Genomic DNA, 115,343 nt, shown 5'->3' on the forward strand with positions numbered 1-115,343 from the left:
TGCTTCATCCCCAGAGAGTAGGCGCCCGCCTTCCTTTTCTCGTATCCACGCAATCCAACCTTGGTTAGCACTTCTGAGGCAGCTGAAACTGGCAGACCCAGATAATCGGCTACCATGCGGCAGTTATCGAGACCCGACAGGCCTGGATAGAAGCTGGGTCCTTCAATCATGGAGCCCACACGGCCCGGCTGGATCGTAGTCTTCTTTCCGACCTGCTGTCCTAGCAGCCACATGCTTCCGGCAGTCGGTTTTGTCAATCCCAGAAGGAGCTTCATGGTGGTCGATTTTCCGGCTCCGTTTGGTCCCAACAGTCCATAGACCCCGCCAGCCGGCACTTGTAGATTCAGCCCATCCACGGCTTTGAAAGCTCCATAGGCCTTGACCAGCCCCTGTGTAACCACAGCCAGTTGCGGGTCATTGTTTCCGTCCGTATATGTCATTGTGCCTCCCCTTCCAATCGGAATTCAACTGATTCCTATGCAAGTTCGGCGGATGCAATCCCTCAACGCGGGAAAAGAAACTGTCCCCTGCAGGGGACAAGTCGCTGCTGATGAGGCTGATTTGTATCCATAGGAAAAGAGTCTTGCTGGATTTAGTCGTCTTCATGATTGAATAGGGGCTACTTTGCAAGCAAGCAGAACCAAAAGCGTCCTCATCAAGAACCTGTTATTGGGTATTGGGACGCTAGGGGCCGGCGTGTGTATGCACTCACTCACCCATCCCCCAGAAAACAAACGATTTGACCTTGACATAATGGCAGGGTTTAGGGTCAAGGCATGACACGCGAAAGTAAATTCAGTGGCGAGGGCAGCAGGAGCGGCTTGAGCATCGGTCAGATGTCTGAGCTTACTGGGGTCAGTCGGAGAATGTTGCGTCACTGGGAGGAGGAAGGACTGATCTCCCCCTTTCGCGATCAGTCGAATTACCGGCATTATCTGCAGGATGACGTCGCACAGTTGGAGCGAATTGTGACCTATAGGGAGATGGGATTCAATGCCCGACAAATCAAGGCATTGCTCAATTGCAAGGCACCGCTGGCCTTGGATGAGTTGCGAGGTCAGCGTTCGCGAATTGAGGAGAAAATTCAGCTTCTTAGGAAAGCTGCGGATCGTTTGGACCGGCTCATAACCCTTGCTGACGGGAAGTCAGGTAATGATTTAGCCGCTACGAAGACCGGTCAGGAGGACCAGTACTTTTCGGAAGCATACGAACGCTGGGGTACTAGCAGGCAGTGGCTTGAGTATGCGGAGCGAAAGGCCATGTGCTCCGAGCAAGAGCAGAAAAAGGACACGGTCCGGCTCAAAAATGTAGAAAGTGAGCTTGCACAAGCCAAACGAAAGGGTTTGGCTCCGACATCAGATAAGGTTCTCGAACTGATTGACGAGCATCGGCAGGCTTTGTCATGGTTCCATGTGACGCCGTCCATGCACGTCATTCTGGGGCGGATGTATGTGGCCGACCCGCGTTTCAGGCGCCATTACGAACAGCTGGAACCTGGATTGGCGCAATGGATGCTGGTTGCAATCGAAACCGCAGCACGTGCAAGCGGGATAGATCCAGCCACCGCCAGATGGGAGTGATGCAGTCAGTGTCTTCCACCCACGTATCACGTCTTCTGATTGAGAACCCAATTGAAAATCCTTCAGCTAAGAAACGAGACAACCATGCACAACCGTGACCAGTCCAAAGCGGCTGCTTATACAGGAGCAGCAATAATCAGTCCCGTGCCGGAGCCCGGAAAGAATGCGGAACCGCCGGAGCCTTATAGGGGCATCTACCTCATGCCCATGTTCATGTGCCTGTATAGCCACAATCTAGGAGAATCTGAAGCTTTCTGGACGCAGGGATTGGGTTTCATCAATTTATACACCATGCCGGGCATGATGATTCACTTGCGGCGCTGGGCCTTTCAGGATGTGCTGATTCGTAAGAGTGGTTCCAATACTAGAAGCTCTGATACGGATATGGAGTCCATAGGAAGCCTGAGCGTAGCAGTCGCGGAAAAGCAGATAGGCAAGATTGTGGATGCATGTGAGCGCCTCCGTCCGGGCTCCACTTCAGCTCCAATACGTAAGCCGTGGAATTCGCTTGAAGCCAGGATTCACACTCCGGAAGGCCTCGTCCTTACCCTCACAGCTGCCTTGGCTGTCGACAAGGAACAGACCGAAGTTTATCTAAACATGCACGGTCAATGAGCAAAGATCAAGCACCTCCCCTACTCGTGATTTGATTGCAAGAGCAACCATTAGATGTCCCGAACAGCCGGCGGGTCAAAACATATGGCTCTACATCTTTGAGCAGATAGTTGTTGGCTCCGGCCTCGATGGCCGGCAGAACATAGCGGTAAGAAGGAGCATTCCAACAGCGCTGTCAGTCAGTTGAATGGCACGGCTGTAACAGAATGTAGATACACAATCTGGCAGGTTGCTCTGGACCCGGTAAGATCAGTTAGGCTACCTGGAGAGGACAAGCCACAAAGCTCTGTAAAAATGGTTTATTTTGGGACGTCACAGACCGAGAAGGCGAAACTCATCAGAGTTCCTACTGACTTACTCTTATCTGATTTTAGTGTTTCAATGCTTTTGAGATGCTCATTGTCTTGTACCTGGTTCAGTGCGTACTGTTCACCATCTAAGGTGGTAAAGCGGAGGATGGGGTCTCCCTGCTTGCTGAGCTTGCATGACACGGTGCCCTCATCAACTTTAAGAGGCCAGGTGTGACCTAGATCTTCTTTCGAAATTGTTTGCGGGTTGCTGGTAGCTGCGACTTTATTGCTTCCATCAGTGGAATACTCTTCAGGGTGCTTTATGCCATCAGTGCAGCCGACGACCCCCACTGTCAGCATAATTGTGGCGCATATAAGGAAAAGGGTTCTGAGGCTCTGCTTGATTCGTTTCATAATTATCGACGTTCTTTCATACTTGGAGACGGTTTCTAGCGCTCGCTGGCCAAAGCCATATATCCGTCCTCAAGGTTGGGCGCAGTTTCTACAGAGCCCGCGGGCGGTGTATCGGTAACTATGCGGTATCTGGTCCCCTGTGGGGTGGGTTCCGCGTTGATGATTGTGGCATTTTCCGGTGGGGCCGCGATAGGGGGCGTGATCCAGGTATGACCGGCAGCTTCATGGATCAACCCCTCAGTCGGCCCGTCATACTGTTTGCGTCCGAAACGTAATACGCATACCCAGGGGCAGGTTTGTGCAACGTCATCGAGTATATGGGTGGAGAGGATGACAGATCGATCCTGCCCCAGCTGGGCAAGGAGCGTGCGGAACCGCATGCGCTCTTCGGGATCCAACCCCGCTGTGGGCTCGTCGACTACCAGCAGCTGGGGGTCGCCCATAAGTGCCTGTGCGATGCCAACCCTGCGCCTCATACCCCCGGATAGCCCCCGGATAGGTAAGTTCATTACATCTTTTAATCCCACCTGTTCCAGGAGGGTATGCGTCTGCTCCTGCCGCATGTGTTTGTTGTCAATCATTTTCAAGATGCCGATATAGTCAAGGAATTCAAGCGGGGACAGGTTGTCGTAGGGGGTGATGTGCTGTGGCAGATAACCCAGGTGCCGTTTTAGATTTCGCCTGTTGGCCGGCGAAGACAGGTCTTGTCCATCAATAAAAACTTTACCTGTAGTTGGTTTGATTATTCCAGTGAGAATGCGCATGAGGGTTGTTTTGCCTGCACCATTTGGCCCTATGAGTCCTATCATGCCCTGTGGAAGATCAACGGTCAGATCGTTTAAAGCGGCCGGTCTCCCCCGAAAATCCTTGGTTAGATGGTCAATCGAGATAAACATGTGGGTAATTCCTTTCAAAGTCGGTAGATAGTCAGACCCGAACTTTTATGTGGTTGGAGGCCATATTTGCACCAGTGAAAAGGAGGAAGATAATACACGCCTGCCAGAGTAGGGATATGACTCCTGATTGGATGGTAAAGGGGCCGTTCGCCGGTATGTACATAGGATTGGTATGAAACCATCCCTGCGCAATGGGATCGCCAATGACTGCCAGGGGGCCGCCATTGAGCGTTGGGAGTGGTAAGAGGGGGGTATAGAAAGCCAGCCAGGCCCATACCAGGACGGCAAGAATTCGGGCTACGATCGTGGGCAACAGGGCTCCCAGCAGGGCGGATATCCCCATAGCAATCAGTATTGATGGTGAGAGTATGACAAGTGCTACTGCCAGGGCCACCAGTATTGCCTTACCGTTGCCGTTAATGGCTTGGCGGACCGCGATCAATACAAGGAAAAGCAGGGAAGATGATATGCAGATGACCCAGGCTCCCAAGACATGAGCTGAGCGGATGACGGCCATCGGCAAAGGGGAGGTGGATTCAAGTTCGTCCATACCTGTTCGCCTGCCTGCAGTCATAAGGTCGCTAAAAGATGCTGCGTATGCCAACGGGGTGAACATAGCAAGAACCTGTCCGGTAAAGACAAGACCCTGTATGTTGCTGAATCCAGGTGACATAGGAGAAGCATAGGCCAAAAAGAGGGCGAAGAGCGCCAGCGGTATGCTGGCCATCCACAAGGCTTTGCGCCGATAAAACATCAGTAGCGTGATGCGTACAAGGCTCAGTATCCTCATAGGGCTGCCACCTTTACAACATTGCGCTCCGCATCACCGCACATGTTCCATCCGAAGATTGCGCCTGCCGCTGCAATAAACAATGGAATGAGTCGTTGCCGGACCGGATCGGTGATGTATGGATCCCATACAAAGCATAAAAACAGCCAAATAGCTATGGGAGCCAGCGACGATGTTGGCATAGACGTGGTGAGTACGGCTATAAGGAACACTAGACAGTTGACAATGAATATACTGCCAACCGGGGAAATGATGCTCACCCATCCCATGTCACGTGGCCAAAGTCGCATCATATGCAAGCCGATAAAAAGAAGGCCTACGGCAGTAAGAAATGCTCCGGTAATGATAAGCATCCTGGTCACTTGAACCTTCCGCCATCCAGTTGGAGTTGACTCAGCAAGTTCAATGATTGGGTCACCATTGAGCACAAAAGCTGTAGATAGGCCAGCAGCAATTACAGGCACCTGAGTGAGAACCATCATAAGTGGCCGTATGCGGCCCGGTGACCAAATGCCCTCCAGTAAGAAGCCCACAAAAAGAATGCCTGCAGTCAGTATAAACGGCAGCAATACCAGCCTATAAAGCCTCTTGAGCTGTATACCTACGAAAGCCAACCTCGTCCACCTTCCTCATATCTGGTTTTGGCCTCAGCTGCCGCCAGACATTGCTCGCTACTCGTTCCGTCTGCTTAGTTAGTAGCGAGAGAGGACGAAAAGGTTCATTAATTTTTATCTCCACCGGCGAGTTGAGTATGCCAGGCAAGAGGGGCTGTAAGGATAACAGCAGATAGGAGTCCCGCTGTCAGTAGGATGGTCCCTGCCCAGGCTGCGGTTGTAGTGGGCACCGAATTGACCCATGCCGGTAGGAAAAATGATGACCGAAAGTTCTGCAAAGTTCTCATTAGTGGTGCAAGTACCCCTAGGAGCAGTGCAATCCAAGAGCATTGCCATATGCATAACAGGGCCACGATATTCGCCAGGAGTGTTATGGGGGCTATGGTTTGGGCAATAACTGGCAGGGGCCTTATTCCAGGGTTGATTGCAGTGACAATCAATAAGGCTGCTCCCCCGACGACAATATTGGAGATAAAGGCCAGCAATAGCCTAGAAGCTACTACAACTTGAGGTCCCAGGGGCATACTGAGCATTAATTCACGATCATCTTTAATGGAAAAGACCAGGATCATGGTCAGTGCCATGTTGAGCATGAGCATATTTGAAAAGATATGCATACCGAGACTGCCATACCGTGCACCTTGCATTACGTTGCTAATTAAAACCGAGCACGCTGCTATCGCAATTTCCACCAGTAAGATATATCGCGGTATGAGGCGGAATTGGGCCCGAACAAGCGGGCCGCAGGAACGTATTTGACGCATGAATGGTATTGGCTGATCTGTCGCCAAGGACGGCTTCTGGTGGATGGCCTTCATTACGCTAGTAAAAGCCGGAACTGCCGGCTGGGCATTCTGCTCTTTTTCCCTAAGCGCCTCTTGAACTTCACCCCGGTATTCTTCGGTGACTGGGCCTGTGCTATCTGGGCTTGTGCTCTTATATCGGTCTGTCATAATCACGCCTTCAATTATCTCTGGCTCGGCACTTTTTGGGTTTTGACAGGAGCGAGGTCGGTCAACTGCGGGCGCAGGATCTGCCTTGCCCGGGCAATGCGAGATTTCACAGTCCCAACTGGAACGTCGAGCAGGGAGGCTATTTCCGGGTAGGGTAACTCGTGGAGCCAAGCCAGGGTTACCGTGTATGCCATTTCTGCTGGGAGTGCATCAATCCTTTGCCGTATTATTTCCATCGTCAGGTCCTTATTGACCAGTTCTACAGGCTCCAGCTGGTCATCGGTTATCGAGTCAAGTTCCACCTGATCCATTTGTTCAGGTGGTTTCGGTTTGCGACGTTTCATATAGATTTGCCGCCGGGCAATGCTGAGTATCCAGGTGAGCACCTTGCTGTCTGCGCGGAAGGTTTTTGAGGAACGCCAGCAGCCCAGCCATGTGTCAGCAAAAACTTCACTGGCATCCTCGTCGTCGGATATTCGCAAGGAAATAAAGGCTTGGACGGTATGAGCATACTTATTGTAAAGCGCTTCAAAGGCCGATTCATTTCCGTCAGCCACCATCCTGATCAGCCTTATATCATCAGCATCTGGATCAATGCGAGATCGTTTCACTGATGATGTCCTTCTCTGTTTTGTCTACATCCTAGATATCGTCTTGCTTACGGCTATGCAAGCGGTTATCGCGGTTATGCTCCATTGCTATTACGAATATGTTGGGATGTCGCTTTTAGGGTCGCCCATCCTGTGAATCCCGTCGCAAGACAACTCATTAACGTCTGTGTATCAAGCAACCTCTTATCAGGTGTAGGTGTCCTAGTGCTTATTTGCGCCCCTTCAAGTACTTCCGTATCTTCTTTAGGGCCCAGTCGTAATGGCTGGAGGTCGAAGAGATGAAGGCAGAGCCCAAGGTAGAGTTTCCTGTCCATGGGAGGGTGCCCTTGGTGAATAGCTGTTCGTTGGTGAACGATTGCGCCAGGGCCATGACCTTCTTATGGGATTCGATAAACAGGTTCAAGGCCTGATCGTAGGTGGTGTCATCATGCTCGTCACGCAGCTTCACATTCATTTCGCCGTAATTACGCCAGTTGTAGCCGTCAGGAAGAAAGTCGTGGGCCCTGCCCTGCTGGTTGTCCTCCACCCAGTTCAACAGCAGCTGATGCCACTCATAGAGATGAACGAGCACATCCTTGATGTTCCTGTCGCGTGCCCAATGGGCCCCCTTCTCCTTGCTCAGATCGAAGGAAAAGCGGCCATTGCGTTCTTCAGGTGTCAGCGGCTCAAGCAGCGCCACGAGTTTGTCGAAGCCATCATCAGCCGCCTTGATGAGTTCTTCCTTGGTGGTAGGTCGCGCCATGACGGTCCTCCATTTGTCTGTTGTTGACAAGATTTGACTGGTCCATCGTCACCTGTCTCGGTTTGTCATCGACTGTACCCTATATGAGCCTTGCAAATGCTCGCGTGTAGGAAATCGTCGCATACTTCAGTGTTTACCTGTATTGGCGGGAAACCATCAAGTGCTCACAGTTGCACCTACCTAACAATTAAATCCATCAAGCCAAGCTCTGCATATACCCGACTTAATTTATTTAACAAGAGGCATGAGGGAATGGCAGATGTCGGCAGGCTTTGCTTGGCTCAAATATGTATTCGGGTGCATACAGCAGGACTTTATTACTCGCCTATGGCATGCGATATGACGCTGACAGAGTTCTCGAATCTGGTGGTCAGAGCTTGGATTCCTGTGGCTGCGGCACCAAGCACGGATGCGATGAGCACCACTACGATCCAAGCGCCCCATTGCACGCTCATCTGTGCTTTGCCCATGAAGCGCGAGAGCATGAAGGTAAGGGATGAGGTGCAGAGCAAGGTGATGACCAGGGAGAACAGTGTGCTGGTAATCATAGTGATGATGCCGTCAAGTGCGCCCAATACTCTGAGCTGGCCGATTCCAGCACCTGATACGTAGGTCAGCGCCAGATCAAGTCCTCTGCCTTTGGAAGTGATCAAGGTGCCTGCAATTGCACCTGTTATCGCGATGATCAGTGGCGGTCCAGTGAGCGCCAAGAGACTCGCAAACATGTCTGCGGTCGCCGGAATGGTGCTGTCTGGTGTGGGGGGCAAAGCGACTTGCATGGTGGTGATCATCGTGCTTAACCCTCCGCTGACGGTCATCAGCAATGACAGACCTGCAGTCATCGGGATGATCGCCGCTCCCTGGCGCTGTATGCTGCCGACAGCCTGCTGGCCTGCCAGCCTCCAGGTTCTGGATGGCAACGCCACAATACGCGTCCATATCGCCGTGAAGCCGGGCAGGAGGTATGGCGCGAAAGCCGCCAGCGAGAATATCAGGAGGAACATGCCGCCCATGGCGAAGGCAAGAAATACCGTCATCTGATCTGGAACGGCATCGCTGCTCATCTGACTGGCACGAGGGTTAGTTGCAAGTGTAAAAGCTGGAATCAGCAGCATGCAGCCCGCGCCAATCAAGCATATGGTCCCCAGAAGGAAGCGGAAGACGCCTATCCGCTTTGGCGGATTTTGGGATTGCCTGAGTGCTTCCATTGGTCGTATTTTCGAGAGCGAACGGATAGTCAACAGGGTGCTTATGAAGATGGGCGCAGCGCTGAAAGCGAGGCCTTTGCCCAGCGAATTGAACAGGTGGCTGCTGGCATACGTCAAATGAAAATCGAGTGGATTTGTCACCATGGCGAAGATCAAGGGCGTAATCACTGGCAGCAAAAGGCAGGTGGCTGCAATAGACAGGATGAATAATCCTATGACTATCAGCAGATTCCAGGCCAGCAGTTGCCAAGGCAGAGCGCCTTGTAAAACCATGAGCGCCAGTTGATGCCGTCGTTGATTCAGTGCTGAGTTCATGACCCATAGCAGCACAGCTACGGTGATGATCACGCTGAATGCTAAGGCGGGACCAGTGTATGAGGATCCAAGTTCCTGCTCCGGGCCCTGATAGTCCTGATCAATGATTGCGGCGACCGCAATGAGGGAACAGATGACAGTCTGGGATACGACCATGGCCAGCAAGACGGCGCTCCAGACCTTGGGCGCTGCTTTGAGTTCGGACAGAGCGCCTCTCATGCCATGGGCGCTTTCGCAGAGAATGACTGGCTGATGCGGCCATCGCGCACGGCAAAAAGCCGATCGCACTGGCCTGCCACCTCATTGTTATGCGTCACCAAAACGATGGTTTTCTTTTCGTGGTTGGCAAGTTCCTTCAGCACCGATATGACCTTTTCTCCGGATTCCTGATCCAGGGCGCCAGTTGGCTCGTCCGCGAATACCACATCTGCGTCGGATAACAGGACCCGGGCCAGGGCAACACGTTGCTGCTCGCCGCCAGACAGCAGGGTGACGCTTTTCTTTTTCTGATCGATCAGGCCAAAGTACTTCAAGAGAGAATCCGCCGTCTTTCTGGGGAAGCGGGTTCCACGAAGGGTGAATGGCAAAGCCAGATTCTGCTCGACTGTCATGCTGGTGATCAGGTTGTAGGACTGGAATACGAAGCCTAGATGCTGGCGTCTGAACTTGGTCATGGACGACAGCCCCAGATGGGTTATGTCCTTGCCCAGCAGAAGCACAGTGCCGCTAGAGGCCTTCTCCAGCCCAGCAAGGCAGTACAGCAGCGTCGATTTGCCGCTGCCTGACGGCCCTATGATGCCGGTCATCTCCCCCGGATAGGCAGTGAATGCGATGTCATTGAGAATGGTCAGTGAATCGCCGCGGCGCGGGGAGACCACCATGGACAGCCCCGTAGCTTCAATTGTCGGTGTCGGGCCTCTGCTCACGCTCACGCTGGGGTCATTCATAGTTGCATCTTTCCCTTGGATGATCATCGACGACCTTCCAGACCGAGGCATCTACGCTCAGTAATGCTGATTCGCCTCGCAGATGTCATGTACCCTCGTTCGTCGCTTGACCCTGTATGACGGTCATCCTTGTCGTCAACAGTCAATTCCATTGATATCAGCGAAAGAAGGGATGAAATACCCTGATTTACCCTGAATTATCCCTGACACGGCCTGATTTTTCGAAATGACCGACACGCTCGGGCAGCTATGCTTACGCGCCGCCACTGGCAAAGTCAGTAGCGGCGGGGATCAGCTGATTACTGCAGCAGCCTCATTCGCTGACAAGCAGCAGGGATTTGATGGCGGTGCGCTGGTCCATGGCCTCATAGGCCTCCTGGATGTGATCCAAGGCAAAGCGCTGGGTGAAGACCTTGCCTGGCTGGATGTTGCCCTTGAGCACCTGATCAAGCAGCAGATGCCTGTCATATGTGGTGACTGCGGCCGTGCCCCCTCGCAGCCCAACATTGCGCCAGAACAGCTTAGAGGTGTCCATGGTGGTCTGCTGCGGTACGCCGACCCGGCCGACCACTGCGCCGGGCCGAGCCACCCTGACGGCGGTATCTGTGGACAGTTCAGTGCCCACGCATTCCAGGACCGCATCGGCTCCGCCTCCGTCGGTGAGGGCCATGACCTGCTCCACAGCAGCGTCGCCGCGTTCAGCCACGATGTCAGTGGCACCGAATTCACTAGCTAACCTTTGGCGGTCCTCATGCCGGCTCATGGCAATGATGCGTTCGGCCCCGCGCAGCTTGGCTGCTATGACTCCGCACAGACCCACCGCTCCATCGCCCATGACCACGACTGTGTCGCCTTCTTTGACCTGGGCTGTTGCGGCTGCATGATAACCGGTGGCCATCACGTCGGAGAGGGTCAGCAGAGAGTCCAGCATGTCGTCGCTGTAGTCCTCAGGTTGGCCTGGAATCTTCACCAAGGCCCAGTCCGCATTGGTGAATCGCAGATACTCGCTCTGGTAGCCGCCGCTCCCCCGCCTGTCCGGATCAAAACAGTCACCGTCGAAGCCAGCCCTGCAGGCTGCGCAGTGCCCGCAGCCATGAGTGAAAGGCGCTATGACAAAGTCCCCTGGCTTGACATGAGTGACATCCGAGCCCACCTTTTCGACCAGGCCGATGGCCTCGTGCCCTACATGACTGCCTGAGGGCATTGAGGAAATACCCCGGTACCACCACAGGTCGGATCCGCACACGCAGGCACGGACGATCCGAATCACGGCATCTCCAGGCTTTTCGATATTCGGCATCGGTGCTTCCTCCAGCTCGATGCGGCCCGGCTTTACAAACTTTGCTGCCTTCATGCTCCTGCTCCCCATTCTTCACTACCTGGCGTATTTGCCTGCCAAGTATGCGGATGAAACATAGTCTACGGAGTTCAATCCGCTTGAAGTCAAGTCAATACCTTTTGTGCGCGATTCACCGAGGTGGGGACAAGATTGTTACGCGGGAATACGGTCACAAGATGCAACCATATATAGGTGCCGTATAGGTGTGCCGTCATATGTCTTGTGACTCGGCCGAACCACAAGAAATCAACTCACTTGGAAGAGCTTTCAGGACTGCCAAGTTCCTTAAGGAAGGCGGCATAGGCTTGGGGATTGCGATGGTTTTTGCCTGCTTGGACGATCAGCCCGTGGTATTCGCGCAGATCGTTCAGTGGCCATTGATCAACCCGAATAAAATCCGCCTCGTACTCTTCACCCTCTTGGTATGACCGCAAGGAGGCCCACCCCAGACCGTCCAGCATCCGGCGTGCGTAGGCGTCCCAGATGAAGCAGCGCTGGCCGAAGGCATAGAGCCGTATGACGTCCGCCGTCTCGCGTCCAACCCCGGCAATGGTGAGCAGGTCGTCACGCAGGCCTTCATCCGTGCAGTCCTCAACATCGGCCGTACGGATGCCATGAGCCAGCAGCCACTGAGCCAGGGCTTTGCAGGTGCGTGCCTTGGCCTTCATGAAGCCGCTTGATCTGATCAAGTTCGTCAGTCTTGCCAGGTCGACGTCGGCCATGTTGCAGGGATTGAGCAGATCGGCCGTGCGCAACTGCTCGATGGACATGGCCGCGTTTCCCCAGGCTGTATGTTGGACCAGCACCGCTCCGATCATCATTTCGAAGTCGGTCTCTGCCGGCCACCAATTCTGTACTCCCAGACGAGCGAGCAAACGTGAGTACAGCCACTTTGAGCAACCGGCATTTATCCTGCCTGAATTGCCCATAACGCCTCCACCAAACTGCTTGACACTTTCCATGGTAACAGCTGGCTCCAGCCGGTGCGGAGCGAGTCAGAGGATGGCAGGCGCCTGGGCGAAATCAGTGATAGCGCCATCGGCCTCAGAGCGAATGGAGTCCCAATCCTTGGCCGAAGACTGGTCGTACATGGCCCAGACCTTCATACCAGCGCGCTTGGCCGAATCGACGGCGACCAGAAGATCCTCGAACACTGTGCAGTGGTCAGGCGCGACGCCCAGCATCCGCGAAGCCAACAGATAGATTTCTGGTTCCTCCTTGCCGATGCTTTTGGCATCATCCACGCTGCAGACCTGGTCGAAATAATCGGTCATGCCAGCGTGCTTCAGAGCAGCCTGTCGCAGGCGCGGAGGGAGGCTGGTTGCCACAGCCAGGGCGGCACCGCTGGCTTTTAGCGCTTGCAGGTAATCAAGTGCATGTGGTTTGGGCTGCACAGCTGTGGCGTAGAGCAGGAGTGCATCCTCGTTCCACTCTTCCACAAGATCTTCTGGGCGCTCGTCAAGGTGGAAGCGGTCGATGGTGTATCTGGCGATGGCACCGGTCTGCATGGATGCCACTACAGATGCGTAGTCGTCCGGCATAGGGATGTTGCGGCGAGCAAAGAATCGTTGGTCGATTTCCTTCCAGACTCCCATAGAATCCAGAAGCGTGCCGTCGAGATCGAAGATGGCGGCCTTGCCAATGTTGACTTTTGTTCTATCGTCGCCCACGCTGCATGTTCTCCTATTCGTCGAAGTTATTTATATTAGCATCACCACAGATCAGGTACGGTCGAGCATCTTAGAGTCGCAGTCTTCCCCGATAAGCCTTGGGATTAAAAAGTAGGTATGCTCAACAGTCTAATGTTGCCACATGAGGCTTCAATCCAAGCGGTTGTCAATTATTTTGCGCTCAGTGAGTGAAAAGCGCATAAAAGTTAAAGAAGATATACAATATTGGTTGAAACAATGTTAGCATGCAAATACTAGAGAAAATCATTGAAAAAGGAGACTTATGGCTATTCAAGAAACAACAGCGGCTCTGGCTGATCCCCTGCGTCGTGGTGTGCTGGATCTTTTGGAGCAGGGCGGCATGGAGGCGGGACGCCTGGCCAAAAAACTGGGAATGACGCCATCCAAGCTGTCCTATCATCTGCGGAAGTTGAAAGAAGCAGACCTGATTGTCGGCCACAAGCAGGGCACCAGGGTCATCTACGAACTCAATCTGAGTGTGCTGGACAGCACTATTCAGTGGCTCTACCGCCTGCGGACCAGCGCCAGCGACAAGAGAAGTCTGCCCGAGCCGCGGACTGTGAGCAAGGAAACTGGTTCGACGGCAGTTTCTGAATCCTAAGGAGACTCTCATGGCGGATGGAAGTAAAGCGGGTCGGTTCGTCCCGACCCTTGTCGCGGCTCAGTGGTTACCGGGGATAATCATGCTGGGCGTAAGCAGCATAGTAGTCAATCGTCTGCCGAATGAAAACGTCCCGCTTCATTGGAATGCACAGAACCAGGTGGATCGCTGGGGCTCCCCCCAGGAGCTGGTTTGGATGCCCTGCTTCTGTCTGGTCATTGCGCTGATTTGGACCATCCTCATGCTCGTCCTGCGTGCATATTTGATTAAACGTGGTGATGAAGCGGGACATACTTTGACCGTTTTTCTTCTGGGTGGGCTATGCATGCAGATTATTTTCGCGGTTTTAGATCTGTTCGAATTAGCTTCCGCTGATCCTCATTGGGGACGGTGGCCGACGGATTTCGGCATTGATAAGGTTGCCATGCTATTGACTGGTCTGACTCTCATAGTCATCAGCAATCTTGCTCCTAAAATCAGGCCCAATGGCATCAGCGGTTTTCGGGTGCCAGGTGCCTTCTCCAGCCGCGAGGCTTGGCGCCGTTGTCAGCGGTTTGGCGGGGTGCTCTTCATGATTCTGGGCGTGGTCATGATCCTGTCTGCCCTGGCTTATAGCGGAGTCAGGCTCTATTGGATCTGTGGAACCGCTCTGGCAATCGCTCTTGTACTCATTCTTGCCTATGGTTCATACGCTGGCAGAAAGTATGCCGGGCAGGGAGAACCTGTCTACCACCGTTAGTTCATGTAGGCAATGCGTGAGCTAAAGGGGACTGTGAATGACAGATCAGGATACAAGTAAGAACTTCCTGAATTCGTTGAAGGATTCGGAGCTGATTTAGATCAAATCAAGTACCCGGCAGCACAGTCTTTCATTATCAGCATTATTTCACTAGCCAAGCTGCAACAGTCTGGACAGGCATCTGCTCTCTCCCTAGAAACTGTAATAACAGACACCTCACAAACCCTGTATTTCATGGAAACCAGAGATAAAAGCTAATGCACTTCAACCGGGGATGTAAGAGCATCCCCGATATCCTTCTCATCTATATAAAATAATGACTGGCTGCACGCCCAGCAATCCCCCGCACGTTTACCCGCTTGAACTTGCATAGCTATATTATAGTCAGTTTAGATCCCAGGAAAGTTCTTGCTTTCTTAGTAGCCATTCACAGTTTTGCTTAAATTTATGAATTCATATACGCCATCGTTCGATTTCTGCAGTTTAGAGTCTTCTATTTTAAATCCTGCTCTCTGATAAACTTTAATTGCACGTTTATTGAAGCTTGCCACTGATAGAACTATTATTCTGTAATTGGAATTATTCTGTATAAATGCTTCGATCTCTGTAACGAAATTTAATCCCAGCCCTCGTCCGGTTAAATCCGGTCTCAATCCTAAACCGACTTCCACTTTTTGCTCTGATAACCTTTCCAAGCAAAAATAACCAACCAGTTCATCTTTATCATTCAAAACCTGATAATACTTATCTCCACGCAATTTTGGAGTGATTATTTCTTCAAAATCCTCTGGATCATTTTCCATATCATAAAAACTATAAGTATCGCTGTAATGCCATTTTCTGGCGATCAGGTCTGCATTTGCTTGAGTTAATAGCGATATGTTTTTATATTTCATATTTTCCCTACTCAATCTACAGACTCGGAATTATTGCATTTAGTAATGGCGCAAAGACCTTCTTTAGGTGTCCCCAAAGTTAATTAATAAAATCTAAGCTGCGGGATAAATACAAACCCCGTCAGCCAAGTTTGCATTGCGTTCCGACTGGAATGAAGAGGGTCAAGGTGCTACGCCCGGTCTGCAGGGTTATGGAAAGGTCCCTGTGCCGACTAAAGAGCCAGGCCAGGGGCCATTTTCACTTGCGCTTCTTCTTCTCGCGGATATGCACGGAGATCTGAATGGGCGTGCCCGCGAAGCCGAACTCCTCGCGCAGGCAGCGCTCCAAATAGCGGCGATAGCCGTGTTCCAGGAAGCCGGTGGCGAAGATCACGAAACGCGGCGGCCTGGTTGAGGCCTGGGTCGCGAAGAGAATCCTCGGCTGCTTGCCGCCTCGCAAGGGATGCGGGTGCGCGGCCTGAACCTTGCCCAGGAAGGAGTTGAGCTTGCCAGTCGGTATGCGCTTGTCCCATGATTCCAGAGCAGTGCGCATGGCCTTGGCCAGCCGGTTGGTGTGCCAGCCGGTCTTGGCAGACAGGTTGACCCGCTCGGCCCAGGTGACCCGGTCGAATTCGGTCTGCCAGAGCCGCTCAAGACGCTGACGGCCGAAGTCGTCCAGCAGATCCCACTTGTTGAAGACCAGGACGATGGCCCGGCCCGCATCCACAGCCTGGCTCATGACCTTCAAGTCCTGGTCGGCGATGGGTTGGGAGGCATCGAAGAGGATCAGCGCCAGTTCCGAGCGTTCGATGGCCGCCTGGGTGCGCAGGCTGGAGTAGTACTCGGCACCCGAGATCTTGTGCAGGCGGCGCTTGATGCCGGCGGTGTCGATGAAGAGCCAATCCTCGCCGTCCACTTGGACCACCTCGTCGACCGGATCTCTGGTGGTGCCGGCCACATCGTGGACCACGGCCCGCTCCTCGTGGGCCAGCTGGTTGAGCAGGGAGGACTTGCCCACGTTGGGCCGGCCGACCAGGGCCACCCGACGCAGCCCCTTCGGGGTGAGGAATCCCGAGGTTTTCTCAGCCTTGCTGAGCTGTTCCAGCGCGGCATCCAGCAGGTCACCTATCCCCCGGCCGTGCATGGCGGAGATGGCATAGGGTTCGCCCAGGCCCAGCTTCCAGAATTCGGAGGCGGTGTAGTCGGCCATCCGGTCATCCAGCTTGTTGACGGCCAGGACGACCGGCTTACCCGCGGCCCGCAGCATGGTGACGATCCGCTCGTCGCTGGCGGTCAGCCCCACCTGGCCATCCACGACCAGAATGACGGCATCAGCCAGGGATACGGCGACCTGTGCCTGGGAGGCGATGGCGGATTCGATGCCCTCCACATCGCTCTCCCAGCCCCCGGTGTCCACCAGCTTGAATTGGGTGCCGGCCCACTCGGCCTCGTAGCTGACGCGATCCCGAGTCACGCCTGGGGTGTCCTCGACCACGGCAGCGCGGCGTCCGAGAATCCTGTTGACCAGGGTGGACTTGCCCACGTTGGGCCTTCCCACCACGGCCAGCACGCCTACGGCTTTGGGGCCTTGATCCTGGTCATCTTGGTTCTCGGAGCCGCCCTCCAGCAGGGCACGGTCCTCCTCGTCCAGCTCATAGTCGTCCAGGTTGCGGGCGTACTGGTCGTAGGAGTCCTCCTCCATAGCCGAGGAGACCAGATCGATCAGGACCTGCAGGGTTTGCTCGAAGGTCAGATCGGAGTTGTCCACGGTGGTCACCCCGTCAGCAGCGCTCATGAAGGAGGTGACCTTGGAATCCCGGGCATCCCGGGCAGCCAGATCCTCGGCGCCGGCTGACCCGGCCTGGGCCTGGCCGCTGCGGCGGGCCTGACGGACCTCCTCACGGGCTGTCAGCAGCACACGGACCTGGGCATCAGGGGCCACCACGGTGGTGATGTCCCGTCCCTCGGCCACTACGCCGCGCTCCTGGTCGTCCATGATGGCCCGCTGAGCAGCGATCAGAACCCGTCGCACGGCTGGAATCGAAGAGACCACAGAGACGTGCTCGGAGACCCTGGTAGAGCGTATCTCTTCATCCACATCACGGTCATCCAGGCTGACTCTGGGATGTTCAGGGTCCAGACCCATGACCAGGTGGCCCCCGGTGATGGAATCGGCCACGGCCTCGGTGATCGCCTTCTGGTCGGGCTGGTCTGCGTTCAGGTCTAGTCCGCGGTTCATGCACCAGAGGGTGACCGCCCGGTACATGGCGCCCGTGTCCAGATAGGCCAGTCCGAAATGCTTGGCCAGGGCACGCGAGGTGGAGGACTTGCCCACTCCTGCAGGGCCATCGATGGCGACAGTGATCACAGTCCGACCTCCTTATCCAGTGCCTTGATCTCGGCGGCGGAGAGGACCCGGTAGGAGCCAGGACGAATCTCGCCCAGTCGGATGGGGCCGATCTGGGTGCGCACCAGCCGGGTCACCGGGTAGCCGATGGCGCCGAAGATGCGCCGGACTATCCGGTTCTTGCCCGAGTGCAGGACCACCTTGACGATGGTGTGCTCACGGTTGTGGTCGATGATGGCGCAATGGTCCAAGCGAATCAGGCCGTCGTCCAACTCGACTCCCTGGGTGACCAGCCGTCGGCAGACGTTGCCGCCAATGTGGCCGCTGAGCGTGGCTATATAGGTCTTCTCCACCTCGTAGCGCGGGTGCATGACGTGCTGAGCCAGCTCCCCGTCGTCGGTCATGAGGATCAGGCCCTCGGAGTCATAGTCCAGCCTGCCCATGTGGAAGACTCGCTCGTAGCGGTCCCCGATGATGTCGCGCAGGGTGAACCGGCCCTTGGGGTCGTCCATGGTCGATAGGACCTTGCGGGGCTTGTTCAGGGCCAGTGTGACATGCTTGTCGTTCAGATGGATGCGGGATCCATCCACCCGGATCTGCTGGCGGGAGGGGTCCACCCGGCTGCCCAGCGTGGTGACTAGCTCGCCGTCGACCTCGACCCTGCCCTGGGTGATGATCTGCTCGCATTTGCGACGAGAGCCGAATCCGGCCTGGGCCAGCACCTTTTGGAGGCGGATGCCCTCCTCCCCTTGTTCGCGCGCTCTGATCGCCTGTGTGTATGGATGTGGCATCGTTCTCCCAACGTGGCCTGATAGATATGCAACGGATGACGTTCTGGTCGGCCGCAGCCGCCGAAAGGTCACATTATACTATATCGGAGCCTAGGGAAGTGTTGCTGGTATGGCCTAGGCTGGAAGCTGTTCTTGTTTATCGTCGTCGGAGGGATTGTAAAGGGGGAACATGACTATGGAAACAAACTCTGAGCCAGTTTTTGAGCAGGCCGACGGGCAGGTTGCCGGAAAGCCAGTCCGCAGGCAGATCAAGCCTCGTGATATTCGTTGGATTCGGGCAGCTGCAGAATTGGCGGGCACCTTCCTGATATGTGCGGTCATCTACTTGTCCTACAGCTTCGGCCAGCTGGTCATGGGTCAGCCCAGCGTAGTGCTGCCGGTTCTGGGAACCGCCTTGGCGTACCTGGTTGTGACAGCCGTGCTGGGCAGCGTCTCCGGTGGACACTTCAACCCTGCCGTGACCGTGGCCGCCATGTTCACCTCGCAGATCGGCATCGTGGACGGGCTGATCTACATCGTCGCCCAGGTGATCGGCGCTATTGGTGCTGGTGCGCTCGCAGTGGCTCTTATTCCTGTCAGCAAGTCCTTCCCGGACAAGAACTGGCTCATGCTCTCGGTCAACGGTTTTTCAGAAGGTTCGCCCGCTGCAGCCGCCCTGCGCCAGCAGCACATCGACTTCGGGGCGCCTATGGCCATTGTAGTTGAGCTGATCGGTTGCATAATCGTGGTGGCTGCGGCCATCACCACCCTGCGCTCCGACGGCCGCGCCCGTCGCAACCATGCTCTCTATACCGGGTTGGCCTATGGCGTCGGCGTGCTGGTCACCTACCCCATCACCTGCTCGGGACTGAACCCAGCTCGCTCCACTGGCATCGCCATCTTCGCCCAGTCCAAGCACATGGCTGTCAGCCCGATCTCCCAGCTCTGGCTCTTCTGGATCTGCCCCCTGCTGGCTGCCTCCTTGGTGGCCTTGGTCATCATCATGACCAGCATCGTCACCAACGATATGACTATGCATACCGTGGGCATCGCTATTGATGCTCAGCCAGATGCACAGCCGGGCGTAGAAGCGCAGGCTGACGCCTTTGCTGCCGTAGGTGTCCAGGCTCAGGATCAATCGGATCAAGCATCTTCTTCTTCGGTTCAAACTCCCGCTGCTGATGTTGCCGCCTCGGTTGCCCCTGTAGACAACACCGCTCAAACTGTCGATCTATCGGCTCTGCCCGATGACGATGCTGGCCAGCATGTAGACGCTGATAGAAATGCTGCTGCCCCTGCCGATGCAGGAACCATTCCAGATCTTCAGGCCGAGCCCGTTCACACTGCTCCCGAAAAAGAAGACGCTGACGATTCATCCACTGACAAGCCTACGGAAGGCTGAGTAGTCTGGCCGGAGTCACAGCATCAGCTGAATGCTGGTATAGGTGACCAGAAGGCCAATGCCCAGGCTGATGCTGATGAAGGTATCGAAGGGCACTGACCGTACTTTCCAGGGACTACGATCCTTAAGAATCAGACGCAGGGCACCGCACGCCAGGGCTGCGATGGACACCAGTCCAGTCGCGGCCCAGGTGTATCCGCAGAAGGCAACAAGCGCGGCGATCAGCACCACCATAAAGATGATGCCTTCGCAGATAGGACGACCCTCATGAGCCTCTGAGACGAAGGGATGGCCTTGACCGGATATCTTGGGGGGCTGTGGAGGCTCGCAGGCAGAATTCGAAGTGTCGGAATCAGGTTTGTCCTGGCTAACGGCCTTATCTGTGCCAGCCATACTCCCCACCTTTTGCATACCCAATGACCTCCATCTGCCACTGCACTCGCGCTGCCGGTTCGAGCCTACCAGTGCTGCTGGCGTAATGCGACTGTGCCGTCATCGCCCTTGGACGATGACGGCACAGTCGCTATTTCAACAAGGAGTCGCAGCAGTCTGATCAGTTGCTGTGATCGAAGATCAGATGCTCATTGGCGAAGGTGTCGAAGCCCAGGCTGTAGAGCTCGCGGCCATAGCCTGAGTTCTTGACACCGCCGAAGGGCAGTTCGGGCATGGTCACCCATCCGCCGTTGATGAAGGTCATGCCGGTCTCGATGCGACGGGCCAGGGCATCCGCATGGTCGGCGTCCTGGGAGAAAACCACGCCGCCCAGACCATAGCTGGAGTCATTGGCTAGCTCAATGGCCTCATCTTCGTTAACCACCTTGTAAATGGATGCCACGGGACCGAACATCTCCTGGTTGTAGGCAGGGTTGTCGCGGTCGATGTCCGTCAGAATCGTCGGGGTGAAGAAGGCCCCTGGCGAATCGTAGGGCCTGTTGCCGTAAGCGACTTTGGCTCCCGCAGCCACAGCCTGTTCGACCTGCTTGGCCAGGTTGTCACGGGCGGAGACCATGCACATGGGGGCCAGCGTGGTGTGGGGATTGTTGGGATCGCCTAGAACCGTATGCGAGAAGGCATCGACCATGAGCGAGACGAAATCGTCGTATTGATCTTCCATGACGATGAAGCGCTTGGAGGAGGTGCAGACCTGGCCAGCGTTCATCAGCCTGGCACCTGGGGCCACCTTCTTTAGGAGATCCCAATCAGCATCATCCAGGATGATGAATACGTCGTTGCCGCCCAGCTCCATGGAGGACTTCTTCAGATTGGCTCCTGCCGACTTGGCTACAGAGGCTCCGCCGCGCTCCGATCCCGTCAGGGCCACGCCTGAGACGCGGGGATCGGCGATGGCGCGATCGACCTGGTCATAGTTGACGAAGAGATTGGTCAGGCTCCCCTCAGGGGCTCCTGCCTTGATCACGGTGTCCTGGAAGGCTACAGCCGAGCCTGGCACGTTGGATGCGTGCTTAAGGATCATGGGGTTGCCCAGAATGAAGTTGGGGGCGAACACGCGCATGATCTGGTAGTAGGGGAAATTCCAGGGCTCCACCATGAACACGATGCCCGTGGCTTGCTTGATGTAGTAGGCCTTGCCAGCGGGGTTGTCCAAGGGAACGGGAGCCAGCAGCTCCTCGGCATGGTCCGCGAAGTAGTCAGCGATATTCGCGCACAGCTCTACCTCGGCGAGAGCCTCGCCCGCCAGCTTGCCCATGTCTCTGGTCAGGTTGGCTGCCAGGGCCTCTTCATCCTGACGGAAGAGCCTGGCCACCTGACGCAGCTGTGCGGGACGGTCACCAGCTCCCTTCTGCTTGCGCCAGGTCTTGTAGAGGTCATTGCCACAGGCCAGGGCATTCTCCAGGTCCTCGTCAGTGGCATCCGGGTAAGTTTTGACCAATTCATTAGTGTAGGGATTTACAGTCTGGTAGGTCACTATATCTCCTTAGATTCGTTGACTTCCAGCCAGCGTCTTCGCTGTGTAGTTCATACAGCATAACACCGGTTGATAGCACACGGTCAAGAATCTTTTACCAGGACGTCATCCGGCCGCAAGACCCGGATTCGTCAGTGGAAGAAATGGCGGGTCCCGGTCAGATACATGGTCAGATTGGCTTCCTGAGCAGCCTTGATGACCTCGGGGTCACGGATGGATCCTCCCGGCTGCACCACTGCCCTGATACCAGCCTGGATCAGATACTCCAGCCCGTCTGCGAAGGGGAAGAAGGCGTCGGATGCAGCCACTGAACCTTTGGCACGGTTGCGGCCCTCGTCCAGGGTGTTGGCCCGCTCGACTGCCAGATGACTGGAGTCCACCCTGTTGACCTGGCCCATGCCGATGCCCACAGTGGCTCCTTGATTGGCCAGAAGCACGGCGTTGGACTTGACGGAGCGGATGGCTCGCCAGGCGAAGGTCAGATCATCCATGGTCGCCTGGTCAGCGGGGTTGCCTGAGACCAGCTGCCAGGTGGAGGGATTGTCTCCCGGGGCATCGATCAGGTCGGGCGTCTGCACCAGGGTTCCCCCGTCGATGGGACGGATGACTGGGCGTTGACGCGGACGGCGTTCCACAGACAGAATGCGCAGGTTCTTCTTGGTTCTCAGCAGGTTCAGGGCCTCGGGCTCATAGCCTGGCGCCACGATCACCTCGGTGAAGACCGGCTTGATCTGCTGGGCCATGGCCACGGTGACCGTGCGGTTGGCGGCGATGACCCCGCCATAGGCGCTCATGGGATCGCATGCGTGTGCACGGCGATGGGCCTGTGCGATGTCCTCACCCACGGCCAGACCGCAAGGGTTGGAGTGCTTGACTACGGCAACTGCGGGCAGGTCGGGAAAATCCCAGACCGAGCGCCAGGCGGCGTCCGCGTCCACATAGTTGTTGTAGCTCATTTCCTTGGCCCCGCCCAGATGCCTTGCTGCGGCGAAGCCGTCCCGGTCCAGCGGGTCCAGGTAGAGAGCGGCCTTCTGGTGGGGATTTTCCCCATAGCGCAGCTTGTTGGCCAGACGCCATGTGCGAGTAAGCATCTGGGTCGGACCTTGATCTTCGGCCTTATCCTGCTTGTCGTCAACCCAGGTACGTGCTGTCCACTCAGCTATGGCCGCGTCATAGGAAGCAGTCAGGGCGAAGGCTTTCGCAGCCAGACGTCCGCGTTCGGCCTGGCTGAAACCGGCGCCAGAGGCGATCCGCTCGGCAGCCAGGGCGTAGTCGGCTGGATCCGTGACCACGGCTACGCTGGCATGGTTCTTGGCAGCGGCTCGGATCATGGCAGGACCACCGATGTCGATGCGCTCCAGGCACTGGCCCGCATCGGCCCCCTCAAGGACAGTCTGTTCGAAAGGATAGAGATTGACCACCAGCAGGTCGAAGGGGGCTATGCCCAGATCCTTGAGTTGCTGGGCATGATCAGGGTTGGTCATGTCGGCGAGCAGCCCGGCGTGGATGTGCGGATCCAGGGTTTTGACCCGGCCATCTAGGCTCTCGGGAAAACCGGTGACCTCTTCCACTGGGGTGACCTGGACGCCCAGGTCCTGCAGCTTCTTTGCGGTGCTGCCAGTGGAGACGACCTCGGTGCCTGCCTGACGGAAGGCCGATGCCAGGGCCTCAAGCCCCTGCTTGTGGTAGACCGAGACCAGCGCTCGGTTAATGGTTCGATTCGTGGTGACCATGGAAACTCCTACTCCTTTGCTTGAATGCCGAGGCGCCCTGCCATCCTCGGATCTACTTGCCTGGTCTGCGGGTGGACGAGACCTGTCGTGGTGTGTCTGGCCGGTCGGTTGCCTTGGGTTCCTTTCCCTCCTGACCGCGTGATTGATTTTGCTGTTCCTTGTTATCCGCATTGGCAGAAGTCTTTTTGGCATCCGCTTGGCGTATATAGGCGATCAGGGCGTCCTTTATGCTTATCAGGGCAGCGATGATGAGGGCCAACAGCCATACGCTTAGCAGGCCGACCCCCAGAGAGGTTCCGATCATGCGCAGAGAGGAGGCTACGGGCACTCCTACCCCGGCCAGCCGCTGCTGGCCAAGAGCCCCGTTGGAGAGTTGGAAAAGCAGAGCCAGACCAATCACGGTGACCAACCAGGTCATGGCCATGGCCAGTGTTGATGTAAGGAAGCAGACTGCGGTATCAAGGGACTTCAGTCCTGCTTGGCGCACAACATCGTGGATTCTGACTCCCCATGGTCCGGTGAGCAGCAGAATGCCAGCAACCACTCCAGCCAGCAGAGGCAGATTGAGCAGGAGCAGACGAACCTCTTGCCGGGAGACCGGCTCTGGGAAGAGTCCAAAGAGGGGCAGCGACGGCAGACTTGAGGCGTGGCCGGACCAGAGGGTGAAGGTCGCCAGCTGGCCGATGGTAAAACCGTCTCCGAAGAGCCAGGAGGCAGCCCAGATGATCAGATTGGGCAGCCAAGCCATGGAAGCCAAACTGGTCGTTACAGCCGAGGCGGCGCCCATACGCGTCAGTTTGAACAGGCGGCCTACGTCTCCGTGGTAGACAATGATCCAGACGATCAGGGTGATTAGGCCAGCGACCAGCATGGCAGCCAAGAGCATCAAACCCGTTGTGAGGCCAAGCCGAATGGTTCTGCGGGCTTGGACCGGCAAGGCCTCTTTGAAGCGTTTGGCGAAGGTCTGACGGAATGGCTCGGAGCGCACCCAGGCCCAGCCGTAGCCCAACAGGAAGACCAGGCTGGTCCGCAAAAGAATAACCAGGGTGGTATCAATCTGGATGGTCTGGCTGCCCTGCATGAGGATGAGGCTGAACAACGTCCAAACGACAAGGCCGACGAAGCAGCCGCCGACGGACATGCCTAGTCGACCGACTAGTGAGCGGATTATCCAAATCAGCAGACCGGTCAGCAACAGGGGGATGACGGTCAGGGTCAGAGCCCCAGCGGTGAACCCGCAGCCCTGGGTGAGCAGGGTGATGGTTTCCGTTAGGGCCACGGTGGCCATCGACAGGGAAGGGCCGCCTTCCTCGATGGAGATGATGAGCAAGAGCAGGGCCATGCAGGCGCCGAGAGCGACGGTGTAGATAAGCATGGCCAGAAAGGCCTCGAGAGCCCCCCGGAGCCATGCTTTCACCCTGTCGGTCATATGATGGCATGCTCCCGTAGCAGGTCGCGGGTCAGCTGGGCGGTCTCGCCGGGCGTGGTGCCTACTTTGATGCCGACGGACTCCAGCACTTCCTTTTTGTCTGCTGCTGTGCCCTTGCCTCCCGAGATGATAGCTCCGGCGTGACCCATCTGTTTGCCCTCAGGAGCGGTGAAGCCGGCAATGTAGGCCACGATGGGCTTGGTCATGTGGGTGGAGGCCCAGTGGGCAGCCTCCTGCTCAGCTGAGCCGCCAATCTCGCCGATCATGACGCAGGCCTTGGTTTCAGGATCGCGGTTGAAGGCCTGAAGCGCCTCTAGCATGGTGGTGCCCACAATGGGATCGCCGCCGACGCCCAGGCAGGCAGTGAAGCCAATGTGGGCCAGCTCCCCCATGAGCTGATAGGTCAGGGTGCCGGACTTGGAGACCAGTCCCAGAGGGCCGCGACCGGCGATGCCCTGCGGAATGATGCCCAAGTCTACGCCAACACCGTTGGGCCGGTCGGACATGGTCATCAGTCCTGGGCAGTTGGGGCCGACGATGCGGCAGCCGCGTTCCCTGGCAAGGGCCACGCAGTAAGCGGTATCGGCCACAGGAATTCCCTCGGTAATGACTACGATCAAGGTGATGCCGGCTTCGATGGCCTCGACCATGGCATCCTTGGCGAATCTAGGCGGAACGAAGACCACGGAAGTGCTGGCCCCGGTCGCCTGTCGGGCTGCCGAACAATCAGCGTATACAGGCACATGACGAGTCTGGCCGTCCGGATCATCGAAGTTGATTGTCATACCGGCCTTGCGGGAGTTGACTCCGGCCAGAATATTGGTGCCTGCCACCATCATGCGGGCTGTATGGACCATGCCCTGATGACCGGTCATGCCCTGGACCATGACGGGGGCGCCGTCTTCAATGAAGAGGGTCATCGTCCCGTCTCCTTCCCTGCCTGAGCGGCCAGAGCCACGGCCTGGTCCGCCGCCTCCTCCATGGTGCGGGCCACCTTGAGCCTAGGTTGTTGGGCTTTGGCCAGCAGGTCCAGCCCTTGAGCAGCCTCATTGCCGTCGAAGCGAACCACGATAGGCCGGGCGTCCTCCTGATCCTGCTTGCCTGCAGCTTCCACGATGGCCAGGATGCCCTGGGCCACCTGTTGGCAGGAGGTGATGCCTCCGTAGACGTTGACCATGACCGAACGGACTTGAGGATCGGAGAGGACCACGTCCAGGCTGCTGCGCATGACCTCAGGAGAGGCGCCGCCGCCGATGTCCAGGAAGTTGGCCGGTCCGACAGGAACGCCCTGCTGACGTCCTGACCCGGCGATCGCATCCAAGGAGCTCATGACCAGTCCTGCGCCGTTGCCGATAACACCCACCTGGCCGTCCAAATGGACGTAGTGCAGGCCTGCTGCTTTGGCCTTGGCTTCCAAGGGATCGACCTGCGCCGGGTCCGTGAACCGCTTCCAGCCGTCGTGCCGGAAGGCTGCGTTACCATCTAGAGAAATCTTCGCATCGAGGGCATCCAGGTGCTTGGTAGCCTCGTCGTCGGGATCGCCCACCTTGGCGAGGGGGTTGATCTCGACCAGGGTTGCATCGCTGTCCTGGAAGGTGTGCCACATGCCCAGAAGAATCTGCGCAGCCTGATCCAGATCGGCATGGTAGAAGCCGATGCGCTCGGCCATGGTGCGGGCGGCCTGTCTGTCGAAATCCTCCAGGGGGCCGATGTGCAGGCGCCGGACGGATTCGGGGTGCTCGCGGGCGATGGTCTCCACCTCGGTCCCGCCGCTGGCCGTGGCCAGGACATCATAATCCCGGGAGGTGCGGTCCACCGAAATGGACAGGTAGTACTCATGCAGAATGTTGCGGGCTTCGGTGACCAGGATCCCGCTGACCGGATGGCCGTCGATGTTCATAGGCAGGATGGTTTCGGCCAGAGCCACAGCCTGCTCGTGATTCTCGGCTCGCTTGACGGCTCCCGCCTGTCCCCTGTGTCCGATGGTGGCCTGACCCTTGATCATGCAGGGATAGCCGATGACATCGGCCGCTTGCCCGACCTCTTCCGCGGTTGAGGCATAGACGGCCCTTGGCTGGGATATGCCATGCTCAGCGAGCAGCTGCCTGGCCTGGTATTCATACAAATCCATAATGAAGATCCTTTAATCGCGCTCAGGCAGGCATGTTCATCAGGCAGGTGACCGGGTAGGCACCTAGGGCCTTGCGGCCATCGAGGCCGTTGAGTTCCATGACGAAGCTGAATCCGGCCACTTGGCCTCCGGCCTGCTCCACTAGACGTGCAGCTGCTTGGGCGGAACCTCCGGTGGCGATAAGGTCGTCCACGATCAGGACTCGCTGACCTGGTTGCAAGCAGTTCTGTTCGATCTCGATGCGGGCATTGCCGTATTCAAGGGCGTATTCCTGGCTGTAGGTGGGTTCTGGAAGCTTGCCGGCCTTGCGCATGGGCAGGAAGCCCTTGCCCAGATCGCTGGCCAACTGGGGGCCAATAAGAAAGCCGCGGGCCTCAAGTCCGGCTACCAGGTCGAAGTCCTCTGGCTTCACGGGCAGGGTGCGCTTCATGGCATCAAGGATGATGGCCAATCCCCTGGGATCCGACATGGCCGGGATGAAGTCCCTGAAGAGGATCCCCTTCTTGGGAAAGTCCGGAATGGTACGGATTAATGAGATCAGATAAGCGGCGTCGTCATCGCCAACCTGCTTAAGCTCTCCAACCTTGATATCGTCCGATTGAGCCATGATCTTCTTTCTGTCTTGCTCCTTGGAAGTGGTTGCCGAGGCCATCATACGCGTGCCTCGTTTCCGGTCAGAGTCAGCCTGACGGAAAGTGTGGCGCACGGATAGTATTCAGGATTTCGCTGAAGTCGAATCCGAGGATTCAGAATCCTTGGATGCCTCCGATCCATCAGCGTCATCGGACTTCTCTGCAGTCTCCGTCTTGTCTGATTCGCCTTCCGACTTCTGCTCTGGATTCGACCCGGATTCGTCCGCATTCTTATGCTCACCCTTATCGGATTCCTCATCAGAGTCTTGAGAGTCTTGCGCGGCGGTATCGTCGGAAGCGGTTTCGTTACCATCGGCATCAGTGACCAAGACGGGGGCATCCGCATCCTTGGACTGATCGTCATCCTGCTCGGGCAGGGGGTTGCCGTTTTCGTCAACCTCGTCGTCGTGGACGTAGGCAGGGACGATGGGCGGCTGGGTGATGGCCTGGATGCGCCAGCGGGACTGCGAACCCTCGGAGTCGATGACCACCTGCTCCTTCTCCAGATCCACCGAGACGATCTTGCCCAGAAGACCGGAAGCTGTGGCCACTTCGTCACCGGGTTGCAGGGACTGACGGAAGTCCTGGACGGCGGCCTGCTGCTGCTTGCTCTTGCGGGAGCTTCCCCACATCATGGCGATCATCAGGGCGATGATGGCGATCATGAAAATCATGGATCCCATGGTTGCTTTCACTCCTTGCTTTGGCGGGCATCAAACGACGATGTGCATTGCTGCGAAGACACCAGTCTAGAACAGCTTCATGACATCCTCGGGTGGTTTCCGACCCAGGTGCTCCCAGGCCTTCGAAGTGGCTACACGCCCCTTTGGGGTGCGTACCAGGAAGCCCTCGCGCACCAGGTAGGGCTCGCAGACTGTTTCGACTGTCTCGGCTTCCTCGCCAACCATGGCGGCCAGGTTATTCAGGCCTACGGGCCCGCCGTCGAAACTGTTGACAATGGCCTTGAGGACTGCCAGATCAAGACGATCCAGTCCCTCGGAGTCAATCTGGTAGAGGGCCAGAGCCTCCTTGACATCAGCGGGGCCTACCTGGTCAAGATCGTGGACTATGGCCCAGTCGCGGACGCGGCGCAGGAGGCGGTTGGCGATCCTGGGCGTACCCCGGGAGCGCAGGGCCAGCTGATGAGCGGCGTCATCCTGCAGGACAATGCCCAGCACCTTGGCTGAGCGTTCAATCAGCTTCTCCAGCTCCTCCTCCGGGTAGAAGTCCAGATGAGCGGTGAAGCCGAAACGAGCTCTCAGTGGCGAGGGCAGCATACCTTCACGGGTTGTGGCGCCGATAACCGTGAACCTAGGCAGGGTCAGCGGAATGGAGGAGGCTCCGGGGCCCTTGCCTACCATGACATCCACTCGGAAATCTTCCATGGCGATGTAGAGCAGCTCCTCGGCGGCCCTGGGCAGGCGGTGGATCTCATCGATGAAAAGCACCTCGCCTGCCTCTAAAGAGCTCAGGATAGAGGCTAGGTCTCCGGCATGCTGAACGGCAGGCCCTGAGGTGACGCGAATGGGCACCTCCAGCTCGTGGGCAACGATCATAGCCAGAGTGGTTTTGCCCAAGCCGGGAGGGCCCGCCAGAAGGATGTGATCGGGGGCCACGTCCCGCTTTCGGGCGGCCTTCAGAAAGAGGCCAAGCTGGGCTTTGAGCCGGGGCTGGCCGATGAATCCCTCCAGAGTTTCAGGACGCAGCTCCTCGTCGCTGACCGGTTCGCCTTCAATGGGCCGGGCTGAGACCATCCGCAGGGATTCCTCCTGGGCATCGCCGTTCTGGGTACCCGAGCGCTCAACGGATATTTGCTTGTCAGCCATGGGTCAGCGCCCCCGATCCAGCCGGGTCAGAGACTGCTTGAGCACCTTGGGAATGTCGGCCGACTGCAGGGGCAGGGCGTAGCCGCCCTCGCTGCAGGTCTGCTCCACGGCCTGCTCGGCATCACGCTGGAGCCAGCCCAGGGAGATCAGTCCCTCAACCACCTGATGGGCGCCATCGTCAGTCTGTGCTGGCCCCTGTCTACCAGTGCCAGCATCCAAATCCAGTTTGCCGGAGAGCTCGAGGATGATCTTCTGAGCGCCCTTCTTGCCTAGGCCTGGCGCACGGGACAGGGTAGCAGCATCGCCATCGGCCACGGCCTGGGCCAGTTGGTCTGAGTTCAGGGTGGCGAGGATGGACAGGGCCACGCGCGGTCCGATGCCGCTGACCTTCTGCAGCTGAGCGAAGAGGGATTTGGAGGAGCGGCTGAGGAATCCGTACAGAGTCAGCGCGTCCTGGGTCAGCGACAATGCTGTGTAGACGGTGACTGTGGATTCGGCCCGCATAGCGGCTAGATCCGACTGGGGCATATGAACCTCGAAACCCACTCCCGAAACGTTGATGACGGCAGAACCCGTTTCGATGGCGGCCACCCGCCCGGTCAACATTGCCAGCACTTGATCACCCTTCGATGAAATCGAACGCCTGTTCGAATCAGCTTACATGTCTCGCTGGACTCCTCGGTGCTTGCCGTACTTTGCGGAGGCTTGAGCCCACTGGCGCTGAGCCTGAGTGAGATGCTCCTCGCGCTCCCCGCCCTGGATGGCCCCAGCAGGTCTTAGGGCATGGCAGATGGCCTGTGCCAGGGCGTCGGCTGCATCAGCGGGTTTAGGCAGCTGATTAAGCCCTAGGATGCGGGTCACCATCCGCTGCACCTGGATCTTGTCAGCCTGGCCGTTGCCGGTCACGGCCATCTTGGCCTCGGTGGGTGTGTGCAGGGCTACGGGAATGCCACGCTGCGCCGCCCCCAGCATGGCCAACCCGGCTGCCTGTGCAGTTCCTAGCACGGTGTTGTGATTGGATTGGGCAAAGACCCGCTCGATGGAGACCACATCCGGGCTGAAACGATCCAGGGCGGCAGTCAGACCCTGGTAGATGGCCAGCAGCCGCAGGTCCTGGCTCTGCTCGGGATCTGAGCGCACGACATCCACATGAATAAAGGAAAGCCGGCGCGATGCACCGGCTTCAATGACGCCAACGCCGCATCGGGTGAGCCCCGGATCGACGCCGAGAACAATCATAAAATCACTCGTCGTCCAACTGGGCCATGACCTCATCGGGCGCAGTCCAGTTGCTGTAGATCTCCTGCACGTCGTCCAGATCATCCAGATTGTCGATCAACTTGGAGACCTTGCGTGCGGAGTCGAGGTCCAGGGTGACCTCGCTCTTGGGGTTGAGGACCAGGTCGGCGGAGTCGTAGTCCATGCCTGCATCCTGCAGTGCCTTGCGCACGGTGACCATGTCGCCAGGGGCAGTCAGCACGGTGTAGCTGTCGCCGTTGTCCTGTACGTCCTCGGCACCGGCCTCGGCGGCCTTCTCGAAGACCGTGTCGTAGTCCAGGCCCTGCGAAGGGACGATGATCTGTCCCTTGCGCTCGAAGTTGAAGCTGACCGACCCGTTCTGTGCCAGGGAGCCGCCGCCCTTGGTCAGGGTGGAACGGACCTCGGCTGCCGCGCGGTTGCGGTTGTCGGTCAGGCACTCAATGATGATCCCTACGCCTGCGGGAGCATAGCCCTCGTAGACGATGGTCTCGTAGTTGGCCGCTCCGGCCTCCTCGCCCGAGCCGCGCTTGACGGCCCTGGTAATGTTGTCTGCGGGCACGGAGGACTTCTTGGCCTTGACGATGGCGTCGTAAAGGGTGGGGTTTCCGTCGGGGTCACCGCCGCCGGTTCGGGCAGCGATCTCGATGTTCTTGATCAACTTGGCGAAGAGCTTGCCACGCTTGGCGTCGATGGCTGCCTTCTTGTGCTTGGTGGTCGCCCACTTCGAATGCCCTGACATATGTCTCCTGACGGTACGAATGCGTAAACGAATGGAATTCTAGTTCCGCTCTTTGACAATTTTACGGGTTTTGGAGCCCTTCCGTGGGGCTTCATCGCAAGGAGAACCAGCCTTACGACCCACCAGTCTGCCCAGCAGGCCACGGCGATGATCAGGCCGGGCAGCCAGGGCACGGGCGTAGACATCCAGTACCTGGTCGGTGACCCGTTCCCAGTCATAGTCACAGGCCCGCCGCATTCCGCATGAGGCCAGATCCAGGCGCGTGGCTCGGTCGTCCAGCAGGTCCAGGACCACCCGTGCGCAGTCCTGGGGGTCTCCGGTGGCGAACAGACGCGCGCTATAGCCGTTCTGGGAGACATCCTTGAAGGCCGGAAGGTCCGAGGCAACCACCGGGCATCCTGCAGCCATGGCCTCGACAAGAACGATGCCAAAGCTCTCCCCCCCGGTCTGCGGGGCCACATACATGCCCAGGCTGTGGTAGAAGGCAGCCTTGTCCTCGTCGCTGATCCGACCAAGGAAAGTGAAGTGCTGGGCCAGTCCGGGATCGACGGCCTCAAGTATTTTCCGGGCCTCCGTCTGGCCGTCGCCAGCACAAAGGAAGCGGGCTCCGGGCACGCGCTGTAGTATGGCGGGTGCGGCCTGGGCCAGGATTTTAAACCCCTTGCGTTCCTCCTTCATCCTTCCCAGGAATCCGATGGTGGGCTGCCGCTCGCTCCCCTGCCATTCTGGGCGCGGCTGGGCATTGCGCAGGGTTCCGGTTTCGATGCCGTTGGGAATGATTTGGCTGGGTATGCCCGGCTCCAGCAGATTCTTGGCGTTCTGCATGGCCGAGGGGCTGACGAAGATGGCCTGGCTAATGTTGGCCAGGTATCGGCGCAGGTAGCGCCTGGTCAGCCTCAAAGCCAGCGGGGTTGAATCGAAAGCCGCGTGGAAGGTGGCTACATAGGGGCAGGGAATGAATCCGGGCCTCAGAGGCTTGTGGCTCAGGGAGGGCACCTCGGGCTCGTGCAGGTGCAGAATATCGAAGTGGCCCTGCCTGACCCACTGCCGGGTCTTGTGGCCAGCCACGCCAAAGTAGCTCAGGTTGGCCACGGATCCGTTGTAGGGAATGGAAAAGGAGGAGCCGGTGGTATGCACCCAGAGGGGCATGTCCTGGGTGCGCCGGCCCGGGGCCAGTACCTGCACCTGGTGGCCACGGTCCATAAGATGTCTGGCGAAGTCTCGGATGTGCAGTTGGACGCCGCCTGGGGTCTCGAAAGAGTAGGGCGAGATGATACCCACCCGCAGGGGCGCCTTGATGGCGGCCCGCTCTGTCTCCTGCTCAGGTTTTTGCTCGGGTGCCTTCATGCCCGTCACCTCCCTTGTTCTTGGATGCCTGGGCCAGGATGAAGTCCGGCAGGTCGTGCATCCGGGAAAGATCCAGATCCTCAAGGAAAATCGGCTGGAGCATGTGCCAGTCCTCGGGATGCTCGCGAATGCCCTGGGCCCACTGGTCCACCCAGGCTTGGGTCAGGTCGTTGATGGCCTGCTCCCGGGGCATGTCCAGGTAGGGTTCGATGGCGATGGGCCCGTCCACCTGGCAGACATAGCCGTAGGGAGCCTTAGCCTGCCGCCGGCGCTCCCCCGTCAGCTTTTCCCTGTGCATATTCACGGTATAGAGGGGCAGACGGGCATCCAGGGCAATGACGGCAGGACCTGCGGCCACGCGAATCCAGGAGTCGAAGGCCTTGACGAAGACGCCTCGGCGGCTCAGGTCGCGGTCGGCCAGCAGGGGCACCACCTGGTCAGGCTTACGCAACAGGGTTGTCAGACGGCCGGTGATGTCGGGCTCACCGGTCAGTAGGATGTTCATGCCCAAGCGGCGACGGATGTCCGCGAAGGTGTTGAGCATCCCCTGGTCCCTCAGCCGCTCGGCCACCGTGGTGACCTGGCCGACCGTGGAACAAGCCCAGAAGCCTGCGTAGTCCCAGTTGCCCTGGTGACCCATGCCGATGGGCAGGGAGCGCAGCCCGATGTCGCGCTTGGCTGGATCCGGGTAGGCGCTGCCGCCACCGTGTATGCGTGCCAGCAGCTGCTCCTTGGTGCGGGCACCAACGGTCAGCGCCTCTACGAAGTAGACAAAGTAAGAGCGCATGCCCTTGCGTGAGGTCTGCCTTAGAACGTGGTGGTCGGCCTCTGTCATGACATGGGCCAGGTTGCGCTCCAGCTGTCTGACGCCCCCCACCCGCAGCAGCCAGCAAAGGTCGGCTGCTGCCAGGAAGAGGCCGCGCAGGAGCCCCTCGGGCACCAGGCGCGCGTGCTGCGCAAGAAAGATGAGCAGTCGGTCCGGCATTGGTTCACTCGTGGTTGGGATTGGCGGGCTGCGGGTTTCGGCTCATATCCTTGGCGACGTGGCTGATCCGCTGCCAAACGGTGACGATGCCCAGGAGGGCCAGCAGGACCAGGAAGCAGCTGAGCACTGCCAGGGGCAGGCCGGCCCCCGTCAGGGCCATGCCCACCAGGATGATGACCAGTCGGTCAGACCTGGTGGCGATGCCGTTCTTGGCCTCGAAGCCCTCGGCCTCGGCCCGGGCCCGGGCGTAGGACGTGACGAAGGAGGTCATGATGGCAAAGAGCGCAGCAGCCATGCCGGCCTGGGCCCAGATGTCGGGACCCTGGTGGCTGCCATCAGCCAGCCAGGCCAATTCGTGGCGACGCAGAAAGATGATGACTCCGGTCAGGACGGCCCAGTCGGCTATCCGATCAAGGGTGGAATCCAAGAAGCCTCCAAACTGCGTGCCCCCGCCGGTCAGCGCGGCCACGGAACCATCAAGGGAATCGAAGGCCACCAGAATAGCCAGGACGATGGCCCCGGGCAGGAGCCGACCGGTGAACCCGGTCACGATGGCGACCAGTGTAGTGCCTACGGCTCCGATGATCGTGACGCCGTTGGCACTCACGCCCAGATGGACCAGGCCGCGGGCGATGGGGGCGATGATGCGCTTCCAAGGGCGCCGTAGATGTTCGAACATCGGTCAGTCCTGACGGCAGGAGGTGTTCGCTCGGAAGTCATCCGCCGAGTTGATCTGGGCACGGACCTTGATGGCCTCGTTGATCCAGGCTCGGGCCTGGTCCACAGGTACGCCATTGAGCTGGCTGCCGTCTCGGAAACGGAAGGATACGGCGTTCCTAGAGACATCCTCCTCGCCGGCGATCAGGATGAAGGGGGCCTTGGACTTGGCTGCGTTGCGTATCTTCTTGCCGAAACGGTCGTCGGAGCGATCGATCTCGCAGCGGACCATGTCGTCGCGCAGGTCCTCCAGCAGGTGCTCCAGATGCGGTGCGAATTCATCGGCAACAGGCACGGCCTGCACCTGAACCGGGGCCAGCCAGGCCGGGAAGGCGCCAGCATAATGTTCCAGAAGGATGGCGAAGAAGCGCTCGATGGATCCGAAGAGGGCCCTGTGTATCATGACCGGCCTCTGGTGGGAACCGTCGGCGGCTATGTACTCCAGCTGGAAACGCTCAGGAAGGTTGAAGTCCAGCTGTATGGTGGAAACCTGCCAGGTGCGTCCGATGGCGTCTCGTGCCTGCACGGAGATCTTTGGCCCGTAGAAGGCGGCGCCCTCGGGGTCGTCAACCAGTTCCAGACCTGAGTCCTTGGCCACTTCGGCCAGGGTATTGGTAGCCTCCTCCCAGACCTCGTCGGAGCCGACGAACTTGTTGGGATCCTTGGTGGACAGCTCCAGGTAGAAGTCGTTGAGACCGAAGTCCTTCAGCACCTTGAGCACGAACTGGAGCAGGTTGGTTAGCTCACCCTTCATCTGGTCCCGGGTGCAGTAGATATGGGAGTCGTCCTGGGTCAGGCCGCGCACGCGGGTCAGACCGTGGACCTCGCCGGACTTCTCGTAGCGGTAGACGGTGCCAAACTCGAACAGCCGCAGGGGCAGCTCCTTGTAGGAGCGCTGGCGGGACTTGAAGATCAGGTTGTGCATGGGGCAGTTCATGGGCTTCAGGTAGTAGTCGAAGCCCTGGCGGGTGACCTTGCCGTCGGCATCCTTCTCTTCGTCCAGGTGCATGGGCGGGTACATGCCGTCCTTATACCACTGCAGGTGGCCCGAGATTTCGTAGAGGTGGCCCTTGGTGATGTGCGGGGTCTGCACAAAGGAGTAGCCGTTGCGCCGGTGCATCTGCCGGGAGTAGTCCTCCATGGCGTTGATGATGGCCGCGCCCTTGGGATGGAAGACGGGCAGACCTGGCCCGATCTCGTCCGGGAAGGAGAAGAGGTCCATCTCGGCTCCCAGTTTGCGATGGTCGCGGCGGGCGGCCTCCTCCAGGCGTGCGGTGTAGGCTTTCAGGTCGTCCTTGCTGGCCCAGGCGGTGCCGTAGATGCGCTGGAGCATGGGATTCTTCTCATCTCCGCGCCAGTAGGCTGCGGCGGTGCGCATGAGCTTGAAGCAGCGGATGTAACGGGTATTAGGCAGGTGGGGACCTCGGCAAAGGTCCTTCCAGACCGTGTTGCCCTCGCGGTCCAAGTTGTCGTACATGGTCAGCTCGCCACCAGTGGCTACCTCGGTGGCCTCCTCGCCGTTGATCTCGGCCTCTTTGGCACCGATCAGCTCCAGCTTGTAGGGCTGGTCAGCTTCCTCCTTGCGGGCTTCCTCCTCGGTGACCACGCGCCGGCGGAAGCTCTGGGAGGACTTAATGATCCGCTTCATCCGCTGCTCGATCTGCTTGAGGTCGTCTGGGGTGAAGGGCTTGTCCACGTCGAAGTCGTAGTAGAAGCCATCCTTGATGACCGGGCCGATGCCCAGCTTGGCGTCCGGGCGGATTTCCTGAACGGCCTGAGCCATGACGTGAGTCGCCGAGTGCCGCATGATGGCCAGTCCCTGGTCGCTCTCCAGGGTGATGGGCTCGACCTTGTCGCCCTCGTGCAGGGGAGTGTAGAGGTCGCGTGGCTGCCCGTTGAGGTCAACGGCGATAATGTCCTTGTCGTCAGCAAAAAGCTGGATGCCAGTCTGATCCGCCGCCACCTCCTTCCGTTCGCCCTTGACGATGATGGAGATGCTCGACTGTGTCATGAATGCCGTCCTTGCTATCGGAGCCCGCGTTACAGGGTGCAGGCTGGACATGGTTATCGAGCCACAGCCTAGGTCGTCACTCAGACAAGAAAGGGCCTTTGTTGCCCATGGAACGCAGATAATCCTCGGCTTCGCGGACCAGTTCCTCGGCGGCTGGTTCATCCACTTGAGACTGGTCGACTTCCATTTCAAGACGGTGGACATAGTTGGCCAGGTCGTCGTTGCAGTGCAGAAGCACCCCGGCCTGGGCCTTCCATTCGGCAGCCTTGCGGGGCAGATCCCCCTCGTCCAGGTGGACGCCCAACATGGACGAAAGCCTGTGCAGCAGCTGCAGAGTTCCCTGGGCACATTCGTCGCTGCCTAGATACTGGGGCACGGAGACCCAGATGGACTCGGTGCTGTAGCCGTCCTGAGTCGCCAAGGCATCCAGAACAGTGGGAATGCCTATAGGGCCTGAGTGGCCGTCGGTGTCGGTCTTGGGCTGGTCACCCGCCAGATCGTCTATGGGCAGGGGCCTGGTGTGGGGGCAGTCGGCAAACATGGCGCCTAGAGTGATGATGGTATCCGCCTCCTCGTCTTCGGCCCAGTGGATACTGCGTCGGCAGAAGTCGCTCCAGTGGTAGTTGGGCTCCGGACCCATTTCCAGCAGAAGGGTATGGGCGTCATCTATTTGTACCCGATAAATCTTGGTGGAGGGCCAGATGATCCGACGTCTGCCCTGTACATGGCAAAGCATAGGTCGTGACATCTGGTAGTCGTAGAACCCGTCGCCCGGGATGCTGCCAACTTCGTGGGAATCGTAGGCGTTCAGCAGGTGGCGGATGACGTTTGTCGAGGCTGAGCATGCATCATTCCAGCCGTCGAAGGCGGCCACCATGATGCAGTGTTGCCTGTGCCTGGCTTCTTCACTCATACCTCTCACCCTACCGGTCGGAAGCCCTGCCCTGCATGGCTTTGCCGTCAGCAGAGGGTGGCTCTATAAGGCGGCGACACGCTCTTTTTGCCAAGTGAGAGGGTCTACGCTACAGTAGTGCAACGTGCTTCAGCAGTCACCACCACGGTGGAAGTTGAGTGTGCGGGCATAGCTTAGTTGGTAAAGCGCGACCTTGCCAAGGTCGAGACCGCGGGTCCGAGTCCCGTTGCCCGCTCGAGGTTTCGAGCAGTTTAACCAATACGGTGGGTTAGCCAAGCGGTTAGGCAGCGGCCTGCAAAGCCGTATAGACGAGTTCGACTCTCGTACCCACCTCTCTCTCGAAACGAGAATGACCCGGGCGGTTGGCGCAGAGGTAGCGCACTTCCCTGACACGGAAGGGGTCACTGGTTCGAATCCAGTATCGCCCACGAGGATCACTTCGGTGGTCTTTCCCAATCCGGGCGATTGGCGCAGCGGCTAGCGCACTTCGTTCACACCGAAGGGGTCGCAGGTTCGATTCCTGCATCGCCCACCTGGATCTCTCTCCAAAGCCTTTTCTTTTTGTACAGTATGTTACAAGTCAGTAATTGTTAGTTTACAAACTTTCTAAACTCTCAACGATCTTTAACCCGTAGATTTCTGCGACAAACATTTTGTTAATAAATATTTTTTACTTTTTCTTGCTGCTCTTTACCATCCAGACTGAGGTCGGGTGCCCAGACTTGCTTATGGCGATCACATTCAGCTATCACTTGTTTAGCCCTCCCCCGCCCTGAAATGTTCACGGTTTGTTGGATTTGCCAAGGGCAGGTAAAATCCGCATTAGAGCCGGAAAGCGAACCTCAGGTTTGGCATGTCCGGGGACTTGTGATAATTTGCTCTTAGGAACAGATCGGGGGATCTGCCAGAAACAGGAGTGACCGGGCGTGTCCTTGAAGAGGTGATAGTATGATGCAGAAAGGCCTAGGCCAATGAAGGAACATTGCTAGCCTGGTTGAATCTGTAATCCACCCACAGCTTGAGGGAACTGTGGTTTTCCTGTTTTATCCAAGTAATACTTGCGTGGTCTGTTTGTTTGGCCGCGTTCCGGTTGTCGTTAATAGCGGCGGCCGTGCTGTAAAGCTCCTCCGGCGGCGCAGAATTATACCCCCCTCTCCTGCCGCCGGAGGCCTTACTTATAAGCCCTCATTTCAGGGCCTGCAGGTATCGGTATAGGGTGGGAATCGATATTCTAAGCTCGGGGGCTACGATGCCTACAGCACCCTTGATCAGGAAGATGCCCCGTTCCTTAATGTCACTGATGATGTTCAGCCTGTCCTGCTTGGTCAACTTGTCCATAGGGATGTCGAACTGACGGATCGCCTCTCTGGTGATCCTGCGGATATTCTCCTCGGGCTCCTGACTGATGTGGCTGCGGGAAGCTTCTGTGGAGATCTGTACATCGTCTGAGTCGATCGAGGTCAGGGTCTGCAGCACATGGGCTGCTTGCTGTAGCTCGGTGATGTTGATGCTGATGCAGAGCAGGCCGATGACCGTCTCCTGTTGGTCGCGGATCAGGTAGGAGGAGACGCGAAACTCGTGCTTGTTCAAGCATCGCCCACGGTAGTCGGAGACGAAGTCGGCCCCGCCATGGTCGGCTCGTATGGCCAGTTGTCGGGTCTGGTCGGTCACGCCATCGCCCAAGGTACGTCCAGAGAGCTGGCCGTTGCGGATGAAGACTATGGAACTCTCCGGGCGTGTGATGTCATGCACGGTAATCTCGGCCATGGGACCGAAGGAATCGGCTATGAATTCTGCCAGGGGAAATACCTCTTCAAGGTTGTCTACGGTGAAATGCATAACTGATCCTCAACATCCTAACAGGGCAGCTTGTAGCCACCGGTTGGTGCTGCGGGAAGCGAAAGGTATTGGATGGCGTGATATGGTCCATCACCTCCATACCAGCCAATCGGCCTCCTCTAATTTCGTATATTAGACCTTCTCTTGCGCCTTGCGGTTAGTACGAACGATTACTATGACCGAAGGAGCATCGAAGTTCGAAAGGGGTTCTTATGGTAACGCAAAAGAGTGGGTGAATTTTGTTTTTCGTTACTCGGCCAGTCGTTCGAACTTGGCTTTATGGAAAAGCTGCCTGTCACGATCCTAGGTCACAATGCAAGAGCAATGCGAGCATGAGCGCGTGTTTTGGCGTCAGCCGATCTGACGGCGTCGTTACCAAGGACGCCACACGGGGATGTTCATCAATTTGGCATGGTGAATGAACGGCGGCCAGGCTTGCTGTTGAAGTCCAGTGAGCTGTGGGGGTGAGATCCTGTTTGATGGGCTTCCTGAAGATAAAGGCGATGTTGTCGATGATGAAATCAAGACGAACCTTCGCAAGATTCAGAATTCCTCATTGGGAACTCAAATAATCTTCGTGCTTGTACTGATTCCTACCCTTTAAGCTAAGGTCAACACATCAAAATCACACCATTACCTTGCCTAGAGAGTCTGCCTGCCTGTCCCCGGGCTCAGCTGGCCGCTACGCCACCCACGGCGGGCAGAGCGCCAACCATGAGCATGATGGCCACAAAGATGGCCAGCCCGATACGGTAGATTACGAATCCCCGGTAGGAGAAGCGCGAGACGATCTTCAAAAAGGCGATGATGACAATGTATCCCAGCAGGAAGCTGACTACGGTGGCGCAGATGGTGGCTCCCCAACCGGGGAAGGCAGCATCAGCGTTGATGTTCTTCAAGGACTTAACTGTCTCAAGGATGCCAGCGCCGAAGACCGCGGGGATGGCCATGAGGAAGCTGACCCTGGTAGCGGCTTCGCGGGTGTAGCCCAGACCACGGCCGAAGGTCATGGTGCCTCCCGAGCGGGATACACCAGGTATCAAAGCCAGCATCTGCCCGATGCCGAAAAGCAGGGCGTCGCTGACATTCATCTGGCGGATCTCCTTGTTCTGGCGACCGTGGCGGTCAAAGTAGTCCAGCAGGAGGCCGAAGACGATCAGCATCACGACGGTGATCCAAAGGTTGCGCAGCTTGGTCTCGATTACCTTCTGGAAGAGCAGACCCGCCACCACAATGGGCAGGGTCCCGAGAATGATGTACCAGCCCAGGGCCGCGTCATGGTCCTTGGAGCCCATACGCTCGCGGCAAGAGGAACCGTCCTTGCCTGCCAGGCAGCGGAACCAATGAGTCAGTATGCGAATAATATCATGCCGGAAGTAGAGCAGGACCGCCAGCTCCGTGCCGAATTGGATGATGGCTGTGAAGGCCGCACCCGGGTCCTGGCCCAGCAGGCCGCCCACAATGCGAATATGGGCGCTGGATGAGACTGGGAAATATTCCGTTAAGGCCTGGACCAGGCCAAATAGAATGGCTTCGAAGAAATTCATGGACTCCTCTTGCTCTCTCGGACAACAATGGCAAGCATAGCCATCGCGCAGGGCAGAGTGAACCAAGGGCGCAGCATGTCTCGCAGAATGCCCACAATGGATCTTGTCGGAATCGACGACTCGACGAATAGGGGTGTGGATTATCATGGCCAAGATCTACAGAAAATCCAGGGGCGGAGCCCCATCGGGATTCTTCGAGTGTGAGGGGCGCGGGCTGCAATGGCTGGGCAAAGCCCAGGAGCAGGGCGGTCCCCGGGTTGTGGACGTCTACGACTGGGGCCCGGGCTACCTGGACATCGAGGAGATCACCTCCGCCTCCCCCACGCCGGGTGCTGCCTATCGTTTCGGCGCCCAGCTAGCCCACATGCATGATGCAGGTGCCGACCACTTCGGCTCTGCTCCAGATGGCTACACGGGTACCTGCTACTTCGGACCCCTGCAGGATCCGCTGCCCATGGATGTAGGGGCCTGGAATGATCCGGCCACGTACTGGGGCAGGGGGCGTCTGGAACCCATGGTGGGCATGGCCATGGCACGGCACGCCCTGAACCGAGAGGACCAGAGGACGACCGAAGAGGTGATCCAGGCTCTGCCGGAGCTGCTGGGCACTGCTGCCGATGACAAGCCGGCACGGGTGCACGGGGACCTGTGGAGCGGGAACGTCATGTGGACCAGAAACGATGGGAACACGCAGGCCGTCCTGATTGACCCTGCAGCCCACGGCGGTCACCGCGAGGAGGATCTGGCCATGCTGCAGCTCTTTGGGATCCCTTATTTGGACCAGATTCTGGACGGCTACCAGAGCGTGCATCCGCTGGCGGCCGGCTACGAGAATCGGATCACGCTCTGGCAGCTCTATGCCATAGCCGGGCATTGCGCCTTCTTCGGCGGCGGTTATGTGAGCGAGTACCGGTCCATGTGCCGATCGCTGCTCAGCTAAAGATGTCCTTGAGCTTGCCGAAGATCCCCTTGCGGCCCCCGACTCCGGCAGGCTTGGCGCTCTGCGGGATTTGGGTAGCGTCAGAATCGTGGCTGTTGGCGAAGTCCTCAATGAGGCGGCGCTGATCCTCGTCCAGCTTGGTAGGGATCTGGACCAGCACGTGGACGATGATGTCGCCACGCTCCTCCCGGTTGCCCAGACGGGTTACGCCCAGACCCTTGATGGTGATCTCCTGGTCAGGCTGGCATCCGGCGGGAATCTCCACCTTACGGTGGCCGTCAAAGGTCTCAAGTTCAACCTGATGGCCTAGGACCGCCCAAGTCATGGGCACGGCAATCCAGCAATGCAGGTCCTGACCGCTGCGGGTGTATCGCTTGTCGGGTTTGATGGTGATGTCCACGTAAAGGTCGCCAGCCGCGCCGCCTCCCTCGCCTACCTCGCCCTGGGAGGCCAGCCGCAGTCGAGAGCCGTCAGCCACGCCTGCGGGCACATTGACACCCACTTCACGCCGGGTTCGCACACGGCCGTGGCCGTCGCAGACCGGGCATGGGTGCTCGATGATCGTGCCGTGGCCCTGGCAACGCTCACAGGGGGCCTGGCTCATCATCTGTCCCAATAGCGTTCGTACAACCTTTTGAGCGTAACCTTTGCCGTTGCAGACCGGGCAAGTTATTGGGGAAGTCCCCTTCTGGGCTCCCGAACCGCCGCACTCCTGGCAGAGGCCGTAAGTGCTGATGGGTGTGCGCACCACGCCGCCGAAGATGGCTGTCTTCATGTTCACGGAGACTTGAGCCAGGGCATCCCGACCGGGCTGGGTACGCGGAATTGGCCCTTGGGTGGCCCCGCCAAAACCGCCGCCGAAGAACTGGTTGAAAACGTCACCCATATCGAAGGCGCCCGCCCCCTGGGAGGCCTGTGGGTTGTTGGGGTCCACGCCCGCATCATACATGCGCCGCTTCTCAGGATCGGAAAGCACCTCGTAGGCACTGTTGACCTCTTTGAACTTATCCTCGTATTCAGGCCCGGCGATGTCCGGGTGATACTTGCGGCTCATCTTGCGGTAGGCACGCTTGATGTCCTGATCGCTCGCGCCTCGCTCAACTCCCAAAACCTCGTAGTAATCTGCCACCGATCATCCTTTTCGTTTGATGCCCTCTCGACCAATGGTCGCACAGGCCTACGATACATATGACGTATACCGTTTCCTGACGGTCACGGCTCTCCGTCGCCGGCCAGGAAGCCAGTCAGGTAGGAGGCCACGGCCCGAACCGCGCTCATAGTCGCTGGATAGTCCATATGCGTCGGGCCAATGGATCCCACAAAAGCCACAGGCTCGTCGGACTCGGAACCGTCTGTCGGCCGTGCGTGCCCATACCCGCTGGTCACCACTGACGCATGTACCAGCTCAGGGGTTCGGGTCTCGGTGCCGATGGCCACGCTGACCCCATTGCTTTCGCGTGAAAGCTCACTCTGGGCCCGCATAAGCCGCATGAGCACCACCTGCTCCTCAAGGGCATCCAGCAATGAGCCTAAGTCCCCCAAAGAGACAGCCTGGCTGTGGGTCAGCTGAGAAGTGCCGGCCATATAAAGGCCGCTGGTCTGTTCTTGGGTGGCCATCTCGTCGAAGACGGTGGCCACAAGAAGCAGCATAGCTTTGTCACGGCCCTCGGTAAGAGAGTCAGCCAGCATGCGGCAGCGATCAGCGGCACGGTCCAGAGACCGGTCCTGGCACTGCTTGTTGATCTGGTCGGACAGGCCCGCCAGGGCGTTCGGGTCATCCTGAAGTGGTCCGTGCAGGGTGCGCTGAACCACCCGGCCGGTGTCGGTGATGACAACCATCAAAATGGTCCCTCGGCTCAGCCCTATAAGCTCGGTCCGTCGCAGGTTCGAGCTGGCCAGGGAGGGTGAGGCCACCACGGCGATCTGTCCAGTGATCTGGGCCAGAAGCTGGGCTGCGTGTTGAAGGGTGTCCTCCAAGTTGACCGACCCGGACAGGAAGGCGTTGATGCCTCTGCGCTGGGCGGCTGACAGGGGCACGATGGTGGCCAGCCTGTCGACAAAATAACGGTAGCCTTTCTGGGTGGGGATACGCCCGGCCGAGGTATGGGGCTGAACCAGGTAGCCCTCGCTCTCCAAGGCCGCCATGTCGTTGCGGACGGTGGCAGAGCTGACTCCGAGCTGATGATTTCGGGTGAGCGAGCCCGACCCTACTGGCTCGCGAGAACGAATATAGTCCTCAACGACCGCGCGTAGCACCAGCATGCGTCTGGTATTAGGCAATGTCGCTCCTTCCGTCATGGTTTCATTATTAGCACTCGGGCTGTGAGAGTGCCAAAACGTCGCGCGAAGAGCCAAATTGTGTCGTCTCAAACCGATACCATGGAAACGCAATGCGAAGGTAATCGAACATTTTTGACACAAGTCGAACATGAAGACTTCTAGATTGGAAGGAAAGCAGCATCATATGACAGATTTCACATGGTCCGAACTAGATGAGCGCGCTGTCAAGATGGCCAAGGTCCTCTCGGCTGACGCAGTCGAAAAGGCCGGAAGCGGCCACCCCGGCTCCCCTATTTCACTGGCGCCCATAGCTTATGCGCTCTACCAGCACTTCATTCGGCATGATCCCAACGATCCCGACTGGGCGGGACGTGATCGGTTCATTCTTTCCGGCGGCCACGCTTCTTTGACCCAATACGTACAGCTCTACTTCTCTGGGTACGGTCTGACCATCGACGATCTGAAGCACTTCCGCACCGCTGGTACAAGAACCCCAGGCCATCCCGAGTACGGTCTGACCCCCGGGATCGAGATGACCACCGGCCCGCTGGGTCAGGGTCTGGCTTCCGCTGTGGGCTTCGCCTATGGCCAGCGCTATCAGCGCGGTCTGCTGGATCCGGATGCTCCTGCCGGACAGTCTCCTTTCGACCATAAGGTCTGGGTTATCTGCGGCGAGGGCGACGTCGAGGAGGGCGTCTCCTCCGAGGCCAGCTCTCTGGCGGGAGACCAGCGTCTGGGTAACCTGACCGTCATCTTCGATGCCAATCATATCCAGATCGAGGGCGACACCCGCATCTCACTGGGCGAGGACATCCTCAAGCGCTACCAGGCCTACGGCTGGTACACCGATGAGTTCAGCTTCATCCAGCCCGACGGCTCCTACAAGGAGGATGTCGAGGGTCTGGCTGCAGTTCTGGAAAAGGCCGAGCAGGTCACCGATCGACCAAAGTTCATCAAGGTGGATACCCTGATGGCCTGGCCCACTCCCGGCAAGACCAACGATCCTTCGGCCCACGGCTCAGCCTTGGGCGCGGAGGCCGTAGCCGCCCTGAAGAAGACCTTGGGCTATGACCCGGAGCAGAGCTTCCAGGTGGACGAGGAGGCCCTGGCCCACGCCCGCGAGGTTGCCCAACGCGGCCTGGCCGCCCACAAGGCCTGGGACGAGAAGTATCAGACCTGGCGCAAGGCCAATCCCGACAAAGCTGCCCTTTACGACCGCATCCATGCCGGCAAGCTGCCCGAGGGATTCGACAAGGCAATCGACGACCTGGAGGCTGGCTTCGAGCCTGGCTCCAAGGTAGCTACCCGCAAGGCCTCCGGCGCGGTCATCAATGCCCTGGCACCCATTATGCCCGAGCTCTGGGGAGGATCCGCCGATCTGGGTGGCTCCAACAACACCAACATCAATGGTGCGGTCTCCTTCGCTCCTGAGGCTGATGAGACCGTTCAGTGGCCCAAGGCCAACAAGTACGGTCGCCAGCTGCACTTCGGCGTGCGAGAGTTCGCCATGGGCGCCATCACCAACGGCATCCTGCTGGGTTCGGACACCAGGCCCTTCAATGGGACCTTCTTCCAATTCAGCGACTATGAGCGCCCTTCGGTGCGTCTGGCCGCCCTCATGGACATTCCTAACCTATATGTGTGGACTCACGATTCCGTAGCCCTAGGCGAAGACGGACCCACCCACCAGCCTATCGAGCATCTGACTGCCGTGCGTGCCATCCCTCAGATGGAGATCGTGCGCCCGGCCGATCAGTACGAGACTGCTGAAGCCTACCGCGCCTTCTTCGAGAAGGACAATACCCACCCCACAGCCATGATCCTGACCAGGCAGGGCGTGCCCACCCTGGAAGAGACCAAGGCCAAGGCCCGTGAGGGTGTACGCAAGGGCGCATACGTGCTGGTCGACACCGAAGGCCAGCCTGATGTGTTGATCATGGCTACCGGCTCCGAGGTGCAACACGCTGTGGTAGCCTCCAAGACTCTGGCTGAGCAGGGCATCAAAGCCCGTGTCATCTCCATGCCCTCGCTTGAGTGGTTCGAAGAGCAGGACGACGACTACAAGGAAGCCATTCTGCCTGCCTCCGTCAAGGCCCGCGTCTCCGTTGAGGCCGGACTGGCCACGCCTTGGTACAAGTACCTGGGAAGCTACGGCAAGCCCGTATCCATCGAGCAGTTCGGCCTGCAGGGCAGCGGCGACGAGAACATGCGCGACCTGGGCATCACCGCCGATCATGTGGTAGAAGCAGCACAGGCCTCCATGGAAGAAGTCCGCTTGGCCCGCTGAACCCGGCATCGTGATCAAACAGGGACTGACCGTGGCGGCCGGCCCCTCCCCTCCCGCAGGAACGCCCGAACCGCGTTCCTGCGGGAATACAGCAACAGACTTCCCGGTAGTGCATAGTGAATGAGATCCCATCGGGAACCCAAATAAGGAGTGACAAGATGGCAGAAAATGCAAACACCCAGCGCACCAGCGATTCCGGTGTCTCGATCTGGCTGGACGATCTGAGCCGTACCCGCATTGAGTCAGGCAATCTGCAACAGCTGATCGCCGAGCGCAATGTGGTGGGTGTGACTACCAACCCCTCAATCTTCCAGAAGGCCCTGAGCCAGGTTGGTCCCTATGACGAACAGCTCAAGCAGCTTGGCCGCATACCCGTCGAGGAGGCCGTTCGCGAGCTGACTACCACTGACGTGCGCAACGCCACCGACATTTTCCGTGAGGTTGCCGAGAAGACCGATTACGTGGACGGACGCGTCTCCATCGAGGTTGATCCTCGTCTGGCCCACAACACCGAAGAGACCGAAAAGCAGGCCGAAGAGCTTTGGAACAAGGTCGACCGACCCAATGCCTTCATCAAGATCCCTGCTACTCTGGAGGGTCTGCCTGCCATTACGGCCACTTTGGCCAAGGGCATCTCGGTCAACGTTACTCTGATTTTCTCCCTTGAACGCTACCAACAGGTCATCGACGCCTTCATCGAGGGCATCGCCCAGGCCGATAAGAACGGCAAAGACCTCAAGCGCATCGGCTCGGTCGCCTCCTTCTTCGTGTCCCGCGTGGACACTGCGGTTGACAAGCTTCTGGAGGCCAACGGGTCTGACGAGGCCAAGTCTCTAGAGGGCAAGGCCGCCGTGGCCAACGCCCGCCTGGCCTACGAGCTCTTCGAGAAGGCCTTCGACAAGGATCCTCGTTGGGCCGATCTGGAAGCCAAGGGCGCCAAGCGTCAGCGTCCTCTCTGGGCCTCCACCGGCACCAAGAATGCTGCCTACTCCGATTGCAAGTACGTGGACGAGCTGGTGGCCCCTCAGGTCGTCAACACCATGCCTGAGAAGACCCTTGAGGCCCTTGCGGCTCATGGCAACGGCGCCCCCTCCATCGAGGGCACCTATGAGGAGAGCCACCAGATCATGCAGAAGCTGGCTGATCTGGGCATCAACATCAAGGACGTGACCGACAAGCTGGAGGCCGATGGCGTTGCCGCCTTCATCAACTCATGGGATTCGGTCCTTTCTGATGTGCAGAAGGGCATCGACCGCGTTAACGGCTGAGCTCCTGACTGAGAGTCGTTGCAACTAATGAATTGTGCCCCGCCCGGTTTGAACCGGGCGGGGCACAATTCATATCTTTACTTCCAGCAGATGTATGACTACTCCGCCTGAGTCTCCTCGACCACATGCTCCAGGGCAGCGATCAGGGCAGGGCTGTCATTGGGCATGTTCAGTCTGATCAGGGTGCCGCCGGAGGACTGGATGGCCTTGGCCAGCTCCAGATCGACGTCATAGCAGATCTCCAGGTTATCGGCAATGAAGCCGATGGAAGCGGAGACGATGGTCTGCATGCCGCTCTTGGTAATCAGATCTTTGGCCACAGTGACGAAATCAGGGCCGATCCAAGGCTCCTCGGTGCGACCTGCCGACTGCCAGGCAAGCACGTACTGATCCTCATTGAGGCCAGCGGCCTGAGCCACGGCATTGGTTAGGCCAATGACCTCATCCTTGTAGGGGTCTCCTCCATGGATGATGCGCAGGGGCAGGGAGTGAGCGCTGAAGATCACCTTGGTATCCGGCCGGTCGGTCAGCTCCCTCTTGGCCACCAGCTGATCGCTCCAGAAGTGGATCAGCTCCTGGTGGTTCCACCAAGAACGCACCGGCAGGTATTCCATGTCTGGATGGGCCTCGATGGCCTTGCGTGCGCGGTTATGGTAGTCCTCGCTCGAGTAGGATGAGTACTGCGGGGCCAGAGGCAGGCCAATCACCCTGGTGATGTCATCTGCGGCAATCTGGTCGACCGCATCCCTTATGAAGGGGGCGATGTACTTCAGCCCTTGGTAGACCTTGTAGGCGCCAGGATGTGCATTGTCTAGCGCGGCCTGGAGACCGTCGCGCTGGGCCCTGGTGATCCTGGCTAGGGGCGAGGGCAGACCGATGGCCTTGTAGCGGCCGACCAACTGGTCCATCAGCGGTTTGGGCGGCTCCTGCCCGTGGCGGATGTTGGTGTAGTACCCCTTGATGTCAGACTCCTGGTATGGAGTGCCGTAAGCCATCAGGAGGATTGCAGTAGGTTCAGTCATCGGCAACTTCTTTCTGTGAAAATGGAATGCAGTATGTCAGGCCGACATTGACCAGGGCTATGACGATGACCACCAGGAACATGTTCCTGTAGGAGGTCAGCCCAGCCTTTCCATCCACCTTGCCCAGTTCAATGGCTGAGGCGAAGAGGAGGGGAGCTATGGTGATGCCTATCTTCTTGCAGGCGGACAATCCGCCAATGGCTTGCATACGGTTCTCAGGTCCGGCCAGCCTTCCGGCGATGACCTGGAGCGGCGAGGACATCATCGAGCCCATGCCGACTCCCATTAGGAAAGATAGAACCATGAAGAGCTGCAGGTTGTGCAGGGTCAGGGTGATCACCAGGGCCATCAGTCCTATCAGCGAAGAGGAAAAGACGAGCGTGGTCCGATAGCCGAACTTGTCGACTAGGAGCCCGCCCAGCCAGGATCCGACCACGGAACCTAGACCGACGCCGACCATGACCATGCCGGCCAAACGGACCTGGAGACCGAAAACGGAATGGACATAGGTTGGGATATAGACGAAGAGGGAGAAGAGCATGCCTCCCAGCGTTCCCAACAGCAGAGTGAGCCCATAGGATGGCAGCTTCAGCAGACGGATGGGCAGGAAGGGCAAGGTCTCCTTGGAGCCACCCAGGCTGTGCTCATGCACTAGGAATACCGAGCCAGCCACTAGTGCAACTAGGAGGCATCCGATGATCAGGGGTAGGTAGGCTGCCCCGTACTGGAGGAAGGTAATGGCCACCATCAGCAGGGCCAGGGTGATGCTGAAGGAGCTTAGACCCAGGTAGTCGGTCTTCCAGGCCTGGCCGGTCTGGGAGTCGCCCATCATGAACCAGGCCAGGATGAACAGGATGGCAAGGAAGGGCAGCATCATGTAGTAATAGGCCCGCCATCCGTGGGTGATACCCAGGAGCATGCCCGAAAGAACCGGGCTGACCATGGCGGAAAGACCGGCGATGATGCCCACCGTGGAGACCTTTCTGCCCTGGTTGTTCCTGCGGGCGCGCTGTAGGAGAACGTTCATGGACAGGACCATGATGCCGCTGTCTCCCAGAGATTGCACGAACCGGCCCAATAGCATGACCGCATAGTTGGGCGAAATCGCCGTCATCAGGCATCCAACAAACCAGAAAGCCAGCTCCCAGAGGAAGACCTTCCTGGTCCCGTGGGCATCGGAGAGGTTGGAGGTGATAGGGGTACCCACCACCAAGCCTAGGGTGTAGAGGCCTACCACCCAGGAAGAGCCCATAGTGGTCAGGTTGAAGGTCCTGGTGATGGACGGCAGCATGGTCGGCACCGCTCCCCCATCCAGCTGGGTGATGAAGACGATGACCATGAAGAACCATATAGGCGTGGAAAGGATCGATTTTCTCTCTTTTGTCGACATGTCGTTACTGTCCCAACCCGTCCATGAACAGCTTGTCAATGTGCTCAGGATTGGCCTGGGTGCCCACTAGGAAGTAGGGGAATTCGCCGTAGATGGAGCTGGCTTCGAGGTAGCGCATCTCGGTGACGATCTTCTTGAAATCGACCGGATCGTCGGCGAACAGGGTGACTCCCCACTCGTAATCGTCCAGGCCGATGGAGCCTGTCAGGATGATGGAGACCTTGCCGGCGTAGGAACGACCGATCTTGCCATGGTCGTGCATATAGGTCTTGCGCTGGTCGTAGGGCAGCGTGTACCAGTTGGCACCTGGGACGCGGGTCTTCGACATTGGATAGAAGCAGATGTAGGGCTTGTCTGGCGTCTTAGGGTGAAGACTGGCATTGACATAGGACCAGCCGCGATCCGTGGTCGGCTCGCCCGAGTAGAGGCCCACCTCAGTGACCGACACATAGGACATGGTTGGCTCCAGGTAATCAGACAGAGACAGCTTTTCCAGGTCGGTCTCTACCTCTTGCAGCTGATCCAGGGTCTCCCTGAGGACCATCAAACCCAGATCCGCCTTTTGTCCATTGACCTGACACCAGTAGTGGCTCCCCCGGCCCTGGAACTGGACTGCGTCCAGCTGTGTGGCAAGGGCCCTGAACTCATCCAGGCATTCCCGGCGTTCGCCCTCCGGCACTCGGCGCCATTTGGCCCAATTGATTTTCCAGAAGAGGTGAAGGCAGAACCAGCCCTCCAGGCTCGGTGCAGCTTGCTCAGCCATGAGCGCATCCTTTCGTTTGCTTTTAGCTTGCACGGCATTGTGTGATGTGCCGTTCTCTTGGCACATCCTTTCTCACTTTATAGGTCAAAAGGCTGAGTCGTTGCATTATTAGGTACAGGGTGAAAGACATATTGTGGTAACAGTCAAGGGCTATGAGCTTGTGCTGTCAAGGAAGCAAACGGGTTCTGCATATATCAGCTTCAGACACCAGCGGAAATTAATTTCAGTAAATTTGACTAATCAAGTTGGCTCAAGCCGTGCAATAGCTCAAATGCTCTGCTGAACAAACCTGCTGATGAAAGGGTGCACACCCACAAGGACGGTTTGCTGCGCATCATGGAAGAAGGCGGAGGAACATCAGGCTCTCGCCTCTAAAGCACCGAAGCAAAGCGACAAGACAAAGCAGGAGATAAACGGCGCTGACAGGTCGGCATGACCAACAGCTATGAGAAAGTCACCTCAACATGGAAAACCCCGGTCGATGCCGGGGCCAAGCATTCGCTGATGGAATCAGGCTAGCTTGTACTTGGAAATAAGATCCAAGGCGATAATGATAGCCACCCAGATCAAGGCCACGATGATAGTCAGCCGGTTCAGGTTCTTCTCAGCCACACCGGAGGTGCCCGCGTTGGAACCGATTCCACTGCCGAACATGTCGGACAGGCCGCCGCCCTTGCCTTTGTGCATCAGGATCAGCAGGGTCAACAGAATGCTGGTGATGATGACGACGATTTCAAGCGCTATCTTGACAATGGTCACGGCACATACCTCCATGTAAGGAACTGGGAACAAGTATACAGACACCTGGCGAAAAACGCATCAGCCCTTGGCAGTCAGCCGCACGATTCGAGCGAACTCCTCCACCTCCAGGGAGGCACCGCCCACCAGAAAACCGTCTACATCCGGCTGGCTGATCATCTGTGCGGCATTTTTGGAGGTGACCGAACCGCCGTAGAGAATGCGTACGGCCTGGCCCGCTGGCTTTCCGAATTTGCCGGTGATATGGTTGCGGATGGCCCAGGCTGCCTGCTGGGCTGTATCAGGGGTGGCTACCATGCCGGTGCCGATGGCCCAGACCGGCTCGTAGGCCACGATCAGGTTGTCCATGTCTTCCTTGGCCAGGTCACGAATAACATCATTGACCTGGCCAACAGCGAAGTCCAGCTGAATGCCTTGGCGGCGCTCCTCATAACTCTCACCAACGCAGAGGATGGGCTTCATGCTTGCCGCCAGAACAGCACGAACCTGATCGACGATGTTGGCGTCGTCCTCTGGATGGTACTTGCGCCGCTCGGAATGGCCTACGATGACGTAGCTGCAGCCCAGCTGGGCCAGCATGTCGGCGGATACATCTCCGGTAAAAGCCCCTTGAGCAGTAACGGAGACAGCCTGGGCTCCATATTCTATGGGCAGGTTATCGGCTTCTACGAGCACCTGGACGGAACGCAAAGCAGTGAAGGCAGGCATCAAAGCCACCTGACAACGCCTTTGGTCGAAGTGAGCGTCGCGCAGGAGCCAGGCCAGCTTCTGCACGAAATAGGTGGCTTCCAGGTGGTCGAAGTTCATCTTCCAATTGCCGGCCACCAGGGGGATGCGTGCCATACTGGACCTTTCCATCTGCGTATTACAACAGCAATGCCGGGCCTCCGGCTGCAAAATTCGGTGACCCGGCATAGCCCGTCTGCTTGCTGATTTTACTCCAGTACCTTTAGGCCCGGAAGCTCCTTGCCCTCAAGGAACTCCAGAGAGGCACCGCCGCCGGTGGAGATGTGCGAGAATCCGTCCTCGGGGAAGCCAAGGTTGCGCACGGCCGAGGCTGAGTCGCCGCCACCGACGATGGTGAAGGCTCCGGCCTTGGTGGCATCAATCAGGCCCTGGGCCACAGCACGGGTGCCATCGGCGAAGGCGGGGAACTCGAAGACGCCCATGGGGCCGTTCCAGACCACGGTCCTGGAATCCACGATCTTGTCGTGGAAGAGCTTCTGGGAGTCAGGACCGATGTCCAGACCCATCTTGTCTGCGGGGATGTCGTCAGCAGGAACCACTTGGTGAGGGGAATCCGCCTTGAACTCGTCAGCCACCACGATGTCGTCAGGCAGGACCAGCTCCACGCCCTTCTCGCGGGCCGTGGTGATGTAGCCCTTGACGGTGTCGACCTGATCCTCCTCCAGCAGGGAAGATCCGACCTCATAGCCCTCAGCCTTGAGGAAGGTGAAGACCATGCCGCCGCCAATGACCAGACGGTCGGCCTTGCTCAGCAGATTCTCGATGACGCCCAGTTTGTCGGAGACCTTGGATCCGCCCAGAACCACAGTGAAAGGCCGGTCGGGGTTCTCGGTCGCCTTGGACAGGGCCTTGACCTCCTTCTCGACCAACAGGCCAGCGGCGGAGGGCAGGAACTTAGCCACTGAGTAGTTGGAGCCCTGGGCGCGGTGGACCACGCCGAAACCGTCAGAGACGAAGGCATCGCCCAGATCGGCGATTTTGCGTGCATAGGCATCACGCTCGGCCTCGTCCTTACTGGTCTCTTCGGGGTTGTAGCGCACGTTCTGCAGCAGAACCACATCGCCATCGTTCATGGCGGCCACCTTGGCATGGGCATCAGGACCGTAGGTGTCTTCGGCCAGAGGAACCTGCACGCCCAGCAGCTCGCCCAGACGAGCAGCCACGGGAGCCAGGCTGAGCTCGGGAACGACCTTGCCCTTGGGGCGACCCAGGTGGGCCAAGAGGATGACTTTGGCGCCCTGGTCACGAAGCTGCTCGATGGTCGGCAAGGCGGCACGGATGCGGCCGTCGTCCGTAATAGTTGTGCCGTCCAGCGGCACATTGAAGTCCGCGCGGACGAGCACGCGCTTGCCCTTGAGATCACCGAGGCTCTTCAGTGTTTTCATGCGTATCCTTTCTGACTGCGGGTCCATGCGCCCGCTTTCCTGCCATGGTACTCAGACAGACCGACTTGTGTGAGATATCTCACTCTTGTTTAGCGAGCTCCTCGGCCTTCTTTTTTTCCACCTTGGTAGCCAGCTGCAGCAGACGGCGGATGCGTCCGGCGATGGCGTCCTTGGTGACTGGCGGATCGGCCAGACGACCCAGCTCCTCAAGCGAGGCCTCCCTGTGGTCCAAACGAAGCTGGCCGGCTGCTCGCAGATTCTCAGGGATGTCATCGCCGAGAATCTGAAAAGCCTTGGTGACCTTGGCGCTGGCCTCGACGGCGGCCTTGGCGGAGCGGCGCATATTGGCATCGTCGAAGTTGGCCAGACGGTTGGCCTTGCCGCGAGATTCCCCGTCGCTGCGCTTGCCGGTCCACTCTCTGGAACACTTGGGAGCACCCATCAGGTTGAGCATGCGTTCGATAACGTCCGGGTCGCGCAGAGTTACACGTTCGGAGCTGCGTACCTGCCGGGCCTTGGCGTTGATGCCTAGCCGGCGTGCGGCTCCCACAAGGGCCAGCGCTGCTTCGGATCCGGGGCAGATGATCTCCAGGTATGAGGCCTTGCCCGGATCGGACAGCTCGCCGTGGGCTAGGAAGGCTCCACGCCAGGCGGCTTTGACCTGGGCGATGTTGCCGGAGACGACGTCGGCGGGCAGGCCTCGGACCGGATGCTTGCGACGGTCCAGCAGGCCGGTCTGCAGGGCCAGGGCGCCGCCTGCCTTCAGCACGCGGACCGAGTAACGGGTCAGGTTGCCGGTGGGGGCCTGCCGCTTGACTTGGATCAGATCGGAATCATGACCGTAAACGTCCCTGATGGTGTTCTGCAACCACTGCGCTGCTGGCAGTGAGTCGAATTGCGCTTCCACCACAATGTGACGCTGAATGATGTGCAAGCCGCCGCCGAAGCGAATCATAGCCGCAGATTGCGCTTTCTTGGCAGAGGGGGGTTCGTTGTCAATCGCGGCCAGCTCGCTTTTGACATCATCAAGTAGGGCCAAGAGCCGTCCTCCTACGAAAAATACTGAAAAATGAATACTTTTTGGCCGCACGACACACCTGCCGTGGCGACCACCGGATTACTGTGATATCGAACACATTGGACAAATTGCGCCTTTGGCTATCTACGTGGACGGTGCGGAAGCTCACGGGCTGAGACCGTCACCTCCATTCCCCGGGACCGCAAATGGGCGGCCAGAGCGTCGGCCATGGCCACTGAGCGGTGCTGTCCGCCAGTGCAACCAAAGGCAATGGTCACATAGTGCTTGTCCTCACGCGCATAGCCGCTGAGCGCAGTCAGAATGGCGGTGGTATAGGCGTCCAGAAACTCCTTGGCGCCCTTGCTGGCCATCACATAGTCACGGACCGGGCTATCATGGCCGTTCAGGTCGCGCAGCTCGGGGATCCAGTAAGGGTTGGGCAGGAAGCGTACATCCGCAACGAAGTCGGCATCGATGGGCAGCCCGTACTTGAATCCGAAGCTCATGATGTGCACGCCCACGGTGGTCGGGCCGGAGCCCAGGACCATTTCATAGAGGCGGGTGGAAAGCTGATGGATGCTCAGATTGGAGGTGTCGATGACCATGTCGGCACGCTCTTTGAGACTGCTCAGCAACCCGCGCTCCTCGCGGATGCCATCGATCAGGCGACCCGAGCCTTGCAGGGGGTGGGGCCGGCGGACGGACTCATAGCGCTTGACCAGAACCTGGTCTGAGGCATCCAGGAAGAGGATGCGGCAACGCACACCCAGGTCATCCAGATGGCTGAGCACGGCCGACAGATCGTCGAAGTAGGAGCGGGAGCGGACATCGATAACAGCAGCCAAGCGGTGCAGTGAACTTCCAGCTGAGGTCATCATGTCGACCAGAGGCACCAGCAGGCGCGGGGGCATGTTGTCGACTACATACCAGCCCATGTCTTCCATTGAATCAGCGGCTCGTGAACGGCCTGCGCCTGACATGCCTGTGATCAGCAGCACCTCGAAGCCTGCGAAGGGCGGTTTCTCCGTAGTCATGGTCATGCCTCCCTCAAGGCTCGGTCCATTGCAGCCGCCGGAACAGCAGCCAAAGGTCGGTCGGTCATCAGTGCTACCTGGCGCACAGCTTGATAGAGCAGCATTCGCTCACCACTGATGGCCCGTGCACCTGGGATGCCGCAAAAGACCTCCATGAGCGGCGTGATCCGGGGGTCATAGACCACATCCAGCAGGACCGGGCCGAAACGTTCATCGGCATTGGCCTCTTTTCCATTGGCGGGTCTTTCGTCGATAGCTTTGACACCAGAAGCCCTGGCTTCTCTGGTCTCAGCTGTACTGAGCAGATCGGCTAGAGGATCGGCCGCACCCGAAGGCAGGGTTGAGACGACAATATCGGCCTTGGACAGGGCTCCTTTCGCTTTTTCGCCCTGATCCATCGCGACGACGACCGGAGTGGGCAGGTCCAGCCGGGAGGCGAGGTCCAGCATGTGGTCGCAGTGTTCCGGGTTGCGGACGAGCAGGTCTACACGTTTGACCCCCAGCACCTTCAAGGCGCAGAAGGCGGACTCGGCTGTGTTCCCGTTGCCGATGACCAAGGCCCGCGCTCCCCCATACGGTTTGCGGGGAAGCTGGTCCTGTCGGCCCTGCCCGGCAGCCTCGAGCAGGGCAGCCAGATCGTCAGGGTCTCCGTCGGCCCGGCAGCAGTCGACAGCTTCCAAAAGTGCCGCCACAATCCCCTCCACGTCTGTGTTGTATAGGGACAGCCCGTTAGCAGGGCCACCCTGCTCAAAGACTGCCGTGTTGGCCACCCCCAAGGTTCTAGACCAGTAATCACGAAAAGCGCCTAAGGAGCCGACGGCCTTCTTCAGGGGCATGGTTAGACTCAGACCGGCCCATGACAGGTCAAGGCTGTGGATAAAGTCCGCCAGGCCGTCAATATCCACGCGCACTCGGTCATAGTGCCAGCCGTCTAGGCCCAGTGCGGCATAGGCTGAGCCATGCAAGAGGGGCGAAAGGGAATGGCTGATGGGGTCGCCCAGGACGGCACAACGGCGATCAGGCCCATTCATATCTGCAATCACGCACCAATCAAGATCAGGGCATGGCCCTTTGCCAGCCTCTTGAGCCATTTTATCGCTGGCTGTCCCCCGCCTGAGCCTGGTCGGTATGCAGAGCCTGGTAGATAGTCCCGGCCTTGGCGGGGCCGATGCCCTTGACAGCCTCCAGCTCCTCCTGAGAGGCCTGGCGCATACGTTTGACCGATCCGAAATGATTGAGCAGCTTCTTTTGGTAGGCGGGGCCGATGCCCGGAATCTCGTCCAAGGCCGACCTGAGGGCACCCTTGCGTCGGGTTTGACGGTGGTAGGTGATGGCGAAGCGGTGGGACTCGTCCCGCACACGCTGCAGCAAATACATACCCTCGGACTGGCGCTTGAGGATGATGGGATAGTCGTCGTCGGGAACCCAGACCTCCTCCAGACGCTTGGCCAAGCCGCACAGGGCCACATCGTCCACTCCGCAGTCGTGCAGGGCCCGTGCGGCGGCGGTCACTTGGGGCTTGCCGCCATCGACCACGACCAGGTTGGGTTTGTAGGCGAAGTGGCGGGCGGAGGTATTCTGCTGGACAATACCTCCCTCTTCCTGCTCGACCAGCTCAGGAGCCTTGTCGCTGGCCTTTCGCTCGGCCTCCAGGCTGTCGCCGCTGTCGCCTGCGATGTTGCCGTGGCGGAAGCGACGGGTCAAGGTCTCGTAGATGGCGCTCATATCGTCCACAGCGCCCTTGCCGTCCTCACCGCGAATGGCGAATCGACGGTATTCGGACTTCTTGGGAACGGCATCTTCGAAGACCACCATGGAACCCACCTGGAACTGGCCGCCCACGGTATTGGAGATATCGTAGCACTCGATGCGCAGCGGGGCCCGGTCCAGTCCAAGAGCCTTGGCTACGTCGTTCATGGCCTGGGTGCGGGTGCCCATGTCGCTCATGCGGCTGAGCTTGCTGCGCTGCAGGGCCTGGCGTGCGTTGGCGTTGGCACGGTCCATCAGGGACTTCTTCTCCCCGCGGCTGGCCACCCGGATGGCTACTGCGGACCCGCGCAACTCGCGCAGCCACTCCTGCAGGTCACCGGTCCGATCAGGCTGGATGGGGACAATAACCTCGGGAGGCACCGGTGAGATGGGAGCCAACAAGTCGGCACGTCCGGTCTGATCCTGATGCCGGTGTCGGCTCCTGGTGGCCTTGGCCCGGGCCTCGGCATCCAGGGCCGTGACCTTCTGGGTGGAGCCCATGGCATCCCTGTCCTGGCTGATGGAGACAGGGGTGTCTGAATCCGCGGGCAGCTTGTGCAGCTCGCTGTTGTTCTCATTCATCAGATCCGAGTAGACCTGCACCAAGAGGTCGCTGATCAGTTCGCTGTCGGAAACATCCTCGACCCGTTCCACGCTCCAGTTGCGTTCACCGCGGATTGCTCCCGAGCGCACGAAGAAGGCGTGGACCGAAGCCTCAAGTTCGTCCGAAGCTACACCAAAGACGTCCACGTCCACGTTGGAGGCGAAGGCTACAGCGTTCTGCTCGATGACCGTATCCAGCATGGCGATCTGGTCGCGCAGGCGGGCGGCCTTCTCGAAGTCGAGCTCCTTGCTGGCCTTCTGCATACTCCTGGTCAGCCCGGCCCTGTAGCTCTTGCCCAGCCTGCCGGTGATGACCCCGGTCAGCTCCGTGCACAGACGACGGTGATCGCTGGCGCTGATCCGGCCTACGCAGGGAGCCGAGCACTTGCCTATGGAAGCCAGCAGGCAGGGACGGCCGCTGAGCTTGGCTTTGCGGAAGACGCCGGGTGTGCAGGTGCGCACTGGGTAGGTCTTGAGCAGGGCATCCAGCGTGTGCTTCATGTCCCAGACCTTGGCGTAGGGGCCGAAGTAGCGGGTGTCGTGCCGCTTGCGCACGCGGGTCATCCATACCCGGGGGAATTCCTCCCCCACGGAGACGGCCAGATAGGGGTAGGTCTTGTCGTCGCGCAGCTTGACGTTGAAGCGGGGATCGAACTCCTTGATCCAAGTATATTCCAGGGTCAGGGACTCCAGGTCGGTGCCCACCACGGTCCATTCCAGGCTCCGGGCCGTCAACACCATGGTCTGGGTGCGCGGATGCAGGTTTTCCAGGGGCTGGAAGTAGTTGGTCAGACGGTTGCGCAGGTTCTTGGCCTTGCCCACGTAGATGACCCGACCGTCTCCGTCCCGCCACTTGTAGACGCCCGGCTGGGCGGGAATGTCAGAGGTTTTGGGGCGGAAGAGGTCTCGGCTGTCTCCCAACAGGGGCGCGCCGTTCTTGTTGACGCCGCTCGTGGTACCAGTGACGGACTCCTCCTCAAGGGCTTGGGCGGTGCGCCGCCATACCTGCGGCGTGTGCCGCTCGAAGCAGCTGCGGGTCATGATCGTGTGGCCTTGGCTATCTTTGCAGGATCCAGCATGGGCTTCAGATACTTGCCAGTCCAGCTGTTTGGATTGGCAGCCACCTGCTCTGGAGTGCCTTGGGCCACCACGGTGCCTCCGCCGTCGCCGCCCTCGGGCCCCAGATCGATGATCCAGTCGGCGGTCTTGATGACGTCCAGGTTGTGCTCGATGACGATGACCGTGTTGCCCTTGTCGACCAGACCGTGCAGGACTTTGAGCAGCTTGCTGACATCTTCGAAGTGCAGGCCCGTAGTGGGCTCGTCCAGGATGTATACGGTCTTGCCGCCGGAGCGCCGCTGCAGCTCAGTGGCCAGCTTGACACGCTGGGATTCGCCTCCTGACAGGGTAGGCGCCGGCTGACCCAAGCGAATGTAGCCCAAGCCCACGTCCACCAAGGTGTCCAGGTAGCGGGCGATGGAGGGGTAGGCTTTGAAGAATCGGGCGGCCTCTTCGATGGGCATGTCCAGCACGTCCGAGACGGTCTTGCCGTTGTAGGTGACCTCCAGGGTCTCCCTGTTGTAGCGCTTGCCATGGCAGGTCTCGCACTGGACGTAGACGTCAGGCAGGAAGTTCATCTCGATCTTGATCGTCCCATCCCCATGGCAGGTCTCGCAGCGGCCGCCCTTGACATTGAAGGAGAAGCGGCCTGGACCGTAGCCGCGAACCTGGGCTTCTGGCGTCTTGGCAAAAAGCTGGCGTATCTTATCCCAGACGCCAGTGTAGGTGGCCGGGTTTGAACGCGGGGTGCGGCCTATGGGATTCTGATCCACGTGGATGACCTTGCGCACCTGGTCCACGCCCTCAACCCGGGTGTGCTTGCCGGGCACGATGCGGGCGTTGTTGAGCTGGTCGGCCAGGACCGGATAGAGGATGGAGTTGACCAGGGTGGACTTGCCGGAGCCGGATACGCCGGTGACCAGGGTCATGACCCCTAGCGGGAAGGAGACCTTGAGGTTCTTCAGGTTGTTCTCGCGAGCTCCTACCACGGTCAGCTGACGGGTCCTGCTGGTCCTGCGGCGGCGCTTGGGCACCTCGATGGACCGGCGTCCGGCAATGTAGTCGCCGGTGATTGAGCGGGAGGCGTTGATCAGGTCCTGCGATCGCCCGGAGAAGATGACTTCGCCACCGTGCTCGCCGGCCCCCGGCCCTATATCGACCAGCCAGTCGGCCTGACGTATGGTGTCCTCGTCGTGCTCGACCACGATCAGGGTGTTGCCCAGGTCGCGCAACCGTTGCAGGGTCTTGATCAGCCGGTCATTATCACGCTGGTGCAGGCCTATGGAGGGTTCGTCCAGCACGTACATGACGCCCACCAGGCCTGAGCCGATCTGGGTGGCCAGACGAATACGCTGGGCCTCGCCGCCGGAGAGGGTGGCCGCAGCCCGGGACAGGGTCAGGTAATTCAGGCCCACATCGTTGAGGAAGCGCAGACGGGCGCGGATCTCCTTGAGGACCTCCCCGGCGATCTTGGCCTGGGCACCCTCCATGTGCAGGCCCTCCACCCATTTCAGGCTGGCCGACACCGCCATGTCACAGACCTGAGCGATGGACAAGCCATCCACAGTCACAGCCAACACCTCGGGCTTCAGGCGCTTTCCCTGGCAGACTTGGCAGGGCACCTCGCGCATATAGGACTCATAGTACTGCTTCATGGGCTGCGAGTCGGTCTCGTCGTGGCGACGCATCAGGGTGCGGACCACGCCCTCAAATCCAGTGGTGTACTCGCGCAGGCGCCCCCAGCGGTTGCGGTAGGAGACATCAACCTTGAAGTCGTGCCCGTACATGACGGCGTGGCGGACTCCCTCGGGCAGGTCCTTCCAAGGTGTCGAGGTGGAGAAGTCCATCTCCTTTGCCAGGCCGTCCAACAGGTGGCCGTAGAACCGCTGCTGGCTCTTGGTGCCGCTCCAGGGCTCCACAGCTCCATCCTTGAGGCTCTTCTCCGGGTCGGGCACCACCAGCTCAGGGTCGATCTCCAGGTTGAATCCCAGACCAGTGCAGGCTGGGCAGGCTCCGTAGGGTGCGTTGAAGGAGAAGGTCCTGGGCTCGATCTCGTCCAGTTCCAGCTCGTGGCCGTTGGGGCAGGACCGCTTCTCAGAGAAGGGCTGGCGGCGCTCGGGATCTTTGGCATCCAGATCTACAAAGTCAGCCACCACCGTGCCCTTGGCCAGTCGCAGGGCGGTTTCCACTGAGTCGGTCAGCCGCTGGCGCATGCCCTCGCGGATGACCAACCGGTCCACCACCACCTCGATGGTGTGCTTCTTCTGCTTGGTCAGCTTGATGGATTCGGACAGCTGGTGCATGGTCCCATCGATGATGGCCCGGGAGTAGCCGTCGGAGCGCAGGAGCTCCAGGGTCTCCACGAACTCGCCCTTGCGGCCCTTGACGATGGGTGCCAGCAGCTGGAAGCGGGTCCCCTCTGGCCTGGACATAAGGGTGTCGACGATCTGCTGCGGCGATTGGGCGCGCACCTCAGCTCCGCATACCGGGCAATGGGGAATGCCAGTCCTGGCGAAGAGCAGACGCAGATAGTCGTAGATCTCGGTGATGGTGCCCACGGTGGATCGAGGGTTGCGGTTGGTGGTCTTCTGGTCGATGGAGACAGCTGGGCTCAGACCTTCGATGAAGTCCACGTCGGGCTTGTCCATCTGACCTAGGAACTGGCGGGCATAGGCGGACAGGGATTCCACATAGCGTCGCTGACCCTCGGCGAAGAGGGTGTCGAAGGCCAGAGAGGACTTGCCGGAGCCCGACAGGCCGGTGAAGACCACCATCCGGTTGCGAGGTATGGACAGGTTGACGTTCTTGAGGTTGTGGGCCCGGGCACCTTGGATGACGATTTTGCGGTCATTGGGCACCATGGATAGGTCCGCCACCAAGGACCCCTTGGATTCGATCATGCGCGGGTTCTCAATGGCCGCGTCCACTGTCGACTTAGGCTTGTTCTGCTGCTTCACGTGCTTCCCATCCGCTTCCCTGAAGACCATGGCCAAGACTGAGGCCAAAGCCTGACCATAATATCGCCGGGGCCGAATAATTCGAACAGGTGTTCGATGACGGCTTAGATGGCCGGGTCCGGCGGGTCAAGCGGCGGGCGGCCGCAGCCGTTGAGGAAGCAGTCGTTCTGATGGTCGTTGACGATGCCTGCAGCCTGGAGGAAGGAGTGGACCGTCACCGGCCCCAGAAAGCGCAGGCCCAAGTCGCGCATGTCCTTGCAGACGATGGCCGACAGGTGGTCGTAGCGCGGTATCGACTGATCGTCCGGGTAGTCATGATTGATGGTTAGCCCGCCTGTGAACGACCAGCAATAGTGGTCGAATTCCTCTCCGGGCAGTTGTCGGGCGATCAGGGCGGCGTTAGCCACCGTGGCCTCGATTTTCCGTCGATTGCGAATGATGGCTGGATCGGTCATGAGACAGTCGATTCGGTTGTTGTCGAAGGCGGCGATAGCTTGAATATCGAAGTTGTCGAAATCCTTGAAGAGGGCCCGGCGGCGATGCAGGACCAGCTGCCAGCTGAGCCCGCACTGGAATATCTCCAGGGAGAGCATGGCAAAGAGCCTTTGGGAGCCGTGCAGGGGGCGGCCCCACTCACGGTCGTGGTAGCTGCGCATGAGCGGATCGTCCACCTGAGCCCAGTCGCATCGATGTGAAGGTTCGGCCATGCTGTGCTCCTCTTCCCGACGTTCAGGTTCAGGCTAGCACTGGAGACCGCCTGGACCGGGTGGTCAATACCACTGAGCGAGGCAAGCCGATTTAGAGTTGAAGCAGAGGCCGGTCAGCCCATGCCCGGGGCCATCCCCACGGCGACAGTACGGTTGCTGCCGGCTAGGAGAGGAAGCATGTGCCATGACTGACAAGGACAATCCGCGCAGACTCTGGACCGACGAGGAGGATCCGGTCGAGAGGGCCAAGCGCACCTCCCCTGCCATGCAGGGTAGCCAATCAGCCTCAGGCTCGTCATCGGCAGCCCGGGGTTCAAGGAATGAAAGTTCGGCATCTTCCGGTGCATTGGCTTCGAATTCTTCTACTTCAAAGTCGTCTACTTCAAATTCATCTAGCTCAGGTTCATCGCCTTCGGGTGCCGCAGCCACGCAGTCTGATGATTCGTCGAAGAAGGCATCGACTGGAAAAACCAGTGCTGATGAGACCACCAACACAGGCAAGAGTCGTTCTGATCGCAGCGGCAATGAGGCAGTGCAGGGATCCAGCCAACCACAGAACCAAGCACAGGACCAGCAGCAAAAACAGGGTCAGTCCGAAAAGGAACAGGAATCCTCCAAGGGCCGAGGCTGGAAGCTCTTCGAGGACATCCTGCTCTGGGTGGCCTGGGTGGCCATGGTGGGGTTCAACGGCTATGCAGAGGTCTACCACTTCAATGGCACGACGGTTGGCGGCCTGGCCCGCAAGGTCGACCTGTGGATCATGCCCGCCGGATACGTCTTCGCCATCTGGGGAGTCATCTACATCGCCCTGGCCATCTGGCTCTTCCGCTTCTGCCTGGCCGGCCCTAGCCGCAAACGTCTGGGCTTCCTGCCCTTTACGCTGAGCGGGCTGCTCTTTGTGGCCACCTGCTGCCTGAACATCGCCTGGCTGGCTCTGTGGCATATGGAGCGCAACTTCTGGGCCCTGGTCATCATCCTCATTCTGACCGTGCTGGCCTGGATGCTCTACGCCCTGGTGCGCAGGGATGCCACTAAGGCCGGGACCCCCACCGCAGCCAAGGCTTTGGATTGGATTCCTCTGTCCATCTACGCCAGCTGGTTGAGCGTGGCCACCCTGGTCAATGCAGGATACATGGTGGTTGCCGGGCACAAGGTAGGAAATGCAGTCCAGGGATTTGCCGCCATCATCCTGGTAGGCGCCCTCCTGGCCGTCGCCTACCTGATGAACAGGCATGGTAAGGACTGGGTCTTCGGCCTGGTGGTCATCTGGGCCTGCCTGGGCATCGGCATCAGGATCTTCTCCTTCGCGGCCGCCATGGGCGTGCTGATCATCGCACTGACCGCTGTGGGTGCCTTCCTGGTCTACTTCCCCTGGAGCAAGTTCAGACTGGTCCGCCGCTGACCCATCAATGATCCAGCCATTGCCCCGTCAGCCGAGACGCACTGTCGGGGCTGGCTTCTTGCTACCATGGTCCCTTGCAAGTTTTGAACCACCAAGGAAAGCGGGGTCGGAGGCGGCATGGCTATTGAGGCGCAGGGACTTGAGATCCGAATAGGTGCCCGACTACTGCTGCAAGCCACCGACTTCCACGTGACCAAGGGCGACCGGATCGGCCTGGTGGGTCGCAACGGCGCTGGCAAGACCACGCTGACCAGGGTCATCACCGGCGACATGCTCCCCTCGGCCGGCAAGGTGCGGGTGACTGGGCAGTTGGGATATCTGCCCCAGTCCACCCATGCGGGGGATTCCGAGCAGAGCGCCCTGGACAGGGTCATGAGCGCCAGGGATATCGCATCCATCATCCAGCGGATGCGTAAGGCCGAGACCGAGATGACCAGTCCTGATCCCAGGATCATGGAAAAGGCCATGAAGCGCTACGACAAGGCCCAGCAGGACTTCGAAAACGCGGGGGGTTATGCTGCACAATCGCAGGCCATCGTCATGGGCGAGAGCCTGGGACTGAGCCAGGAGACTCTGCAGCAGGCACTGGGCACGCTCTCCGGCGGACAGCGCCGACGGGTCGAACTAGCCAGAATCCTCTTCTCTGACGCTGACACTTTGATTCTGGACGAGCCCACCAATCATCTGGATGCCGACTCCATCGAGTGGCTCAAGGGCTATCTGCGCCGGTTCGAGGGCGGCTTCCTGATTATCTCCCACTCCACCGAACTGCTTGACGAGACCGTCAACCGCATCTGGCATCTGGATGCTCAACGTTCCTGCATCGACATGTACACCATGGGATGGAAGGCCTACCTGCGTCAGCGCGTGGTGGACGAGGAGCGTCGCCGTCGCGAACGCGAGGTGGCTGAGAAGAAGGCCGACAGACTGATGCGGCAGGGTATCCGTCTGCACGCCAAGGCCACCAAGGCCGTGGCCGCCCAGAACATGATGCGCCGGGCCCAGCGCCTGCTGGCCGACACCCAGGAGGCGGAAAAGGCGGAAAAGGTGGCCGACCTGCGTTTCCCTGATCCGGCGCCCTGCGGCCGCACGCCCATCATGGCTGAGGACTTGTCCAAGGCCTACGGCTCCAACATTGTCTTCACCGGAATCAACCTGGCCATCGACAAGGGGTCCCGGGTGGTCATCCTGGGATACAACGGCGCTGGCAAGACCACCACCCTGCGCCTGCTGGCCGGCATCGAGCAACCTGACACAGGCAAGGTAACCCTGGGGCATGGGGCCAAGATCGGCTACTTCGCTCAGGAGCATGACACCTTGGATAACGAGGTCACTGTTCTGGAGAACCTGCAGCATGTGGCCCCGGACCTTGACAACACCCAGGCGCGGACCATCCTGGGTTCGTTCCTCTTCTCAGGGGACGATGCCATGAAGCCCACCAAGGTGCTTTCGGGCGGTGAGAAGACCCGCCTGGCCCTGGCCACGCTGGTAACCAGCCGGGCCAATGTCCTGCTGCTAGACGAGCCTACCAACAACCTGGATCCGGCTTCACGCGACGAGATACTCAAGGCCATCGCCAAGTACGAAGGGGCCATCGTGCTGGTCACTCACGACGAAGGTGCCGTCAAGGCGCTTAATCCGGAGCGGGTGCTGCTCATGCCCGATGGGGATGAAGACCTTTGGAGCGACGACTACCTGGAACTGGTGGCCGAAGAGTAGACCAAACCAAGACAGCGAAAAGCGGGGCGGAGATCTGCGATTCCTTTATGCCTGATCTCCAGTCTACGATTTCTCGGTCTTTTCCTGCAAGAGGTCTATTCGCTCTTGACATAGGAATGGCCACGCAGCTGGTCACTAGATGGTCAGTCGTCCTCCCCCAGGACTTCCACCCCTTTAACGCCTGGGGTCTGACCTATGGATTCGACCAGCTCGGTCACGTCACCCTTACCGAGCAGGTTGACAGTGACATCGGCCCCCTGCCAGGCATCTCGGTGCAGCTCGTGGATGGTCAGCACCCGGGATTCGAAACCCATGCGGGTGGCCAGCAGCAGGGACTCGCGCAGGCAGCCATGACCGTCTTGGTAGATGATGCGCAAGACCGTGTTCTGACGGTTGCGCAGGAACCACTTGAGTATAGGTGCGATGACCAGAACGGCCAGAAAGTAGAAGATAACCGCCAGGATGGCGATGGCGAAGAGCTGGACGCCGCAAGCCATGCCTACGGCGGCTGCCACCCAGATAGCACTGGCCGTCGTCAGTCCCTTGACCGAATCATGGTTGAAGAAGATGACTCCGGCCCCGATGAAACCGATACCTGAAGCCACCCCGGCCGCGATCCGCGAGGCGTCCCAGGAATAAGCACCAACAGCGGCCTGGATGCCGTAGAGGGAGACCATGGTGAACAGGCAGCTGCCCAGACCCACCAGAATATGGGTTCGGATGCCAGCGTCGTGTTTGAGGAACTCACGCTCGAAGCCGATCAGACCACAGAGGACCACCGTCAGGACTACCGCTAGAATCTGACCCTGGTTCGGCAATGCGAATCCCTGCATGAATTTCCTTTCCTGCCCGAGTAGTTTGGCAGACCTTATAACGCGTGCAGGACAAGGCCATCGGATAGAGTAGAGCCAACACGTGGCCGGCTACGCCGCAGCACGTGGACCTTGTGAATGAGGGGTGTGATGCCATGAAGCCATCATCAGATGATCTTCGCGAAGCGCGACGTACCTTGGCCACCAGCGCTTATTCCGCAGACATGATCAGATCATTGGAGCAGCCGTTTTTGGAGGACGGGGTACCGCTGATGCGCATCGCCGCTGGATCCTTGGCCTCAGTGGCCGACATCATGCTGACCCAGGCTGGATTGGAGCCGGCAGGTGCCAGGATCGTCCTGCTGGCAGGGTCCGGAAACAATGGTGGCGACGGTCTTTATGCCTCGGCTGATTTGGCTGGACACGGGGCCGACGTGACCGTAGTAGCCACCGGACGGAGCCTGCACCAGGGTGGGTTGGATGCCCTCCTGCGAGCCGGCGGAATGGTAACGGCCCTGGATCCCCAGGCAGTCATCCCTGGATGCGAGACCCCCTCCGGACCGGATCAGGCTTCCGATGAGCTGGATCAAGCCTTGGAGCTGTGCCGACAGGCGGATCTGATTATTGATGCTATGACGGGTATCGGCCTCAAGGGTGCGCTGCGCGGCATTCCCGCCATTTTGGCCGCAGATCTGGGTATGGGGAGCGGTCTGCCCGACAAGCCCGCTTGGAACGAATCTGTAGGACGGGATGGACCGCTGGTTCTGGCCGTGGATACCCCCTCCGGTTTGGACGTGGACGAGGGTACTCTGCCCGGAGCCTACATCCCGGCAGATGTGACTGTGACCATGGGAGCCATGAAGCCCTGCCTGATGCTTCCCCCGGCAGCTTACGTCTGTGGCAGAATCGTTCTGGTGGACTTCGGCTTCGATACCTCCGCCCTGGTCCCGAGCGTCTCCTGCATGAACGTTGTGGACTGCGCCGGTCTCCTGCGGTCTCCACGGGTGGATGACACCAAGTACAGCCGGGGTGTGGTTGGCCTGGTCACCGGATCGTCCCTCTACCATGGCGCAGGGCTGCTTTCCAGCAGGGCGGCGGCCAGCGGCAACGTAGGCATGATCCGCTACTGCGGCCCCAAGCCGGTGGGTGATCTGATCCTGCAGGAGCTGCCCGAGACGGTCCTAGGCCGCGGAAGGGTCGAATCATGGGTGCTGGGCTCAGGCGTGCCCACCCAGCAGGCCCAGGAGGCCGCCGGACCTGAATGCCAAGACGGTCAGCGGGATCTGATTGCCGATATACTCAACCGACAGGCCGCCGATCTGGACGAGGATGAGGCCGCAGCCGACCCTCCGGTGGTAGCCGATGCCGGAGCCCTGGATCTGCTGCCCGACCGGCTGGGTCCGCGCACAGTGCTAACCCCACATGCAGGCGAAATGGCCGCCCTGCTCAACTCTCATGGCGAGAATGTGGACAGCGACCAGGTTATGGCCGAACCCCTGCACTGGGCGATTCGAGCCTGCCAACTGACTGGAGCCACTATTCTGCTCAAGGGAGCCATCACACTGGTAGTTGGCGAGGACGGAACCGACCGTCCCAGAGTCATGACTACGGGATTCGGCCCAGCCTGGCTGTCAACGGCGGGATCAGGGGACGTGCTCTCCGGAGCCATCGGGGCTGTGTTGGCCCAGAACGCTGGACCGATTCAGGAGGATGCCACGCTGATGGTGGATCTGACGGCAGCTGCGGCCTTTCTGCACGGTCTGGCTGGTACTCTGGCCAGCGACGGCAGACAGGCAGGCTGGGAGCAGCCGCTGATATTCGATCCCCGCAAACCACAGGATTTTGCGGATCTGATAGCTGGGAACAGCCAGCAAGCGGGGCCATGGGCTGCTGCAGGACTCATAGGACAACCGATCCGCGCTGGACAAGTAGCCGATGCCCTCCCCAGGGCCATAGGACTGGTCATGTCCAGATCTGAATGGACTGCTGACCAGGCTGACCCGTCCGCACAGGATGAAGATGATGACTCCCTGTTCTTTGAGCACAGTTCACTTTGGTTCTAACACGTCATCGGGAGGGGAATCGATTCGATGACCTCGCAGCTCATCGTCATGCGCCATGGGGAAAGCGTCTGGACTCAGAAGTCAGTCAACCGTTTCGCCGGTTGGGTGGACGTGCCGCTGACGGAACATGGACTACAACAGGCTCGTCATGCCGGACAGCTGCTCAAGGAGTCAGGCCTATTGCCCGACTTGGTCTTCACTTCCCTGCTGACCCGTAGCATCGTCACCGCCAACATGGTGTTGGATCTGATTGATCGAGCCTGGATTCCGGTGCACCGCACCTGGAGACTGAACGAGCGCCACTATGGCGTCTTCCAGGGACAGACGCGACCAGCAATGCTGGAACGTTATGGGCAGCAGCAATTCGACATCTACCGGCGTTCCTATGAGGTTCGTCCACCTGCCATCGAAACCAATTCACCATACTTTCAGGGACGGGATCCGCGCTATGCCCCGTCCACGTGTGACGGGCTGGACAGGCGGAATCCGGCGGAGATCCGTGCTGAGTGCCTTAAGGACCTGTTGGTCCGTCTGCATCCCTACTGGAGCAGCCGGATAGCCCCCAACCTGGCCCAGGGCCGGACTGTGCTCATCGTCACCCACGGTTCCGTGGTCCGCAGCCTGATCAAGGTTTTTGAGGATATAGACGACAAGGACATCCGAGCCATCAACGTGCCTACCGGCGTTCCTATGGTCTACAACTTCGAGACCGATGATGACGGCAATCCCCAGGTTCAAGGTCCGGGTCGCTATTTGGATCAGGAGGCTGCAAGCAAGGGCATCGCTGAAACCGCAGCCTTGGGCCGATAGGGCCTTGGGTATAGATTGGCTTGTATGACACTGCTCCAACTGCGCTACATCGTCAAGATTGTCGAATGCGGCTCCATGAACGAGGCTTCGCACGAGCTTTACATCTCACAGCCGGCCCTGAGCTCATCAGTCAAGGAGCTGGAGAACGAGCTGGGCATCGAGATCTTCACCCGCCACTCCCAGGGAATCGCTCTGACCGTGGACGGGGCGGAATTCCTGACCTACGCCCGGCAGATTCTGGACCAGACCGACCTGCTGGAGGCACGATACCGGCAGGTCAGGCCCCGCAAGCAGCTCTGCCGAGTTTCCACTCAGCACTATATGTTCGCAGTCGAAGCGTTCGTGGAGATGATCAACTCCATCGATTCGGACGAATATGAATTCACCATACGGGAGACGCGCACCAGAGACATCATCGACCAGGTGGCTACTCTCCAGTCCGAAATCGGCATCATCTACGAGTCCGACTTCAACAAACGGGTCCTTTCCAAAATGCTCCGGGAGAAGCACCTGGACTTCCATCCCCTCTTCCGAGCAGACCTTCATGTCTTTATCGCCCGGACCAACCCCCTGGCCGATCGGGCCATGGTTACCATGAAGGACCTGGAGCCCTATCCCTTCCTTCAGTATGAACAAGGCGAGGAGGGTTCCTTCTACTTTGCTGAGGAGGCGGTCTGGCCCGACTACTCCCCCAAGCAGATCACCGTGAGCGATCGTGCCACTATGCTCAACTTTATCGTCGGGCTCAACGCCTACACGGTCTGCACTGGCATCGACAACGAAGATCTGAACAACGAGAAGATCGTCAGCGTTCCCTTGGAGTCAGACGAATCCATGCTTGTGGGCTGGATAGTCAACAGCCGGACCAAGCTGTCCCATGCTGCCGGACTTTACTTGGAAAAGCTGCGCCAGGTGGTGTCCAACCATGGATACTCACTTATCGAACAGAAGTCAGGCGAGTAGCTGTCAAGCAGACATCAGTCGAACAGGTGACAGCTGGTCCGAGAGCTGCGATAATTGGACTTCCCCGCTGGTGATTAGTTGCCGCATAGTCGCTATTTACTCTACTTTCAGCGCTTGTCCCCGGGCTCCGATGGATGGTATCTTCCCCTGGTGACCCACATCCTGCGATTTGAGCCCCAAGGCCTTGAGCAGTGCCCGATCCAAATGCTCCAGACCTCCCTGACTCTTTGCTGCTGCGGTCAGATCCCAGACCTTGCCGTTGATCATGATGGTGGGTGTTGAGAACTCCCCCTTGGCGTCCTTGGCGTCCTTGCGAGTGATGGCGTAGGCGTTGACCTTGTCCACCCATGGCTTGTATGCACCTTGGGCGAAGCGGTCTGCCAAGGATCCGGGCACGCCCACTCCCACAGCCAGATCGGCCAGACGGGCGTCGGAGACCGCCTGGTACGAGCTCTCATTAGGCTGGAAGTCGGTTGCGAAGACAGCAGCAGCAAAGGCCGGCAGGCGTTCAGGATCCTCCTGAGCCACCATGGCCAAGGCATTATCCACCCGGCTGGAGTACTGGTCGCTGGATGCCGAATCCAGGAAGTTCAAAAAGTTGTAGGTGACATTGATCTGACCGGCGCTGATCATGCGTTGCAGCTGAGGATCGATGACTCGGCCCACCTTGCCGCACCAGGGGCACATGGGATCCATGAAGATCTCAAGAGTAGGCACACCGGCAATCTTCTTCTTGCTGCCGACACCCTTGGCTGAAACAGTCAGTCCTCCCTGATCGTTGGCAACCGACGGCTTGACAGCAACCTCTTGCAGGGCCTTGTATGCTTGAGCATCCCCGCTGGGGCCATGACTAGCTTGGGATGTCGTTGCTTCGACAGAAGGGTTTCGATCCACGTGGTTGTTTCCTGAACGATTGGTCCACAGCATGTAGATGCCTGCAACAAGCACCAGCACAAGAGCCACTGCTGCCAGTATCAAAGGCAGCCTCCGAGACCGCCGTGCAGACTCGCTCTCTTTAAGCTCGCTCTCCTGAGGCTGGCTTGTCTCTACCGTTTCCGCACTAGCTGGATTGGGTTCGTCATGAGATTCTGCCGCATCCGAAAGTTTCGCTGCCTCTGTTGTTGGGGCTGAAATAGCGGGCTCCACCGCATCCTCTGAATTCGTCTGATTGGCAGCATCTATCGCGTCGGCCTCATCCCGGCTCGGTTTTGCATGACCACTCTGCTCCAGCGGTTGCGTCATGATCCACGGCCTTCCTTGCGATGATGATTCGTCGGCCTGTCCGTCGAACCTTTACCAATTTACACGAGGGCCGGATGACAGAGCAGCCATCCGAAAAATGTGCGTCAATGTGGCCTAGATGCACAATCGTCATAAGGCCAACACGAATCCAAGCAGTCGTCTTCCCCTTGCTCAGGCCCCGTAGCGCTCAAGATATTGCCTGGCGGCATCGGCCGTATGCTCGTCCAGAATGGGCAACCCGTTCGAACCCTTCATGGAGGCGGCCGCGTCGAAGATCTGGCGGACATCAACGATGCTGATGACCGGGAAGCGGAACTCGTGCATGATGGACTCGACTGCCGAGCCTTGGCCATGACCAGTGCGCTCCATCCGATCTACGGAGAGCACCAGACCGACGATAGTCACCTTGGCCTGGGACATGATCTTGGGCACCACCTGGCGGACCGCGGTCCCTGCGGTCATGACGTCATCCACAAGCAACACCCTCATGCCGTCCCTGAGCTGGGTGCCGACCATAAGGCCTCCATCGCCATGGTCTTTGACCTCTTTGCGGTCAAAGGTGTAACCGACCGGCATGCCGTGCGCCCCGCTCAGTGCTATGGCGGTGGAGACGGCCAGGGGGATCCCCTTGTAGGCTGGGCCGAATACCGTGTCGATGTCAGCAGGCAGAGTCCCCTGCTTCACGGCCTGGACGATGGTCCGGGCGTAAAACTCCCCCAGCAGGGCGATCAGACGTCCGTCGTTGAAGGCTCCCGCGTTGATGAAGTAGGGCGAGTGCCGCCCTGACTTCAGTGTGAAGTCCCCGAACTTGAGCGCCCCGCTCTCAAGCAGAAAGCTGGTGAAACCCTTCTGAATGCGACGGATCTGCTCATGTAGATCCTCGTCATGGTCGGCTTTGTCTTCTGATATAGATGCGCTCATCGCCAGCACTCCCCTTTCTTGAGCAAATCGGCCAGATCGGGCCGCTCGTCCAACAGATCGTCCAGCTCCCGGGCCACCCTCATGGGCGCCACAGGGTCCACTAGGGCCGCAGCTCCGACCTCCACGGCATTGGCCCCCGCATAAAGGAATTCCAAGGCGGTGCGTCCCGAGTCGATGCCTCCGATGCCAATGATGGGAATGTCGGGCAGTGCCTGGCGCACCCGCCAGACGAAGGACAAAGCAATGGGCAGGATGCAGGGGCCTGAGACGCCACCGGTGCCTTGGGCCAGGATCGGTTTGCCCGTGTTGATGTCAATGCGCATGCCCACCAGGGTGTTGATCAGGCTAAGAGCATCCGCTCCCCCGTCGACGGCCGCCCGGGCCACTTCCACAATGTCGGTGACGTTGGGAGTCATCTTGACCACCATGGGTTTGTCGGTCAGACCCCGCAGCCGGGTGATCAGCCGGTTCAGAGCCCTGGCGTCGGTGCCCACGGACATCCCCCCATGTGAGACGTTGGGGCAGGAGACGTTGATCTCCAGCATGTCCGCCGGGGAATCGGCCAACCGTTCCACGACCGTGGCATAGTCCTGGTCGCTGTGACCGGCCACATTGGTGACCACGTTGGCTCCCAAGGCCTTGAGCCTGGGCAGTTCGTCCACCAAATAATGGTCCACGCCCGGGTTCTGCAGTCCCACGGAGTTGACCATGCCAGCGGGACTTTCTGTAGTCCTGGGCGTGGGGTTGCCTTCCCAGGGTATGGGCGAAACCCCTTTGGTAGAGATGGCGCCCATCTGCGAAACGTCGTAATAGCCCCCACAGGCATCCAGGTTGAAGGTGCCCGAGGCCGTGCCCACCGGGTTCTTCCAAGGCGTTCCAGCCACAACAGTGCCATGCAGCCAGATGTGTGGCTCGAGAGGATCCATAGCCATGGCCGTCTGTGTCTCTGCGCTTGTCAGCCCGCTCATCGTGCCTCCTTCTTGTCCTCGCCTGCATCCCAGATCAGACGATCGGCTGCAAAGACGGGGCCGTCCTTGCAGACCTTGAGCCTGCCGTCCACGGTGTCGACCACGCAGGCCACGCAGGTGCCATAACCGCAACCCATTCGAGACTCCATGCAGCACTGGGCCGGCAGGCCGGACTTACGGGCCCATGCGGCCACAGCCCGCATCATGAGCAGGGGTCCGCAGGTCAGGATGATGGTCCGCTCAGGATCAATATCGCCACGAACGCGTTCCAGCAAAGTCATAACATCCCCGGAGGCGTTGTCGATGGACTCCAGCCGATCGGTCAGGGAGCCCATGATGACATCGGCGAACCGATGGTCACGGTAGCCCAGCAGAGCAGTGGTGCGCACACCGGACCTGCCCTGAAGGCACTGGGCCGCGCGGATCAGCGGGGGGACGCCCAGACCGCCGCCCACCAGCAGATAATCTGCCGGCTTTCCCAGATCGAAACCATGGCCCAGGGGCCCCAGCAGATCTACTGCCATGCCTGGCTGCAGGCGTGAGAATTCATAGGTTCCTTGCCCCACTACGGCGAAGATGATCTCGATCTGCTCGCCCTCCAGAACACGGCTGATGCCGAAGGGCCTGGGCATCATGGTCATGCGGTCGGCTGAGTAGAGGTTGAGGAAGGCTCCTGCCGGAGCGTGGGCTGCCAGATAGGGGTCTTGGATGGTCATCCGCCAGACCTGTTGCTCCAGGGGCTCCATGCCGGTGATCTGGGCAGTACGTCGTCCGGGCATCCGGCCTGCCTGTCTGGCCTGCTCCTCTACGCGGTTGGTTGATATGAAGAGGTTGGGCTTCATCTGGCCTCCTTGATCGTCTGATTGAGATCGTCCTTCATGGCTTGCGCCGCTTGACGGGCATCACGAGTGACCATGCCCAGGGCCGCCTGAACGCTGAGCTGCGGACTGTAGTCCGGATCCTTCCGCCAGGCTGCGATGATCCCCCGAGAGGAGTTGACCACAGCGCCGCCGCCGGCTTGGTCGAACATGGGCGCTACGTCGGATGCCGAACCGCCCTGGGTCCCGTAGCCAGGGACAAGGAAGAAGGTGTGGGGCATGGTCCGGCGCAGAAGGGCGCCGTCTTCAGGGTGGGTAGCCCCGACCACAGCTCCAAGCCTGGAGTAGCCCGATTCGTCGATGGAGGATTGTCCCCAGGTTTCGACCAGGTCGCCCAGGCGCTGATAGACGGTGCCGTCGCCTGGGCCCGCGTCCAGGCTCAGCTCCTGAATCTGGCTGCCCGAGGGATTGGAGGTGCGCACCAGGGCGAAGAGGTCACCCTGGATGCGCTCGGCCGCCTGCAGAAAAGGTTCCACACCGTCGGAGCCCAAGTAGACGTTGATGGTCAGCGCATCCTCGTACCAGGGGAACCTCCCGCCCCCTCGGGCAGGCCCATCCACTGCCTGCCCAGGTGCAAAGGGCAGGGGAAGCCCATCTAGGTGGGCGGCATAGGCCTGAGCCGTGGATCCGATATCCCCGCGCTTGGCATCTCCGATGACATAGAGGCCACGGTCGGCTGCAGCCCGGCAGGTGCCGGTGTAGGCCCTGATGCCCCAGGGGCCTAGGGCCTCGTACATGGCAATTTGGGGTTTGACTGCAGGCACCAGGTCACCCACGCCCTCCAGAATGGCCAAGTTGAAGCGCAGATAAGCCCGCGCCAGGTGGTCTGCCCAAACTGCCTGAGCCTGTTCACCCTGGTTCTGCTGCGGATCCTTGGGATCCAGACCCATCTGAGCCATGCTCCCGGCAGCACGCTGCCTGGCCTCTTCGATTAGCTGACTGGGCAGTAGTTCCGGTCGCGGATCCAGACCGACCACGGTCGGATTGTGCTTGTCGTCGATGAGCGCGGTCAGACGGTGCATGCTCGGATCCTTTCCCTGGTGATGACGCGGCTTGCAGGCAGGCGGGAGAAGACCAGACGCCCATCCTTGATGGTGGCCATGACCCGTCCTGCCAGCTCTGTCTCGGCAAAGGGGGTGTTCCGTGCCTTGGAATGGAAGTGACTGGGATCAACCTCCCACCTGGCATCAGGATCCAAAATGACCAGGTCGACGGGTGGCAGGTTCGCATCGCTGTGCCGGTCGGCCTCCAGCTGAAGGTGACCGGTCTTATTGAGCTTGTTTGCTTTGTGCAAGGACAGGTCTTCAGGCAGGAGCCGATGCATGCCCAGGAGCTCGGCGGGGGCCAGGGACATGAGCTCGATCAGGCGGTCGTGGTCAATCAGCCCGCTTTTGACCAGAACCTGGTTGCAGACCGCATAGGCAGTCTCCAGGCCGATGATGCCGTTGGGCGCGTCCTCGAGCCCCAGTGCCTTTTCAGCGGCGGTATGAGGGGCGTGGTCGGTGGCGATCATGTCCACAGTGCCGTCAGCCACAGCCTCAAGGGCGGCCTGCTGGTCGGCGCGGGAGCGCAGCGGAGGATTCATCTTGGCCATGCTGCCGCTGCGCAAGAGATCCTCATCACAGAGGGCCAGATAGTGGGGCGCGGTCTCACAGGTGACCGATAGTCGGCGGGCCTTGGCCCGGCGGACGGCTTCGAACCCACCGGCTGTGCTGACATGCTGCAGATGCACCCGAGTGCCGGTGCGTTCTGCCAATTCAATGTCTCTGTTAATGATGGAGATCTCTGTTGAGGCGGGAATCCCCTCCAGCCCCAGCTGGTGGCTGACGGCTCCCAGGTTGATCTGACCGCGGTCGTGGTGCTCGCAGTGATCCAGAAGGGGCAGGTCAAAAGCCCGGGCGTTGGCCGCCACGGCTTCCAGTGTCTGGTCGGTGACCGCCGAACCGTCGTCGCTGATGGCCACTACAGGATGAGCCCATTCGTGGCCAGGCAGGTGATCCGACCAGTGGTCTGGGTTTGAGGCCTGACGGCCGGCACGGTCCAGAGTAGCCGCTACGCAGAGAGCGTAGTCCACCGGAAGACGCAGCCCATGGTCCCGCTCGTAGGATTCCAGGTAGTCGATGACCGTACGACCATCGGTCATCTTCGCATGGCCGTCCATGGCGGGCTGGGTATTGGGCATGAGCAGTATCAGCCCGTAGCCTCCGGCCGCTGCTGCAGCCGTGCCGGTGACCATGTCCTCCTTGTCGGGCTGGCCAGGGTCGCGCAGGTGGACGTGCGGGTCGACCAAGGCCGGAGCCAGCACCAGTCCCGAGGCGTCGATCTGGCTGGCCTCTGCCGACATGGCGCCAGTTTCGTCAATCAGCGCGCTGTCGGCGGCCTGGGAAAGCACCAGATCGACCGCTCTGCCGCTGCGCCAATCAGTCAACCCCAGCAGCCGCATGTCAGTCTTCAGCCTTCTCGTCGCAGTAGTCGCAGCGGTAGACCCCGGCAGCGTCAAGGTGGAAGCGCTGGTCCACGCCGGTCTCCACCGTGGTTACGCAACGAGGGTTGACGCAGGTGATGACGTTGACCAAATGGCCGGGACGATCCGGCTGATGCTTGCTGACGATCCTGCCCTGCCGGACAACATCGACGGTGGCTTCAGGGGCGATGAACCCCAAGGCAGTCAGATCCAGATCCCCGGTCTGCTCAATCTTGATGATGTCCTTGGAGCCGTACTTGCGGCTGTCCGTGTTCATAATCAGGGCCAACCGGGTCTGCGAGGGGTCCACGCGCAGGTAGTGCAAGACCTTCAGGGCTGTGCCTGCACGAACGTGGTCGATAATGATTCCATCAACAATGCTGGTGACCTTCATGCCGCCACCTCCTTCCGCTCGCGGTAACCAGGCAGTTCATCGCCCAGCAGGGCGCTCTCCAGGGCCATTCTGACCAGCATGCCGTTGCGGACCTGCTGGAAGTAGGCCGCACGCGGGTCATCGTCCACCTCCACAGCGATCTCGTTGACCCTGGGCAGAGGGTGGAGGATAGCCATGTCGGGGCGCGCAGCCCGAAGCTTGTCCGCATCCAGGATGTAGGTGTCGCGCAGACGCAGGTAGTCGTCCTCGTTGAAGAATCGCTCCTGCTGGACACGGGTCATGTAGAGCACGTCCAGGTCGCCGATGACCCCGTTCAGATCCCCGGTCTCGCGGTAGGTGCAGTCGGCCGAGGAGCGGATCCTCTCCAGGACGTATTCGGGGGTGCGCAGCTCGTCAGGGCTGATCAGGACGAAGTCCACGTGGCCCAGGCGGCAGAGGGTGGTAATCAGGGAGTGGACTGTACGACCAAAGGTCAGATCCCCGCACAGGCCGATAGTCAGATGGTTCAGCCGACTTTTGCGGGCGCGGATGGTGGCCAGGTCAGTCAGGGTCTGGGTCGGATGCATATGCCCGCCGTCGCCGGCGTTGATGACCGGAACCGTGGCCGCCCGAGATGCCACTAGTGCGGCTCCCTCCTTGGGATGGCGGATGGCCACGATGTCGGCGTAGTTGGAGACGGTCTTCAGGGTATCGCTGATGGACTCACCTTTGGAGACGCTGGCCAGCTGGGCGCCGGCGAATCCGATGACCTGGCCGCCCAGGCGGAGCATGGCCGTCTCGAAACTGAGCCGGGTGCGAGTGCTGGGTTCATAGAAGAGCGTAGCCAGGACGCGACCGTCGCAGGTGTGGGCCACCTGACGGCGATGGGTGTCGATATAGGCCGCACGATCCAGCAGGTCCAGGATCTGGGTCATGGGGATGTCGTCGAGAGTGACCAGACTTCGCCCACGAAGCGGAACAAGGGTTGCGGGGCCGGAGCGGGAATCGACGGCTGAAGAGGTGTTGGATGCGTGATCAACTTGTTGGGACAACGGCTCACCTTCCTCAAGGTGGCCACCTTATGTGACCTGAACAAGCATACGACCGCGGATGGACCCAGGGTCAGCCGCCGTAGAAGAGTGCTTCCATGACCTGCCTGCAGCGGCGCATGGCCGCCAGCAGTTCGTTGACAAAGTGCTGTCCCCGGTGGGCCGGATAGCCCAGACAGACAGCGATACCTCCCAGAATCTGCCCGTCATCCGGCAGGATGTCCGCCTGAGTGACACGTCCAGACCAGAGGAAGTTGGCGTTGCGGGCTGCGGTGCAGAGCACCCAGCTGCGGCGCAGAGCCTCGGCATCCTTGGCATCTATGAGCTCCGCAGTCTCCAAGGCATTCAGGGCTGTCATCGTGCCAGTGACCTGCAGCTCAGGCAGATCGTAGGCATGACGCAGCTGGAGAAGCTGAACCGTCCACTCCACGTCAGACAGCCCTCCCCGGCCCAACTTCAGATGACGATCCCGACGCACGCCGCGCGGCAACCGCTCTGCCTCCATCCGGGCCTTGAGACGCCGGATCTGACCCAGCTCCTCCTCATTGGGCGGCCGGTGGGGGTAGCGCAGCGGATTGGCTGTGTCCTCGAGAAAATCCTTGGCCAGGCCGGCATTCCCAGCTGCGAATCTCGCTCGGATCAGGGCCTGATGTTCCCAAGTTTCGGACCAGTCGCGGTAGTAGCGTTTATAGGAGTCCAGCGAACGCACCAGAGGCCCATGGCGTCCTTCCGGGCGCAGGTCAAAGTCAAGGTCGATGCCGGGCTCCAGGCTTGCCGGTCCAGCCAGTACGGCTCGCAGGTCTGCGGTCACTCCACGCGCGAATTCCGCTGCCTGATCCTGGTCGGCGCCTGATGCGGGACGGTAGATCAGCATGATGTCGGCGTCGGAGTTGAAATTGACCTCCCTGCCTCCATAACGACCCATGCCGATAACGGCCAGATCAGCTGGCGCGCTCCGTGGCTTCTTGCCATTCAAACCTGCCTGTTCCGAACGGTGATCCACAGCCCAGTCCAGGGCTGTATTGATGGCTGCATCGTAGACATCGGACATGCCCGTCAGGCAGGCCTGCTGATCGTCCACACCGCTCATCCAGCCCAGTCCGATCCGCTCGATCTCCTGACGGCGCATGGCCCGCACTGCGGTGGCGAATTCCTCAAGCGAATCCGCATGCCGGGTTCGATAAGCTGCGGTGCGCTTGTCCAATGTGGCCCGATCCCTGGGGATCATATCCTGGTCATGGCCCAGCCAGGTCACCGACTGGACTGATCGTGCCAGGGCGCCAGACAGGTAGCGCGAGTTGGACAGGACGTGGCAGAGGCGGCTGGCAGCCGAAGTAGAGTCCCGCAGGAAGCCCAGATAGGTGCTCTTGCCGCCGAAGTGCTCCTCAAGGGTTCGCCAGCCCAGCAGCCCCATGTCCGGATCCTGTCCCTCCCCGAGCCACTGGAGAACGGCGGGCATGAGAATACGGTTGATCCGCGCCGATCGAGTGATCCCCGTGGTCAGTGCGGCAACGTGACGGATGGCGGCATCAGGGTCGGCAAAGCCGATCGATGCAAACCGGGCGCGTGCAGCCTGAGGGCGCAGGCTGACTTCATCCTCGTCCACCTGGGCGTTTATGGGCAGCATGGGACGGAAGTAGATGGCCTGGTGAAGGTTGCGCACCTCGATCCTGGTGGCCTGGTATTGGGCCAGCATCTGGTCAGCATGCAGGCCGAAGGCCCGGGCCAGCCGTCTCAGATCGCGGTTGTTCTCCAGCTCCTCCAGGCTGGGCGGCCGTTTGCCGAGGGTACCCGAACGGTTGATTTTCGGAAAAAGGTGAGTGCGACGCAACTGCCAGATCTGCAGACGGTGCTCCATGACCCGCTCGAACCGATAGTCATGGCTCAGCTGGTCGCCGTGTTTGCGTGAAATGTAGCCGCCCCACGACAGTGCCTGCAGAGCGTCCAAGGTTGCAGGACAACGCAGACCGACATCGCTGGAGCCATGGACCAGCTGGAGCATCTGGACAGTGAATTCTACATCCCGCAGTCCTCCCCGGCCCAGCTTGATCTCGCGCTCCTTGCGATCCTCTGGTATCAGCCGTTCCACACGCTGGCGCATCCGCTGGCAGTCGTAGACAAAGTTCGGACGCTGGCAAGCATTCCAGACCAGCGGCTCGACCATGGCTGAATAGGCCTCGCCCAGAGTCTTGTCGCCTGCAACCGGACGGGCCTTGAGCAGGGCCTGGAACTCCCAATTCTCAGCCCATTGGGCATAGTAGTCAGCGTAGGAGGCCAGACGGCGCACCAGAGGGCCGTCGCGCCCTTCGGGCCGCAGGGCAGTATCGACTTTCCAGAGCGGAGGTTCGGTCGATCCTGGAATGACCGACTGACAGACACGCTGCAGGAGGACGGCCAGAGCAGTGCCCACAGCAATGGGATCGGTCTCGTTCGACTCCACACCCGACGTCGGCTCCACCAAGTACATGAGGTCAACATCGGATACGTAGTTGAGTTCCTGGGCACCTAGCTTGCCCATGCCGATGACTGTCAGACGGCATGAATCCGCATGGGGAACCTGACGGCAGGCAATGCTCAGGGCCCCGTGAAGTGCGGCATCGGCCATATCAGATAGGGCTCGGCTGATTTGGGGCTCCAGATCCAGAGGATCCTCAGCCGCTAGGTCACGGGCCATGACGGCAGCCAGCTGAAGCCGGTATTCGAACCGCAGCGCATCGGCGTAGGCCGCCAGCGATGGCGAGGAATCTGAATGCTTCTCCAACCTGTCCAAGGCGTTCAGGACACGCTTCCGTCTGGTTTCCGCCGAACAGTCAGCCAGATGGTCAGGGTCAAGGGCGGCTGCCTCAACGAGCTCCGGCCGCGAGCGCATCAGTCGGCCCATGGCTTCCGAGGCCCCCAGCACCCTGATCAGCGAGCGCGCGGCCACTTGGTGCTCCTGAGATGATCTGGCCAGGAAGTCCGGCCTGATGCCCTGTGCATGCTGTTCCAGAATTCGTATCAGCCCAGCAAGGGCTTCGTCCGGATCGCAAGCCTGATCGAGGCTCTGGACCAGGATTTGCTCCACATCCTGGTCGTCAACCAGACGCGCAAGCCGATCCAGCCGAACTCGAGCCTTATCCAGGTCGTGCAGCCCAAGGTGGATCAGGGTTGAAGTGGGCGGTTGCACCGAATCTGCCATGACTGTTCCCCTGCCTTTCCACGGGTCCCGCGGCAACTCTGATATCTGTGGAACCGGTACAGGCATTATAGGGATGACGTGTCGTCAGCCCTTGCGACCCTCTCGGAAGGCGCAGACGGCGCAGTATACGGTGACGACAGTCAAGCAAACAGTAAAAATCAAGTTGGGCCATGTCAGCAGGCTGCCATCCCGTGCAGCCTCAGCCAGGGATTGGACCAGCCAGATGGCGCAGGCCACAGCAGTCAGGCCATACATGCGAGAACGGGCCTTGCCGGTGATACGCACGATTATGCTCCTTTTCGAAAAGGCACCAAAGATAAGCAATCGGCATAAGGGAAGGGAAGCACTTGAGGAGCTTGCTCCCGAGGCAACCCATCCCTATGCCGATAGTCGGTTAGCTCTTGCGACGCTTGGACATGACATCAATAGCCACGGCAAGAAGAAGCACTAGCCCCTTGATGGTCTTGACGATGGCCGTATCCACACCCATGATGGACAACCCCTGGTTGATCACGCCCATGACGAAGGCTCCGACAACTGCTCCGGGAATGGTTCCGATGCCGCCGGTGACCGCCGTGCCGCCAATGAAGCAGGATGCAATGGCATCCATTTCGAACTCCATGCCCGCCTGGGCAGTGGCTGATGCCAGTCGTGAAAGCATGCAGATGGCTGCCACAGCTGATAAAAAGCCCATGTGGACGAAGAGCGTGAAGTCCACCCGTTTGGCGTTGATGCCGGAAAGCACAGCGGCCTTGCGGTTGCCGCCCACCGCATAGACATGCCGGCCGAATACGGTCCTGGTCAGAATGAAGTTGTAGATCAGGACCAATACGGCCACGATGACCAGCATTATGGGCGTCCCGCCCTGGTTCTCATTGCCGGAAGAGGCCAGCAGGTATGTCACGAAAAGAATGACGACTGCGGCCACGATGATCTTGCCGGTCATCAAGGCCTTAGGCTCGGGAACCAGACCTACAGCCAGGGTCTTGCGGCGTTTGGCGATTTGAGACCAGGCGTAGGCAAGGATGCAAATGATGCCCAGGACCACAGTCAGGCCGTCGAATGGGCCCCACCATCCCAGGATGTTGGGCAGGTAGTCACGGGCGATCCCCCTGAACTGCGCAGAGGTGATGGGCACGGACTCGCCGACGATGACCGTAGCCAGACCACGGAAGATCAGCATGCCGGCAAGGGTGGTGATGAATCCGGGAATGCCGATGACGGCAACCCAGAATCCCTGCCAGATGCCAATCAACAGACCTACAATCAGCGACAGGCCGATAGCCAGGATCCAGTTGACTCCCATGTGTTCCATGAGGATGGCGCACACGCCTCCGATAAAGGCCACCAGGGATCCCACCGACAGATCAATGTGCGTGGCGATGATGACCATGACCATGCCGATGGCCAGGATGATCACGTAGGCATTCTGCTGGATCAGCGATACGAAGCTGTTGGGCTTGAGCAGCACCCCCTTGGTCAGTATCTCGAAGACGATCACGATAACCACCAGAGCGCCGACTATGCCATACTGGCGAGCGTTGCTGGCCAGGGAGGCCAGAATGCCCGGCCCTGCCTGTTCTTGTTCTACCGCCTGGGCGGTGCTCTTGTTGCTGTTGGGCGAGCTCATCTGGCTGCCACTCCCTTCTTTTCCACGGTCATGCCCTTCATCAGATATTCCTGCGAGAAGTCCCGGCGCTCCACGTCGCTGGTGATGACACCCTGGCTGACCGTATAGATCCGGTCACAGATGCCGATAAGCTCAGGCAATTCCGAGGAAATGACCACCACAGCCTTGCCTTGGTCGACCAACTGGTCGATGATCTCGTAGATCTCATACTTGGCGCCAACATCTATGCCACGGGTGGGTTCGTCCAGGATGAGCACATCAGGATCCGAGATCACCCACTTGGCCAGCACGACTTTTTGCTGATTGCCTCCGGACAGAGTGGAGACGGGCACATCAATGTCGCTGCACTTGATGTTGAAGCCCTTGCGGTACTCCTCCACCCGTGCCCTCTCCAGGTTCTCGTTCATGACCCCGTAACGGCTCATCTTTTTTAGCGAGGCCATGGAGGCGTTTTCCCTGATGTTCTGCAACAGGTTGAGTCCATAGACCTTGCGGTCCTCAGTTGCGTAGGCCAAGCCCGAATCAATGGCTGACTGAACGTTCGGCAGCTCGACCTGACGGCCGTGAAGCTCAATCTGTCCACTGATCCGGCTGCCATAGGACCGTCCAAAGATGCTCATAGCCATCTCGGTGCGGCCGGCGCCCATGAGACCCGCCAGTCCAACGATCTCACCCTGATGGACAACCAGATTGGCATGATCGACCACGGTTCGTGACGGATCCAGCGGGTGGTGAACGGTCCAATCGCTGACCTTGAGCACCTCCTTGCCGATATGCGGCACGTGCTGGGGATAGAGGTTGGTAAGCTCACGTCCTACCATCCTCTGGATGAGCAGATCCTGATCCAGTGGGTGGTTCGGGTCTATTTGCATGCCGCCGACCGTGGAGCCATCGCGCAGAATGGTCACCCCATCCGCAATCTGACCCACTTCGCCAAGCTTGTGGGTGATGAGGATGCTGGTCACCCCTTGCTGGTCACGCAGTTGCCTGACCAGGTCCAGCAGATGCTCGGAATCATCATCGTTCAAGGCGGCTGTTGGTTCATCCAGAATAAGGAGCCTGACATGCTTGGACAGCGCCTTGGCGATCTCCACCAGCTGCTGCTTGCCCACTCCAAGGTCCATGACCCGGGTATTGGGATTCTCGTTCAGCCCTACACGCTCCAAGAGGTGCGAGGCCTTGGCCCTGGTGGTGTCCCAGTCCATCACGCCCCTGCGCGCCTGCTCATTGCCTAGGAAAATGTTCTCGGCAATAGACAGGAAGGGGCTTAACGCCAGCTCCTGGTGGATGATGACGATGCCGTCGTCCTCTGAATCATTGATGGTCCGGTAACGGCAAGGCTTGCCATCGAACAGGATCTCGCCGGTATAGCTGCCGTGCGGGTATACCCCGGACAGCACGTTCATCAGGGTGGACTTGCCGGCGCCGTTTTCCCCGCAGATGGCATGGATTTCGCCTTTGCGAACCTCCATGTCGACATTGGACAGGGCCTTTACCGGACCGAAGGTCTTGGTGATCCCCTGCATTCGCAACAAGATGTCCTCGTTGGACATGCTTTCACCTCCTGTGCGCCGACCGTCCCTCCCCTTGATCGATAGCGGAACGGTCAGGCGCTACTGTGATGCCAACCTCACTTGGTTAGCTGATCGAATCGTTCCTGGGTCAGGTAGTTCGCCTTGACCAGATCGGTCAGGTTGTCCTTGGTGATGGCCTTGGGATCCAGCAGTTTCGAAGGAACCTTGATGCTGTTGTTGTCAAAGGTTCCGTTGATGCCGGTAACCTTCTTGCCTTGGGCAATTTCGATGATCATGTCGTATACGGCTTGGGCCAGCTTGTTGACGTCCTTGAAGACGGTCTGACCCTGCAGCCCCTTGGAGATGTTGGCCACGGCAATTTCCATGGCGTCTTGACCAGTAATCTTGGGCCAGCTGTCGGTATTGGGCTGGATGTCGGGCCTCTTGGACTGTATGGCGTTGATGACCCCCTGGGAGATGCCGTCATAGGGGCTCAGAACGGCATCCAGCCGCTCACCGTGCGCGTAGGTGGAATCCAGTATGGACTCCATGTCCTTCTGAGCCTGTTCGGTCTTCCAGGACTGCACCGATATCTTCTGCCAGTCGGCAAGCTTGAAGTCCTTGGTCACACCGCCTCCGTGCTGGGAAGGGCTGACCAGAACGCCTGACTGGAAGTAGGGCTGCAGAAGCTCCCAGGCGCCCTTGAAGAAGTACTTGGCGTTGTTGTCGTCGGGAGAGCCTGTGAACAGCTCGATATTGAACGGACCCTTGGCACCGTTTTTGAGTCCCAGCTGATCAATCAGCCAGTTGGCCTCCAGCACGCCGGTGCGCTCAAGCTGGAAGGTCGCATAATAATCAACGGCCTTGGTGTTCATGATCAGCCGGTCATAGGCGATGACCTTGGCCCCGGCATCCTTGGCCTTCTCGACCGCAGGCCCTACGGCAGTACCATCCTTGGCGGCCACGACCACGATCTTGGCGCCCTTGTTGACCATGTTTTCGATGTCGGCGTTCTGTTGGGCGGGCTTGTCGTCCGCGAAGGAGAGCACTACCTTGTAGCCTGCCTTCTCCAGTTTGGTCTTCAGGTTGTTGCCATCCTTGTTCCAACGTTCCTCCGACTTGGTGGGCATGGATACGCCGATGGTGGCGCCTTTGCTGATCGCCCCTCCCTCCTGGGAGGAACCGGAGGCACGTGAGCCTCCGCAGGCACCCAGTCCGGTAAGCATGGCGACGCCAATGACCGCCGCCATGGTTCGTTGCATGATCTTCATGAAGACTCCTTCATCCTTGAATTCTCGGGCAGACATCAACGTCCGCCTAGGCCACTTCATTGAAGGCCCAGTGGTCAGCATACCTATTTGTGTTAACTATTTCAATTCAATGAGGTTAATTATCTGCTTATCTGTTTTGTATATGAATTTAATAATATATACAAACTTTGCCTTCCATCGGCGCAACCGGTGTGCTGGGCTGGGACAAGCCACGATCTTGGCTACACTGGAACCTATGGCACATCGATTGTTCGGTTCACAGTCCTCTCTGCGTGAGGCCAACCGTGCACTATTGCTGGATACGATCCGAAGATTCGGTGCCATGACTCAGATTGAATTGGCTGAGAATACCGGGCTTTCAACAGCTACTGTCTCCAACCTCGTACGTCAGATGGGCGATCAAGGGCTTCTGGAGACATCCTCCACCACCAGAAACGGCCGTCGCGCAACCCTGGTTATGCTGGCCCGTCGCAAGGGTCTCGGGGTCGGACTTTACATCGGCCGCCAAGAGATGCGGTTGGAAGTCGTCGATGTCAGCCATGCCATCCTGGCAGAGCATGATATGGCTCTGCCACGGCAGCACAAGCCGGACACCACCCTGGAGCGCGCCATGATTCTCATCAAGGAGACGCTGACTTCCATCGGTGCCCGATCGAACGAGCTTGTCGGTCTGGGCCTGGCCATGGGGGCTCCTGTGGACTGCAGGACTCACCAGCTGGCCATTCCCGGCATCCTGCGAGGCTGGGACAAGGAGGACCTGATCGGTATCTTCCACGAGGCTTTCCAGGTGCCGGTCCAGGTGGACAACGATGCCAACTTCTCAGCCATGGCCGAGCTGAGAATGGGCGCGGCAGTCGGCAGACGCAACTTCGTTTACATTCACGCCAATGATGGCGTGGGTTCAGGGATCGTCATCAACGGCGAGGTATGGCGCGGCACCACCGGGCTTGCCGGCGAGATAGGCCATGTTCAGGTGGATCCCTTGGGCGATATCTGCATCTGCGGCAACCGTGGGTGTCTGAATACGGTAGTGGACGAGACCCGCCTTGTGTCATTGCTGAGCGTGACCCATGGGAGCATGACCCTGGATGACTTGGTGGCCAATGCCGTCAAAGGAGACCCGGGCTGTCGACGGATCGTGGGCGACGCAGCCATCCGCATCGGCAATGTAGTGGCTGATCTTTGCAACGCCGTAGATCCGGAGGTGGTGATTCTGGGAGGCATCCTGAGTACAACCAAAGACGTGTTTTTGGATCCGCTCCGAGAGACTCTCCAGCGCATGCTTTTCCCTGATGTCATGGTTCCCATGGAGGTGCTCCCTGCCCGATATCCGATTACCGGTTCCGCTCTGGGGGCGGCTATGATGGCTGTCGATAGCGTCAACGGACACATTGATGTGTCCACAAAATCCGCAGGCCGATCATCGTAGAGGAGGTGACCTGGATTGCATGAAACCTCTGTCTTGATGCAGGTGGACGACCTCTGCATCAGGTTCGGGTTCGTTGAGGCCCTCAAACATGTAAATCTGGATATTCGCCAACACGAGGTGCTTGCCGTCGTGGGTGACAATGGGGCAGGCAAGTCCACACTGGTCAGGATTTTGTCAGGCTTGATCCGACCTGATCAGGGTACTCTGATCTGGAAGGGCAACCCAGCCAGCATTTCTTCCATCAGAGTCGCCAACCAGTTGGGCATCGCAGCAGTCTTCCAAGGGCAGGACTTCTGCGACAACCTGGATGTTTCCTCCAACCTCTTTCTGGGTAAGGAACTGCGAGATCACCACCATCGTCGTGATGATGAAGCCATGCGGCGGCGCACCCGTCAGGTCCTGCAGTCGCTGGCCTCCCCGATACTGGTAGGCCAGCCCATGGCCGCCCTCTCCCTGGGGCAAAAACAGACCGTATCGATCGCCAGAACCCTGTTGGACAACCCCGAGCTGATCCTGCTGGACGAGCCTACGGCATCCTTATCTGTCATGCAGTCAGCCGAGGTGCTTAACTACATCAAGCGTATGCGTTCCGAGGGCCGCAGCATTCTTATGGTCTGCCACGATCTGCCGGATGTCTTCGCGGTTTCCGACCGCATAGCAGTCATGCGCCAAGGTCGGCTGGTAGGCGTCCTGCCTACGGCCAAGACATCCTATGAGACGGTAATAGCGTTGATTTCAGGCATCGATCCCGAGGATGTCATACAGGACCAGGAGCAGCTGGATGCCATGGCCAGAGCCAAGGCCCGCGTCCACGCCCTGCGCGGCACTAGAAAGATCCTACCTGAGTGATCATGAACGGAGGAACCCTGGAATGCAGCTGATCGACGCTCTTCTGACCATTGTCTGCGCCCTTATAGGGCTGATGGTAGGACTGATCTACGGACTTCTGCCGAAGAAAAACGACCGACTGACCGATAGGCAGCAACGCTGGACACCTGTCCTATCCCTGATCGGAGTCGGCCTGGTGGTGATTCTCATTCTGCTGGGACACGACCTGGCCTCTTGGGTAACCATCGGAGGAATGGTTCTTGGGCTGCTGGTTGGCATGATACCGCCGCTGCACAAAGCCGCGCTCAAGGCTTTGCCATGGCTGAGACCTCGCACTGACGAACGAGGACGAAAGCGGAGCTGAAAGTTAAGAACGCCTCTCGCTCGATCATCAATGCGGGGCAGAATATTCCGCTTTGATGCCGTCAGCCCTTGCTGCTGGAGGGCTCTGAGCTGGTGCCTACCTGCCGGAAGAGGTGACGGACGTTGTGCCAGATGCGTCGGGTGACGCCAGAGTGGTTCATGGAGTAGAGGTGGATGCCGTCCACCCCATGGGCCACCAAGTCGGCGATCTGCTGTGAGGCGTAGATGATGCCCGCTTCGCGCAGGCTGGCCCGGTCGTCGCCCCAGCGCTCCAGGATGGACTCAACCGCTGCTGGAATTCGCGCCTTGCAGACCTCGCTCATGTGCCTTACCTGGCCTTCGTTGGTGATGGGCATTATCCCGGCCTCGATGGGCACTTGAATGCCAGCTGCACGGGCCCGATCCAGGAAGTCAAGGAAATCGGCGTTGTCGTAGAAGAGCTGTGAAACCAGATGGTCCACACCGGCATCCACCTTAATTTTCAGATGCTTAATATCCTCCTGGGGCGAAGTAGCCTCCGGATGGGTCTCCGGATAACAGGCTCCGTAAATCGACAGATTGGGCCTACACGACCGAATGTAAGCGGCCAAATCGCTGGCATGGTCGAAGACCCCGGCGGGCTCACGCCCCTCCACGCTGTCACCGCGCAGGGCCAGCACGGCTGCCACCCCTGCCTCGTCGAACATGTCCAGTGCCTGGTCGATCACCTCGTGATCCGCGTACTGGGCGGTCAAGTGCGCCACGGCAGGGATGCCGTACTCGACATGAATGGTCTTGGCTATGCGGGCCGTGGCCGTGCGATCTGAGCGTCGGCCGGTCCCGTAGGTCACCGAGATGAAGTCGGGCATCAGCCCTTCCAGTCCGTCCAACGTGTCGTAGATAGTACCGACCGGGGCATCACGCTTGGGAGGAAAGACCTCCAGGGAAAAGATAGGCTCATGCATGATCCGACTCCTGACTGGACGACAGTTCCGCACGCACCTGCCGGGCGGCGGCCACCATGTGCTCCAAGCTTGGCCAGGTCTCCTTATCCCCTCGGGTCTTGAGTCCGCAGTCGGGGTTGATCCAGACCTTGGCTGCATCCAGCTTCTTCAGGATGGCGTGGATCCGGTCCACGATCTCCTCGGTGGAAGGGATGCGAGGCGAGTGGATGTCGTAGACCCCAGGGCCTGCCTCGGTCTCGAACTTGGCCTCCTGAATGGCATCCAGGACGGTCAGATCGGAGCGGGAGGCTTCGAAGGAGATCACATCGGCGTCCATGGCATCAATGTCCTTGATGATGTCGTTGAACTCCGAGTAGCACATGTGGGTGTGAATTTGAGTAGTTGGTTTGACTCCTGAATGAACCAACCGAAAGGCAGGAATGGCCCAGTCCAGGTATCGGCTGTGCCAATCCGAGCGTCGCAGCGGCAGCTTCTCGCGCAGGGCAGCCTCATCGATCTGAATGATGCGGATGCCTGCGGCCTCCAGATCCTGGACCTCGTCACGGATGGCCAGGGCCAGCTGGCGGGTCTGCTGCTTATGATCGATGTCCTCGCGGGGCCAGGACCAGTTCAGAATAGTCACTGGCCCGGTCAGCATTCCCTTGACCACATGGTTCGTGCGGGCTTGCGCATAGGAAGACCAGCGCACGGTGATGGGCCGGGCACGGGAGATGTCCCCCCAGACGATGGGAGGCTTGACGCAACGGGTGCCGTAGGACTGGACCCAGGCGTTCCGGGTGAACAGGTAGCCTTTAAGATTCTGTCCAAAGTACTCGACCATGTCGTTGCGCTCGAACTCACCATGGACCAGCACATCCAGGCCGATCTGTTCCTGGTGATCGATGACCTGGTCGATCTTGCGGGCGATGAAGTCGTCGTAGTCCTCCTGGCTGATTTCCTTCTTGCGCAGGCGAGCCCGCTCGACGCGAACCTCGGCGGTCTGGGGGAAGGACCCGATGGTGGTCGTGGGCAGCAGGGGCAGGCCCAGCTCCTGGGCCTGGATCCTCTGGCGCTCGGGCCGGGCCGGGGTACGCACGAAGTCCTCGTCCTTAAGGCCGGCCAGGCGCTGCTGCACCTGGCGGTCGGGCTGGACGCGGCTGCCATCGAAGAGCTTCTGGTTGTTAGCAAGAGCCTCGCTGGAGCGGCGCTGGTCCTCGTCGGCATCGGCCAGCTGCGCCAAGTCGTGCAGCTCGCCCAGCTTCTCCAGAGCGAAGGCGAAGTGGGGGCGTACGGTGTCGGCATCCAGCCCGTCCTCGTCGGCCACTGTATAGGGTACATGCAGCAGGGAGCATGCGGTGGACACCACCACGTTCGAGGTCACCTGGTGCAGGGCATCCAGGAGGCCCAGGCTGACTGCATAGTCATTACGCCAGATGTTGCGGCCGTTGATCAGGCCTGCGAAGATAGTGGTTCCCTCTGGTACGCCGTGTTCCTTGAGGGCCGCCAGATTCTCATCCCTGCCCTCGACCAGATCCAGGCCGATGCCGTCGAAGCCCAGATCAGCCAGCCGGTCATAACAGTCCCCCACATGGCCGAAGTAGGTGTTGATCAGGACACGGACCTTGCCCCGATCGCTCTCACGGGCCTTGAGGGTAGGTGCATAGAGGGTCTCGAAGAGTTCCAGGTCGCCCTGTTCCTTGTCCAGGACCAGGTAGGGCTCGTCCAGCTGCACCCAGTCGGCGCCTAGGCTGATGAATCGCTCCAAAATGGCCGCAAAAGCCTTGGCCAGGTCCTGGACCAGTGTCGGGTCAGGATCCAGCTGCTCGCCCTGGGGGCCACGGGCCAGCTTCAGAAATGTGTAGGGGCCGATCAGCACCGGCTTGGCAGCGATACCCTGCTCACGCGCCTCCTGGAACTCCTTGAAGGGCTTGTCGCCTTCAAGGGCGATTTTGGTGTTCTGATCGATCTCGGGCACCAGGTAGTGGTAATTGGTGGTGAACCACTTCTTCATAGGCAGGGCGGTCACGTCACCTTGCTCCCCCTGGTAGCCACGGCCCATGGCGAAGAGGGTGTCTTCGGAGCCCAGGCCCAGCTTCCGATAGCGCTCAGGCACGACGCCCAGGAGGATGGATGTATCCAATACCTGGTCGTAGTAGCTGAAATCATTGACGGGAATCAGGTCGACGCCGGCCTCCTGCTGAAGCCTCCAGTGCTTGGTCCGCAGATCGGCGGCTGTGCGCTGGACCTCTTCAAGATTCCGTTCGCCCTTCCAGTAGCCCTCGATGGCCCTCTTGAGTTCACGATGCGCACCGATGCGCGGGAACCCGGACACGGATGTAATCGCTGCCATGAAACCTCCCAGTTTCGTCCTGATGTCTCCGGTCAGCCTATCAGCGGCGGGGGGAGGCGGGTAATTGGTGCAAATAAGGTGTCGCCATAACTTGAATCGATAGCGACAGAGCCACAAGCACGGGACTGCTGGTCACTAAGACCGCCAGTAGAAGGCTCTTTCCAGCTTATCCTGCTCGTCAGCCCTGAAGATCCTGGGGGCCCAGAATGCCAAGCAAACGGGCCTGATGTATTCCCCAATCGGTCAAAGGCCGCTCAGAGCCCAGCAGAACCATGGTGGCCGGAGGCAGTCCAAGATTGAGTAGGTCCAAAAGGTCCGGATCAGAGCTGTTCTCGGCCAGCCACTGTGAGCAGATAGACATGGTGGGCTCATGACCCAGGATCAGGACTCGGCGGTCACGATCCTCGGTCTGCGCCAACTGGTCGAAGACCGCCTGCATGCCGGATTCATAGAGGGATTCCCGGTAATCAACCCGCGGTCCATCCCCCAAAGGCATGAGCATGCCGTCCAGGGTCTGACGGGCTCGTGGTGCACCCGAGCAGATGATGCGGTCGGGCACGAGACCCAAAGCAGCCAATCCACGGCCCATGGTCCGGGCCTGCTGCTGGCCCCGGTCGGTCAGCTGACGGCTGCGATCGCCCTGTGCCCCCTGGCGTTCGGTCTTGGCGTGACGCATAAGCATGAGGGTTCGGCTGCACCTGTGCAGATCCTCTGCCTTTAGACCTTTTCGCAGACCCATGCATGCTTCCTTTCCCGAAGTTCCCATCAGGCTTCTTTTCCATTATGACAGAGCTGGCTGAAGGTACGGGTCATAGGCGATCAGATTTCTGGCTCCTTGCCGCCTTCCAGAGTGCGCACCTGATGGTCCAGATCACGCAACACCTTGCGCAGCTTGCGATCGGAGACCCGGCGCAGCTCCAGATCCTCAAGTTCTTCCAGGTCCTCCATCTTGCGCTCGCGATTGTTGCCGCTGATCTGGGAAGGCTGCCGGTTTTGATCCACGTCAGTCTGGTAGTCCTTGGTGGCCCGGATATGCTTGCGGAGAGCCTGCTGGCCGGGAGCCATGGCCCTGCTGGTCAAAAGGAAGCCGGTGTGCCCAATCATCTCATGTTCAGGTCGGACCGCCAGACCATCGGCCTTCCAGGAGCGCTCCAGACTCTCCATGATCTCAGGCTCGGTCCATCGGCCGTCGGCGCGCAGAGCCTCGGCTAGTCGGCTGAGCTGAGTGGTAGTGGTGATGTAGGCGGTCAGCAGGCCGCCAGGGGCCATGACACGATAAACCTGCTCCAAACGGTTCCAGGGGTCCAGCATGTCCAGAACGATACGGTCGAACTCGTCCTCGGGCAGATCGGCTGCAACAGTGTCGAAATCGCCAGTACGCAGGTCCCACCGGGCAGGGCGCTGACCAAAGAAAACCGTGGCATTGCCCATGGCCACCCGGGCGAACTCCTCCCGCCGCTCGATACTGGTCAGTTTTCCTTCCGTACCAATGGCATCCAGCAGGCCCAGACTCATGGCCCCTGAGCCTGCTCCCGACTCCAAGACCCTCATGCCAGGACGGATGTCGCCCAGAAGAATGACCCTAGACACATCCTTGGGGTACATGATCTGGGCGCCGCGAGGCATTGAGAGAATGTAGTCCTCAAGCCGCGGGCGCATGACAGTGAAGGCCCACCCTCCTACCCGTCGTGAGGATTTCCAAGGCTTGGACCTATCATGCGCCTCTGTGTCTGTGCCAGCATCCTGCTTGGTACGTATTTGACGCCACTTGTCAGCCGAGATGGTCACCACTACTGATCCCTCAGGCACTCCGATCATGGCTTCATGCGGCAGAAGGCCGTGGTCAGTCTGGGTCAGGCCTCCTGGTTCCAGCATGACCGTCAGCTTGCGGCCACGCCGATCAGTCAGCTGGACCCGCTCCCCTACGCTCAGCGGACCGCGTCGAAAGCTCATGCCTGCTCAGCCCTCCTCGCCCTTGGTGAACTGGGAGTTGTAGAGGGAGGCATAGGCGCCGCCGCGGTCCAGCAGCTGGTCGTGGGTGCCCTGCTCGACCACCGAGCCGTGGTTGACCACCAGGATCAGGTCGGCATCGCGGATGGTGGACAGCCGGTGCGCGATGACGAAGGAGGTCCTGCCCTTGCGCAGGGTGTTCATGGCCTGCTGGACCAGCAGCTCGGTCCTGGTGTCCACCGAGGATGTCGCCTCGTCCAGGATCAGGATGTCCGGGTCGGACAGGAAGGCCCGGCAGATGGTCATCAGCTGGCGTTCGCCCTGGCTGAGCTCGCTGCTGTCCTCATTGAGCACGGTGTCGTAGCCCTGGGGCAGCTTGCGGATGAACTCGTCCACGTGGGTGGCCTTGGCGCCCTTGATCATGGTCTGGTCAGGGATCGTCTGCCCCTCGTCCAGACCGTAGAGCAGGTTGTCGCGGACGGTCCCGTCAAAGAGCCAGGTGTCCTGCAGGACCATGCCGAAGTGGCTGCGCAGATCGTGGCGGGTCACCTTGGAGGTGTCCACGCCATCGATGGTGATGCGTCCGCCCTGGATCTCGTAGAAGCGCATGAGCAGGTTGACCAGGGTGGTCTTGCCTGCCCCGGTGGGACCGACAATGGCGATGGTCTGCCCGGGCTTGGCCTCGATGGACAGGTCCTTGATCAACGGCTCGGCCGGATCGTAGGAGAAGCGGACGTGGTCGAAGCGGACATGTCCCTCGACCTTGCCTTCGGTCTCCTGACCCAGATGGTCGGGATGTTCGATGTCCGGCACCTCCTCGGCCTCGTCCAGGAAGTCGAAGACCCTGCGGCAGGAGGCCAGGGAGGACTGGAGCATGGTGCCCATGGAAGCCAGCTGCCCGATTGGCTGTGAGGCCTGACGGGTGTACTGGGTGAAGGCCTGCAGGCCGCCCAGGCTCATGCTGCCGTTGAGCACGTGGACGCCGCCGATGATGACCACGATCACGAAGCTCAGGTTGCCGAAGAAGGTTGACATGGGCGTAACCAGGGCCGAGAAGAATGAGGCCTTGAAGCTGGCCTGGTAGAGCTCCTGGTTGCGCTCTTCGAACTCTTCCTCGGCCTTGCGTTGGTGTCCGAAGGCCCGGACCACCATATGGCCGGAGAACATCTCCTCCACATGGCTGTTGACCTGGCCGGTGCGGATCCACTGACGGGTGAACTGAGGCTGGGTCTTCTTGAGGATAATGCCCGCGCACAGGGCCATGACCGGGATGATGATGAAAGCGATCAGGGTCAGCAGAGGCGAGATGGTCAGCATCATGATGAAGGCACCGATGATGGAGAAGACCGAGAAGAGCAGCTCGCCCAGGATCTGTTGCAGGGTGCCTGAGATGTTGTCGATGTCGTTGGTGGTCCGGCTCATGACCTCGCCGCGCGGGGTCCGGTCGAAGTACTGCAGGGGTAGCCGGTCCAGCTTGTCCTCGATCTGCCTGCGCATGGTGTAGACAGCGTCGGAGACCAGCCGGGTCATCAGGAAGTTCTGCACCAGCCTGACCAGGATGGAGATCAGGTAGATGCCGATGACGAACATGAGGATGGTGCCGAAGCGCCCCCAGTCGATGCCGACACCCACCTGGACGTTCATGGAGTCGATCATCCGGGCGAACTTGTCCTGCCCGCGGGATTGCAGGTAGACGACCACAGCCTGCTTGGGAGTGCCTGGCTTGGCGCCCATCTTGACCAGCATGGACCCTAGCAGCCCCTCGAAGAGGACGTTGGTGGCCTCGCCCATGACCTTGGGGCCGATGACGATCATGGCCACGGCGGTCATGCCGGATAGGACCATGACGATGACCCTCCAGGGACTGGCCAGCAGATAATGGACCAGCCGGCCCACGGTGTGGCGACGGCCGCCCACGGCCTGCGAGCCTGTATTTGTGCTCAAGTTCTTAGCCATCTACTCGGCCCTCCCCTCGTCAATGCTGAGCTCTTCCACATCGGGACCCTGCCCGCCCTGGGACTGGACGATCTCCTGATAAGTAGCGCAGTCCTCCATGAGCTGGTCGTGGGTGCCCCGGCCGACGATGCGGCCTCGGTCCAAAACCAGAATCTGGTCGGCCTGACGGATGGATGCCGCCCTCTGGGCCACGACGATTTGTGTGGCTTGGCGGGTGACTGGCACCAGGGCCTCATGCAGTGCGCGGTCGGTGGTCATATCCAGCGCGGAGAAGGAGTCGTCAAAGGTGTAGATGCGGGGGTTGCGCAGGATGGCCCTGGCCATGCAGAGCCGCTGCTTCTGCCCGCCGGAGAAGTTGGTGCCGCCCTCGGCCACACGAGCGTCCAGGCCCTCGGGAATCTCTCGCACGAAGTCCTCGGCCTGGGCGATGCGCAGGGCTTCCCAGATGCGGTCATCGCCGGCGTCGGGATCACCATAATGCATATTGTCGCGGATGGTGCCGGTGAAGAGTGTGGCTTTCTGCGGGACTGGCCCGAAGATCAGGGCCAGCTGGTCGGGGTCGTACTCGCGCACGTCATGGCCGTCCACGAGAACCTGGCCGTCGGTGACGTCGAACATGCGGTTGGCCAGTCGGATGATGGTGGACTTGCCTGATCCCGTTGCCCCGATGATGGCCGTAGTCGTCCCCGGACGTGCTGTGAAAGAGATATCCGAAAGGACCGGATCCTGGGCGCCCGGATAGCTGAAGTCCACATGCTTGAACTCCAGCAGGCCCTGAGGGTGTTCATTGCGGTAGGGATGCGCGGGAGCGGCGATCTCGCTAGTGGCCTCCAGGACCTCGTTGATCCTTCGAGCGGCCACAGCGGCCCTAGGCAGCATCACCGACATCATTGCAGCCATCATCAGGCCCGACAGGATGATCATCAGGTACTGAATGAAGGCCTGCAGGGCGCCTATCTGCATGGCTCCGGAGTCGATGCGGCGGCCGCCGAACCACATGATGGCCACGTTGGACATGTTCAGCAGGAACCACATGAGCGGCACCATCATGCTCATCAACCGACCGGTGGAGATCAGGACGCCGTATACGTCGCGGTTGGCCTTGTCGAAGCGAGACGCTTCGGTCTTCTCGCGGACGAAGGCACGGATGACACGCACCCCGGAGATCTGCTCACGGACCAGGCGGTTGACGGAATCCAGCATGTTCTGCAGTCGTGTGAACAGGGGTCCCATCCTGCCCATAAGCACCAATGCCACCAGGAGGATCAGTGGGACGATCACCGCTAGAGACCAGGTCAGGGGGCCATCCTGGCGCAAAGCGAGTATCAGTCCGCCGATCAGCATGACCGGAGCCTGCAGAATGATCATCAGGGTCTGCATGGTGGTCATCTGCATCTGCTGGACGTCGTTGGTGGTCCGGGTGATTAGGGAACCCGCCGAAAAGCGCTCAATCTCATTAAGGCTGAAACCTTCGACTGAGGCGAACAGATCCCTGCGCAGCTCGTAACCCATCCTCATGGCCAGCCGCGTGGCGCAGTATACAGCGACCACGTTGGCCACGATCTGGACGGCGGTGATCCCCATCATCTGCCAGCCGATCCTGTAGATGGCATCCTGGTCGCCTACAGCCACGCCCTTGTCGATGATGTCCGCCTGCAGGTTGGGCAGGTAAAGGTTCAAGGCCGTCTGCGCCACCTGAAAGAGCACCAGAACGGCCACCTGAACCCAGTACGGCCGCAAATAGCGGGTCCATATCTTGATCACGTCAACATCCTTCACGCATACGGGTCTGCCGCGGTCTCCGGACAGACAAACCACCACAGTCTATACCCGCGCCTTGGTAAACGAATTTGCTATTCCTTGAGCTGATACGGGCGTGTCAGAACGACGATGGCCAGTGGCGTTCAGACGGCGAAGGCACCCCAGCGTCCGTCGCGGTGAACCACAGTCAGGTCCAGACCGAAGAGCGCGCTCAAGCGTGGACCGGTCAGTCCTCCCTCCAGCGGACCCTGGTAGACGATAGTGCCAGGATCCGGATCGCCTGTATCTGCAGTGTCGACAGGACGTCGACCCATCATGGCTATCCGATCGAAGCCGAGGGGGATCTCCTCAAGCCGGTGGGTAACCAGGATGACCGTGCGGTCCCTGTCCTCCCTGCCGATGTCGCTTAAGGCTCTGAGCACCAGCTCCCGGCCGCCCAGGTCCAGACCGGTGGTCGGTTCGTCCAGGATAAGCAGGTCGGGATCGGCCATCAGGGCCCGGCATATCAGCACCCTGCCGCGCTCCCCCTCGGAGAGTCGGTACATGCGCTTGCCCTTGAGGTAGGCGATGCCGAACCGGTCCATCAGAGCCAGGGTGGCCTCCTCCTGATCAGGTGTGAAGGTCTCCCTCCAGCGTCCTGTGGTGTCGCTGAAGGCAGTGAGCACTACGTCGTAGGGATCCTCCTGGGGGCTGATGGTCTTGGCCAGGCCGGCCGATGCCAGCCCTATTCGATGCCGGTATGAGAAAACGTTCACCTTGCCCAGCCGATTGCCCAGGATCTCTACACTGCCAGTGCTGGGAAAGCCTCGTGTGCTCATCATGGCTACAAGGGTGGATTTGCCCACGCCGTTGGGCCCGAAAAGCACCCACTTCTGCCCGGAGCCCACCTCAAGGTTCACATCGTCGAGAATGACCCGGCCCTGCCTGCGGAATCCCACATGCTGCATGAGCACAGCCTGCTTTTCTGCCACGCTTTGGGTCATGCTCACAGAGCCGTTCCGTATGAGTCCAGACGGGAATTGTCCCGGTTGCCGCCGACTAGGAAGAGCCCCAGCACGCCCAGGCAGAAGACCGCCGCGATGGCGATGGTGGCCCAAATGGGAACATGGGGCAGCCACATGCAGACCAGGAAAGCCAGGCCGGAGCAGATGATCATGGCCCAGACCAGGATTCGCAGCCATTGACGCACGCCGCTAGGAGCTCTGAGCAGACGGGGATTGCGGTCGTTGGGGTCCACCGAGCCCTTCTGCACCAGGTTATCGGCGTGCCCAGTGGGCTTCCATTCAGCGCCCTGGCCGGCCTCCAGCCGACGGGAGCGCTCCTGCAAGGCCCGTTCGTCCATCACTCCGGCCCTGCCCTTGGCGGTCATCCTCCGGTCGTCGCTGCCGCCACGGCGGCTCCGCTTGGCCTGCGCCCTACGTTCAGCGCGGTTGGTCATATCCCACTGCCTCCATCCCTTCGATCGGCACCATACCTTTTCATATTAGCGTGGGCGCCGGTCGGCCGCTGGCAGGGTCATTGCGCGCTCATCGGCTCGGATGGGGGCGGGCAATTCGGTGGCGCCTGTCAGATACCGGTCAACTGCCGCAGCGCAGGAGCGACCCTCGGCCAGAGCCCAGACCACCAGGGACTGACCACGTCCGGCATCGCCGCACACGAAGATGCCGTCGCGGTCGGTCGCGTAGTCAGTATTCCGGGCCACATTGCCACGCCCGTCCAGCCCTACGCCGGTCTGTCCGGTCAGGGTGGCCGTCTCTGGATGCGCGAAGCCAATGCTGATCAGCACCAGGTCGGCAGGCAGGACCCGCTCGGTGTCAGGATGGAGAATGATTCGGTCTTGATCGTCACGACTGACGTCCACCACGCGAACGCCGCGCACCTGTCCTTCATGGTCCCGGTCGAAGCCGGTAGGGGCGCTGGTCTGGTTCAGGCTGATTCGGTCATCGACTTCGTCACCCAGATACTCCAGGCTGTCCACCGCATACTCGTAATGGCCGCCCTCCTCCATTGAGGAGGTGGGATTATAGAGCCGGGCGTAGGTTGGCCAGGGCCGGTTATCAGGCCTGGAAGAGGGTTCCCGGGGCCGGATCTGCAGGATGGTAACCGATTTGGCGCCCTCGCGAAGTGCCGTGCCCAGGCAGTCTGACCCAGTGTCGCCGCCGCCGATGATGATGACGTCCTTGCCAGCAGCATTGATGTTGTTGATGGGCTCACGGCCCATGAGCTTACGGGTGGGATCGGGCAGGAAGTCCATGGCGTAGTGGATCCCCTGCAAATCCCGTCCGGGCAGATCCACGCGCCGGGGTTCGGTGGAGCCGATGGCCACCACCAGGGCGTCATAACGGGACCGCAGCTGGTCCCATCCAAGGTCTCTGCCCACCTCGACACCCGTGCGGAATCGGGTCCCCTCGGCTTCCATCTGTTCCAGCCGGCGGTCCAACAGAGACTTCTCCAGCTTGAAGGCGGGAATGCCATAACGCAGGAGCCCACCTATGGCATCGGCGCGCTCGTAGACCACCACCGTGTGCCCAGCCCGGGTCAGCTGCTGGGCGCAGGCCAGCCCTGCAGGACCGGATCCGACCACAGCCACGGTCATGTCGGTCAGCCGTTGTGGCGGTCGAGGCTTGACCAGGCCCAGGGACCAGGCCTGGTCGATGATGGTCTGCTCGTCCAGCTTGATGGTAGTGGCCGGCTGATGGATGGAGAGCACGCAGGAGGACTCGCATGGAGCCGGGCAGATCCTTCCGGTGAACTCCGGAAAGTTGTTGGTCAGGCTCAGCCGTTCGTAGGCCTCCTCCCAGCGTCCCCGGGACAGCAGATCGTTGAACTCGGGGATCAGGTTGCCTAGAGGACAGCCGGTCATGCAGAAAGGGGTGCCGCAGTCCATGCAGCGGGCAGCCTGCTCGGCGGTCCAGGGCCCAGGGCCAGAGGACTGGTGTACGTCGCGCCAGTCCTTGAGACGTTCAGCGACCGGACGCTCGGCGAGTTCGTGCCTGGTGCGTACCTTGAGGAATCCCTTGGGATCGACCATGTCAGTGCGCTCCTTCCATGACCTGGGCGTAGGTGGTGTCCCAGACGCCGGGCTCGTTGAAGTCGACCTGCTCGCGTTCGGCCTCTTCCATGGCCTTCTTCATGGCCCGATAACGACGAGGGACCAGATGAGTGAACCGGGCAAGTGCGCTCGGCCAGTCCTCAAGCAGGGCAGCTGCCGCGGTTGAGCCGGTCAGTCGGACATGCTCGGCTACCAGTTCCTTAAGCATGGCCGCCTCGTCCTGATTGGGCTCCAGGGCCAGCAGAGAGCCGTCATTCCAGGCTTCAGGATTGAGTCGGGAGGTATCCATATCCAGCAGGTAGACGTCCCCTCCCGAGAAGCCTGCACCGAAGTTGCGCCCGGTGGGACCCAGAACAACCACCAGGCCGCCGGTCATATACTCGCAGCCGTGGTCGCCCAGGCCCTCTACCACGAAGCGGCCGCCCCCGTTGCGTACGGCAAAACGCTCCCCGGCCCGTCCAGCCACGAACATATCGCCCGAGGTGGCACCGAATCCTGCCACATTGCCGCAGATGACAGTCTTATGCGGGTCGAAGCGCACGCCTTGGGCAGCATGGAGAACCAGACGACCGCCGGATAATCCCTTGCCTGCATAGTCGTTGGCTTCGCCGACCACCTGAATGGTCTCGCCTTTGGGGATGAAGGCGCCCAGGGACTGTCCGGCAGAACCTGTCAGCGTGATGTCCACGGTGTTCGGCGGCAGGCCGGCTGCGCCGTATTTGCGAGTGATCCTGTAGCCCAGCATGGTGCCCACGCTCCGGTTGACGTTGCGCACGGTCGTCTTGATGGCTACCGGTCGGCCCTCATCCAAGGCATCAACAGCCTGATTGATCAGGTCCGCATCCAGGGACTTGTCTAGTTCGTGGTCCTGGTCTTGGGTATGGTGCAGTACGGTGCCGGGAGTGGGTCCTGGCTTGCGCAGGATGGCATCCAGGTCAATGCCCTGGCTCTTCCAGGTGTGCACGGAGGGGTCCCTGCGCAGGCACTCCACGTGGCCGACCGCTTCCTCCAGGCTGGCGAAGCCCAAGGATGCCAGGATCTCCCGCACCTGGCGGGCCATGAACATGAAGAAGTTGACCAGATCCTCGGGCCGACCGGTAAAGCGCGAGCGCAACTCCGGATCCTGGGTGGCTATGCCCTGAGGGCAAGTGTTCTTGTGGCAGGCCCGCATCATGACGCAGCCCTCAACCTGAAGTGCCGTAGTGGCGAAGCCGAACTCCTCAGCCCCCAAGAGGGCGGCTATGACCACGTCGCGGCCGGTCTTGAGCTCCCCGTCGCACTGGACGACGATTCGCGAGCGCAGGTCGTTCATGACCAAGGTCTGCTGGGTTTCAGCCAGGCCCAGTTCCCACGGGGTTCCTGCGTGCTTGATTGCATTGAGCGGGGCTGCTCCCGTTCCACCGTCCTGGCCGGAGATGAGGACCACGTCGGCATGGCATTTGGCCACGCCTGCGGCCACGGTTCCCACCCCGTGCTCGGAAACCAGCTTGACGTGGATGCGAGCCCGCGGGTTGGCCATCTTCAGGTCATGGATGAGCTGCTTCAGATCCTCGATGGAATAGATGTCATGGTGGGGCGGAGGCGATATGAGCTCGACTCCGGGTGTAGACCGTCTGACCTGGGCGATCCAGGGCGGGACCTTGGCGCCGGGAAGGTGCCCACCCTCGCCAGGCTTGGCTCCTTGAGCCAGCTTGATCTGTAGGTCGGTGGCCGAGACCAAGTAATCACTGGTCACCCCGAATCGGGCCGAGGCCACCTGCTTGATACGGCTGGTCCTGGCAGGATCTGCAATCCTATCCGGGGACTCGCCCCCCTCTCCCGAGTTGGACCTGGCTCCGAGCCGATTCATAGCCAAGGCCATGGTCTCATGGGCCTCCTGGGAGATGGACCCGTAACTCATGGCTCCGGTGGAGAAGCGAGTGACGATGGACTTGGCGGCCTCAACCTGATCCAGCGGAATAGGCGCCCTGTCGGAGTGCAGCTCCATAAGGCCTCGCAGGGTCATGCCGTTCTTGGCCGCTGCGTTCACATGGTCCGTATAGGCCCTGAAAAGTCCGTAGTCGCCACGCTTAGTGGACTGTTGGAGCAGAAAGATGGACTCGGGGTCATTAAGGTGATCCTCACCGGTGCGCCGCCAGTGATAGTTGCCTCCTGTCTCCAGATCATGCCCCGAGCCTGCGGTCCATTCAATGGGGTAAGCAACCCGATGGCGCTGGGCCACCTCGGCGGCGATCTCATCCAGTCCTATGCCGCCCACCAGGGAGGTGGTGCCGGTGAACCAGCGGTCGATGACCTCTTGGCTCAACCCGACGGCCTCGAAGAGCTGTGAGCCACGGTAGGACATAATCGTGCTGACGCCCATCTTGCTCATGATCTTCAGGACCCCGGTGCTCAGGGCCCGGACCAGATTGTCGGAGGCTTTCTGGGCATCGACGTGCAGGTCCCCGTGGTTAGCCAGATTCTCCACAGACTCAAGAGCCAGGTAGGGGTTAACGCAGGCTGCGCCGTAGGCAATCAGCAGGGCCACATGATGGACCTCACGCACGTCACCAGCTTCCACCGCCAGGGAAACCTGAGTGCGTGTGTGCCGACGCAGCAGGTGATGCTGGACGGCCCCGGTCAGTAGCAGGGAGGGTATGGGTCCCCAGATGTGGTTGGAGTCCCGGTCGGACAGAACAAGCACGTTGCAGCCCTCTTCGATGGCCTGATCCACCTCTCCTTCGATGGCTTCCAGACGCTCCTCAAGGGCCTTGCCCCCGCCGGCCACCTGGTAGAGGCCACGAATCAGACGGGGGCGGAAGCGGCCTTCCAGGATCGGAGCCCGGTCCAGACGCTTGATCTGAGCCATCTGGACGGAGTCCACCACAGGCAGGTCGATGTGAATCTTCCAAGCATGCTCCGGAATGTCCTCCAGAAGGTTGGGTTCAGGGCCGATGGCCGAGGCGATGCTGGTCACCAGTTCTTCGCGCTCCCAGTCCAAGGGCGGATTGGTGACCTGGGCGAATTTCTGGGTGAAGTAGTCGAAGAGCATGCGGGACCGGCGTGAGAGCACAGCGATGGGCGCATCATTGCCCATGGACCCGATCGGTTCACTGCCGGTTTCAGCCATGGGCCCCAGCAGCATGGTCAGATCCTCCCGTGTGTAGCCGAAGGCCTGCTGTCTGCGGTGAACCGAGATGCGCGAGTAGTTGACATGCTCGCGCTCGGGCAGGTCGTCCAGGCGGACGGTACGTTCGGAAACCCACTTCCTATAGGGGTGCAGACTGGCCAGCTGGTGCTTGATCTCGCTGTCAGGCACTATCCGTCCCTCTTCGGTGTCCGCCAGGAACATCCGTCCTGGCTCCAGTCTGCCCTTGGCGACGATGGACTCCTGGGGCGTATCCTCTAGAACGCCGGCCTCCGAGGCCAGGACCAGGTGGCCGTCATCGGTCAGCTGCCAGCGGCCTGGACGCAGGCCATTGCGGTCCAGCTGTGCGCCCACCAGGGTTCCGTCCGTGAAGACGATGGCCGCCGGACCGTCCCAAGGCTCGATCAGGGTGTCGTTGTACTGGTAGAAGGCCTTGAGGTCCGGGTCCATGTCCGGATCCTGCTGCCAGGCCGGAGGCATCATCATGGAGACGGCATGGGGCAAGGACCGTCCGGCCAGATGGAGCAGCTCCAGCGTCTCGTCGAAAGTGCCCGAGTCGGAAGCACCAGGGGTGTTGACCGGCAACAGCGGGGCCATGTCGCCGAGAAGCTCCGAGCTCAGCTTTCCCTCGCGAGCTGACATCCAGTTGCGGTTGCCCTCAATGGTGTTGATCTCCCCGTTGTGGGCGATCATCCTGAAGGGCTGGGCCAGGGGCCAGGAGGGGAAGGTGTTAGTCGAGAATCGTGAATGGACGATGGCCAGGCGGGCCTTCATGGCCGGATCGCTCAGATCAGGAAAGAAGCCCTGCAGCTGCTTGGTGGTCAGCATGCCCTTGTAGGTGATCGTACGGCAGGACAGGGATGCAAAGTAGACGCCCAATTCGTGCTCGGCCCGCTTGCGGACCCGGTAGCCCAGCCGCTCCAGCTTCAGCCCTCCGCGGCCATCCGGCCCGGCGTCGCACATGATGGGCATGAGGAACCGAGGCATAGAGGCCAGAGCCTGCAGACCCAGTCCGTCCGGGTTGGTGGGCACTGACCGCCAGGCCAGGACTCGCAGCCCCTCCTGACCCGCAATCGAGGCGATGGCCTCCTCCTGGCTGGCAGCCTGCGCCGGATCCCTATCAAGGAAGGCCATACCCGCCAGATAGCGACCGGCTTCTGGCAGATTCCGGCAGACACGGTTGCGCATGAACTCGTCAGGCATGGAGAGCATGATGCCGGCCCCGTCACCGGTATTCGGCTCTGCTCCCACAGCCCCGCGATGATCCAAATTGACCAGGACGCGGATGCCCTGCTCGACGATCAGTCTTTCATCCCGTCTGTTGAGGGTGGCCACCATGCCAAAACCGCAGGCATCGTGTTCCGTGTCAGGGTCATAAAGCCCTTGGGGGCCATGGACATGCAGATCGAGAGGGGCTGTGAATGACACCGCAATCACCTCATTCGTGGACGCGGGCAGGGCCAACATGCTCCACCCTTGAAGAGCCTGGTCATTGGTGAATCAACAGAATAATCCATCCACAGGTGACATCTGTGTAACGTTCCGCAGTATTTAACGAATTCCGACAGCCTCCAGGACCTGATCGATGACCAGATCGTTGAGCAGACGGCCCCGGCGGGTCACTTGGATTCTGCTATCTACGGGCAGCAGGAGTCCCTGATCGGCCAGCTCTTTAAGAATTTTCTGGTCAGCCGGACGACCAGCCAGCCTGGTCAGCCTATCCAGCTGAAGACCTTCAGGAAGACGCAGGGCCAGCATGACCGTCTCCTCCAGGTCCTGCCTCCAACCCAGAAGCTCGGCATCCTGCCAGGGGACCCGTCCGGCATCCATGGCAGCGGCCCAGTCCCTAGGGTGGGCGATGTCCCAGGAGCGAATAGCCCGGGCATGCCGCTCCCCCGGACCCGGTTCGGGCGAAAGCCACCAGCGCGCCCCAGGATCGACATCTTCCGCTGCTACTTTTCCTGTGGCCCTGAACCCAGGCGAAATGGACGGCATGGGCGTTTGCTCCCAGGCTTCTTCCACCTGTGCCATGCCTGTCTTCTGGGCCTCCAGACTCCGATAATGGGAATGGGCGCCGGGCCCTATGCCAGCCCAGTCCACGTTGTGCCAGTAACCCAGGTTGTGGCGGCTCTCCTGGCCGGGACGGGCCCAGTTGGAGATCTCATACCAGTACAGGCCCGCCTGGGAGAGCATGTCGTCGGCCATCTCGTATTTGGCAGCCTCGTCATCGTCATCGGGGGCGGGCAGTTGACCCTGGCGTACGGCGCGGCCCATCTTGGTGGCGGGTTCAAGGGTCAGGGCATAGGCGGAGACATGGTCCACCCCAAGGTCCAGGGCCGCCTGCAGGCTGGCTCGCCAATCCTCAAGCCTCTCCCCTGGCGTACCGTAAATCAGATCCACGCTGGCTCTGAGACCCAAGTCCTTGGCAGCGGCCACATTAGTAGTCACATTAGCCGGGGTATGGGTGCGGTCCAAGGTGGACAGGACGCTGGGCACCGCTGACTGCATGCCGAAGGAGACGCGGTTGATGCCACCTTGGAGCAATTGCTCCAGGTAGGCCCGATCCACGGTGTCGGGGTTGGCTTCGGTGGTGACCTCGGCCTCGGGGGAAAGCCCCCAGAGATCGGCTACAGCCTCGACCATGCGCACCAGATCCTGGGCGGGCAGAATAGTCGGGGTGCCTCCGCCGAAGAAGATAGTGGACACGGGCGGCTCTATCAGCCCTCGGGAGGTCTGCCAGTCCCGAACCATACGCATCTCCTGGATGGCCAGGTCGGCGTAGTGCTCCCGGCTGGCGCCCCCGCCCAGGTCGCTGGCCGTATAGGTGTTGAAGTCGCAGTAGCCGCAGCGGCGCATGCAGAAGGGTACATGGATGTAGACCTGGTAGGATCCCACCCGTTCAGCCCTCCTTCCTGGCGGCGGCCCGGATCTTGTCCTTGGTGTCCCGATCCTGGGCCTGGCCCGTGCTCAGGGCAGCGATGAAGGCCTCCTGTGGCACTTCGACGCGACCCAGCATCTTCATGCGCTTCTTGCCGGCCTTCTGCTTCTCCAGCAGCTTGCGCTTGCGGGTGATGTCGCCCCCGTAGCACTTGGCCAGCACGTCCTTGCGCAAGGCGCTGATGGTCTCCCGGGCGATGATCCGGGACCCTATGGCCGCCTGGATGGGGATCTCGAACTGCTGGCGCGGAATCAGCTTGCGCAGCTTCTTGGTCATCATCACCCCGTAGGCATAGGCTTTGTCCTTGTGGACGATAGCCGAGAAGGCATCGATCTTCTCCCCCTGGATAAGAATGTCCACCTTGACCAAGTCAGCGGACTGGGTCCCGTCGGGCTGGTAGTCCAGGCTGGCGTAGCCCTTGGTCCGGCTCTTCAGCTGATCGAAGAAGTCGAAGACGATCTCAGCCAGGGGCATCCTGTAGTGCATCTCGACGCGCTCGGGGCTCAGGTACTCCATGGTCCCCATCTGTCCGCGATGGTCCTGGCAGAGCTCCATGACCGGTCCGATGAACTCCTTGGGAGTGATGATGTCGGCGCTGACCACCGGCTCAAGAATCTGACGAACCTTGCCATCGGGGAACTCGCTGGGGTTGGTCACCGTGTGCTCGCCGCCGTCCTCCATGGTCACCTGGTAGGTGACATTGGGGGCCGTGGCGATCAGGTCCATGCCGAACTCCCTGCTCAGGCGCTCGGTGACGATCTCCATGTGCAGCAGTCCCAGGAACCCGCAGCGGAAGCCGAAGCCCAGGGCCACCGAGGTCTCCGGCTCGTAAACCAGAGCGGCATCGTTGAGCTTGAGCTTGTCCAGGGCATCGCGCAGCTCAGGGAACTGGGCGTTGTCAATGGGGAAGAGCCCGGAATAGACCATGGGCTGGGGGTCCTGGTAGCCAGGCAAGGGCTCCTTGGCCGGATTGGCCTCAGTGGTGACCGTGTCACCCACTTTGGACTGGCTGACATCCTTGACGCCCGTGATCACGTAGCCGACCTCACCGGCACCAAGGGCCTTGGTGGGGGTCATGTCCGGGCTGATCACGCCCAGCTCGATAGGGTCGTGCACGGTCCCCCGGCCCATCATGCGAATCTTCTGGCGCTCCTTGAGCTCGCCGTCCACCATCCTGATGTAGGTGACGATTCCCCGGTAGGAGTCGTAGACCGAATCGAAGATCAGGGCCCGAGCCGAGGCCTTGGGGTCTCCCTTGGGAGCCGGTATCTGGTCCACGATACGATCCACCAGCTCACGGATTCCCTGGCCAGTCTTGCCTGACACTCGCAGCACATCATCCGCGGAGCAGCCGATCAGGCTGGCGATCTCTTCGGCATGCTTGTCCGGCTCAGCCGAAGGCAGGTCGATCTTGTTGAGGACGGGGATGATGGTCAGGTCATCCTCCAGGGCCATGTAGAGGTTGGAGAGGGTCTGCGCTTCGATGCCCTGGGTGGCGTCCACCAGCAGAACCGCCCCCTCGCAGGCTTCCAGGGCCCGGGAGACTTCGTAAGTGAAGTCCACATGGCCGGGGGTGTCAATCATGCCCAGGGTGTATTCGACACCGTCCTTGATCCAGGGCAGCCGAACGGCCTGGGACTTGATGGTGATGCCGCGCTCCTGCTCGATGTCCATCCTGTCCAGGAACCGGTCGTGCATCTCGCGCTTGGGCACGATCCCGCTCAACTGTAGGATCCGGTCGGCCACCGTGGATTTGCCGTGATCGATGTGGGCGATGATGCAGAAGTTGCGGATCAGCGATTGGTCGGTGAATCCTGGTTGGTTCATGGCGTCCTGCACCGGTCTGCTCTCCTCACGTACGTCTGGTCTAACGATTCTAGACGATGCCCTGGGCCGAAGCGCCCGCCTCTGGCGGATTCTTCTCCCGGTCGAGTGCTACTATGGTGGGTTGTCTGTACAGATACATTCATCGTTTGGAGCAACATTGGCAAACATCAAGTCGCAGAAGAAGCGGGTCATCACCAACGAAAAGGCGCACCTGCGCAACAAGGAGGTCAAGAGCGCGATCAAGACCTCCGTGCGTTCCGTGCGCAAGGCCGTAGATGCAGGTGACAAGGAGGCCGCTCAGGCTGCCTACCAAGTGGCTGCCCGTCGTCTGGACAAGGCCGCAGGCAAGGGTGTGATCCACCGCAACCAGGCTGCCAACCGCAAATCCGGTCTGGCCAGCGCCGTTAACGCCCTCTGAGTCGGATGCCCCATGGGGGCCGGTGATCCAAGCGCTTGGATCACCGGCCCTTTTTGGTATCCGACTCCCCTGCTGGGTCCTCGTCGGTGTGCTTGATGGTGACGCTGATGTTCGACCGGCCACGCATCAGATGACGGATAGCCCTGGCCAGCTGGGCATCGCTGAGCGGCAGCCGAGCCAAGCGGCGATCAACCGCCCCAGGCACCAGGATGTCGAATTTCACCGAGATGATGCGCAGGACGACCACCAGGGCCACAATGGCCAGGTCCAAGGCCATGTCGACCCGAACCGGATAGAACCCGTGCTGTTGGGCGCGCGTGGAGGCCAATGTCAGCAGACAGCCGATCAAGGAAGGCAGGGCATACCAGTGCTGGTCCTGAATGATCGCAGGCACCTGGTTGAGAAGGATATCTCGCAGCAGGCCCCCGACCAGGGCCGTGGCCATGCCCATGAAGATGGCCGTCATGCCCCCGGTTCCGCTCATCAGCGCCTTGGAGGTCCCGTTGACCGCGAAGGATCCCAAAGCCATGGCATCGGTGACCAGCATAGACCAGGTCATCCTGCTGATTTCAGGATGGGCGACAGCCACTACCAGGCCCGAGGCCAGCGTGACAATGACCGAGCCCTTGTCGGTGATGCCGCTAGGCGGCACCTGGCCCAGCAGAACATCGCGGACCACACCGCCTCCCAGAGCGCTGATCCAGGAGACGAGCAGGATGGCGATGATGTCGTAGCCCTTGCGCACAGCAGCCAGGCCACCCGAAAGTCCGCAGCTGAAGATGCCAAGGTACTCGATGACCATGAAGATCAGATTCCCCTCCAAGGCGGTCTTCATCCCCTGCTTCTCCTCCCGGAATCGTCTCGCACTCAAGTCTGTTCATAGATTAGCCAACCCCGCAGTTGAACAGGCCGGTCATGTGCCCAAGGCCACAAATATGAATGAAAACGGCTCAGGGCGAGTACCGCCCGGAGCCGCCTTCGTTGTAGGATCTGTCAGACAGGAATGAGGTCAGCGCTCAGCAGACCTTCCACATCCAGTCGTGCGGGTCTTCGATCTCGCCCAGCTGGATGCCCAAGAGCTCGTTGCGCAGGTCCATGGTGACCTTGCCTGAACCGCCGTCCGCCACCTGAACGTCGAAGTTCTCGGACTTGAAGCGCCCGATGGGAGTGATGATGGCGGCGGTTCCGCAGGCGAACACCTCGGTGACCTCGCCCGAACGGATATCGTCCAGCAGCGTATCCAGACGGATCATGGTCTCCACCACATCCCTGCCGTGGTCCTGAGCCAAAGCGATCAGGGAGTTGCGGGTGACGCCCGGCAGAATGGTTCCGGTCAGGCTAGGGGTCTCCAAGTGTCCGTCCTTGTGGACGGTGAACATGTTCATGCCGCCCAGCTCCTCCAGGTAGGTCTTGGTGGCAGCATCGACGAAGCAAACCTGCTCGCAGCCATGCTCGGCCCCACGGTTCTCGCCAAGCAGGGAGGCCGCATAGTTGCCGCCGCACTTGGCGAATCCGGTGCCACCGGGGCCGGTGCGGAACCACTTGTCCTCCACCCAGATGCTGACCGGCTTGACGCCGCCGGCGAAGTAGGGTCCCGAGGGCGAGGCGATGACGCAATAGTCCACCGCATGCGGGGCGCGCACGCCCAGGAAGGGTTCAGATGCGAACATGTAAGGACGCATATAGAGCGTGTACTCGCGCCGCTTGGGCACCCAGGCCGCGTCACGACGAACCAGGGCTGCGACCGACCCTAGGAAGTCCTTCGGATCAAGCGGGGGCAGGGCCAGGCGCTTGGCTGAGTTGTAGAAGCGCTGAGCATTGGCATCGGGACGGAAGAGCCAGATGGAGCCGTCTTCGTGGTAGTAGGCCTTGAGTCCCTCAAAGGCCTCCTGGGCGTAGTGAAGCACCGAGGCTCCCGGATCCAGACTGAGCGGTCCATAGGGCTCAACCCTGCGATCCTTCCAGCCGTCATCCGAAGTCCATGCCATATGGGTCATGTTGTCTGAGAAGAGCTGACCGAATGCAGGCTTGTCGATCAGCCGGGCACGCTCCTCGTCAGAGGCGGGATGATCGTTGGGAATGACCTTGAAAGCGTCCGCCAACTCATTGAGTGCCTTCGGGTCATGATGTGATTGCTCTGCCATTATCTACCACTTCTTCTTGCTACTGTATTTGGTTGCTCGGGTGCGATGCTTGTGGCGATGCCCGGTACCCGAACTATCGCATAGGCAGGCCTTGACCTGTTCAGCGGATTTCGCATAGTGACCGTCTTAGACAAAAAGGCCACAGGATCGTGATGATCCCATGGCCTTCGCAGATCGAACCTCCGGGTTCACTCGCTCTGGTCGTCGGCCTCCGGAGCAGCTTCCGCATCGGTCTGTTCGGTTTCCTCGGCGGGGGTCTCCAGGCTCTCCTCCTTGGGGATCTCGACAGAGACGATGGAGTCCTCCATGTCGTCGATGATCAACTCGGAGCCCTCGGGCAGCTTGATGTCCTTGGCCAGAATCTTGTCGCCCTCGGACAGGCCTTCGACACTGATATCGATGCGCTCGGGCAGGTTGGACACATCGGCCCGGACCTGCAGGTTCTGGGTGTCGATCAGGGCCACGGCAGCACCCTTGGTCTCGCCGCTGACGAAGACAGGCACTTCCACGGTGACCTTCTCTCCGGCGCGAACCTCATAGAAGTCGATGTGCTCCACCTGGCGCTTGACCGGGTTGCGCTGCACATCCTTGACCACGGCCGTCTTGGTCTGCCCGCCAAAGCTAATGGAGAAGAGAGCGTTGGCACGACGCAGGGCCAGCGTGGTCTCGCGCATGGGCAGCTTGATGTAGTCTGGCTGGGCGCCGCCAGCGTATATGGTGGCGGGGATCTGCTGGGCCACGCGCATGCGGCGTGCCGCCCCCTTGCCGAATTGGTCGCGAACTTCGCCCTCGAGCTTAATGGTGTTAGCCATGCTGGCTTCCTTTCTTGAGTGGTACCTACAAGACCGACCTGGGCCGGTCCTGGCGCATCGCCGCGTCGGATTCCGGACCGCCCAAAAGGAAAGGCCGCCGATGATCCAGCCGAGTCGATAACGGAGACCGTGAAGGCCTCCCTCGCCAAAGCAACGTGCCTACTTTAGCACCGGGACCGTCCTTCTCCAAGTAGGCGGCTATTCTGGACATATCCCGCGATTATTGAAGGAGACAACGTGTCGTTACTAGCATCGGTCAAATCTTTTGTGGCACACCAGGTGGGTCATGGGGAGGGACCGACTGGCGAGGAGAATGCAGATCCGTCACAGGGCGCGCCCCGGACCGCCGAGGAGTCTCTCGCTCTGCCCAACACGCATTTCTGGTCGGCCGACTACGCGACCACCACGCGCATGGATCCGACATCCGGTCTGCTATCAGCCACTACTGCCGGCATGGGACCGGTGCCTGACGAGATGACTGTCTACGACATCTACGCCGACCGAGCCCGTCGCACCCCAGACCAGCCGGTCCTGCACTTCATGGAGAACGGGAGCTGGACTTACCGTACCGGCCGAGAGATTCTGCATGACATCAGGACCACCGCCAAGGGCTTCATGCACTACGGGCTACAGAAGGGCGATGCAGTCGCCTTCATGTGCAGGACCAGCTACGAGTGGGACATCGTGGACGCCGCCGTACTATCCATCGGCGGGGTCATCGCCACCATCTACGACACCGATTCAGCTGAGCAGATACGATTCATCGTCAACAACTCCGATGCCAGGCTGCTGGTGGTGCAGACCAGCGAGATGCGAGCCAAGGCCGAGGGAGCAGACAAGGAGTGCCCAACCCTGGAGCGCATCGCCTGTCTGGAATCCGGGGCTCTGCAGGAGCTTCAGGCTTACGGAGAATCGGTCAGCGATGCCGAGCTCGACGAGCGGATCAACTCCATTCGCAAGACCGACCTCTGCTCCATCGTTTACACCTCCGGTTCCACAGCAGCGCCCAAGGGCGTGGAGATGACTCATGAGCATTATTGTCAACTGGCCAGAAACCTGAACGCCTTCATCCCCAATCTGACCCATGACCCAAATGGATCCATCCTGCTCTTCCTGCCCCAGGCCCACACCTTTGCTCGGGCTATCAGCTACGGGGTCGTGTACGGGACTATGCACGTATACATCTCCTCCGGACTGGCCACTCTGCTGTCCGACCTGCAGGAGTCCAAGCCTACGGTCATCATCGGCGTGCCCAGGGTATTCGAAAAGGTCTACAACGCCGCTTCCCAGAAGGCTGGTCACGGCATCAAGGGCAGAATCTTCAACGGTGCCGCCAAAGCAGCACGCACCTACATGGAGGACATCTCCCGTCAGGGCTGGCCGACCAGGCGCAGCGCCCTGCGGCGTGCTCTCTACGACCCGCTGGTGTACTCTTCTCTGCGTCAGGTCCTGGGCGGGAGGGCCAAGTGGATCGTCTCCGGAGGCGCTCCCCTGGACCCGGAGCTGCTGGGGTTCTTCCGCGGCTCCAATGTTCCGGTCTATGAGGGCTACGGTCTGACCGAGACTACCGCACCCTGCGCATTCAACCCTCTTGGTACCCCCTACCACAGAGGCTCAGTGGGCATCCCCTTCCCGGGATTCACTATCCGCATCGCCTCAGACGGCGAGGTGCAGATCAAGGGAATCTGCGTATTCCACCGGTACCACAAGAACGATGAGGCTACCCGTGATTCCTTCACCGAGGACGGCTGGTACGCCACAGGCGACCTGGGACGGCTATCCCGTGACGGATTCCTCTTCCTGACCGGGCGCAAGAAGGACCTGATCATCACGGCTGGCGGCAAGAACGTCTCCCCAAGGCCCATTGAGGAGGTCATCGAGCGTTCCGAGATCGTCTCCCAGGCCCTGGTTCTGGGTGACAAGCGCCCCTTCATTTCGGCTCTGGTCACCCTCAACGAGTCCGCCCTGCGACCCTGGCTGGCCTCCAAGGGGCTGGATCGCAACATGTCCCTGCAGGAGGCGGCGCAGAACGCCGTGGTACGGGCCGAGGTCCAGGAATATGTGGACAGGGCCAACGAGGGCGTCTCCCGGGCCGAGTCGGTGCGCAAATTCATCATTCTGCCCGAGGAGTTCACCCAGGACAATGGGCTGATGACACCTTCTATGAAGGTGATCCGGCCCAAGGTCATCGAGCGCTACGCCGACCTGCTGAATACTCGAATGTACACGGCCAAGCGCACACCGACACCTCGCCGCTGAACAAGATCAGAACCCCAGGCGCTCCAGCTGCCTGGGGTCGGTCTGCCAGTTGCGAGCCACTTTGACGTGCAGATCCAACCGGACCTTGCGGCCCATGGTTCGGTTGACGGCGGTGCGCAGCTTCTTCTTCACCCGCACCAGATGTTCAGCCCCGCGCCCGATGACGATAGGTTTTTGGGAGTCGCGCTCTACATAAATGCCTATATGAATCGTGTCCCGCCCGCCCTCTGGATCCGGGTCGATGGACTCCACGCGAACAGCCAGGGAGTGCGGCAGCTCGTCATCAAGCTCCTCCAGGTAGGCTCCTCGGACCATTTCGGCGATCATATCCTCGGGACGCTCCTCAGTCAGCTGGTCGTCAGGGTAGAGCTGAGGGCCCTCAGGCATAGCGTCGATCAGCACCTGTGCCACCTCGTCCACGTTGTCGGACTCCAAGGCACTGACCGGAACGATCTGCGAGAAATCAGCAAAGGCGCTGATCTCCAGGAGCTTGTCCACCAGCCGGCCCTTGTTCAGCTGGTCAATCTTGGTCACTAGGGCAATAAGCGGCCTCCGCCAAAGCCACTTGCCATCCTTGTCCTTGCGGGCGAATTCGGAGCGCAGTCGGCTAAGAATGCGACGATCGCCTGGGCCGATGGCCTGGTCGGCCGGCAGCAAAAAGGCAATGGCATCCACGTCCGACAGGGAGGATTCCACCACGTCGTTGAGCCGCTGACCCAACAGGGTACGCGGACGGTGAATGCCTGGCGTATCCACCAGGACCACCTGAGCCTCGGGACGGGTCATGATTCCCCGGATGGCCTTGCGGGTAGTCTCCGGCCTTGAGGAAGCAATGGCAATGGGCCTGCCCACCAGAGCGTTCATGAGCGTGGACTTGCCCACATTGGGTCGGCCCACTACCGCCACGAACCCCGATCGATGGACCGGCGCCTTGGCCCCGCTCTGTTCTTCCTCGGTCATGAATTCTCCTGACTGTCCTGCACGGGTTGATCCCCGTCGGCTTTCTCGTCTTCTTGCTCCGCACCGTCCTCCAGAGCGATGCTGGATCCATTGGCTGGCTCTACCACAATAGTGGCAATCTTCTTGCGGCGGCCCACGGCTTCGCCAGCGGTCAGCCTGATTCCGCGCGTCACCGCCGATGAGCCAGAGACGGGCACTGAGCCAAGCAGCTTGGTCAGCAGACCATAGACCGTATCCACATCATCC

At 59.9% G+C, this 115,343-nt stretch carries 98 protein-coding genes and 4 tRNA genes (2 of these 102 running past the window's edge); 22 read left to right on the plus strand and 80 right to left on the minus strand.

Annotation, left to right across the window (positions count from 1 at the left end; translation table 11 throughout):
• Positions 1-440, minus strand: the 5' end (the start) of a protein-coding gene (locus DKK75_RS03440; RefSeq protein ID WP_110452055.1) for an ABC transporter ATP-binding protein. The gene continues 550 nt to the left of window position 1, outside the view; only the first 440 of its 990 coding nucleotides appear in the window; its start codon is at positions 438-440; its stop codon lies beyond the left edge, outside the window.
• Positions 441-776: 336 nt separating this feature from the next.
• Between DKK75_RS03440 and DKK75_RS03445 the strand changes: the two genes are divergently transcribed.
• Both DKK75_RS03445 and DKK75_RS03450 read left to right on the plus strand, forming a co-directional pair.
• Positions 777-1,580, plus strand: a complete 804-nt coding sequence (locus DKK75_RS03445; protein WP_110452056.1) for a MerR family transcriptional regulator — start codon at positions 777-779, stop codon at positions 1,578-1,580.
• An 84-nt stretch (positions 1,581-1,664) separates the two neighbouring features.
• On the plus strand, positions 1,665-2,195 hold the full coding sequence (locus DKK75_RS03450; RefSeq protein ID WP_110452057.1) for a VOC family protein: 531 nt from the start codon (positions 1,665-1,667) through the stop codon (positions 2,193-2,195).
• A 299-nt stretch (positions 2,196-2,494) separates the two neighbouring features.
• Here the strand turns inward: DKK75_RS03450 and DKK75_RS03455 are convergent, their stop codons facing one another.
• The 12 genes from DKK75_RS03455 to DKK75_RS03510 all read right to left on the minus strand — a co-directional run bounded on the left by DKK75_RS03455 (position 2,495) and on the right by DKK75_RS03510 (position 12,957).
• Positions 2,495-2,899 carry a DUF2511 domain-containing protein gene (locus DKK75_RS03455; RefSeq protein WP_110452058.1) on the minus strand — a complete coding sequence of 135 codons (405 nt, stop codon included), beginning with the start codon at positions 2,897-2,899 and terminating at the stop codon, positions 2,495-2,497.
• Positions 2,900-2,934: 35 nt separating this feature from the next.
• Positions 2,935-3,795 carry an ATP-binding cassette domain-containing protein gene (locus DKK75_RS03460; RefSeq protein WP_110452059.1) on the minus strand — a complete coding sequence of 287 codons (861 nt, stop codon included), beginning with the start codon at positions 3,793-3,795 and terminating at the stop codon, positions 2,935-2,937.
• Positions 3,796-3,826: 31 nt separating this feature from the next.
• A complete protein-coding gene (locus DKK75_RS03465) occupies positions 3,827-4,585 on the minus strand; it encodes a murein hydrolase transporter LrgB (RefSeq protein WP_110452060.1) in 759 nt (252 codons plus the stop codon).
• Entirely contained in the window at positions 4,582-5,067 is a 486-nt protein-coding gene (locus tag DKK75_RS03470) for a hypothetical protein (protein WP_146208607.1), read from the minus strand. The genes DKK75_RS03465 and DKK75_RS03470 overlap by 4 nt, the downstream gene beginning before the upstream one ends.
• Positions 5,068-5,306: 239 nt before the next feature.
• Positions 5,307-6,152, minus strand: a complete 846-nt coding sequence (locus tag DKK75_RS03475) for a hypothetical protein (RefSeq protein WP_110452062.1) — start codon at positions 6,150-6,152, stop codon at positions 5,307-5,309.
• 14 nt (positions 6,153-6,166) lie between these two features.
• Positions 6,167-6,763: an RNA polymerase sigma factor gene (locus DKK75_RS03480; protein ID WP_258333139.1), complete on the minus strand. Its 597-nt coding sequence runs from the start codon at positions 6,761-6,763 to the stop codon at positions 6,167-6,169.
• Between the two features lie 208 nt (positions 6,764-6,971).
• Positions 6,972-7,505: a ClbS/DfsB family four-helix bundle protein gene (locus tag DKK75_RS03485; protein WP_110452064.1), complete on the minus strand. Its 534-nt coding sequence runs from the start codon at positions 7,503-7,505 to the stop codon at positions 6,972-6,974.
• Between the two features lie 317 nt (positions 7,506-7,822).
• Positions 7,823-9,193, minus strand: a complete 1,371-nt coding sequence (locus DKK75_RS03490; protein WP_146208608.1) for a hypothetical protein — start codon at positions 9,191-9,193, stop codon at positions 7,823-7,825.
• Positions 9,194-9,243: 50 nt separating this feature from the next.
• Positions 9,244-9,960, minus strand: coding sequence for an ABC transporter ATP-binding protein (locus DKK75_RS03495; RefSeq protein WP_258333140.1), 717 nt, complete (start codon positions 9,958-9,960; stop codon positions 9,244-9,246).
• A 328-nt stretch (positions 9,961-10,288) separates the two neighbouring features.
• Entirely contained in the window at positions 10,289-11,329 is a 1,041-nt protein-coding gene (locus DKK75_RS03500; RefSeq protein ID WP_110452067.1) for a zinc-dependent alcohol dehydrogenase family protein, read from the minus strand.
• 236 nt (positions 11,330-11,565) lie between these two features.
• Positions 11,566-12,135 (minus strand): DNA repair protein, encoded by a 570-nt coding sequence (locus DKK75_RS03505; RefSeq protein ID WP_219997308.1) that lies wholly within the window; start codon positions 12,133-12,135, stop codon positions 11,566-11,568.
• A 174-nt stretch (positions 12,136-12,309) separates the two neighbouring features.
• On the minus strand, positions 12,310-12,957 hold the full coding sequence (locus DKK75_RS03510; protein ID WP_181414466.1) for an HAD family hydrolase: 648 nt from the start codon (positions 12,955-12,957) through the stop codon (positions 12,310-12,312).
• A 310-nt stretch (positions 12,958-13,267) separates the two neighbouring features.
• Here DKK75_RS03510 and DKK75_RS03515 point away from each other — a divergent pair, with 310 nt between their 5' ends.
• Positions 13,268-13,606 (plus strand): metalloregulator ArsR/SmtB family transcription factor, encoded by a 339-nt coding sequence (locus DKK75_RS03515; protein ID WP_110452070.1) that lies wholly within the window; start codon positions 13,268-13,270, stop codon positions 13,604-13,606.
• A gap of 10 nt (positions 13,607-13,616) precedes the next feature.
• Positions 13,617-14,345, plus strand: coding sequence for an SdpI family protein (locus DKK75_RS03520; RefSeq protein WP_110452071.1), 729 nt, complete (start codon positions 13,617-13,619; stop codon positions 14,343-14,345).
• 416 nt (positions 14,346-14,761) lie between these two features.
• On the opposite strand, the gene DKK75_RS03525 is transcribed toward DKK75_RS03520, so the two are convergent.
• The 3 genes from DKK75_RS03525 to DKK75_RS03535 form a co-directional block, all read right to left on the minus strand.
• Positions 14,762-15,241, minus strand: a complete 480-nt coding sequence (locus DKK75_RS03525) for a GNAT family N-acetyltransferase (RefSeq protein WP_110452072.1) — start codon at positions 15,239-15,241, stop codon at positions 14,762-14,764.
• A 238-nt stretch (positions 15,242-15,479) separates the two neighbouring features.
• Positions 15,480-17,588 carry a bifunctional cytidylate kinase/GTPase Der gene (der, locus tag DKK75_RS03530; protein WP_110452073.1) on the minus strand — a complete coding sequence of 703 codons (2,109 nt, stop codon included), beginning with the start codon at positions 17,586-17,588 and terminating at the stop codon, positions 15,480-15,482.
• A complete protein-coding gene (locus tag DKK75_RS03535) occupies positions 17,585-18,358 on the minus strand; it encodes a pseudouridine synthase (protein WP_015021805.1) in 774 nt (257 codons plus the stop codon). The genes der and DKK75_RS03535 overlap by 4 nt, the downstream gene beginning before the upstream one ends.
• Positions 18,359-18,527: 169 nt before the next feature.
• On the opposite strand from DKK75_RS03535, the gene DKK75_RS03540 reads away from it, so the two are divergent.
• Complete coding sequence (locus DKK75_RS03540; RefSeq protein ID WP_110452074.1) at positions 18,528-19,739, plus strand: MIP/aquaporin family protein; 1,212 nt, start codon at positions 18,528-18,530, stop codon at positions 19,737-19,739.
• A 15-nt stretch (positions 19,740-19,754) separates the two neighbouring features.
• Here the strand turns inward: DKK75_RS03540 and DKK75_RS08330 are convergent, their stop codons facing one another.
• The 17 genes from DKK75_RS08330 to DKK75_RS03625 form a co-directional block, all read right to left on the minus strand.
• Positions 19,755-20,132: a DUF3017 domain-containing protein gene (locus tag DKK75_RS08330; protein ID WP_309146213.1), complete on the minus strand. Its 378-nt coding sequence runs from the start codon at positions 20,130-20,132 to the stop codon at positions 19,755-19,757.
• Positions 20,133-20,292: 160 nt separating this feature from the next.
• The gene (locus DKK75_RS03550; RefSeq protein ID WP_110452075.1) at positions 20,293-21,666 is read right to left on the minus strand and encodes an NAD-dependent succinate-semialdehyde dehydrogenase; all 1,374 of its coding nucleotides are present in this window, start codon (positions 21,664-21,666) and stop codon (positions 20,293-20,295) included.
• A gap of 131 nt (positions 21,667-21,797) precedes the next feature.
• The gene (purH, locus tag DKK75_RS03555; RefSeq protein WP_110452076.1) at positions 21,798-23,399 is read right to left on the minus strand and encodes a bifunctional phosphoribosylaminoimidazolecarboxamide formyltransferase/IMP cyclohydrolase; all 1,602 of its coding nucleotides are present in this window, start codon (positions 23,397-23,399) and stop codon (positions 21,798-21,800) included.
• Positions 23,400-23,451: 52 nt separating this feature from the next.
• A complete protein-coding gene (locus DKK75_RS03560) occupies positions 23,452-24,828 on the minus strand; it encodes a cell division protein PerM (RefSeq protein WP_110452077.1) in 1,377 nt (458 codons plus the stop codon).
• Positions 24,825-25,748, minus strand: a complete 924-nt coding sequence (sucD, locus tag DKK75_RS03565) for a succinate--CoA ligase subunit alpha (protein WP_110452078.1) — start codon at positions 25,746-25,748, stop codon at positions 24,825-24,827. Before sucD ends, DKK75_RS03560 begins: the two co-directional genes overlap by 4 nt.
• On the minus strand, positions 25,745-26,959 hold the full coding sequence (gene sucC, locus DKK75_RS03570) for an ADP-forming succinate--CoA ligase subunit beta (protein WP_110452079.1): 1,215 nt from the start codon (positions 26,957-26,959) through the stop codon (positions 25,745-25,747). Before sucC ends, sucD begins: the two co-directional genes overlap by 4 nt.
• 22 nt (positions 26,960-26,981) lie before the next feature.
• Positions 26,982-27,566, minus strand: coding sequence for an adenine phosphoribosyltransferase (locus DKK75_RS03575; RefSeq protein WP_110452295.1), 585 nt, complete (start codon positions 27,564-27,566; stop codon positions 26,982-26,984).
• Between the two features lie 108 nt (positions 27,567-27,674).
• The gene (locus tag DKK75_RS03580) at positions 27,675-28,274 is read right to left on the minus strand and encodes a preprotein translocase subunit YajC (RefSeq protein ID WP_110452080.1); all 600 of its coding nucleotides are present in this window, start codon (positions 28,272-28,274) and stop codon (positions 27,675-27,677) included.
• A gap of 66 nt (positions 28,275-28,340) precedes the next feature.
• Complete coding sequence (ruvB, locus tag DKK75_RS03585; protein WP_110452081.1) at positions 28,341-29,417, minus strand: Holliday junction branch migration DNA helicase RuvB; 1,077 nt, start codon at positions 29,415-29,417, stop codon at positions 28,341-28,343.
• A gap of 3 nt (positions 29,418-29,420) precedes the next feature.
• Positions 29,421-30,032 (minus strand): Holliday junction branch migration protein RuvA, encoded by a 612-nt coding sequence (gene ruvA, locus DKK75_RS03590; RefSeq protein ID WP_110452082.1) that lies wholly within the window; start codon positions 30,030-30,032, stop codon positions 29,421-29,423.
• A 42-nt stretch (positions 30,033-30,074) separates the two neighbouring features.
• The gene (ruvC, locus tag DKK75_RS03595; protein WP_110452083.1) at positions 30,075-30,656 is read right to left on the minus strand and encodes a crossover junction endodeoxyribonuclease RuvC; all 582 of its coding nucleotides are present in this window, start codon (positions 30,654-30,656) and stop codon (positions 30,075-30,077) included.
• A 4-nt stretch (positions 30,657-30,660) separates the two neighbouring features.
• On the minus strand, positions 30,661-31,416 hold the full coding sequence (locus DKK75_RS03600) for a YebC/PmpR family DNA-binding transcriptional regulator (RefSeq protein ID WP_110452084.1): 756 nt from the start codon (positions 31,414-31,416) through the stop codon (positions 30,661-30,663).
• 39 nt (positions 31,417-31,455) lie between these two features.
• Positions 31,456-32,763, minus strand: coding sequence for a glycosyltransferase family 4 protein (locus DKK75_RS03605; protein ID WP_110452085.1), 1,308 nt, complete (start codon positions 32,761-32,763; stop codon positions 31,456-31,458).
• Positions 32,738-33,748 carry a phosphatidylinositol mannoside acyltransferase gene (locus tag DKK75_RS03610; protein ID WP_110452086.1) on the minus strand — a complete coding sequence of 337 codons (1,011 nt, stop codon included), beginning with the start codon at positions 33,746-33,748 and terminating at the stop codon, positions 32,738-32,740. Before DKK75_RS03610 ends, DKK75_RS03605 begins: the two co-directional genes overlap by 26 nt.
• A 4-nt stretch (positions 33,749-33,752) precedes the next feature.
• Positions 33,753-34,427, minus strand: a complete 675-nt coding sequence (gene pgsA / locus DKK75_RS03615; RefSeq protein ID WP_110452087.1) for a phosphatidylinositol phosphate synthase — start codon at positions 34,425-34,427, stop codon at positions 33,753-33,755.
• Between the two features lie 3 nt (positions 34,428-34,430).
• Positions 34,431-36,476, minus strand: coding sequence for a threonine--tRNA ligase (thrS, locus tag DKK75_RS03620; RefSeq protein ID WP_110452088.1), 2,046 nt, complete (start codon positions 36,474-36,476; stop codon positions 34,431-34,433).
• A gap of 76 nt (positions 36,477-36,552) precedes the next feature.
• Positions 36,553-37,389 (minus strand): PAC2 family protein, encoded by an 837-nt coding sequence (locus DKK75_RS03625; protein WP_110452089.1) that lies wholly within the window; start codon positions 37,387-37,389, stop codon positions 36,553-36,555.
• A 162-nt stretch (positions 37,390-37,551) separates the two neighbouring features.
• Between DKK75_RS03625 and DKK75_RS03630 the strand changes: the two genes are divergently transcribed.
• The 4 genes from DKK75_RS03630 to DKK75_RS03645 all read left to right on the plus strand — a co-directional run bounded on the left by DKK75_RS03630 (position 37,552) and on the right by DKK75_RS03645 (position 37,921).
• A tRNA-Gly gene (locus DKK75_RS03630) sits at positions 37,552-37,624 on the plus strand.
• A 27-nt stretch (positions 37,625-37,651) separates the two neighbouring features.
• Positions 37,652-37,722 (plus strand) — tRNA-Cys (locus tag DKK75_RS03635).
• Between the two features lie 23 nt (positions 37,723-37,745).
• Positions 37,746-37,817, plus strand: a tRNA-Val gene (locus DKK75_RS03640).
• Between the two features lie 31 nt (positions 37,818-37,848).
• A tRNA-Val gene (locus tag DKK75_RS03645) sits at positions 37,849-37,921 on the plus strand.
• Between the two features lie 653 nt (positions 37,922-38,574).
• Here the strand turns inward: DKK75_RS03645 and DKK75_RS03650 are convergent.
• On the minus strand, positions 38,575-39,228 hold the full coding sequence (locus DKK75_RS03650) for a helix-turn-helix transcriptional regulator (protein ID WP_110452090.1): 654 nt from the start codon (positions 39,226-39,228) through the stop codon (positions 38,575-38,577).
• Positions 39,229-39,899: 671 nt separating this feature from the next.
• Positions 39,900-40,775, minus strand: a complete 876-nt coding sequence (locus DKK75_RS03655) for an undecaprenyl-diphosphate phosphatase (protein WP_110452091.1) — start codon at positions 40,773-40,775, stop codon at positions 39,900-39,902.
• Positions 40,776-40,920: 145 nt separating this feature from the next.
• Between DKK75_RS03655 and DKK75_RS03660 the strand changes: the two genes are divergently transcribed.
• The gene (locus tag DKK75_RS03660; RefSeq protein WP_110452296.1) at positions 40,921-41,715 is read left to right on the plus strand and encodes a fructosamine kinase family protein; all 795 of its coding nucleotides are present in this window, start codon (positions 40,921-40,923) and stop codon (positions 41,713-41,715) included.
• Here the strand turns inward: DKK75_RS03660 and dnaJ are convergent.
• Both dnaJ and hrcA read right to left on the minus strand, forming a co-directional pair.
• Complete coding sequence (dnaJ, locus tag DKK75_RS03665; protein WP_110452092.1) at positions 41,708-42,844, minus strand: molecular chaperone DnaJ; 1,137 nt, start codon at positions 42,842-42,844, stop codon at positions 41,708-41,710. The genes DKK75_RS03660 and dnaJ overlap by 8 nt on opposite strands.
• A gap of 83 nt (positions 42,845-42,927) precedes the next feature.
• Entirely contained in the window at positions 42,928-43,995 is a 1,068-nt protein-coding gene (gene hrcA / locus DKK75_RS03670; protein ID WP_110452093.1) for a heat-inducible transcriptional repressor HrcA, read from the minus strand.
• A 184-nt stretch (positions 43,996-44,179) separates the two neighbouring features.
• On the opposite strand from hrcA, the gene tkt reads away from it, so the two are divergent.
• A complete protein-coding gene (tkt, locus tag DKK75_RS03675) occupies positions 44,180-46,282 on the plus strand; it encodes a transketolase (RefSeq protein ID WP_110452094.1) in 2,103 nt (700 codons plus the stop codon).
• A gap of 158 nt (positions 46,283-46,440) precedes the next feature.
• Positions 46,441-47,550, plus strand: a complete 1,110-nt coding sequence (tal, locus tag DKK75_RS03680; protein WP_110452095.1) for a transaldolase — start codon at positions 46,441-46,443, stop codon at positions 47,548-47,550.
• 98 nt (positions 47,551-47,648) lie between these two features.
• On the opposite strand, the gene hemH is transcribed toward tal, so the two are convergent.
• The 12 genes from hemH to DKK75_RS03740 all read right to left on the minus strand — a co-directional run bounded on the left by hemH (position 47,649) and on the right by DKK75_RS03740 (position 62,743).
• Complete coding sequence (gene hemH / locus DKK75_RS03685) at positions 47,649-48,572, minus strand: ferrochelatase (RefSeq protein ID WP_110452096.1); 924 nt, start codon at positions 48,570-48,572, stop codon at positions 47,649-47,651.
• On the minus strand, positions 48,565-49,962 hold the full coding sequence (locus DKK75_RS03690) for an MFS transporter (protein WP_110452097.1): 1,398 nt from the start codon (positions 49,960-49,962) through the stop codon (positions 48,565-48,567). Before DKK75_RS03690 ends, hemH begins: the two co-directional genes overlap by 8 nt.
• Before the next feature lie 4 nt (positions 49,963-49,966).
• On the minus strand, positions 49,967-50,725 hold the full coding sequence (hemQ, locus tag DKK75_RS03695; RefSeq protein WP_110452098.1) for a hydrogen peroxide-dependent heme synthase: 759 nt from the start codon (positions 50,723-50,725) through the stop codon (positions 49,967-49,969).
• 510 nt (positions 50,726-51,235) lie between these two features.
• The gene (secG, locus tag DKK75_RS03700; RefSeq protein ID WP_110452099.1) at positions 51,236-51,484 is read right to left on the minus strand and encodes a preprotein translocase subunit SecG; all 249 of its coding nucleotides are present in this window, start codon (positions 51,482-51,484) and stop codon (positions 51,236-51,238) included.
• A 60-nt stretch (positions 51,485-51,544) separates the two neighbouring features.
• Positions 51,545-52,327, minus strand: a complete 783-nt coding sequence (gene tpiA, locus DKK75_RS03705; protein ID WP_110452100.1) for a triose-phosphate isomerase — start codon at positions 52,325-52,327, stop codon at positions 51,545-51,547.
• A gap of 92 nt (positions 52,328-52,419) precedes the next feature.
• Complete coding sequence (locus DKK75_RS03710; RefSeq protein ID WP_110452101.1) at positions 52,420-53,616, minus strand: phosphoglycerate kinase; 1,197 nt, start codon at positions 53,614-53,616, stop codon at positions 52,420-52,422.
• A gap of 79 nt (positions 53,617-53,695) precedes the next feature.
• Complete coding sequence (gene whiA / locus DKK75_RS03715) at positions 53,696-54,655, minus strand: DNA-binding protein WhiA (protein ID WP_110452102.1); 960 nt, start codon at positions 54,653-54,655, stop codon at positions 53,696-53,698.
• Between the two features lie 119 nt (positions 54,656-54,774).
• Positions 54,775-55,668 (minus strand): RNase adapter RapZ, encoded by an 894-nt coding sequence (gene rapZ / locus DKK75_RS03720; RefSeq protein ID WP_110452297.1) that lies wholly within the window; start codon positions 55,666-55,668, stop codon positions 54,775-54,777.
• A 2-nt stretch (positions 55,669-55,670) separates the two neighbouring features.
• Positions 55,671-56,699, minus strand: a complete 1,029-nt coding sequence (locus DKK75_RS03725) for a shikimate dehydrogenase family protein (protein ID WP_110452298.1) — start codon at positions 56,697-56,699, stop codon at positions 55,671-55,673.
• Positions 56,700-56,760: 61 nt separating this feature from the next.
• Positions 56,761-59,061 (minus strand): excinuclease ABC subunit UvrC, encoded by a 2,301-nt coding sequence (uvrC, locus tag DKK75_RS03730; protein ID WP_110452103.1) that lies wholly within the window; start codon positions 59,059-59,061, stop codon positions 56,761-56,763.
• The gene (uvrA, locus tag DKK75_RS03735) at positions 59,058-61,979 is read right to left on the minus strand and encodes an excinuclease ABC subunit UvrA (RefSeq protein ID WP_110452299.1); all 2,922 of its coding nucleotides are present in this window, start codon (positions 61,977-61,979) and stop codon (positions 59,058-59,060) included. Before uvrA ends, uvrC begins: the two co-directional genes overlap by 4 nt.
• 161 nt (positions 61,980-62,140) lie before the next feature.
• Positions 62,141-62,743, minus strand: coding sequence for a DNA-3-methyladenine glycosylase I (locus tag DKK75_RS03740; RefSeq protein ID WP_110452104.1), 603 nt, complete (start codon positions 62,741-62,743; stop codon positions 62,141-62,143).
• A gap of 184 nt (positions 62,744-62,927) precedes the next feature.
• Between DKK75_RS03740 and DKK75_RS03745 the strand changes: the two genes are divergently transcribed.
• Both DKK75_RS03745 and DKK75_RS03750 read left to right on the plus strand, forming a co-directional pair.
• Positions 62,928-64,145, plus strand: coding sequence for a TspO/MBR family protein (locus DKK75_RS03745; protein ID WP_110452105.1), 1,218 nt, complete (start codon positions 62,928-62,930; stop codon positions 64,143-64,145).
• 117 nt (positions 64,146-64,262) lie between these two features.
• The gene (locus DKK75_RS03750) at positions 64,263-65,864 is read left to right on the plus strand and encodes an ABC-F family ATP-binding cassette domain-containing protein (RefSeq protein ID WP_110452106.1); all 1,602 of its coding nucleotides are present in this window, start codon (positions 64,263-64,265) and stop codon (positions 65,862-65,864) included.
• Between the two features lie 143 nt (positions 65,865-66,007).
• On the opposite strand, the gene DKK75_RS03755 is transcribed toward DKK75_RS03750, so the two are convergent.
• Positions 66,008-66,697, minus strand: a complete 690-nt coding sequence (locus DKK75_RS03755) for an MgtC/SapB family protein (RefSeq protein WP_110452107.1) — start codon at positions 66,695-66,697, stop codon at positions 66,008-66,010.
• A 134-nt stretch (positions 66,698-66,831) separates the two neighbouring features.
• Between DKK75_RS03755 and DKK75_RS03760 the strand changes: the two genes are divergently transcribed.
• Genes DKK75_RS03760 through DKK75_RS03770 form a run of 3 tightly spaced genes read left to right on the plus strand, consistent with a single transcriptional unit; the run spans position 66,832 to position 70,512 of the window.
• Entirely contained in the window at positions 66,832-68,739 is a 1,908-nt protein-coding gene (locus DKK75_RS03760) for a bifunctional ADP-dependent NAD(P)H-hydrate dehydratase/NAD(P)H-hydrate epimerase (RefSeq protein WP_110452108.1), read from the plus strand.
• A 27-nt stretch (positions 68,740-68,766) separates the two neighbouring features.
• Positions 68,767-69,549 (plus strand): 2,3-bisphosphoglycerate-dependent phosphoglycerate mutase, encoded by a 783-nt coding sequence (locus DKK75_RS03765; protein WP_110452109.1) that lies wholly within the window; start codon positions 68,767-68,769, stop codon positions 69,547-69,549.
• Between the two features lie 24 nt (positions 69,550-69,573).
• Positions 69,574-70,512, plus strand: coding sequence for a LysR family transcriptional regulator (locus DKK75_RS03770; RefSeq protein WP_110452110.1), 939 nt, complete (start codon positions 69,574-69,576; stop codon positions 70,510-70,512).
• A gap of 96 nt (positions 70,513-70,608) precedes the next feature.
• Here the strand turns inward: DKK75_RS03770 and DKK75_RS03775 are convergent, their stop codons facing one another.
• From DKK75_RS03775 to DKK75_RS03835, 13 genes are all read right to left on the minus strand, one after another.
• A complete protein-coding gene (locus tag DKK75_RS03775; RefSeq protein ID WP_181414439.1) occupies positions 70,609-71,475 on the minus strand; it encodes a DsbA family protein in 867 nt (288 codons plus the stop codon).
• Between the two features lie 450 nt (positions 71,476-71,925).
• Positions 71,926-72,618: an orotate phosphoribosyltransferase gene (gene pyrE, locus DKK75_RS03780; protein ID WP_110452300.1), complete on the minus strand. Its 693-nt coding sequence runs from the start codon at positions 72,616-72,618 to the stop codon at positions 71,926-71,928.
• 53 nt (positions 72,619-72,671) lie between these two features.
• Entirely contained in the window at positions 72,672-73,643 is a 972-nt protein-coding gene (locus DKK75_RS03785; protein WP_110452112.1) for a dihydroorotate dehydrogenase, read from the minus strand.
• Positions 73,640-74,485, minus strand: coding sequence for an iron-sulfur cluster-binding protein (locus DKK75_RS03790; protein ID WP_110452113.1), 846 nt, complete (start codon positions 74,483-74,485; stop codon positions 73,640-73,642). Before DKK75_RS03790 ends, DKK75_RS03785 begins: the two co-directional genes overlap by 4 nt.
• Complete coding sequence (pyrF, locus tag DKK75_RS03795; RefSeq protein WP_110452114.1) at positions 74,482-75,543, minus strand: orotidine-5'-phosphate decarboxylase; 1,062 nt, start codon at positions 75,541-75,543, stop codon at positions 74,482-74,484. The genes DKK75_RS03790 and pyrF overlap by 4 nt, the downstream gene beginning before the upstream one ends.
• A complete protein-coding gene (locus tag DKK75_RS03800) occupies positions 75,531-76,964 on the minus strand; it encodes a dihydroorotase (protein ID WP_110452115.1) in 1,434 nt (477 codons plus the stop codon). The genes pyrF and DKK75_RS03800 overlap by 13 nt, the downstream gene beginning before the upstream one ends.
• Position 76,965: 1 nt before the next feature.
• Positions 76,966-77,379: an aspartate carbamoyltransferase regulatory subunit gene (locus tag DKK75_RS03805; protein WP_110452116.1), complete on the minus strand. Its 414-nt coding sequence runs from the start codon at positions 77,377-77,379 to the stop codon at positions 76,966-76,968.
• Complete coding sequence (gene pyrB / locus DKK75_RS03810) at positions 77,376-78,317, minus strand: aspartate carbamoyltransferase (protein ID WP_110452301.1); 942 nt, start codon at positions 78,315-78,317, stop codon at positions 77,376-77,378. The genes DKK75_RS03805 and pyrB overlap by 4 nt, the downstream gene beginning before the upstream one ends.
• 163 nt (positions 78,318-78,480) lie before the next feature.
• Complete coding sequence (locus DKK75_RS03815; RefSeq protein ID WP_110452117.1) at positions 78,481-81,585, minus strand: bifunctional [glutamine synthetase] adenylyltransferase/[glutamine synthetase]-adenylyl-L-tyrosine phosphorylase; 3,105 nt, start codon at positions 81,583-81,585, stop codon at positions 78,481-78,483.
• Positions 81,586-81,669: 84 nt separating this feature from the next.
• Complete coding sequence (locus DKK75_RS03820) at positions 81,670-81,870, minus strand: carbon starvation protein (RefSeq protein WP_110452118.1); 201 nt, start codon at positions 81,868-81,870, stop codon at positions 81,670-81,672.
• Positions 81,871-81,979: 109 nt separating this feature from the next.
• Positions 81,980-83,215: a multiple monosaccharide ABC transporter permease gene (mmsB, locus tag DKK75_RS03825; RefSeq protein ID WP_110452119.1), complete on the minus strand. Its 1,236-nt coding sequence runs from the start codon at positions 83,213-83,215 to the stop codon at positions 81,980-81,982.
• Complete coding sequence (locus DKK75_RS03830; protein WP_110452120.1) at positions 83,212-84,768, minus strand: sugar ABC transporter ATP-binding protein; 1,557 nt, start codon at positions 84,766-84,768, stop codon at positions 83,212-83,214. Before DKK75_RS03830 ends, mmsB begins: the two co-directional genes overlap by 4 nt.
• Positions 84,769-84,845: 77 nt before the next feature.
• A complete protein-coding gene (locus DKK75_RS03835) occupies positions 84,846-86,000 on the minus strand; it encodes a substrate-binding domain-containing protein (RefSeq protein ID WP_110452302.1) in 1,155 nt (384 codons plus the stop codon).
• Positions 86,001-86,235: 235 nt separating this feature from the next.
• Between DKK75_RS03835 and DKK75_RS03840 the strand changes: the two genes are divergently transcribed.
• From DKK75_RS03840 to DKK75_RS03850, 3 genes are read left to right on the plus strand one after another with little or no spacing between them, the layout of a single operon-like run.
• The gene (locus tag DKK75_RS03840) at positions 86,236-87,429 is read left to right on the plus strand and encodes an ROK family transcriptional regulator (RefSeq protein WP_110452121.1); all 1,194 of its coding nucleotides are present in this window, start codon (positions 86,236-86,238) and stop codon (positions 87,427-87,429) included.
• A gap of 57 nt (positions 87,430-87,486) precedes the next feature.
• The gene (locus DKK75_RS03845; RefSeq protein ID WP_181414467.1) at positions 87,487-88,278 is read left to right on the plus strand and encodes an ATP-binding cassette domain-containing protein; all 792 of its coding nucleotides are present in this window, start codon (positions 87,487-87,489) and stop codon (positions 88,276-88,278) included.
• A gap of 22 nt (positions 88,279-88,300) precedes the next feature.
• Positions 88,301-88,621, plus strand: coding sequence for a hypothetical protein (locus DKK75_RS03850; protein ID WP_110452123.1), 321 nt, complete (start codon positions 88,301-88,303; stop codon positions 88,619-88,621).
• A gap of 61 nt (positions 88,622-88,682) precedes the next feature.
• Here DKK75_RS03850 and metF read toward each other — a convergent pair whose 3' ends face one another.
• The 12 genes from metF to lepA all read right to left on the minus strand — a co-directional run bounded on the left by metF (position 88,683) and on the right by lepA (position 108,504).
• The gene (metF, locus tag DKK75_RS03855) at positions 88,683-89,564 is read right to left on the minus strand and encodes a methylenetetrahydrofolate reductase [NAD(P)H] (protein WP_110452124.1); all 882 of its coding nucleotides are present in this window, start codon (positions 89,562-89,564) and stop codon (positions 88,683-88,685) included.
• Positions 89,557-91,893, minus strand: coding sequence for a 5-methyltetrahydropteroyltriglutamate--homocysteine S-methyltransferase (gene metE / locus DKK75_RS03860; RefSeq protein ID WP_110452125.1), 2,337 nt, complete (start codon positions 91,891-91,893; stop codon positions 89,557-89,559). The genes metF and metE overlap by 8 nt, the downstream gene beginning before the upstream one ends.
• 178 nt (positions 91,894-92,071) lie before the next feature.
• Positions 92,072-92,632 carry a SixA phosphatase family protein gene (locus tag DKK75_RS03865; protein WP_110452126.1) on the minus strand — a complete coding sequence of 187 codons (561 nt, stop codon included), beginning with the start codon at positions 92,630-92,632 and terminating at the stop codon, positions 92,072-92,074.
• A gap of 80 nt (positions 92,633-92,712) precedes the next feature.
• On the minus strand, positions 92,713-93,846 hold the full coding sequence (locus DKK75_RS03870; RefSeq protein ID WP_110452127.1) for a tRNA (adenine-N1)-methyltransferase: 1,134 nt from the start codon (positions 93,844-93,846) through the stop codon (positions 92,713-92,715).
• A 6-nt stretch (positions 93,847-93,852) separates the two neighbouring features.
• Complete coding sequence (locus DKK75_RS03875) at positions 93,853-95,787, minus strand: ABC transporter ATP-binding protein (protein ID WP_258333143.1); 1,935 nt, start codon at positions 95,785-95,787, stop codon at positions 93,853-93,855.
• Positions 95,788-95,799: 12 nt separating this feature from the next.
• Positions 95,800-97,563 carry an ABC transporter ATP-binding protein gene (locus DKK75_RS03880; protein ID WP_110452129.1) on the minus strand — a complete coding sequence of 588 codons (1,764 nt, stop codon included), beginning with the start codon at positions 97,561-97,563 and terminating at the stop codon, positions 95,800-95,802.
• A gap of 140 nt (positions 97,564-97,703) precedes the next feature.
• On the minus strand, positions 97,704-98,543 hold the full coding sequence (locus tag DKK75_RS03885) for an ABC transporter ATP-binding protein (protein ID WP_110452130.1): 840 nt from the start codon (positions 98,541-98,543) through the stop codon (positions 97,704-97,706).
• Positions 98,544-98,545: 2 nt separating this feature from the next.
• On the minus strand, positions 98,546-98,998 hold the full coding sequence (locus DKK75_RS03890; protein WP_110452131.1) for a tripartite tricarboxylate transporter TctB family protein: 453 nt from the start codon (positions 98,996-98,998) through the stop codon (positions 98,546-98,548).
• Positions 98,999-99,043: 45 nt separating this feature from the next.
• The gene (locus DKK75_RS03895) at positions 99,044-100,591 is read right to left on the minus strand and encodes a glutamate synthase subunit beta (protein ID WP_110452132.1); all 1,548 of its coding nucleotides are present in this window, start codon (positions 100,589-100,591) and stop codon (positions 99,044-99,046) included.
• Position 100,592: 1 nt separating this feature from the next.
• The gene (gene gltB, locus DKK75_RS03900; protein ID WP_181414441.1) at positions 100,593-105,167 is read right to left on the minus strand and encodes a glutamate synthase large subunit; all 4,575 of its coding nucleotides are present in this window, start codon (positions 105,165-105,167) and stop codon (positions 100,593-100,595) included.
• A 123-nt stretch (positions 105,168-105,290) separates the two neighbouring features.
• Positions 105,291-106,634 (minus strand): radical SAM family heme chaperone HemW, encoded by a 1,344-nt coding sequence (gene hemW / locus DKK75_RS03905; protein WP_110452134.1) that lies wholly within the window; start codon positions 106,632-106,634, stop codon positions 105,291-105,293.
• Positions 106,635-106,638: 4 nt separating this feature from the next.
• Positions 106,639-108,504, minus strand: coding sequence for a translation elongation factor 4 (lepA, locus tag DKK75_RS03910; protein WP_110452303.1), 1,866 nt, complete (start codon positions 108,502-108,504; stop codon positions 106,639-106,641).
• A 157-nt stretch (positions 108,505-108,661) separates the two neighbouring features.
• Between lepA and rpsT the strand changes: the two genes are divergently transcribed.
• The gene (rpsT, locus tag DKK75_RS03915; RefSeq protein ID WP_110452135.1) at positions 108,662-108,922 is read left to right on the plus strand and encodes a 30S ribosomal protein S20; all 261 of its coding nucleotides are present in this window, start codon (positions 108,662-108,664) and stop codon (positions 108,920-108,922) included.
• 40 nt (positions 108,923-108,962) lie between these two features.
• On the opposite strand, the gene DKK75_RS03920 is transcribed toward rpsT, so the two are convergent.
• The 3 genes from DKK75_RS03920 to DKK75_RS03930 form a co-directional block, all read right to left on the minus strand.
• Positions 108,963-109,757, minus strand: coding sequence for a trimeric intracellular cation channel family protein (locus DKK75_RS03920; RefSeq protein ID WP_110452136.1), 795 nt, complete (start codon positions 109,755-109,757; stop codon positions 108,963-108,965).
• 181 nt (positions 109,758-109,938) lie between these two features.
• Positions 109,939-111,066, minus strand: a complete 1,128-nt coding sequence (locus DKK75_RS03925) for a branched-chain amino acid aminotransferase (protein WP_110452137.1) — start codon at positions 111,064-111,066, stop codon at positions 109,939-109,941.
• A gap of 188 nt (positions 111,067-111,254) precedes the next feature.
• Positions 111,255-111,878 (minus strand): 50S ribosomal protein L25/general stress protein Ctc, encoded by a 624-nt coding sequence (locus tag DKK75_RS03930; protein ID WP_110452138.1) that lies wholly within the window; start codon positions 111,876-111,878, stop codon positions 111,255-111,257.
• Positions 111,879-112,145: 267 nt separating this feature from the next.
• On the opposite strand from DKK75_RS03930, the gene DKK75_RS03935 reads away from it, so the two are divergent.
• Positions 112,146-114,137, plus strand: a complete 1,992-nt coding sequence (locus DKK75_RS03935) for an AMP-dependent synthetase/ligase (protein WP_375315000.1) — start codon at positions 112,146-112,148, stop codon at positions 114,135-114,137.
• 6 nt (positions 114,138-114,143) lie between these two features.
• Here the strand turns inward: DKK75_RS03935 and era are convergent, their stop codons facing one another.
• A complete protein-coding gene (gene era, locus DKK75_RS03940) occupies positions 114,144-115,097 on the minus strand; it encodes a GTPase Era (protein WP_110452140.1) in 954 nt (317 codons plus the stop codon).
• Positions 115,094-115,343, minus strand: the final stretch of a protein-coding gene (locus DKK75_RS03945) for a hemolysin family protein (RefSeq protein ID WP_110452141.1). Its footprint extends 1,163 nt past the window's final position; 250 of the gene's 1,413 nt are visible here — the last part of the coding sequence; the start codon falls outside the window, past its right edge; its stop codon occupies positions 115,094-115,096. Before DKK75_RS03945 ends, era begins: the two co-directional genes overlap by 4 nt.

Source organism: Bifidobacterium asteroides, assembly GCF_003202695.1.
Taxonomy (GTDB): domain Bacteria; phylum Actinomycetota; class Actinomycetes; order Actinomycetales; family Bifidobacteriaceae; genus Bombiscardovia; species Bombiscardovia asteroides_G.

What these genes read in the sequence shown, in the direction of transcription:
- uvrA (WP_110452299.1), bottom strand. Translation starts at nt 61,979, where the DNA reads ATGATCGAATCCAAGGGGTCCTTGGTGGCGGACCTATCCATGGTGCCC.
- DKK75_RS03520 (WP_110452071.1), top strand. Translation starts at nt 13,617, where the DNA reads ATGGCGGATGGAAGTAAAGCGGGTCGGTTCGTCCCGACCCTTGTCGCG.
- hemH (WP_110452096.1), bottom strand. Translation starts at nt 48,572, where the DNA reads ATGACTGAACCTACTGCAATCCTCCTGATGGCTTACGGCACTCCATAC.
- tpiA (WP_110452100.1), bottom strand. Translation starts at nt 52,327, where the DNA reads ATGGCACGCATCCCCCTGGTGGCCGGCAATTGGAAGATGAACTTCGAC.
- DKK75_RS03580 (WP_110452080.1), bottom strand. Translation starts at nt 28,274, where the DNA reads ATGGGATCCATGATTTTCATGATCGCCATCATCGCCCTGATGATCGCC.
- DKK75_RS03865 (WP_110452126.1), bottom strand. Translation starts at nt 92,632, where the DNA reads ATGGGTCTGCGAAAAGGTCTAAAGGCAGAGGATCTGCACAGGTGCAGC.
- DKK75_RS03765 (WP_110452109.1), top strand. Translation starts at nt 68,767, where the DNA reads ATGACCTCGCAGCTCATCGTCATGCGCCATGGGGAAAGCGTCTGGACT.
- purH (WP_110452076.1), bottom strand. Translation starts at nt 23,399, where the DNA reads ATGGTCACCACGAATCGAACCATTAACCGAGCGCTGGTCTCGGTCTAC.
- DKK75_RS03475 (WP_110452062.1), bottom strand. Translation starts at nt 6,152, where the DNA reads ATGACAGACCGATATAAGAGCACAAGCCCAGATAGCACAGGCCCAGTC.
- DKK75_RS03725 (WP_110452298.1), bottom strand. Translation starts at nt 56,699, where the DNA reads ATGAATGGGCCTGATCGCCGTTGTGCCGTCCTGGGCGACCCCATCAGC.
- tal (WP_110452095.1), top strand. Translation starts at nt 46,441, where the DNA reads ATGGCAGAAAATGCAAACACCCAGCGCACCAGCGATTCCGGTGTCTCG.
- DKK75_RS03850 (WP_110452123.1), top strand. Translation starts at nt 88,301, where the DNA reads ATGCAGCTGATCGACGCTCTTCTGACCATTGTCTGCGCCCTTATAGGG.
- DKK75_RS03890 (WP_110452131.1), bottom strand. Translation starts at nt 98,998, where the DNA reads ATGACCAACCGCGCTGAACGTAGGGCGCAGGCCAAGCGGAGCCGCCGT.
- DKK75_RS03740 (WP_110452104.1), bottom strand. Translation starts at nt 62,743, where the DNA reads ATGGCCGAACCTTCACATCGATGCGACTGGGCTCAGGTGGACGATCCG.
- DKK75_RS03925 (WP_110452137.1), bottom strand. Translation starts at nt 111,066, where the DNA reads ATGGCAGAGCAATCACATCATGACCCGAAGGCACTCAATGAGTTGGCG.
- DKK75_RS03500 (WP_110452067.1), bottom strand. Translation starts at nt 11,329, where the DNA reads ATGAAGGCAGCAAAGTTTGTAAAGCCGGGCCGCATCGAGCTGGAGGAA.
- DKK75_RS03920 (WP_110452136.1), bottom strand. Translation starts at nt 109,757, where the DNA reads ATGAAGACCGCCTTGGAGGGGAATCTGATCTTCATGGTCATCGAGTAC.
- DKK75_RS03610 (WP_110452086.1), bottom strand. Translation starts at nt 33,748, where the DNA reads ATGCCGGACCGACTGCTCATCTTTCTTGCGCAGCACGCGCGCCTGGTG.
- DKK75_RS03660 (WP_110452296.1), top strand. Translation starts at nt 40,921, where the DNA reads ATGGCCAAGATCTACAGAAAATCCAGGGGCGGAGCCCCATCGGGATTC.
- DKK75_RS03710 (WP_110452101.1), bottom strand. Translation starts at nt 53,616, where the DNA reads ATGAAAACACTGAAGAGCCTCGGTGATCTCAAGGGCAAGCGCGTGCTC.
- DKK75_RS03835 (WP_110452302.1), bottom strand. Translation starts at nt 86,000, where the DNA reads ATGAAGATCATGCAACGAACCATGGCGGCGGTCATTGGCGTCGCCATG.
- DKK75_RS03465 (WP_110452060.1), bottom strand. Translation starts at nt 4,585, where the DNA reads ATGAGGATACTGAGCCTTGTACGCATCACGCTACTGATGTTTTATCGG.
- DKK75_RS03930 (WP_110452138.1), bottom strand. Translation starts at nt 111,878, where the DNA reads ATGGCTAACACCATTAAGCTCGAGGGCGAAGTTCGCGACCAATTCGGC.
- pgsA (WP_110452087.1), bottom strand. Translation starts at nt 34,427, where the DNA reads ATGTTCGAACATCTACGGCGCCCTTGGAAGCGCATCATCGCCCCCATC.
- DKK75_RS03815 (WP_110452117.1), bottom strand. Translation starts at nt 81,585, where the DNA reads ATGGCAGATTCGGTGCAACCGCCCACTTCAACCCTGATCCACCTTGGG.
- DKK75_RS03505 (WP_219997308.1), bottom strand. Translation starts at nt 12,135, where the DNA reads ATGATGATCGGAGCGGTGCTGGTCCAACATACAGCCTGGGGAAACGCG.
- pyrF (WP_110452114.1), bottom strand. Translation starts at nt 75,543, where the DNA reads ATGCACCGTCTGACCGCGCTCATCGACGACAAGCACAATCCGACCGTG.
- DKK75_RS03600 (WP_110452084.1), bottom strand. Translation starts at nt 31,416, where the DNA reads ATGTCAGGGCATTCGAAGTGGGCGACCACCAAGCACAAGAAGGCAGCC.
- DKK75_RS03575 (WP_110452295.1), bottom strand. Translation starts at nt 27,566, where the DNA reads ATGGCTCAATCGGACGATATCAAGGTTGGAGAGCTTAAGCAGGTTGGC.
- DKK75_RS03655 (WP_110452091.1), bottom strand. Translation starts at nt 40,775, where the DNA reads ATGAATTTCTTCGAAGCCATTCTATTTGGCCTGGTCCAGGCCTTAACG.
- DKK75_RS03605 (WP_110452085.1), bottom strand. Translation starts at nt 32,763, where the DNA reads ATGAAGGCACCCGAGCAAAAACCTGAGCAGGAGACAGAGCGGGCCGCC.
- era (WP_110452140.1), bottom strand. Translation starts at nt 115,097, where the DNA reads ATGACCGAGGAAGAACAGAGCGGGGCCAAGGCGCCGGTCCATCGATCG.
- DKK75_RS03790 (WP_110452113.1), bottom strand. Translation starts at nt 74,485, where the DNA reads ATGAAGCCCAACCTCTTCATATCAACCAACCGCGTAGAGGAGCAGGCC.
- DKK75_RS03535 (WP_015021805.1), bottom strand. Translation starts at nt 18,358, where the DNA reads ATGCCACATCCATACACACAGGCGATCAGAGCGCGCGAACAAGGGGAG.
- DKK75_RS03560 (WP_110452077.1), bottom strand. Translation starts at nt 24,828, where the DNA reads ATGACCGACAGGGTGAAAGCATGGCTCCGGGGGGCTCTCGAGGCCTTT.
- DKK75_RS03840 (WP_110452121.1), top strand. Translation starts at nt 86,236, where the DNA reads ATGGCACATCGATTGTTCGGTTCACAGTCCTCTCTGCGTGAGGCCAAC.
- DKK75_RS03770 (WP_110452110.1), top strand. Translation starts at nt 69,574, where the DNA reads ATGACACTGCTCCAACTGCGCTACATCGTCAAGATTGTCGAATGCGGC.
- DKK75_RS03625 (WP_110452089.1), bottom strand. Translation starts at nt 37,389, where the DNA reads ATGAGTGAAGAAGCCAGGCACAGGCAACACTGCATCATGGTGGCCGCC.
- DKK75_RS03745 (WP_110452105.1), top strand. Translation starts at nt 62,928, where the DNA reads ATGACTGACAAGGACAATCCGCGCAGACTCTGGACCGACGAGGAGGAT.
- DKK75_RS03450 (WP_110452057.1), top strand. Translation starts at nt 1,665, where the DNA reads ATGCACAACCGTGACCAGTCCAAAGCGGCTGCTTATACAGGAGCAGCA.
- DKK75_RS03525 (WP_110452072.1), bottom strand. Translation starts at nt 15,241, where the DNA reads ATGAAATATAAAAACATATCGCTATTAACTCAAGCAAATGCAGACCTG.
- sucC (WP_110452079.1), bottom strand. Translation starts at nt 26,959, where the DNA reads ATGGATTTGTATGAATACCAGGCCAGGCAGCTGCTCGCTGAGCATGGC.
- DKK75_RS03785 (WP_110452112.1), bottom strand. Translation starts at nt 73,643, where the DNA reads ATGAGCGGGCTGACAAGCGCAGAGACACAGACGGCCATGGCTATGGAT.
- thrS (WP_110452088.1), bottom strand. Translation starts at nt 36,476, where the DNA reads ATGACACAGTCGAGCATCTCCATCATCGTCAAGGGCGAACGGAAGGAG.
- ruvB (WP_110452081.1), bottom strand. Translation starts at nt 29,417, where the DNA reads ATGGCTGACAAGCAAATATCCGTTGAGCGCTCGGGTACCCAGAACGGC.
- DKK75_RS03750 (WP_110452106.1), top strand. Translation starts at nt 64,263, where the DNA reads ATGGCTATTGAGGCGCAGGGACTTGAGATCCGAATAGGTGCCCGACTA.
- DKK75_RS03895 (WP_110452132.1), bottom strand. Translation starts at nt 100,591, where the DNA reads ATGGTCGATCCCAAGGGATTCCTCAAGGTACGCACCAGGCACGAACTC.
- DKK75_RS03755 (WP_110452107.1), bottom strand. Translation starts at nt 66,697, where the DNA reads ATGCAGGGATTCGCATTGCCGAACCAGGGTCAGATTCTAGCGGTAGTC.
- DKK75_RS03805 (WP_110452116.1), bottom strand. Translation starts at nt 77,379, where the DNA reads ATGAAGGTCACCAGCATTGTTGATGGAATCATTATCGACCACGTTCGT.
- mmsB (WP_110452119.1), bottom strand. Translation starts at nt 83,215, where the DNA reads ATGAGCTCGCCCAACAGCAACAAGAGCACCGCCCAGGCGGTAGAACAA.
- DKK75_RS03760 (WP_110452108.1), top strand. Translation starts at nt 66,832, where the DNA reads ATGAAGCCATCATCAGATGATCTTCGCGAAGCGCGACGTACCTTGGCC.
- tkt (WP_110452094.1), top strand. Translation starts at nt 44,180, where the DNA reads ATGACAGATTTCACATGGTCCGAACTAGATGAGCGCGCTGTCAAGATG.
- DKK75_RS03460 (WP_110452059.1), bottom strand. Translation starts at nt 3,795, where the DNA reads ATGTTTATCTCGATTGACCATCTAACCAAGGATTTTCGGGGGAGACCG.
- DKK75_RS03650 (WP_110452090.1), bottom strand. Translation starts at nt 39,228, where the DNA reads ATGCATTTCACCGTAGACAACCTTGAAGAGGTATTTCCCCTGGCAGAA.
- DKK75_RS03800 (WP_110452115.1), bottom strand. Translation starts at nt 76,964, where the DNA reads ATGCGGCTGCTGGGGTTGACTGATTGGCGCAGCGGCAGAGCGGTCGAT.
- lepA (WP_110452303.1), bottom strand. Translation starts at nt 108,504, where the DNA reads ATGAACCAACCAGGATTCACCGACCAATCGCTGATCCGCAACTTCTGC.
- DKK75_RS03690 (WP_110452097.1), bottom strand. Translation starts at nt 49,962, where the DNA reads ATGTCGACAAAAGAGAGAAAATCGATCCTTTCCACGCCTATATGGTTC.
- DKK75_RS03485 (WP_110452064.1), bottom strand. Translation starts at nt 7,505, where the DNA reads ATGGCGCGACCTACCACCAAGGAAGAACTCATCAAGGCGGCTGATGAT.
- ruvC (WP_110452083.1), bottom strand. Translation starts at nt 30,656, where the DNA reads ATGATTGTTCTCGGCGTCGATCCGGGGCTCACCCGATGCGGCGTTGGC.
- DKK75_RS03540 (WP_110452074.1), top strand. Translation starts at nt 18,528, where the DNA reads ATGACTATGGAAACAAACTCTGAGCCAGTTTTTGAGCAGGCCGACGGG.
- rapZ (WP_110452297.1), bottom strand. Translation starts at nt 55,668, where the DNA reads ATGACTACGGAGAAACCGCCCTTCGCAGGCTTCGAGGTGCTGCTGATC.
- sucD (WP_110452078.1), bottom strand. Translation starts at nt 25,748, where the DNA reads ATGACCCTCTTCATTGAAGACGGCGCCCCCGTCATGGTCCAGGGCATG.
- metE (WP_110452125.1), bottom strand. Translation starts at nt 91,893, where the DNA reads ATGGCAGCGATTACATCCGTGTCCGGGTTCCCGCGCATCGGTGCGCAT.
- DKK75_RS03885 (WP_110452130.1), bottom strand. Translation starts at nt 98,543, where the DNA reads ATGACCCAAAGCGTGGCAGAAAAGCAGGCTGTGCTCATGCAGCATGTG.
- DKK75_RS03830 (WP_110452120.1), bottom strand. Translation starts at nt 84,768, where the DNA reads ATGTCCAACGAGGACATCTTGTTGCGAATGCAGGGGATCACCAAGACC.
- DKK75_RS03455 (WP_110452058.1), bottom strand. Translation starts at nt 2,899, where the DNA reads ATGAAACGAATCAAGCAGAGCCTCAGAACCCTTTTCCTTATATGCGCC.
- DKK75_RS03445 (WP_110452056.1), top strand. Translation starts at nt 777, where the DNA reads ATGACACGCGAAAGTAAATTCAGTGGCGAGGGCAGCAGGAGCGGCTTG.
- hemQ (WP_110452098.1), bottom strand. Translation starts at nt 50,725, where the DNA reads ATGGCTGAGCAAGCTGCACCGAGCCTGGAGGGCTGGTTCTGCCTTCAC.
- DKK75_RS03515 (WP_110452070.1), top strand. Translation starts at nt 13,268, where the DNA reads ATGGCTATTCAAGAAACAACAGCGGCTCTGGCTGATCCCCTGCGTCGT.
- DKK75_RS08330 (WP_309146213.1), bottom strand. Translation starts at nt 20,132, where the DNA reads ATGGCTGGCACAGATAAGGCCGTTAGCCAGGACAAACCTGATTCCGAC.
- DKK75_RS03470 (WP_146208607.1), bottom strand. Translation starts at nt 5,067, where the DNA reads ATGATGGTTCTCACTCAGGTGCCTGTAATTGCTGCTGGCCTATCTACA.
- metF (WP_110452124.1), bottom strand. Translation starts at nt 89,564, where the DNA reads ATGCATGAGCCTATCTTTTCCCTGGAGGTCTTTCCTCCCAAGCGTGAT.
- DKK75_RS03870 (WP_110452127.1), bottom strand. Translation starts at nt 93,846, where the DNA reads ATGAGCTTTCGACGCGGTCCGCTGAGCGTAGGGGAGCGGGTCCAGCTG.
- uvrC (WP_110452103.1), bottom strand. Translation starts at nt 59,061, where the DNA reads ATGACCCGCAGCTGCTTCGAGCGGCACACGCCGCAGGTATGGCGGCGC.